Raw genomic sequence first — 115343 nt, 5'->3', positions numbered from 1 at the left:
ATCATAAGTGTCAAAAAACTCTTCATTTGTTTCTAAGTTTTTGATTAAAACTTTCTTTTCTTTATTATTAACAGCCAAAAGTTCATGTTTCATATGAACTTCAATGCCTTCTGATTGCAATAATTCTGGCGTTGCATAAAATAGACCATCAGGTTTACTAATTTCACCACCAACTCATAAAGCAATTCCACACCCTAAAAAAGAAATATTGTCATTACGATCGTATGCTACAATTTTAATATCCTTTTTATCTTGTTTACTTAAATGACTTAAGGTTCTAACTAAGGTAGTCCCTGAATGGTTAACACCAATAGCAATAACTTTCATCGTCTTTTGACTCCTTCTATAATTTTATTTGTTTCTAAGTTTCTAGTTATTTTTCATGATAATTATTAAAATAAGAAAAAACTCAATTTACACAGTAATTATATACGAATTCTTGACTATTATTCAATTATTACCACAGAATAAATAAAATTTTCAAATAATGATTAAAAATTTCATTCAATATCTTAATTATCTTAAAAATAAAAACTAGAAAGATTAATTCTAGTTCTAAACTATTTATTTTAATTGCTATCATCTTACATTAATTTATAAAATTATTTGTTTAATCATTAGACTTCTTGCATAACCTATTAAAAAAATTACAAATATTTGTAAAAAGACAGTAATAGAAAAATATAATTTTAATTAATTATGTCTTTTATCTAAAAAATTAATATTTTGCCACAACAAAAAATGAATTTATTATTTAAATTCTTTAATTTTAAATAAATCTTTTATGTTAAATTAATAATTGCAAATTATAAATTGAGGCAATTAAATTAAATCTTAAACCAAATCTTTTTCTACGATTACGATATTTTTCTGTCATAATTTTAAATTTTTTAAGAATAGCAAAAATATTTTCAATAATAATTCTCATTTTTGAAACTAGTCTATTATGTTGTTTTTGTGCTTTATTTAAATGGTTTTTCTTTGTTTTCTTTGTAGGTATTAGAACATTATTGTGAATTTTTTGTATTCCTTGATAACCACTATCAACTATTAATTTGGTATTTTTTAAAATTGGGATTTTTGATTCTTTAAATAAAGCATAATCATGTTTTTTCCCAAGTGAAAAACTTGTTGCAATAATTTTTCTGGTTTCTTGTTCGATAATTACTTGTGTTTTAATGGTGTGTTTTTTCTTTTTACCAGAATAAGATTATTTTTGTCTTTTTTTGGGCGTTGGATTGGAGTTTCGGTAGCATCAATAATAATAGTTTTATCATTAAAATAATCATTTATTAGTGCTTTTTTAGCAGCAAGTTGTTGAAAATCAAAGTTTTTAATTAAAATATCTTCAATTCACTTGATATTCCGATAACAATTAGCTTCACTAATTCCGAAATTTTTACCAAGATGAAAATAAGTCTGATATTCTCGTCAATATGATAAAGTCATCAATAATCTATTTTCTAGTGATAATTTATTAGTTTTACCACCTTTTTTAAATTTCTCTATTTCAGCTACTTGTAAAATATCTAACATTTTATTAAAAGTGGATTTTTTTATTCCTGTTAATCTTAACCATTCTTTATCATTAAGAGTATTAAATTTATTATTGTTCATATTTTGATATCCTCATAAATTATATTTTATAAGAATATTTTAATAAAAAAGGTATCGGAAGAAGTCTATTAATTCACACTCCTTTTTATCATTTCAATAGAAAAATTTATAAATTAAAGAGTATAATTTATTTATTATTAATTTTAAAGGAGAAACTATGCGTATTATTCCCTATGAACTTATTTGCTATGCTAACAATATGAGTCTATCAGCTTTAAGAAAAGAAATTTCAATGTATGATTATTGTCTTAATAAAAATAAAACCAATATCGCAATGAATCCTTTTTTAAAATTAAAACGACCTTATTTTAATCTTGTAATTTATACTTGAATAACTGAAATGAACAAAAGAAATTTATATGTGGGAACATTAGCCCAATATTATGCTAAAAACAATCCGCCAAGTTTAATAATAGACACCAATATTTTTCTCATTATTGAATGTTGTTTACAATGAGATTTAAAACAATTTAATTGTTATGAAGAAAACCTTTCATGATTTGCTGTTATTAATAAATTTCTGACTAAACAAAACATTTCTCTCACTAAATGAAATTTAACAAATTATAATGAAATAAAGCAATGATATGAAAAAAAATTTATGCGAAAAAATAATCGTGGGAAAATGAAACCTTATAAGTTAAATATGACAATAGTAATTAATTTCTTAAAAGCAACACTAACTGAATAAGCAAATTACATTTGATCCTTAAAATCAACAGCAATTAAGTTTAAAGCATTTTTAAAGACATACTGTGTGCTAATAATTAAATGCAATCTTTGTTCTGATAAAGTAATATTAGTTTCATCCAAAATTTTACATTCTGAATAATATGAATGAAATCCCCGTGCTAATTCCTGAATATAATCACAAATAATATTCGGTTGACAAAATTTAGCAGCACTTTGTACTACTTTACTAAAATAATCCAATACTTTAATTAACTCTCGCTCCTTGGGATGTGTTAATAAATGATAACTAGCAATTTTCTTTGTTAAATCAATATTATTAGGCACATTTCGTAAAATACTCGCACAACGCGCTGTAGCATATTGAAAGTAATAAACTGGATTATTATTGCTTTGAGATGTTAAAAGACTCAAATCTAAATCCATATGACCAGAAGATGCTTTTGAACATAACATATAACGAACAACATCAATACCTAATTCCGCAACTAAATCAATTAATCATACGGCTGTCCCTTTTCTTTTTGACATTTTATATTCTTGACCATCTTTAATTAATCGCACCATTTGAATAATCACAATTTTTAAAATATTAGCATCATAACCTAAAATTTGTAAACCCGCCTGCATTCGTGTTAAATAACTATGATGATCTGCACCTCAAAAATTAACTAAATAATTAGCTTTTGCTCGTTTAATTCGTAAATTATGACAAGCTAAATCCGGTAAAATATAAGCATACGATTTATCTTGTTTAACAAGAACTCGGTCCTTATCATCACCATAATCTGTTGTTTTTAACCACAAAGCACCATCTTTTTCAAAAACTTTACTAGTTGCTTGCAATTCCTTTAATAACTTATCAATTTCTTTTGTTGTATACATTTCTAACTCACTCGACCAATAATCAATATTAATCCGAAAATCCTTTAATTGTGTTTTAATTAATTGTAAAAAGAAAGCAATTGACTCTTGCTTAAATATTGCTAATACTTGTTCATCATTAATGACATCATTAACAATTCGTACGGCAATAAATTTATCTTGATATTTATTCACAAAATTAGTTGCTAACATTTCTTGATAAACACCCTGATATGATTGTTCTGGTATTTCAACATTAACCCCTAATTTTTGTAAATAATACGAAAAAATTGTATTTGCTAACACATTAATCTGATTACCAGCATCATTAAGATAATATTCTGTTTCAACAATATTTCCTGCAAATTTTAAAATTCTTGCGACCGCATCACCAATAGCACCATTACGAGCATGACCAATATGTAAAATTCCTGTTGGATTAGCAGAAACAATTTCTAAATTATATTTAATATTAGTTGCTTCTCCACTACCAAACTTAGTTTTTAATTTTAAAATTTCCGTAATAACAGCACTAAGTCCACTTTGATTAATTGCTAAATTAATGAACCCAGGAAAAACAAAATCTATTTTAGTAAAAAAATCATTTGACTTAATAATAGCAATAATCTTTTTAGCAATGACTTCCGGTTTTTGCTTTAAAATTGGTGCTAACACCATCGCAATATTAGTAGCATAATCACCATATGCAATATTACGAGTTTTCTCAATAACAATATCATCAACAAAAGGAGTAATATTATTTACTGCCTCTTTAATTATTTTTTGGATTTGATTTAAAATTAATGACATTAACATTTCTCCTTTTTCGTTTCATAATTTTATTACTAATAATAAAAATATTAATAATTTAAAATAACCGATTAATTAACATTTCAATATAATATGCTTATTTATTCATCAATAGATAAAACTGCCATAAACGCTTCTTGTGGTAATTCAACATTTCCAAAAGCCTTCATCCGCTTTTTACCCTTTTTTTGTTTTTCTAATAATTTTTTCTTGCGATTAATATCGCCACCATAACACTTAGCAGTAACATTTTTCCTTAACGCCTTAATAGTTTCTCGCGCAATGATTTTATTACCAATGGAAGCTTGTACGGGAATTTCAAAGTTTTGTTGTGGAATAATATCTTTTAATTTAGCACATAAATTTCTTCCACGAGCATACGCAAAATCTTTATGCACAATCATTGATAAAGCATCAACAACCGCACCATTTAATAAAATATCCATCTTTACTAATTTACTTGGTCGATAACCTAATAATTCGTAATCTAACGAAGCATAGCCCTTAGACACAGATTTTAAACGATCAAAAAAATCAAAAATAATCTCATTTAACGGCATTTCATAAGTCAAAATTCTTCTTGTATCATCAACATAAAGAAGATTTTGATAAATACCGCGTTTTTGCTGACATAACTCCATTAAACCACCTAAATAAGTTTCAGGAGTCATCATCGTTACTTTAACAAAAGGCTCATTAATACTACGAATTTTTTGTACTTCCGGTAATTTACTCGGATTATCCACAGTAATAATTTGTTGATCAGTTAAATGCACTTCATAAATAACACTTGGCGCCGTAGCAATTAAATCTAAATTATATTCTCTCTCAAGTCGCTCTTGAATAACATCCATATGTAATAAACCTAAAAACCCACAACGAAACCCAAATCCTAATGCTTGTGAATTTTCTGGTTCATATACCAAAGCAGCATCTGATAATTGCAATTTTGATAATGCATCTTTTAAATCTTCATAACGCGAACTATCAACGGAATATAATCCACAATAAACCATTGAATTAATTTTTCGATAACCTGATAATGGCACTAATGTTGGAAAATCAGCATGTGTCATTGTATCTCCTACTTGAACATCTTTAATATTCTTAATACCCGCCGCTATTCAACCAACCTGACCAGCATAGATTGCATCCTGCTGAACTTCCAACGGTGTCTTAATACCAACACTAATAACTTCATATTCACCCTTTGTTGCCATAAAAAGAATCTTATCATTAGGCTTAACAGTTCCTTGAAAAACACGAATGAAAATCATTACACCACGATATTGATCATAATAAGAATCAAAAATCAATGCCTGCAAAGGAGCATCATCTTGGGATTTTATTGGAGCAGGAATATCCCTAACAATAGTTTCTAACACTTCATCAACATTTAAACCAGTCTTGGCAGAAATTAACGGGATATGCGAATACGCAATTCCTGTCAATGTTCTAATTTGTTGTTTAATTCTTTCGGGCTCCGCATTAGGCAAATCAACCTTATTAATAACAGGAATAATTGTTAAATCATTATCAATCGCCAAATAAACATTAGCTAACGTCTGCGCTTGAATCCCTTGCGTAGCATCAACCACTAATAATGCTCCCTCACAAGCCGCTAAACTACGCGAAACTTCATAAGTAAAATCTACATGTCCCGGCGTATCAATTAAATTAAAACAATATTGTTGATGATCCTTAGCAACATACTGCAACTGCACAGCATTTAACTTAATAGTAATTCCTCTTTCACGCTCTAAATCCATTGAATCTAATAATTGTTCTTTTAATTCTCTTTTACTAACAGTACCCGTTAATTCTAAAAGCCGATCCGCCAAAGTAGACTTACCATGATCAATATGAGCAATAATACTAAAATTACGAATTAAATTTTTATTTGTTGCCATTATTTTTAATTTCCTTACTTTGTTCTAAATTACTATTTTCTAACGCTACCTCTCGTAAATAATCAAAATCACTATCACTTCAAAGATGACGATAACTAACACTATTAATTCTAATTAAAAATCAAGTAATAAACAAGGAAAAAATATATGTTGATATCGCTTGCACAGCATCATTAATTAATGCTGTAATCGCATAACTATAATCAAAATTAGAAATAAAGTAAGTATATGGTGGATAAATAATTAAAACTGGTAAAACCGCAAAAAAATGACTGATAATAAAATGAAAATATGGTTCTAATATCCGAATAATAACAAACATTAAAATCCTAACAACAATCGTAATGGGAACAAAAACAAAATACCCCACCCCCATAATATCAGCAAATGCCATCGCAATCGGATTAGCAAATAAAATCATTGGTCCAGAAATAAAGGTAATTAAAGGTAGAGCAATAATATCAGCTAATTGCAAATAACCAACGCCAATTTTAATAAAACTAGAAGCATAACCACAAACCATTAAAAGACCTGTGATTACAGCTGTTGTTGCTAAATATTTCAATGAACGAAAACGATACACTTTTCTTTCAAATCCTTTCCTTAAATAAATTTTGTTCCAACCCGCAAAGGATGTTGTCCTTGATAAAAATTTTTAACCAATATTGCTTTTTTACCCTCAGGTTGTAATCTTTGAATTAAAACACTTCCTTTACTCGTTTGAACTTCAATACCATCTTGTTGAAATGATAAAATTGTTCCCGCTGCCTTTTCCTGTTTATTAATATCATAAACAATCGCCTGATGAATTTTATAAATCTTATTTTCATAAGTCGTATAAGCTAAAGGGATTTCAAAAAGACCACGAATTTGACAAGTTACTTTTCTCGCATCAACATTTCAAATAATCTTTTCATTATTTCGTTTAATATTTAAACCAAACGATACAAGTCGTTCATTTTGGATTTCTGGAGTAATTTTACCACTAATTATTAAGAATAAATATTTTTCTAACGTCATATTTGCTAACAAAATTAAACGGTAATGCAAACTACTTGCCGTTTCATTTGCTACCAACCTAATTTTCTCTTGAACAAATACTGGCCCCGCATCCATTTGTGATGTCATTTTCATTAAACTAATACCAGTTTCCTTTTCATCATTAATTACCGCTCAATGAATTGGCGCTCCACCTCGTAATTTAGGTAATAACGAAGCATGAATATTTAAGCAACCTTTCGGCACCAATTGTAAAATCCTTGTTCCCAAAAATTGACCATAAGCACAAGTAATTATTAAATCAGCATTTAAATTATCTAGTTCTAAAACAATATCGTTAATATTATCTGGTTGAAAAATCTTTAATTTTGATGCTAATGCTACTTGTTTAACAGCACCAATCCTCATTTCTTGCTTTCTTCCAACCTTACGATCAGGTTGACAAACAACAGCTACAACTTCAATAAAATCCATTGTTAATAATTTTAATAATACTTCTTTAGCAAAAATCGGTGTCCCCATAAAAATAACTTTCGTTACCATTCAATTCACCCCTGTTCTCGCAACAATTCAGAAATTTTAGTAAACAAAACTACCATCCCATAAGTATCGCGTTCACAATATAATAACAAATTTTTCACATAATTGTCTTGTCATTGTTGCAAACTAATAGTTTTTCAAGCATCATTTAATTTCAAGAAAAACAAATGATTATTATCTTTTTGTAATTCATTATACAACCGTTTACGAAATAAACTAGAAGCATCGGTTCCCTTTTGCACTTCTAAATCATCATAAGAAAATTTCGAATTAAAAGCCGGCAATGTTTTCTTAATTGAAAGACTACCATTAAATTCTGCTTTATAAATTGCAAAATTTTTAAAGAAATCCATTAAATCAACAGTCCGATCAGAAATTTGCATTAATATTTCTTCATAAATCGGATATAATAATGCCATTTTTTTTAAAACTTGCTTCTCAAAACTTTTATTATATGCAACATAAGTACCTATGCCATATCGTGTTAAATCCCTAATTAAATTTTCAATTAAAACTAAACGATGATCACCAACACCATCACTTAAATAACGATAATGTTTAATATTATGTTTCTCTTCATTAAACTTATTATCCAATAAAACATGAATTGAATACTGAAATGGAATTTGTTCATATGGTGTACTATTTTCATATTTCGGAATGGCACTTTTAACAGTTTCAAAATCATACATATAAATCGGATACGCATATTCCTTATATATACTTTGTAAATATCTTCGTTCTGACAATGCAACAACACCTTCTAAATTTTGGACAACTTTAATTTGGCGATATTGATTAGCTGTTAAATTAAGATCAAAAAAATTAGATGTATAAAGCGACAAAAAATTATTTTCATAATATAATCTTGCTTTTTTAGTTTTTACTAATCGATAAAGATTAAATATTGTATGTTCTTTGGGTAATTTAGCATAAACATGAATACAATAATCATATTTACCCCGATTATGACATTGACTAGTCTTTAACCACGCTAATGCTTCAGCAACTGGCATTTGAAAAATATCTTTAATGCGCTGAATATCTTGATTAAAATCTCGCTTTGCTAAATCTTTTTTTACACCAACCATAATATTTTCTTGCTTTGAACCAGTAGTTGTTAAATTATATTTACTTGCTAAAATAAACAAATTATCATATTCTAAATCACCTTGATGAAAATAAAAACCATTTAAATGCATTAAATAAATATTTTTAATCTCAATATTGCAATTAGTCAAAATATAATATTGATAAAGAACATCATATAAATGTTCGCGATGAACCTTAGTTGTTGCCTTAACTTCAATTAAGTCTCAACCTGTACCATTTCGTTTTAAAACATCAACCTTTGTAACACAACCATTATATTCAAATCGTGGTTCAAACAACACTTCAAGATTAGCATCAAGAATTTTTTCTACCGTTTTATTTGCCACAAGATGTTTTTCATAAGTATCTAAATCAAAACAACGATAATTTCGTAAAAAATATTGCTTAGCATGATAACCTACTTCTAAACCATCAAGAATAGTTTCACTATCAATTACCTCTAAATCGATAAAACTATAATCATCGTTCGCTAATAATTCTAAATTACGAGCAGAAATATTCGTCAAGTCATCTTTTTGCTTTTCATCACCAAATTCAGGCAAACTAAAAAAATAAGTTAACTCCCTATCGTGCCATTGAATTGTCTTTTGATGATTTTCTTTTCGTAAAAGAAATGATAATTTAGCACATTCCCGATAATTTTTATAATCTTCTTTATATATTTTATGAAGCATTTTGTCATTTCCTCAGATTATGAATTAATTAAACTATTTATTTTTTAGCACCAAACTTCTCATTAGGTTGTCGCTTAATAAGAACCTCATTTTTATTTTGAACAACTTTTTTAGTTGCATTGCTTTTTTTCTCTTGCTTAATTTTTTTAATTTCTGCTTTTTCTATTATTTTTGCTTCCTTGCGCTCTAAACTAACTTGTGCTCGCTCAGCTTTAGTCATCTTTCAATAACTTTTCTTTTGTTCTTTTTGCAAACGAATTAAAGTGGCTTCTAATTCTAATTCATGATTAACTTTTCAAGTTGTTTCATATTCTTTTTTACTTAATTGTTTTGTTAAACCTTCAACTTCAAAAGCTTTAGTAGCATATAACGCATTTGATTTTGAGTCATATAATTTGATAACAACATCAAAAACATCACGATATTTATAATCTTTACCTGCTCTAGCAATTACTTTATCATATTCAATTCTTTTATGAGCAATATTATCATTAATCTTTAAATAATGCTTAATTTTATCTCTAACTTCTTTTTGACGCTTTTCTTTTTCAATTTTATCTTGTTTTCGTTTACGAATTGAAGAAACTATCATTACAACTACAATAATAATAATTAAACCTAACATTACCCAAGTAGTTTGTCCATTTTGTAAATCACCTGTTACTAAAAACATTATTCATTCCCTCCTTAATAATTAAATTTCAATAATACTTAATAAACGCTCTTGACTTATTGGCGTTATTGTTTTAATCAAATTAGATTTTTTATCAATAACAAAATATAAATCACTATCATTAATTTGCACATAAATATCATCTTTTATATCTATAACATAAAATGCCTCATTAATTAATTGTAAACAATGCATTTTTAATTCCATATCATTTAAATGCTTCAAATTTAATCGTTGTTTAACAGGAAGAATAACATGATGTGAAAACTGATATTTTGATTGTAAATAATAACTCACTTTTTCTACCCACACTTTTTTAAATGTACATAAGTAATTATACATCTTTTTTACTACTTTTTTAAGTAACTAGTTTACTAAAAAACAATTATTTGCTATAATTAGTTTTGGTTTTATAATAAAAAAATAAACTAAGGAGACAATAATGGCAAATATCAAATCACAAATTAAACGCGCAATAACAAATGAAAAAGCAAGACAAAGAAATGTTCATATCAAATCAACAACAAGAACAGCAATTAAAAAAGCTAAAATCGCAATTACCAGTAATGAAACTAATATGCAACAAACATTAAATCACGCTATTTCAATGCTTGACCGTGCAGAAAGTAAAAATATTTTTCACAAAAATAAAGTTGCCCGAATAAAATCTAAACTAACTATAGCTAATAATATTGCTAATAATAAAGAAACTAATTAACAAAAAAGAGTGCTGCTAACTAACACTCTTTTTTTGTTGCCTTACTTGTTTTCTAAATAGCAATAAAAACTATAAATCATACTTTTTATTATTTTCATCCTGCTTTTCAGCTTCTAAAATTAAATCTTGGTCAAATAATGATGCATCAATAACATAAGATTCACCTTTTAATGTTGCCTGCAATGCTTTTTGATACTCCAAATCCGCTTGCATTAACTTATCACGATCTAAACGAGGATTAATGGAAAATACAATAAAAATTAGTAATATCGGAATAATAGCAATACCAGCACCGACAATTTTTAAAACCCGATAAATTTGAAAACTAGAACTACTTCAAATTTCCTCTAAGACACTATCAACATTATAAACTTGATTAAAAGCATTTTTAAAAAACTGAACAAATGAATTATAAGATAAAAATCCAAACACACCATAAATAGAATTAAAAAGAATAGCCACAATGGCAAATATTAACATCATTGGTTGCATCCGATATTTATCTCTTAAAAATTGTGGTTTTTTAAAGAAAGAATAAGTTAACATTGCATAAGTTAAAATTTCTAAAATTATACTTCACATTGACAAATTTCAAGCAATAGACGCTGGCCGAAAATTAAAAATTTTTGGCTCAGCTAAATTATCTTTTAAAATAACATCAGTTAACTTAATTTCAGCAATAAAACCATAAACATTAATACCAATAACAATAGCCAACAAAAACATAAAAACATAACTTAAAACTCTTTTAAAAAACGACATTGCTTTAGGTTTACCCGTATATGGATAAAAACCTTGATTATTTGCCGGATGAGTTGGCAATTTTAAACCTTGCAAATTAACTTGTAAATTTTGCAAATTAATTAATTGTTCATTAATTTTTTTTTGCGAATCAGCCTCAGTTGCTTTTTCGCCACTATCTTTTAAAATTTGAGAATTATTATTAGAAATTTGTTCAGAATTATTATTAGAAATTTGTTCAGAATTATTATTCTTACTAGTTACTACAACATTATCATTTTTTAATAATTGCTTTTGTAAATTTGAATCAATATTTGATAATTCTTTAACAATATCAAGAGAAATCACTGTTGGTGTAACCAATTCTTGTTTTGATATTTGAAAAATATTAAGAATATAAGTTTGTAAAAAATTATAATCATTCTCAATAGTTTCTAAGGTTAAATTATCATCTTTAACAATTTTTATTTCTTCATCTCTTAAATCAGCTAATACTTGCACAAAACTTCTCGCATAGCGTTGTTCTTCATAATTAGCGTGATGCTCTTGTTCTAAAAATAAAAGACTATTAACTAATCTTAAAAAATAAGTATAAAATTCATCATCCTTAATCACTTTAAGTTTCAATTTAGAACTTTGTAAAATATTAACTAATAAATTAACAATATTTTCATAAGTATTTTTGCTATTATTCATTAATAAACTCACCCTCTTACAATTGCAATAAAAACATCTCAAAGCCAATATTTTTATTAACATGACTTCTTTTTATATTATAATCTAAATTACTTAAACTACCTAATAAATAATGAATTTGTTGATCATCAATTTTTAAAAGATACTTTCAAAGAATTTTTAACCGAAAAGGATTAATAGTCATTTTTTGACAAATAGTATTAAAATCATAATTCCTTTGTTGATAAATTTTAATATCACGAATCGTCCTTAGTTGATTAGCTAACAAACCAATAATTGCCAAAACATCTTGATTACTATTTTTAAAATCATAGTATCTTTGCCATATTTTTAAAATATCACGAGCAATAAAAGCATTAGCTAAATCAAAAATATTACTATCTAAATAACGACTAACCAAAACATCAACATCTTCCAATATTAATGAATTACTATAATTAACAAGTTTATTTAATTCATTAGCAATAATTTGCAAACTATTAGGTAATCTTTCTAATAATAAATTTAAACCCTCATTAGTAATTTCAGTATTATGCTTAACAAAATAATTTTGAACAAACATTTTTAACTGACTATCATTTAATTCTTTAACAACTAAAACTTTACCTGTTTTTTCAATAACTTTAATAATTTTTTTTCGTTGATCAATATTAGAACTGTTAACAACAAAAAATATCTCAGTAAATGGTGCAGGATTTTCACAATATTTAAATAAATTTTTAAATTGTAAACTACTTAATTGATGCTCACGAGAAGAAGTTAAAAACCAACAATCTTCAATAATAACAATTTGTTTATTGTTAAATAATGGTGGCATTGAAATAACTTGTAGTATTTCATCAATATTAGTATTTATCATACTATACTTTAAAATATTCATTTGTTGATCTTTATTAATAACATTAATTACTTTTTGAATTTGTTTATTAATAAGAAATTTATCACTACCATAAATTAGAAACATTTTATTCACCTTTTTAGAATTATATAATATTATTTTATTAATGTTGATATAAAATGTTGATAATTTTTCAAATTATAAATTATTGTTTGATTATTATTTGTTGTATAAATATTATCACAGTTTTGCTCCAATCTTTGCATTACTAGTGGATGTGGCAAATTGCGATTATTAGTTTCTTTAGTAGAAATAATACAAGTTTCAGGATTAATAATTTTTAAAAATTCATCACTTGTTGAACTATTACTGCCATGATGTGCAACCTGAAACAAATTAATTTTTTGTGGCAAAATATAATTTAATAATTTTTTTTCACCACTTTTTTCTAAATCACCTGTAAGCAAAAATTTATGGCGTTGATACTCTCAAAACAAGAGTAACGAGCCATTATTTTCATCTTGCTCTTTAATTTGTTCATAATAATTAAAAGCTCAATTATCAAATTTAAATCCATTAATATTAGACTTCTTGCGATACCTTTTTTATTAAAATATTCTTATAAAATATAATTTATGAGGATATCAAAATATGAAAAATAATAAATTTAATACTCTTAATGATAAAGAATGGTTAAGATTAACAGGAATAAAAAAATCCACTTTTAATAAAATGTTAGATATTTTACAAGTAGCTGAAATAGAAAAATTTAAAAAAGGTGGTAAAACTAATAAATTATCACTAGAAAATAGATTATTGATGACTTTATCATATTGACGAGAATATCAGACTTATTTTCATCTTGGTAAAAATTTCGGAATTAGTGAAGCTAATTGTTATCGGAATATCAAGTGAATTGAAGATATTTTAATTAAAAACTCTGATTTTCAACAACTTGCTGGTAAAAAAGCACTAATAAATGATTATTTTAATGATAAAACTATTATTATTGATGCTACCGAAACTCCAATCCAACGCCCAAAAAAAGACAAAAACAATCTTATTCTGGTAAAAAGAAAAAACACACCATTAAAACACAAGTAATTATCGAACAAGAAACCAGAAAAATTATTGCAACAAGTTTTTCACTTGGGAAAAAACATGATTATGCTTTATTTAAAGAATCAAAAATCTCAATTTTAAAAAATACCAAATTAATAGTTGATAGTGGTTATCAAGGAATACAAAAAATTCACAATAATGTTCTAATACCTACAAAGAAAACAAAGAAAAACCATTTAAATAAAGCACAAAAACAACATAATAGACTAGTTTCAAAAATGAGAATTATTATTGAAAATATTTTTGCTATTCTTAAAAAATTTAAAATTATGACAGAAAAATATCGTAATCGTAGAAAAAGATTTGGTTTAAGATTTAATTTAATTGCCTCAATTTATAATTTGCAATTATTAATTTAACATAAAAGATTTATTTAAAATTAAAGAATTTAAATAATAAATTCATTTTTTGTTGTGGCAAAATATTAATTTTTTAGATAAAAGACATAATTAATTAAAATTATATTTTTCTATTACTGTCTTTTTACAAATATTTGTAATTTTTTAATAGGTTATGCAAGAAGTCTACTTAAATCTGCGATATATAAGTGTTTAAAAAACTAATTTAACTAACTTAGTTAATATAACTTAGTTTATCTATAATAAAGGTAATTTATTATGAAAAACATTGAAAACATTTTCTTAAATACTAAAAAATATCTCTTAAAAGAAACGCAAAACGCAATGCTTATTAAAGCCCCAAAAATTCCATGATTTAATAAACAAATCGGCATTTGGTTTCCAAAGCGATTTGTTTATAAAGGAAAATACGAAAATTCAATTTGCATTGGAATAATAAAAGATAGTAAATATCAAGTAATTTCAATTAATCAACAAGAGCAAGAAACTAAGTTAATTAAAGGGCAAGAATTGTTGGGTTTCTTCATTGCCGAAAAAGAAAACAACAAAAAAGATATAAATTATAACTATTTTAAAGGAGCTTAAAAATGAATATTGCGATTGGAATAATATTTATTAGACTTCTTGCGATACCTTTTTTATTAAAATATTCTTATAAAATATAATTTATGAGGATATCAAAATATGAACAATAATAAATTTAATACTCTTAATGATAAAGAATGGTTAAGATTAACAGGAATAAAAAAATCCACTTTTAATAAAATGTTAGATATTTTACAAGTAGCTGAAATAGAAAAATTTAAAAAAGGTGGTAAAACTAATAAATTATCACTAGAAAATAGATTATTGATGACTTTATCATATTGACGAGAATATCAGACTTATTTTCATCTTGGTAAAAATTTCGGAATTAGTGAAGCTAATTGTTATCGCAATATCAAGTGAATTGAAGATATTTTAATTAAAAACTCTGATTTTCAACAACTTGCTGGTAAAAAAGCACTAACAAATGATTATTTTAATGATAAAACTATTATTATTGATGCTACCGAAACTCCAATCCAACGCCCAAAAAAAGACAAAAACAATCTTATTCTGGTAAAAAGAAAAAACACACCATTAAAACACAAGTAATTATCGAACAAGAAACCAGAAAAATTATTGCAACAAGTTTTTCACTTGGGAAAAAACATAATTATGCTTTATTTAAAGAATCAAAAATCCCAATTTTAAAAAATACCAAATTAATAGTTGATAGTCGTTATCAAGGAATACAAAAAATTCACAATAATGTTCTAATACCTACAAAGAAAACAAAGAAAAACCATTTAAATAAAGCACAAAAACAACATAATAGACTAGTTTCAAAAATGAGAATTATTATTGAAAATATTTTTGCTATTCTTAAAAAATTTAAAATTATGACAGAAAAATATCGTAATCGTAGAAAAAGATTTGGTTTAAGATTTAATTTAATTGCCTCAATTTATAATTTGCAATTATTAATTTAACATAAAAGATTTATTTAAAATTAAAGAATTTAAATAATAAATTCATTTTTTGTTGTGGCAAAATATTAATTTTTTAGATAAAAGACATAATTAATTAAAATTATATTTTTCTATTACTGTCTTTTTACAAATATTTGTAATTTTTTTAATAGGTTATGCAAGAAGTCTATTATATTAATGAAAATATTAATTCAGAAATAGAAATCAGAAAAGAAATATATAAAAATTCATAATAAAAATGATGATAGTTGAATTAATTGTTGAATTAATTTTAAAGGTAATGCTGTAACAAATAAATATAATAGATTTAAGTAAGTAAAAATATAAAATTAATATATATTAGTGAAAATTTAATAATATTAATAATTTTTATTGTGTAAAAATTCAATAATATGATAAAATGGTAATGAATAAAAATGACAATAACAAGAAAGGTAGGGTTAGTTTAGTAACTAAATAATATAATTAGCTGATTGTTTTACTTCTTCAAAGCAATACCTAAGAAAACTAAACGCGACCGTTGAAAATCAGAGTTTTTAATTAAAATATCTTCAATTCACTTGATATTCCGATAACAATTAGCTTCACTAATTCCGAAATTTTTACCAAGATGAAAATAAGTCTGATATTCTCGTCAATATGATAAAGTCATCAATAATCTATTTTCTAGTGATAATTTATTAGTTTTACCACCTTTTTTAAATTTTTCTATTTCAGCTACTTGTAAAATATCTAACATTTTATTAAAAGTGGATTTTTTTATTCCTGTTAATCTTAACCATTCTTTATCATTAAGAGTATTAAATTTATTATTGTTCATATTTTGATATCCTCATAAATTATATTTTATAAGAATATTTTAATAAAAAAGGTATCGCAAGAAGTCTATTAAACCAATTTATTATCTTTCATTGCTTTTTTAATGCCAGCAATTGCAATATCAGCATCTTTACCAATTGCTTCAATTTCTACTTCTGTTCCAGTTTTAACTCCTAAAGCCATAATATTCATAATTGACTTTAAATTTCCTTCACGACCATTAACTTTAATTTTAATAGTAGAACTATATTTTGAAGCTTCTTTAACAACAATCGCAGCAGGTCGCGCATGCATCCCTATTGGATCAGTAATTTTAGCTTTAAATGATGACATTTTTATTTCTCCTTTAATTTTTTTTACATCAATAAATAATAATTAATAAATGTAAGTTAATACTAACATAAACAGCAATTAAAAACTAGATATTTAATTTTCACTCAAAACCTTCTTTAATAATGGGTGATTAGATCGTAAAACTTTAATCCCACTATTAAAAGCGACTTCAACATTAGAATTTAAAATATTAGTTACAATTCCTTTACCAAAAGTAGAATGTTGAATAATATCACCAGTTTTTCATTGCGATTTTTTTGCTGGTGTTAAAGAAATATTTTTCGGTATTGTTCAACTTAATGACCCCTTAGTATCTTCTAATTGTTCATCGCTTTTAAGTTCTAATAAACTAGGATTAATTTCAATAACAAATCTTGAAGGTAAGCGGTAATTATTAGTTACATAAGAAAACCCTTCACTATAACTTAAAAATAATCCTTTTCTTGCTCTTGTAATCGCAACATATAAAACTCTTCGTTCTTCTTCAATAGCAGAAATTCCTTCTTCAATACTTAAGGTATTAGGAAAAATGCCTTCATTTAAACCAATAATAAATACAAAATCATATTCCAAACCTTTAGCATTATGAATCGTCATCAAACTAACTCTATCTTGATCAGCAGAATTTTCATCTTGATCAACATATAAACTAACTTCTTGTAAATAATGTTGTAATAATTCCATTCCTTGTAATAAATCAACATTTTGCAAATCATAATTTTCCATATGATTAAATAATTCTTTAACATTTTCTAAGCGTTCTTCTTCAAAACCATCTGCTAATTGTTGTAAGTAATTACCGTTATTTAAAAAATCTTGACTGAATAAAGTCATCTTTTCATATGATTTTAGTTTCTCTTTTCAAACTTTTAAATATGTAACTAATTCAATTATTGATGGTTTTAAACTAGCAACATTTAGCATTAAATATTCTAAAAGTGATTGGTGATTATTTTGTGATTGTTCAATTAAATTATTAATTGTTGTCATCCCCACACCTTTAATCAAATTCAAAACTCTTACTGTTGATAATTGATCACCATAAACTAAAGTTTTTAAGTAAGCTAAAACATCCTTAATTTCTTTTCTTTCAAAAAATTTAAAACCACCATAAATATGGTAATTAATATGATTATTAATTAATGCTTCTTCTAAATCACGAGAAAGATAGTTAGCACGATAAAGAATTAAAATATTATTTAATAAAATATTTTTCTCAACTAACTTTTTAATTTCTTTTGCCACCCAGTTAGTTTCACGAATACTAGTATTACCATGATATAATTTTGTCTTACTACCACGGTCATTCATAGTAAATAAATCTTTAGCTATTCGTGAATGATTATTACTAATAAGAATATTTGCCACATCTAAAATATTTTGTGTTGAACGATAATTTTGATTAAGAATAAAACTTTTCCCATTAGGAAAATAATTATCAAAATCTAAAATTAATCTTGCTTTTGCCCCCCGAAAAGAATAAATTGTTTGATCTGGGTCACCAACAACAGTAATATTTTGATGGATTTTTACTAAATAATTAATTAATTCAAACTGTAATTCATTAGTATCTTGAAATTCATCAACTAAAACATACGAAAATCGCTTTTGTCACTTTTGTAATACCTCTGAATGATGCAAAAATAATTCTAAAGTTAAAGTTAATAAATCATCAAAATCAACCATATTATTCTTAGGCAAATATTGTAAATAAATCTTATAAATTTCCAATCATTGTTGCTTATGTTCATTATAAAAATCACTATTAATAACATCACGATACGATAATTGATGATTTTTTCAATAAGAAATCATACTACTAACTTTCTTAATTTCATTACTATCAAAATTATATTGCTTATTTTTAATAATATCTTTTAAAATATTAATTTTATCAACAGTATCAATAATAATAAAATCTTTTGTATATCCCAAAACCATAATATCATTTCTTAAAACCCGAACACAAAAGGCATGATATGTATGAACTCATGTATATTTAGATTGATCGCCAACCAATTCATTTAATCGACTCTTCATTTCATTAGCTGCTTTATTAGTAAAAGTTACAGCTAAAATTTGATTACTACTAATGGCCAAATTATGAATCAAATGAGCAATTTTATAAATAATAACTCTTGTTTTGCCGCTTCCCGCACCTGCTATAATTCTATTAGCACCTTCACTACTTAAAACTGCTAATTTTTGTTCTTCATTTAAATGGTTTATATACATCTTCTACTCCTTTTATAACTCTTCAATTGCTTTTAATTCTTTACTATCAATAGTTCCCGGTAAAGACTCTTGTAAATGAATATGAATTTTATTATCTTGTAATTTTTCTTTTTCTTGCTTTTTCTCTTGATGATAACGAACATTAACAATATAAATGTATAAATAGCGATCAAAGAATAATTGATTTTTAACATCAAACTTATAAAGTAACATTAATGAACCATATCATAATAAATAAAATAATCCCATTAATCTTAATGTAATTGTTACAGCTAACGGTAAAGAATGTTGTGGTTTAGTAATTACAAAAATGTTTTGATAATTAAAAATAAAAATTGGATATTTAAAAACTAAGCTAACAAATAAATTACTAATAATCAAAATTACTCACGGAATAATTGTAATAAACAATTCCCGATATAATAAATCTCAAATCCGAATCTTATTTTGACCTTCTTTGATTAATTTAAAACAAAAAATAAATTTTGCTATTGTTCTACCTTGACAAAAATATGGCATCATAACAAAATAAGACATTAATAATGACAATGCACTGAAATGATTAATAATTGCTTTTTGTCAGTCATTAAGATATTGATTTTGATAAATTCCCCAAGTAATAATAAAAATGATCATACTGATAATTACATAATCAATCACTCTAGCAAAAATTACTTTTCAAAGTTTTACTAAAAAATATGGCGTTTTTTTTCTTATAGTGTCATTATCACTACTAATAGTTTTAATTTTCATAATATCCATTAAACAAAATTCTTTAAATATTTTTTTCAATCTTTAGCAACATCTTTATTGAACAAATCATCTGTTACTAAATTGAGATATTGATTTTTTTCTCAGTGAGGAAATCTTTTCGTAACTTTATTTGTAACTTCTTGAATAGCTTTTTTAACTAATACTTTATTTCCTGTTGGAGCAATAACTTTTAAAAATGTATAGTAATGAAAACGAACAAATGCATATTCCAATTCTTCAATTAACTCTCGTGCTAAGTTTATTTGTTTATAATAGTTATAAATATGAACTCATTGCTTTAAAAAATCAAAACTATTAAAATTTAAGAACGGCTCAATTTCAATATCTACTAATATTTTAGTGCTCGTATATAAAGTTTCAATTCACGGTAATATTTTATAAATAAATAATAAATCAAAACGATTAGAGCGACGAAAAGTAATTTTATGACTAGTAATAATCTTTCTTTTAAATAACTTATTAAATAGTGAGTGATGAATTAAAGCAAAGACTTCCCGATTTAAAAGAGGATGATACAAATTATTATTTTTTAATCTTCGTGAAGAAATATGATGATAAACATTAGAATATTGAACCATAAATTCAATTAAATCAGGTTCATCATTATTATTAATTTCTTGGATAATATTTTCCATAAAATTATTTATTAATTTATATCCTGGTTGTAAAAATAAAACATAACTTCCTTTAGCATTACTTAATGCTAAATTTCAAGCATTAGCGGTTTCAATTTCCTTTCAACTACTAATAACTTTAATAGTATCACTATGTTCTTGAAAAAATTTAGTAATATATTCTAGAGTATCGTCTTTTGTTTTATCATCCACAATAATAATTTCATAATCTTTACCCTTTTGTTTTAAAATACTATTTAATGTTACTTCTAACTTATTATTATCATTAGAACTAGTTAAAATAAAACTGATTGTCACCATTACCACTCCCTCAATATAGTAATTATAACATTTGCCTTTATATATTACCTAATTAATTTATTATCATATAATATTAATAAAATGATAAAATAAATATATTACTAAAATATGAGGTTAAAATTATGGAAATTACGCAAATTAAAAATCCCCTATCAAGAAAGTTTAAACGACTATCATTTTTTAATTTAATTATCATTATTTTAACTTTCCCTATTTTAATATGATATCTATTATATATATGTTGTAAAAATTTTTATGTTATGCCTCGTTTCACAAATACATTTCATCGATTTGGTAAATATGACCCCTTATATCATGGTACTGAAAAATATAGTTTAGCTGTTTTAACTACTGATAGTATTATTAAAAATAATTCTTTAATTGCTTTCAGCACAAAAGAAAGAAACAATCTCAAATTTCAAGAACATGAAATTATTAATGGTAATACTGTTCTTAGCAGTTTAATCTTAATTAATCCTAACAATAAAAATAATAAATGAGTTATTGCTATGCACGGATGAACAGAAAACAAATTTTTAGCTTTAAGAATGACAAGACATTTTTATAATGAAGGATACAATATTGTATCATTTGATGCACGCAACCACGGTAAATCTAGTGCTAAAACTATTGGATTTGGTTTTTTTGAAAAACATGATCTAGCAATGGTCATAAAATATTTACATAAGAACTTTATTGTCCAATCAATTGGTTTAATTGGTAATTCAATGGGTGGAAGTACCATTATTGAATTCATTAAAGAATACAGTGAAAAAATTAAAGAATTAAAAGTATCTTGAGCAATTAGTGATTGTGCTTATAGTAGTTTTATTGAACAACTACGATGGATGAGTATGACAATTTTTAAAAAACATTGATTTTGAACAATATCAGTAATGCGATTATCATTACGATTAGTTAATGAACTAAAAGTTAAAAAATTAGTTCCTAAAAATAATTTAAAAAAATGTGCTACTATCCCATTACTAATTATTCATGGTGAAAAAGATAATTTTGTTCCATTATATATGGCTTATGATATTTATCATCATAAAATTCGTGATGAAGAAAAACAAATTAGTGAACTACTAGTTATAAAAGATGCTGGGCACGTACAATCAATTACAACTGATTATGACCTCTATACAAGTAAAACTTTATTATTTGCTAAAACACATGAAGAAATTACTAATTAAAAAGATAAAGTTTGTTAAAACTTTATCTTTTTTTAAAATTCTAAACTGTTAGGTACCCGTGGGAATGGTAAAACATCACGAATATTTGTCACTCCTGTCAAATACATAATTAATCGTTCTAATCCTAAACCAAAACCACCACTTGGAGCATACCCATACTGTCTTAAATTTAAATATCATTGAAAATCCTTAATATCTAAATTAGCCATTTGCATTTTTGCTAATAACTTTTCATAATTATCTTCCCTTTGACTACCACCAATTAATTCGCCAATTCCAGGAACTAATAAATCCATTGCTTGAACAGTTTTATTATCCTCATTAGTTTTCATATAAAATGCTTTAATAACTTGTGGATAATTAGTAATAAATGTTGGCTTATTAGTTAATTGTTCACATAAATATCTTTCATGTTCAGTTTGTAAATCCATTCCTCAATGAATATCTTGATTTTCAAAACGGTCTTTAACTTTAATTAATTCCATAATCGCATCATCATAAGTCATAATTACAAATTTAACAGTTACTATTGTCTTTAGTTTATCTAATAAATTATTATCAACATTATCATTTAGAAACTTTAATTCTTTTTTATTATTTTCTAAAATATAATTAATAATATATTTAATTAATTCTTCTCCTAATTTCATATTTTCTTCTAACGAACTATATGCCACCTCTGGTTCTACCATTCAAAATTCAGCTACATGCCGAGAAGTATGAGACTTCTCGGCTCGAAAAGTTGGTCCAAAAGTATAAACACGATTAAATGCTTGTGCATATGCTTCAGCATTTAATTGTCCAGAAACAGTTAAATTAGCCTTTTTAGAAAAGAAATCTTGTTGATAATTATTATCTTCACGAGTTGTCACAATAAATGCTTCACCTGCACCTTCAGCATCATTACTAGTAATAATTGGCGAATGCAAATATAAAAAGTCATTTCTTTGAAAAAAGAAATGAATCGCATAACTAACACTACTTCTAATCTTAAAAATAGCTCAAAACTTATTAGTTCTAGCTCGCAAATGAGGAATTTCTCGTAAATACTCATTAGAATGTTCTTTTTTTTGTAATGGATATTGTTCCACAGCATTATTATATATTTTTATATTTTTTGCTTTAATTTCAAACAATTCTTTACCTTTACCTTTATCTGGCAAAACTAATACTCCTGTTACTGCAATTGAAGCACCTGTTCGCAAACTTTTAATGAAATTAAAAGTTTTAATTTCTTGATTATAAACAACTTGAATACTATCCAAATAACTACCATCATTTAAACTAATAAAACCTACTTTACCAGAATCACGATTAGTTCGTACTCAACCTTTTAAAGTAATTTCTTGACCAACAATGGCCTTATATGTTTCATAAAGTTTTTTAATTAACATTAATATTTTCCCTCTTTTCAAAATGAATAAGATTTTTTTAATTATAACATATATAATTTTATATAATAGACTTCTTGCTATACCTTTTTTATTAAAATATTCTTATAAAATATAATTTATGAGGATATCAAAATATGAACAATAATAAATTTAATACTCTTAATGATAAAGAATGGTTAAGATTAACAGGAATAAAAAAATCCACTTTTAATAAAATGTTAGATATTTTACAAGTAGCTGAAATAGAAAAATTTAAAAAAGGTGGTAAAACTAATAAATTATCACTAGAAAATAGATTATTGATGACTTTATCATATTGACGAGAATATCAGACTTATTTTCATCTTGGTAAAAATTTCGGAATTAGTGAAGCTAATTGTTATCGCAATATCAAGTGAATTGAAGATATTTTAATTAAAAACTCTGATTTTCAACAACTTGCTGGTAAAAAAGCACTAATAAATGATTATTTTAATGATAAAACTATTATTATTATTATTGATGCTACCGAAACTCCAATCCAACGCCCAAAAAAAGACAAAAACAATCTTATTCTGGTAAAAAGAAAAAACACACCATTAAAACACAAGTAATTATCGAACAAGAAACCAGAAAAATTATTGCAACAAGTTTTTCACTTGGGAAAAAACATGATTATGCTTTATTTAAAGAATCAAAAATCCCAATTTTAAAAAATACCAAATTAATAGTTGATAGTGGTTATCAAGGAATACAAAAAATTCACAATAATGTTCTAATACCTACAAAGAAAACAAAGAAAAACCATTTAAATAAAGCACAAAAACAACATAATAGACTAGTTTCAAAAATGAGAATTATTATTGAAAATATTTTTGCTATTCTTAAAAAATTTAAAATTATGACAGAAAAATATCGTAATCGTAGAAAAAGATTTGGTTTAAGATTTAATTTAATTGCCTCAATTTATAATTTGCAATTATTAATTTAACATAAAAGATTTATTTAAAATTAAAGAATTTAAATAATAAATTCATTTTTTGTTGTGGCAAAATATTAATTTTTTAGATAAAAGACATAATTAATTAAAATTATATTTTTCTATTACTGTCTTTTTACAAATATTTGTAATTTTTTTAATAGGTTATGCAAGAAGTCTATTCTATACCACTAAGATTATATATTGAAAAAAAAGGAATTAGGCTTAATTAGAACTGATGGAGTTCATAAACCAACGGAACAGCAAATTAAAGATAAATTAAAAGAATTAAATAGAAAATTAGAAAATGTTATAGATGATTTTGAAATTAAAGATATAACATTTGAAAATGCAGAAATAACTTTTAAAAGAAAAGACCTTTTAAGTGGTAGTGCAAAAGTTAATTTTATATCTAATGTTAATTTAAATAAAATTATTACAAATACCACTTTAGGTGAATTTAAAACTAGTAATTTATCTAATCCAACAGAGCAACAAATCAAGGATAAATTAAAAGAACTATATCCTAGTATATATATAAATAAAATTAATATTTTAAATATTACTTTAACTAGTGCTCAAATTAAATCAAATAATTTAAATTTTTATACTGGAAATATAAATGTTAATTATACTGTTTCAATAGAGTCGCTTAATTGATAATAATATTTAAAAAATAATAAACCAACTAAAAAAAAGGAAAATAACAATAATGAAAAAAATATTAATTATTTTAGGAGTAATCAATTTAATCACAACTGAAATAACAAGTTAAATACTTTGTAAAAAATAATTATTCAAACTTCTAGAAACTACTTTGTTAAAAATTTTTGTAATGTTTGAAATGGGGTTTTAGTATTTAAAGATGAATGACGGCGTTCAAAGTTGTAAAAGTAATAATATTTGTTTAAATAATGTTGAAGTTCATTTTGGTTTAATTTTGTATCCTTAGAATAGACTTCTTGCATAACCTATTAAAAAAATTACAAATATTTGTAAAAAGACAGTAATAGAAAAATATAATTTTAATTAATTATGTCTTTTATCTAAAAAATTAATATTTTGCCACAACAAAAAATGAATTTATTATTTAAATTCTTTAATTTTAAATAAATCTTTTATGTTAAATTAATAATTGCAAATTATAAATTGAGGCAATTAAATTAAATCTTAAACCAAATCTTTTTCTACGATTACGATATTTTTCTGTCATAATTTTAAATTTTTTAAGAATAGCAAAAATATTTTCAATAATAATTCTCATTTTTGAAACTAGTCTATTATGTTGTTTTTGTGCTTTATTTAAATGGTTTTTCTTTGTTTTCTTTGTAGGTATTAGAACATTATTGTGAATTTTTTGTATTCCTTGATAACCACTATCAACTATTAATTTGGTATTTTTTAAAATTGGGATTTTTGATTCTTTAAATAAAGCATAATCATGTTTTTTCCCAAGTGAAAAACTTGTTGCAATAATTTTTCTGGTTTCTTGTTCGATAATTACTTGTGTTTTAATGGTGTGTTTTTTCTTTTTACCAGAATAAGATTGTTTTTGTCTTTTTTTGGGCGTTGGATTGGAGTTTCGGTAGCATCAATAATAATAATAGTTTTATCATTAAAATAATCATTTATTAGTGCTTTTTTACCAGCAAGTTGTTGAAAATCAGAGTTTTTAATTAAAATATCTTCAATTCACTTGATATTCCGATAACAATTAGCTTCACTAATTCCGAAATTTTTACCAAGATGAAAATAAGTCTGATATTCTCGTCAATATGATAAAGTCATCAATAATCTATTTTCTAGTGATAATTTATTAGTTTTACCACCTTTTTTAAATTTTTCTATTTCAGCTACTTGTAAAATATCTAACATTTTATTAAAAGTGGATTTTTTTATTCCTGTTAATCTTAACCATTCTTTATCATTAAGAGTATTAAATTTATTATTGTTCATATTTTGATATCCTCATAAATTATATTTTATAAGAATATTTTAATAAAAAAGGTATCGCAAGAAGTCTAATAAAATAATTTGGTATAATATTGATAAAACCGCTCGATTTTACCGTTACTCTGTGGCGAACAAATCGGTGTGGTTTCGTGGACAATTCCGTTCCTCGAAAGAAAGGTTGTAAAAGGCCTTTCTTTTACTTTTTACGATTTTTTATTACTTCAGTTAGTAGTAGTAAATTCTGGAGCATTATCACTTCTAATTCGCTTAATTTCTATTCCAAACTTCTTAAAATCATATATATTGCTCTTTGCACGGCGTTAATCGCATTATTAGTTCCTAAACTATCATAAACATAACCAAATACTATGCGTGTCATTTTGTCAATAAAATCATAAATATAATTTTTTTTATCAACCGGAAAATTTGATGTAGTAATAATTTTGGCATCCATTTGTAAAAGACCAATCTCGGAGACTTCATAACGCTTAAAATGGCGTTTTGTTTGTTTGATTTGTTGTTTTAATTCTTTTCAACGAGGGTCAGATTTGATTCAACGATAAAAAGTTTTGATATTTTTTGGAACTTCTGAATTTTTAACATCGTGAAAACCAATTTTTAAATTGTTAAATAAAGACCACATTCCGCCGGCTTGAAGATTTTTGTAATCAAAATATAAATCACATACTTTTTCATGAGAATTTAAACTATATTGATAATTAAGATTTTGTGGTTTTGTAGTTTTAAACAATAACAAATCTAAATTATCAGAATAATAAGCGGTCATAATTTTTGTGCCCAACGATAAAAGCTTTTCGTTGCATTCTTAAAATATTTTTTAATAAGTTTTGTTAAGGTGATTTCTTCAATATAGAAATAAGTACATAAATTTAAATATGCAGTAATGCGTTTTTTAGTTTTATAGTAATAAGGATTACGGCACTTAGCACTTAGTCAACTTTGAATTTTTGCTTTTAAATCTGCTAAATCAGCTTGGGAAATAATATATTTCATTTTTAAACTCCTTAAATTAAGAAAATTGCATTACAAAAAATACGATTTTCAAGAATATTTATTAAATTACTAAATTAATGAGACACAACGGCGGAAAAGGATATTATATTTCATCTCTGTGAGTAATTTTGATTAGAAAATGTAATTTTAACATCAACGAGTTTATCAATATTATATCTCTCATAATAAGAACCGCCAGGAACATTGCCCTTAACAACTTTTGTTGCATTAGATTTATAAAAGTCTTGAACCGCTTTTTTAGTTGAAGAATCATCATATCTAAAACCATATTCAAAACCTTCAAAACCGGAATTAGGGACAACAATATCAGAGGGCAATTGATTTTTAACATTGCTAATATCTATAGCGGTTGAATTAAAACTAGGAACTATAGTTAAATAACTATTTGAAATTTCGGAAAACTCTAATTTACAATTATCGACACATTGACTAGGATTGGTGGCTCGTTTTTTCCGTTTCATAAAGAATTGTTCCATATTAGGTTTTGGTGGTTGTTTTGTATCAAAGAAGGCACCTAGAGGGACTAAACCAACAAAAACGATACCTAACCACGACATAAATTTATACATATCTATTTGTCCTTTCTTTTGCGTTTAACTTCTTAAAATAAAGTATATTGTTGATAAAATACAAATCCTTCCTAAAATTTGGAAAATTGGATGTTGAGAAAATAACCTTTTCATTGGTTTAAACAAATCTAAAATTTTAATATTATTTGATAAAACTTTATTAAAATATTCTAAACCTTCACCCACATAGGCTCATAAAGCTAAAAAGTCGTTTAAAGCAAAAATAGAAAAAACAGCAACAAGAATAAATAAAATTGTTAATTTAAACATTTTAAAAACCTACCTTTTTATTCGCCGTCCGTGTTGGTTAACTCACGGTCTGTTTTTAGAACTATTACCACTAAATTTCTTAATTGGACCACTAGATGATTGCTTCTTAGTTCCTCAATTAGCAACTGATTTTCGATATTTTTTACGAAAACCAACTTTTGGTCGTTCGATATGAATACCTAAAATGCCACCAATTACAATATTTATCACAAGCATAATTAGCGGAAAAATAATAATGCGAATATCTGTCCCGGGAATAGTTAAAGTTCAAATTAAATCAAAAACTTTATAAAACATATCGCCAATCAAACTAGCCATTTTTTCTAATTTTTCCATTTTTTAAACTCCTTTACTTGTTTTTCTTATTCAGATTGTTTTTTAACTTAGTAAGTATCTTACTGAATTTTTCCATTTTTAAATATTCTAATGTTTCAATATCCATTACATTATCATTTCAAAATTTATGTTGATAATTATCATTCAAAGCACGATTACTTAATTCACGCAAGAATGATAAATATTTATTATCATAAAGGTTTAAAATTGACATCGGAATTTTCAATTTAAAGAAATAAATGTCTAATTCCGGAATGCTACGATACTTGATTTTGCGACCTTTTTTATCATTTTTAGCATTAATCAGAGTTAATCGTCATTGTTCGTATTCGCTTACTGATTTAAAAGTGCCGTAAATAACTTGTAAATAGGGCCGGAAAATACTAACTGGTTTTTTTCTAATACCAACAATTATTGAATTCGCAATATCACGAACTTTAACTCATATATGTTCAGCTCGTTGTCCGCTTGGTAATATGATATGGGCAAATTTGGCGAGCCGAAGCGAAATATTCTTGTAAACCTTGGGTTACTCTATCATTTTCTTTATACTCAGTTCCTTCTAAAAATAAGTTAGTTTCATCTCATAACAGTAAATGCTTTTCATCTAAAATTGGATAATTATAATCTAAAAGTGACATATGCCCTAATGAAAGCATTTGTTTATCTGTAATCGGAAAAGTAGAAATCGTTTTTCAACCACTTAATAAGTAAGAAGCTAAAACCATTAAAGCGGTTTTTCCAGTTCCTAAAGCACCAATTACTAAATTTAAAGGTGAATTTAATAAGAAATTAATAAAACTTCGACGAGCAAAGAAATGAGAAATTTTAGTATATAAAATATACAAAGCAATTAATAAATAATATCAAATAACATTCGTCAACTTTGGGGATTATAATAATGCAAAATCGCACCATAAAATCACGCAATAATAAATAAAGTGCGATTTAAAGTCACAAAATCATATAATCTTAAATTTATTTTTTTAAACAATAGCATCACTTAAATCACACTTTCTTTATTTTTATTACTATCTGCCGAGCATTAATTTTTCAAGCATTTTGAAAGCGATTAAAAATAAACCAATAATCACATCAAGCAAGAAAACTCAATATGTAGCAAAGAAATTAACGACATTTGGCATATTACCACCAATAATATCAGTTCAAATATTACCGAACGCTGTAATTAATGCTTTTCATAAGTTAGTAACCGCTTGTTCGCCAGTAATTTTTGCTGGTGCATCGGCCAAGAAAGTTCCAATCATATAATCACCCCCCTTCTAAACGAAATATGATTTAACCTTATAAAATAAAATAACCATAAATAAGATAATGAATACTAATACCATTCAAAAGGCAATATTCGCTATTAAAAGTCAAAGTAGTTCTTTGGCTAAATCAATTTCTTTACCAGAAACTCACGCCGGAATAATTTTAATTTGAATAAATAAATCTCAAAAATACAACTTGGGGTGGTAAATCAGCAGTTGGATAAATTAATTCAATTAATTCAATAATTATTTTTTTAAACATTTTCTAAACCTACTTTTTAATTTCTTTTTCATCTTGTTCTAACAAATTTCGTTTAAACTTTGCAATAAATATTCGTTGTGCATAAGTAAAATCTTTTGGCAACTGTTTTGCTTCACCGCCATATTTCTTTTTATCTTTAAAAAAAAGATAAATATTAACCGCAATATAGTATGCTAGTAATAATGTTAAAATTGTAAAGAATACTAGCCCAAATATACTCATCTTTCTTTTCTCCTTAATTTTCTAATTTTTAATTGTTATTTTAAATTGCAATTTTTCTTTTATTTTTTAACTCCTAATCCTAATTTTTCATTTTTCTTAGTTGATTTCTAAATCTTAAACTTTCTAATGAAACATAATTTGCACTTTCAAAGTCTATATAATAGACTTCTTGCATAACCTATTAAAAAATTACAAATATTTGTAAAAAGACAGTAATAGAAAAATATAATTTTAATTAATTATGTCTTTTATCTAAAAAATTAATATTTTGCCACAACAAAAAATGAATTTATTATTTAAATTCTTTAATTTTAAATAAATCTTTTATGTTAAATTAATAATTGCAAATTATAAATTGAGGCAATTAAATTAAATCTTAAACCAAATCTTTTTCTACGATTACGATATTTTTCTGTCATAATTTTAAATTTTTTAAGAATAGCAAAAATATTTTCAATAATAATTCTCATTTTTGAAACTAGTCTATTATGTTGTTTTTGTGCTTTATTTAAATGGTTTTTCTTTGTTTTCTTTGTAGGTATTAGAACATTATTGTGAATTTTTTGTATTCCTTGATAACCACTATCAACTATTAATTTGGTATTTTTTAAAATTGAGATTTTTGATTCTTTAAATAAAGCATAATCATGTTTTTTCCCAAGTGAAAAACTTGTTGCAATAATTTTTCTGGTTTCTTGTTCGATAATTACTTGTGTTTTAATGGTGTGTTTTTTCTTTTTACCAGAATAAGATTGTTTTTGTCTTTTTTTGGGCGTTGGATTGGAGTTTCGGTAGCATCAATAATAATAGTTTTATCATTAAAATAATCATTTATTAGTGCTTTTTTACTAGCAAGTTGTTGAAAATCAGAGTTTTTAATTAAAATATCTTCAATTCACTTGATATTCCGATAACAATTAGCTTCACTAATTCCGAAATTTTTACCAAGATGAAAATAAGTCTGATATTCTCGTCAATATGATAAAGTCATCAATAATCTATTTTCTAGTGATAATTTATTAGTTTTACCACCTTTTTTAAATTTTTCTATTTCAGCTACTTGTAAAATATCTAACATTTTATTAAAAGTGGATTTTTTTATTCCTGTTAATCTTAACCATTCTTTATCATTAAGAGTATTAAATTTATTATTTTTCATATTTTGATATCCTCATAAATTATATTTTATAAGAATATTTTAATAAAAAAGGTATCGCAAGAAATCTAATATACTAAATTTCAAGTACTAAAACCATATAATAACATTATTGACAAGTTAAAAATAGTAACAATAAAAATACTATCTCGTAAAGAAAAATAAAGGGTATATAAGCACAGCAAAAATGATACTAATTCTACACCCGCAATATTACCTAATAAAAATTTTACACAAATAACCATTGCTGTTAAAAATGATAATAAAACTAGTTTTTTAACACAATAACTATCTTCTTCAATGCTAACTACTGTTGATTTAAAAATATTTAATTTCATCATTGCCTCCTGACTATAAACAAAAACCACCACTAGGTGATGGTTTAAGATTAAAAAATAAATTTTAGAAGTAGTCACAAATTAAAATCATTTTTTAATAACTCATCCCCAGGAGAATTAAATAATTTTTTCTAAGGTAGGTCTCCTGACTTAATTTCAACCACTAATTATGCCTTCTCAAAAATAACTTTTCAATGACTTATATAATTAATGTCAATATTACAGTTGCTGGGACAGTTTTAGAATCACACTAAATTCCCTTTTAATAATTACATTAAATACAATTAACCTTATAAAAAATATTTTTATTTATAAAGTACTCTTACAATAAAAATAACTAACTCACATTTATTTTTAAAAAATATTTTAAAAATAAAATAATCATAATATAAAAAAATACTATAAAGAATTTCTTAATAGTATTAATTATCTTCGTAATTAAGCAGCAACTGCTACAGCATCAGTAATAACATCAGTGGATGCTATTGTTGAATTAGAATTAAAAATAAAGTCATATACTTCTTCATAATGTTTAATCGGAATAATTTTTAATTCATTTAACACCTCATTAGGAATATCATCTAAATCTTTCATATTTTTATCAGGTATTAAAATTGTACTAATCCCACTGCGATGAGCAGAAATTGATTTTTCTTTTAAACCACCAATTGGTAAAACATTCCCTCGTAAAGTTATTTCCCCAGTCATTCCAACATCACTAGATACAGGTCTTTTAGTTAAAGCAGAAATTATTGCTGTTGTTATTGTAATCCCCGCTGAAGGTCCATCTTTAGGTACTGCCCCCTCAGGAACATGAATATGAATACCATTATTACTAAAAAACTTGGAATCAATATTAAACTTCTTACTATTAGCTTTTAAATAATCCAAAGCAATATTTGCTGATTCCTTCATAACATCACCTAAAGTTCCTGTTAAAACTAACTGTCCTTTACCTGAAAAGAAATTTACTTCTATTGAGAGAATATCGCCACCAAAAGCAGTATATGCTAAACCAGTAGCAACACCAATTTGAGCTGTTCCTTCTTTTTCAGTATATTCAAACTTATGTTTACCTAGATATTGCTTAACCTTTTCAATATTCACTAATTCATCACTTAAATGTTTAGCTAAATAACGAACAATAAACTTTCTCGCAATTTGATGCAAATATCGCTCTAACTGTCGTACACCAGCTTCACGAGTATAATATTTAATAATTTCTTTAATTGCACCATCTTCAAATTTTAATAACTGCTCATTTAAACCATTACCTTGCAATACTTTAGCAATTAAATGATTTTTAGCAATTTCCATTTTTTCAATTTCTGTATAAGATGATAATTGAATAATTTCCATTCGGTCTAATAATGGTTCAGGAATATCTTCCATATAGTTAGCCGTAGCAATAAACATTACTTTTGATAAATCATAATTTTCTTCTAAGTAATGATCAGAAAACTCAAAATTTTGTTCTGGGTCTAATACTTCCAACATCGCACTAGCAGGGTCACCACGATAATCATTAACCATCTTATCAATCTCATCAAGCAAAAATAAAGGATTAATACTTTTAGCTCGTTTCATTGATTGGATTATTCTTCCTGGCATTGAACCAATATATGTTTTTCGATGACCACGAATTTCTGATTCATCACGAACACCACCTAATGATAACTTCACAAAATTTCTTCCTGTTGCTTCAGCAATTGACTTAGCAAGTGATGTTTTTCCTACTCCGGGAGGACCTACTAAACAAATAATTTGTCCTTTTAATGATTTAGTCATTTGTTTAACAGCTAAATGTTCAATAATTCGTTCTTTAACTTTTTCCAAACCATAATGATATTTATCTAAAGTTTGTAAAGCAAATGGTAAATCCTCAATTTCTTCCTTTTCTTCATGTCAAGGAATCTCCATTACCCAATCAATGTATGTTCTAATAATATTAGCTTCACTTGATGCTTGTGGCATCATTTCATAACGATTAATTTCTTCCTTAACACGAACTTTAATACTCTCAGGAAATGGTTCTTTTTGAAGACGATCTAAATATTTCTTCATCTCATTACTATCGTCATCAATTTCACCTAACTCTTCTTTAATTGCTTCAAGTTTTTCTCGTAAATAAAATTTCTTTTGCTGTTCATCAATTCTAACTTTAATTCTTTCAGAAATATTTTGATCAATTTCACCAGTTTGCTTGCGACTATTAACATTATCAACTAAAAGATTCAAGCGTTGTTCAACATTCAACTCTTCTAAAATAGCTTGTTTTTTATCTAACGGTAAAAAAGGTAAAAACTGTGCTAATGTATCAATTACTTCTCCGGGACTACTATTAATATTTACCTTAATTTCTTGTAAGATATCTTCAGGAAGACCTTCTTGCATTTCCAATAATCCTGTTAAATTATTAGTAATTTTTTGAACTAATTCTTCAACACTACCTTCATGATTTGATTCTAAAACCTCAATATCACTTTCATAATAAGTACCATTATCTTTTAAATTCAGTAATTTAACCCGATTAAGTGACTTAAAATTAACCGTAAACGAACCTTCTTCTCAAACTTTTTTTATTTTTAAATTAGCAATAACTCCAACATCAAATATTTCATCAATTGTTGGTTCATCATCTAAAGGTTTTTTTTGTGATACTAAAATAACTTGATTATCAAAATTATCCTTAGCCACTTCAATAGTCTTTAATGATTTATTACGACCAATTTCTAAAACCTGCTCAAATCCAGGATAAATATAACTACCTCGTGTAACCAAAACAGGAATATTTTCCAAAGACTTTATTTGTTCTTTATCTATCATTATGATACCTCCATAAAACAGATTTACTTAATTATATAATAAAAATTTAGCACTTGCAATATTAAAGTGCTAAATCTATTTTATCCATTATTCTCATAAAGAAAATTTAATAACCTACGATGTTTTAAACCTTCTTCAACAATACTAGTATCCATAATTTTTTCTTTAGCTTCTTCTGGTGTCATCTTATAAAACTTAGCAAACTCAATAATTTCTTGTTCTACCTCATCATTACTAACTTGAATTTTTTCTTGCTTCATAATTTCTTGTAAAATTAAATAATTACTAATTTTTGTTTTAGCGTCACCTCGTAACTGTTTTTTAATATCTAATTCAGTTAATTTAGTTAACTTCAAATATTCTTTTAAATCAATATTTTGTTCTTTTAACTTCTGCTCAAATTCACCTTGAAGATTTAATACTTCTTTATCAATAATTGATTGAGGAATATGAATCGTTGCTGTTTTAGAAATTTCTAATAATAAATTATTAATAAACTCATCTTTAATTTTTTCTTCATTTTCCTTAATCAAATTTTCTTTAATAAAATTTTTTAATTGTGCTAAATCTTCAATACCATCAATATTAGCATCTTTTGCTAAATCATCATTAATTTCTGGAACAATCTTATTTTTAACTTCTTTAATTTTAACTTTAAAAGTTACTTCTTTTCCTGCTAAATCTGGTTGTAAATAATCCTTAGGAAACGATACAAGTAAATCCTTTTCTTCACCAGCCATCAATCCAATCATTTGTTCTTCAAAACCAGGAATAAACTTTTTTGAACCAATTTCTAAACTAAAATTTTCAGCTTTTCCACCTGCAAAAGACTTACCATCTTTAAACCCTTCAAAATCAAAAATAACAACATCACCATTAGTAATCTTATCTTCTTTAATTTCTAAAATAACTGATTTTTCTTGTAACTGACTAAGTGCCCGATTAATATCCTCATCATTAACAATATTTGCCATTTTCTCAATTTTTATATTTGTATATTTTTCAACTTTAACTTCCGGTTTTAAATCAAATTCAAAAGAAATAGTATATTTTTCCATTGACAAAGCATTAATATTCCAACTTGGCTGATTAAAAGGTTTTAATGGATCATCTTTTAATAAAGCAAATTTTCACGCTTTATCAGCTGCAATATCATGAGCTTCATTCAAAATTTGTGCTTCACTTAAATATTTTTGTACCATTGCTTCTGGCACTTTGCCTTTACGAAAACCTGGTATTTGTAAACGGGCTTTTAACTTATTTGTTACCTTTTCAATAATATCTTCTCATTCTTCTTTTTCAAATTCAATAATATACTTTCCTTTATTTTCTTTAATATTTTTTTTACTTGTAAATTTCATCAAATATCCTCCTATATTTCAACGATTTAATTATACCCTTGATTAGTTACTAAATGCAATTAAACTTTAACAAATATCCAATAATAAATCTTAAAAAATTTGTTCTTTTTCAATTTGTAATAAAAATCTTTCAGTAAGAACAACATCAGTTTTTAAACTTTGACAAATCTGTTCTAGCTTACAATCATCATCACCTTGCATAATTTGTGCTTTATAAATAATAGCACTAACTACCGCAGGAAGATCCGCCATTAATGGCAAATTAGGATACTGACTATATCAATAATTTTCTCATAAGTATCAACAAACCTGTTCTAAACTAGGATTATCATTATAAACAAAATTACTTAAAATAGTTTTAACTTTTTTAGTACATTCATCAAGATGAAATTCAGAAATCAATATCGGATTAACAAAATACTGACCATGTGTTTTTTGAACAATAAACACCTCATCAATATCTTGTCTTTTTAAAACTATTAACAAATGCGTTTTATTTTCATTTCTAAACAACAAATTTTTTAGATAATCTCGTAATGTTGATAATATTTTTCTAGCATTTTGCTGTTCTAAAAAATTAAACGCTACTAAATGAATTTCTTCATCAAACGGATTATTAATAATTTCTTTAATTGTCTCTAAATCTCATTGCTTAATATTTGGTTTTTCTTTTGTTAACTGTTGAATTTCATCATAAAGTTTAATAATTTGTTGTTCATATTTTTTTGGTATATAAGGTAAATCTAATTCAAATTTTAACTTAACTTTCGCTTGTTCATATTTTTCATTAGCAATTAACTGTTCAACTTCTTTAATAAAAAAAGTATAATATTTATTATTCATTAAACTTATTCACCAACATTTTTATTTTAAATGGCGCCCATGAAGAGACTTGAACTCTTGACCCTGCGCTTAGAAGGCGCATGCTCTATCCAACTGAGCTACATGGGCATATTTTATACTACATAAAAAATAATAACATTATTATCTTTAAACTGCAATTATTTTAAATAAAATGATGGAGTAAAGTTTATTGGGGTTATTAGATTATGTTTTGAAAACTAATTCTTATATTTAAGAATTAATTGCAACTATGAGTATGGAACTCATCAGACTTTTCTTTTCACAAAATAATTATAACCTAAAAAGTATTTTTAAATATTAAATTCTTATTTACTAATTATAATGGTCATACAAATCGTCATATACTCAGTGCAAATGCTTTTTTTATGCGGAAGAATTTTTTACCACACCACTGCCTTGCAAATAGTATTCCGGAACATTTTTTACCGTTCAATTGTTTTACTTTAGGTGATTAACTTCTTCGAATCTTTCATCTTCAATTTCCTGTCGTAGTAAATTTACCGGATTAATACCGTTAATGTTAGCGATATGGACATGCAACATATTTTTGAATGTTCTTATGTTAAAAATTTTACCACCATAACTTAGTAGTCATTTAATAATGTGAGATATTTGCCCTTCAGCATTAACACCAATATTTCAACTTGCACCTTGATTAATTACGCCTTCTTTTTTAGCACGAAAGTATTTGATTAGGCTTTTCAGTTTATTTTTCTGTTCATTTTTTCACATAAAAGTATCACAATTTTTTAAAAAAGAAATTAGTTCATTAGACTTCTTGCGATACCTTTTTTATTAAAATATTCTTATAAAATATAATTTATGAGGATATCAAAATATGAACAATAATAAATTTAATACTCTTAATGATAAAGAATGGTTAAGATTAACAGGAATAAAAAAATCCACTTTTAATAAAATGTTAGATATTTTACAAGTAGCTGAAATAGAAAAATTTAAAAAAGGTGGTAAAACTAATAAATTATCACTAGAAAATAGATTATTGATGACTTTATCATATTGACGAGAATATCAGACTTATTTTCATCTTGGTAAAAATTTCGGAATTAGTGAAGCTAATTGTTATCGGAATATCAAGTGAATTGAAGATATTTTAATTAAAAACTCTGATTTTCAACAACTTGCTGGTAAAAAAGCACTAATAAATGATTATTTTAATGATAAAACTATTATTATTGATGCTACCGAAACTCCAATCCAACGCCCAAAAAAAGACAAAAACAATCTTATTCTGGTAAAAAGAAAAAACACACCATTAAAACACAAGTAATTATCGAACAAGAAACCAGAAAAATTATTGCAACAAGTTTTTCACTTGGGAAAAAACATGATTATGCTTTATTTAAAGAATCAAAAATCCCAATTTTAAAAAATACCAAATTAATAGTTGATAGTGGTTATCAAGGAATACAAAAAATTCACAATAATGTTCTAATACCTACAAAGAAAACAAAGAAAAACCATTTAAATAAAGCACAAAAACAACATAATAGACTAGTTTCAAAAATGAGAATTATTATTGAAAATATTTTTGCTATTCTTAAAAAATTTAAAATTATGACAGAAAAATATCGTAATCGTAGAAAAATATTTGGTTTAAGATTTAATTTAATTGCCTCAATTTATAATTTGCAATTATTAATTTAACATAAAAGATTTATTTAAAATTAAAGAATTTAAATAATAAATTCATTTTTTGTTGTGGCAAAATATTAATTTTTTAGATAAAAGACATAATTAATTAAAATTATATTTTTCTATTACTGTCTTTTTACAAATATTTGTAATTTTTTTAATAGGTTATGCAAGAAGTCTATTTAAAGAATCAAAAATCCCAATTTTAAAAAATACCAAATTAATAGTTGATAGTGGTTATCAAGGAATACAAAAAATTCACAATAATGTTCTAATACCTACAAAGAAAACAAAGAAAAACCATTTAAATAAAGCACAAAAACAACATAATAGACTAGTTTCAAAAATGAGAATTATTATTGAAAATATTTTTGCTATTCTTAAAAAATTTAAAATTATGACAGAAAAATATCGTAATCGTAGAAAAAGATTTGGTTTAAGATTTAATTTAATTCCCTCAATTTATAATTTGCAATTATTAATTTAACATAAAAGATTTATTTAAAATTAAAGAATTTAAATAATAAATTTATTTTTTGTTGTGGCAAAATATTAATTTTTTAGATAAAAGACATAATTAATTAAAATTATATTTTTCTATTACTGTCTTTTTATAAATATTTGTAATTTTTTTAATAGGTTATGCAAGAAGTCTAATATAGAAATAAGTACATAAATTTAAATAGGCAGTGATGCGTTTTTTAGTTTTATAGTAATAAGGATTACGGCAATTAGCACTTAGTCAACTTTGGATTTTTGCTTTTAAATCGGCTAAATCACCCTGGGAAATAATATATTTCATTTTTAAACTCCTTAAATTAAGAAAATCGCATTATAAAAAATACGATTTTCAAGAATATTTATTAAATTACTAATTTTTATTAGACATCTCGGCATAGAATGAAGTTATATAGCAAATTTGTACTAACTGAGATTTTATTAATTGAAATTTAATTTTTACATTAATAATTTTTGGAATTGTTATTAGTATACCCCCATTGTCTATACCATTATTTTTGTAAAAATTAAGAACACTTTCAATATTATCTTGGCCTTTTAAAAATAAGTTTTTCTTTTTCAAATCGTTAGGTAAAATATCATTTGGAAAATGAAGTCTATAACTACCTTCTGCTGGTGAATTAAGTCATAGTTCACTATTTAAAATTTCAGTAAAGACTAATTCATATTTTTTAAAATTATCAATAGTTGAAATATTATTACTTCTACATCCAAAAATAAACATTACACATACTAAATTTAAAGCTGATAAAAATTTTCTCATAAAGAAAAATCCTCCTTTCAAAAAAGGAATTATATTATATAATAATATTTAGAATTATTTAAGAAAATTTTTTAATTAAAATTAATAAAATTGCTAAGGGAACTACAAATTCAAATAACATCTGAAATTCCGGAATGACTTCAAACACCGGAAAAGCAGTTTTAGTAAAATTAATCGTTGTTTTAGCAATGTCAGTAATAGGGCGAATTAAAAGATTAATTCCAGAAAGACTGAGTAATCAATTTAGCACACCAACAGAAGCATGCTGAATACCACAAGATATCGCACTAAATAAACCTCAATAAGAACAGGTGGGTGTGGGAATTAAATCATCCATATTACCACTTATCCGGCCACCAATAAAAGCCGTTGAATTCAAAATGTTAAAATCGTATAAAGAATAATTATATTCAGTGCTTTCATTTTTCTTTTTATATAGCGGGAAAGTTAGCGTAAAAATATTAATCCCATACATCACATCAACTTTAGCGTTGTAAAAATGCAGTTTATTACTAGTGGCATAATTGGTTATCATACGCTTTTAAAACATTAAAATCTATTTGATAAGAGCTTCTACCAGTATTAAAACCATTGGCAATTTGTTTATCTTTAACAAAGAAATAGGAACGAAAAATCATATTCTTACTATTTTCGATTGTTGAACCAAAGTTAATTAAATACTTTTTGGGATAAAAGTAATTAAGGAACGATAGAAAAAACCCATTTGTAAAACATTTTTAGGAATTTGTTGCATCCCTTTGTAATCTAATTCTACATAAGTAGAGGCGTCCATATCAAAACTGGCATAAAAGAATTGTACAAAAAACTCACCTAAAACTTTATAAATTTTATTAAATAAATCATTAATGAAATCAATAGTTAAATCTTTTTGGTAATAAAGCATAAAATCTTTAAAATCTGATTTTAATTTATCATCATAGCGTAAAAAATGGAAGGTATTACCATAATAATTAACTTGCCCAAAAAAGGTGTTAATAAAATCTATTCCAAAACTTGTTTGTGAGCCAGATTTTCAAAGTGATTTACCATTTTCTAAAAACTCATTATTACCCACAATGCTACCATGCTCAGTTTTTATAGTAATAACATCACCAAAACTGGAAAAGGAAAGCTCTCTAAAAATAACTTCTTCAATGAAACCGGGCGGATATGAATTTTTGCGACTTAAATTAAATTTACTATTTTGTTTAAAACCATTTAATTTAATTGAAATTTCACTCATATATTTAAAATTATCATCAAAGAAATTAAAAATCGGAACTTAATATAAAATAACTATAATTAAATTTATCAAAATCTCGCCGTTGTATCATTAAATAATCTAATTTATTTTGAAACTGATTATACTGATATTCACCATCCTTTTTTGTCATTTCATTTGGTAATGGTTGCTCGTTATCTTTTTCAGACAAAGGAGGCATTTCAGCAGAGAATAGAATTTGAAAGTGCAAATTATGCTTCATTAGAAAGTTTAAGATTTAGAAACCAACTAAGAAAAATGAAACATTAGGAGTTAAAAAATGAAAGAAAAATTGCAATTTAAAATAAGAATTAAAAATTAAAAAATTAAGGAGAAAAGAAAAATGAGTATTTTTGGATTAGTGTTTTTTACGATTTTAACATTATTACTAGCATACTATATTGCGGTTAATATTTATCGGTTTTTTAAAGATAAAAAGAAATATGGCAGCGAAGCAAAACAGTTGCCAAAAGATTTTACTTATGCACAACGAATATTTATTGCAAAGTTTAAGCGAAATTTATTAGAACAAGATGAAAAAGAAATTAAAAAGTAGGTTTAGAAAATGTTTAAAAAAATAATTATTGAGTTAATTGAATTAATTTATCCAATTACCGATTTACCACCCCAAGTTGTATTTTTGTTTTCAATTTTAATAATTGTAATGCTCTTCTCGGGAATTATTTTTCTACTCTTTTGACCTTTTAAGCGGTAATTATTATGTTTTTAGTTGCTTGAAAAGATTTAGATTGAGAAATGACAAAATTATATTTTTGAGATTTATTTATTCAAATTAAAGTTATTCCGGCGTGAGTTTCTGGCAAGGAAATTGATTTAACCCAAGAACTACTTTGACTTTTAATAGCAAATATTGCGTTTTGAATGGTATTAGTATTTATTGTCTTATTTATGGTTATTTTATTTTATAAGGTTAAATCATATTTTGTTTAGAAAGGGGGTGATTATATGTTTAGAATTTTTCTTGATGGAGCAATAACACCGGTAGCAATTACTGGTGAACAAGCGGTTACTAACTTATGAAAAGCATTAATTAAAGCATTTGGTAATATTTGAACTGATATTATTGGTGGTAATATGCCAAATGTTGTTAATTTCTTTGCTACATATTGAGTTTTCTTGCTTGGGGTAATTATTGGTTTATTTTTAATTGCTTTCAAAATATTTGAAAAATTAATGCCGGGCAGATAGTAATAAAAATAAAGAAAGTGTGATTTAAGTTATGCTATTGTTTAAGAAAATAAATTTAAGATTATATGATTTTGTCGATTTAAATCGCACTTTATTTATTATTGCGTGATTTTATGGTGCGATTTTGCATTATTATAATCCCCTAAGTTGACGAATGTTATTTGATATTATTTATTTATTAGACTTTTTGCGATACCTTTTTTATTAAAATATTCTTATAAAATATAATTTATGAGGATATCAAAATATGAACAATAATAAATTTAATACTCTTAATGATAAAGAATGGTTAAGATTAACAGGAATAAAAAAATCCACTTTTAATAAAATGTTAGATATTTTACAAGTAGCTGAAATAGAAAAATTTAAAAAAAGTGGTAAAACTAATAAATTATCACTAGAAAATAGATTATTGATGACTTTATCATATTGACGAGAATATCAGACTTATTTTCATCTTGGTAAAAATTTCGGAATTAGTGAAGCTAATTGTTATCGGAATATCAAGTGAATTGAAGATATTTTAATTAAAAACTCTGATTTTCAACAACTTGCTGGTAAAAAAGCACTAATAAATGATTATTTTAATGATAAAACTATTATTATTGATGCTACCGAAACTCCAATCCAACGCCCAAAAAAAGACAAAAACAATCTTATTCTGGTAAAAAGAAAAAACGCACCATTAAAACACAAGTAATTATCGAACAAGAAACCAGAAAAATTATTGCAACAAGTTTTTCACTTGGGAAAAAACATGATTATGCTTTATTAGACTTCTTGCGATACCTTTTTTATTAAAATATTCTTATAAAATATAATTTATGAGGATATCAAAATATGAACAATAATAAATTTAATACTCTTAATGATAAAGAATGGTTAAGATTAACAGGAATAAAAAAATCCACTTTTAATAAAATGTTAGATATTTTACAAGTAGCTGAAATAGAAAAATTTAAAAAAGGTGGTAAAACTAATAAATTATCACTAGAAAATAGATTATTGATGACTTTATCATATTGACGAGAATATCAGACTTATTTTCATCTTGGTAAAAATTTCGGAATTAGTGAAGCTAATTGTTATCGGAATATCAAGTGAATTGAAGATATTTTAATTAAAAACTCTGATTTTCAACAACTTGCTGGTAAAAAAGCACTAATAAATGATTATTTTAATGATAAAACTATTATTATTGATGCTACCGAAACTCCAATCCAACGCCCAAAAAAAGACAAAAACAATCTTATTCTGGTAAAAAGAAAAAACACACCATTAAAACACAAGTAATTATCGAACAAGAAACCAGAAAAATTATTGCAACAAGTTTTTCACTTGGGAAAAAACATGATTATGCTTTATTTAAAGAATCAAAAATCCCAATTTTAAAAAATACCAAATTAATAGTTGATAGTGGTTATCAAGGAATACAAAAAATTCACAATAATGTTCTAATACCTACAAAGAAAAAAAAGAAAAACCATTTAAATAAAGCACAAAAATAACATAATAGACTAGTTTCAAAAATGAAAATTATTATTGAAAATATTTTTGCTATTCTTAAAAAATTTAAAATTATGACAGAAAAATATCGTAATCGTAGAAAAAGATTTGGTTTAAGATTTAATTTAATTGCCTCAATTTATAATTTGCAATTATTAATTTAACATAAAAGATTTATTTAAAATTAAAGAATTTAAATAATAAATTCATTTTTTTTGTGGCAAAATATTAATTTTTTAGATAAAAGACATAATTAATTAAAATTATATTTTTCTATTACTGTCTTTTTACAAATATTTGTAATTTTTTTAATAGGTTATGCAAGAAGTCTAATCAAGTAATAGTCGGCTTCGCCGACTAACCCGCTAGCGGGCTGGGCATACGCCTTTCGCACCGCTTCGCAGACCGAAGTGATTATCAATTAACTGGACAAGTTTTTTTGATTTTTTGATAATTCAATTTTTTGCAAGTTAACTTTTTTGTGGGTTTTTTCAAAAGTTAATTCGCAACTAAAAAATGATTTAACGTTTTCTTTTAACAGTTTATAAATTTCTTGTTGTTCTAGATTGTTATCATCAATTCATAAAGCCTTTTGTTCTCCGGTAGGCTCAAATAAGTCATTTTCATAACGCAAAAATTCGGCAGAATAACCTGACATCATAGAACCATCTTTATTTTTAAATATTTTTCTTTTTATACTAACTAATTTAACTTTAAACATTATTATCTAAATTCCTTTTACTTTTATTTTTTAAAATTTTTTTAATATGATTAATAAATTTTTTCTCACAAGCAACATGCAAATATCGTTTATCACTAAATAGATGTAAACACCAGCGACATATTTTATAATTTATCTTTCCTTTCAAAATTTAAAAACCCTTTTCATCGCAAGAATTACAGATTCCAACTGTATTTTTATTACCAATGACATAGCTTTCGCTGTCGCATTCAATACAAAATATTACTGCCAAAAGAAAACACCCCCTAAAAGTTTGTAGAAAACAAAATCTTGTCATATGTATATGGTTTCTACATAATTTTTCTTTTTCTCTATTGCCTAGTAAACAATTGCTTTACCAGTACTACCGCTACCCATAAATGGATCTAAAATAATTGCATTATTTGATGCAAACATTCTTACTAAATATTGCATTAGGTTTGTTGGTTTTACGGTTGGATGATCATTTTTAACCTTAGGTATATTTTTACGAAAAATCGGAATATCTTTCAATTTTATTGCAAACGCTTCTAATCCTTCATCTCTATCCTTTTTAGTAATTTTAGGACAATAAAATATCCGATTAGGTCAGTAATTATCTGTCTTATTAATTTGTTTAATGCTACTTTGTAAATATTTAATCGCATTTTTAGAATCAACCAAAGCTTTTAATACTTCATTGGACTCATCAATAATGACATTACTAGGAAAACGATTAATACTATCAAAACCTTTAATTCTTGTTTTTCAATATTCATTGCTCCGCCATTTCAATTTAGGATATTGAAAACATAACCCCCTTGTAATGGTTTTTGGGCAACGATGATTGGTTCAAACGCTGGTTTAAATCGGATTGTTTTTCAACCTTGTCACTGGTTTTGTAATAATGTTTTCTTCTGGATATCTAAATGTTTATTTTTAACTATAAGTCCAGAAATGTCTTGTGATTTAGGAAAACCATTACTATACATTCATAACACCGTATCTCGTAACACAAAACCAGCATCTTCTATTGCTACTGCCCCCCGATGAAACATTCTGGAATGTCCAAACATTAACATTACCCCACCCGGTTTAAGAACTTTTAAGAACTTTTTATGAGTTTCACTTTGTAATAAAAGACCGGTGTTATCTCATTTTTCGACACTGTAATTTATCTCGTAGGGCGGATCGGTAATGATAATATCAACACTATTTTCTTTCATCTTTTCTATTTCTTTTAAACAATCATTATTCTTTATTTCGTATGTGAAACTCATATATTTTTTCCCTTCTAAAATGTCAATAAAAAATGAACTTTAAAATAGTTAAAGTTAATTAACTAAATTTAAAGTTCATTATGGTTCATTATTATTTTGTAATGATCTTTCCACAAAAAACTGCCTCCTAGTTCATTTGTGAAAAGAAAAGTCTAATATTTATCTATACCCCAGAGAATTTTACACTACCAAATAAAATTAATAGCCACTAAATCCTTTAAATATAAAAAATGTTAATAAATAATTTTACAAAAATGTTGATAGAAATTATTTTTTAAATTCTATCAACATTGCTTCTTCATTTGTAAAAAGAATTAAAAATTTATTCCCTTTTATTATTTTAAAATTCCTTCAATTTCTTTAATTTTATTAATTGCTTCTTGAAAATTTTTAACCTTAAAAATTTTCTTTTTACTAATATCATTGTATTGTAAACTACCTGATATCATCTCATTAATACCATATCCAGAAATTTCCGCAACATCAATATTTGATTGATACAACCTAAAATCACTATAAACACATATTAAATATTTTTCTTCCTGCAAACATTGTTCAAAGGCAAACCCATATTCCATATATGTCCCACTATCACGACCATCAATATCAAATATTACATATTTTGACCTTTTAATCTCTTCATAATCTTTTTTAAATATCTCGTTATTTTTTGGCGTAGCATTTTCACTATTAAAACTAAACTCAATGGGATTTAAAATTTCAAAATTATCACCTAATTGCTTTCTTAAATTTATTCCTTCCGCTTTTCTCTGATTTTGTTCTGCTTCACTAAATAATGGTCCCGCATTATAAACAAATATTTTTTTCATTCTTATTGTCCCTTTCCAAATACTTATCTTTTAATATCACTACGAAAGTGGTATCACTTTCGTAGTGATATTATATTTAAAATATTGCTAGCAAAGTTGCCAATTTATGAACAAAAATCCAAAATTATTATTTAATTTCTAATCCCAAGAAGTAAACTTTTGTAAATATTCTCTAATCGCTTGTTTCATATAAGAGATCTTATGCTGTTCAAAATATTTCTTCTTAAAAGCAACTATCTCAGCCCCCATACATCGCATTACCACCAATTAAACCATAAGTACTATATCAACAAGTTAATTCTTCTTGAATATTATCAAGGTATTTTTTATTTTTTAATAACTTATCTGGTTGTTGCCCACAATTAGCATAATATTTTGTAATTTCAGTATTTTTTCTAGTAAAACGAACGGCTGGTGCTACTTGCCCAAAAAGTTGTTGGACATCATTATCTTCTAAATAATAGTTACGATAAATATTATCCTTAGCATTAGTAAAATTAGAATTAAAATCATCACCTAATACCATAATAATGCAAATATTAACAGCAATTCCTTCTTTAATATGCAATTTATTACTATTTAAGTAATGATAACGATCTTCTTTTTCTTTAACAATATTTTGTTCACTATCTTTAACACCTGACATTCATCAATGAAAATCTTGTAATAATTCTTTTGGATAATTTTCTTTAATTAAATTATTTCTTGTTGCTTCTTTATGAGTATCTTGCAAACGATTAGAAACAAACATTACTAATCCCCCACTTTTATAAACATATTGAACAAAATCTAAAACCCCTGGGAAAATTGTTGCTTGTTGCGAATTAACCCACTTATCTCATTCAAGAGGATGAAATGGTTTTTTATTTAACAGATTATATGCTGATGATGGCGTATTATCAATAAATGTTTCATCTAAATCAAGAGCTACAAAAGGAATAAACTCATTTTCTTTGGTTTGATTAATTGTTAGTTTATTAGACTTCTTGCATAACCTATTAAAAAAATTACAAATATTTGTAAAAAGACAGTAATAGAAAAATATAATTTTAATTAATTATGTTTTTTATCTAAAAAATTAATATTTTGCCACAACAAAAAATGAATTTATTATTTAAATTCTTTAATTTTAAATAAATCTTTTATGTTAAATTAATAATTGCAAATTATAAATTGAGGCAATTAAATTAAATCTTAAACCAAATCTTTTTCTACGATTACGATATTTTTCTGTCATAATTTTAAATTTTTTAAGAATAGCAAAAATATTTTCAATAATAATTCTCATTTTTGAAACTAGTCTATTATGTTGTTTTTGTGCTTTATTTAAATGGTTTTTCTTTGTTTTCTTTGTAGGTATTAGAACATTATTGTGAATTTTTTGTATTCCTTGATAATCACTATCAACTATTAATTTGGTATTTTTTAAAATTGGGATTTTTGATTCTTTAAATAAAGCATAATCATGTTTTTTCCCAAGTGAAAAACTTGTTGCAATAATTTTTCTGGTTTCTTGTTCGATAATTACTTGTGTTTTAATGGTGTGTTTTTTCTTTTTACCAGAATAAGATTGTTTTTGTCTTTTTTTGGGCGTTGGATTGGAGTTTCGGTAGCATCAATAATAATAGTTTTATCATTAAAATAATCATTTATTAGTGCTTTTTTACCAGCAAGTTGTTGAAAATCAGAATTTTTAATTAAAATATCTTCAATTCACTTGATATTCCGATAACAATTAGCTTCACTAATTCCGAAATTTTTACCAAGATGAAAATAAGTCTGATATTCTCGTCAATATGATAAAGTCATCAATAATCTATTTTCTAGTGATAATTTATTAGTTTTACCACCTTTTTTAAATTTTTCTATTTCAGCTACTTGTAAAATATCTAACATTTTATTAAAAGTGGATTTTTTTATTCCTGTTAATCTTAACCATTCTTTATCATTAAGAGTATTAAATTTATTATTGTTCATATTTTGATATCCTCATAAATTATATTTTATAAGAATATTTTAATAAAAAAGGTATCTCAAGAAGTCTATTATTTTCTCATTTTACAAGATTATTATTCAGTTTACCCTTAGTTAATGCCTTATCCACTTGCTTTTGCTTTGCGATAACTTGACTATATAAGTCTTTTTTTAAGCGATATTGTGTTAATAATTGCGCTTTTCTTTCACCAGAAATTGCTCATAATACCGACTGTAATGCTCCATATTCATTAAAAGCAGTAGTCAAATTGTCTTTACTAGTATGATTACAAGATACTAAAAAGTTAGCACTTATTGTTAATGGGGTAATTGTTAACAACATATTTTTTAATACTTTTTTCATATTTAATACTCCTATATCTAATTTATAAATTTAATCATTGCATTTTATTTTCAATAAATAATATCCTCCTTCTATTTTATTAAAAATAAAAATGCTTATATAAAAATATAAGAATTTTAGCATCAAATTAGTAATAAATTTTTCGATTTAGCGAATAAAATTTCTAAATTAATTATCTTTTAAATAAGCAATTAACTCCTTTGTTGTTGTTTTATTTTTAATAATAGCATTTAATTCAGCAAATGAAACTGCTTTCATTTTTGTTAATGTTTCAAACTGTTGATATAACTTTTTAATAGTTAACTCACCTAATCCTTTAACTTTTTTTAACGAATTAACAAATAAAGAATTAGTTCGTTGCTGGCGATGAAATGAAATTGTATAATTATGTACCTCTTCTTGAACTTTAGTTAATCAATGAAATAAAGCACTCTTTTTAGCAATATCTAACGGATAACCTTTATTATCTAATAAATAATCAGTTTTGTGATGACTATTCTTAACAAGACCGACAACTGGTAAACTAATATTTAAATTTTCTAATTGCAACTGCACACTATCAATTTGTAATTTACCACCATCAACAATAATTAATTCCGGCATTGGTTCTTTATTCATTATTTTTTTTCAATAACGACGATAAACTAAACTTTGTAAATAATGATAATCCCCTTGTTGTTCAATTTGAATTTTATAGCGACGAAACAGTTTTTTAATTGCTTGACCATTTTGATAAACAATAACCCCACCAATAACATTATCATGTCCTAAATTAGCAATATCCATAATTTCAATATATTGTGGTGTCGCGATTTTTAAAAGTTTTCCTAATTGTTCAACAATCTCATAATAACGATATTTAATTTGATAGGAATCAACAAGTTGTTGCTTTAATAATTCTTGAGCATTCTTAGTAGCTAAAGAAATAATTTCTTGCATTTTTTTAGTAAGCTTATTAATAATTTTAATATTTAATGCTTCTGCCAAATCATCTAAAACAATATTTGCAATATATAATTCTTGGGGAACAGTATTGTTAGTATATAACTGTTGTAAATAATTTCTCATTGCATCAGTTAAATCATCATTAAATAAAGTAAAAATTTGTTCATCTTTAGAAAGCAATTGTCCATTACGATAAAATAATGCTGTTATTGCCAATTTATGATATTTAATAGCATAACCAATAAAATCGCGATTACGAAAATCACAAAATTGAACCAACTGATGAGAAATAAATAATTGCAACTTATCTAAAACATTTTTTAATCTTTGTGCTTCTTCATATTGTAAATTAATCGCTGCTTGTTGCATTCGCTCAGTAATCTTATTTTTAATATCTTGATTTTTTCCTTGAAAAAAATCATTAATTTTCTTTTTCATCAAGGCATAATATTCCTCAGGAACGTTTTTAAAACAAGCACCTGAACATAATTGCAGATGATAATATAAGCACGGCGTTCCTAAACTTCCTTTACATCTTCGCAAAGGAAATAATTGTTGCAATATCTTTAAAACTTCTCTAGCCCCTGTACCATCAGGAAAAGGACCATAATACTTAGCATTATCTTTTTGAACTTTACGAACAAAACGATATTCAGGATTATTTTCATCAGTAATTTTAATATAAGGATAGGTTTTATCATCATTTAGTAAAATATTATATCGGGGACGCTTATCTTTAATTAAATTATGTTCTAACAATAATGCTTCTTTTTCATTAATTGTTAAAATATAATCCACATCAGCAATTTCACGAACTAATTTAGTAGTTTTAAAATTATGTACTTTATTAAAATAATTATTTACCCGCTGTTGAATATTTTTTGCTTTACCAACATAAATTAATTGTCGCGCTTCATTATAAAACTGATAACATCCCGAACTTTGTGGTAAATTTTTAATTTTTTCTTGTAAAACAAGGGGTTTAACTCACACCATTATCAAAATTCCTACTCTTTATTCATAATCAAAACTTCACGAGGCTTTGACCCATTTTGTGGTCCAACAATACCATTAGCTTCTAAACTATCAATTAATCTTGCCGCCCGATTATAACCAACACCAAATCTTCGTTGAATTAATGAAGCTGATGCCTTTTTATTGGCAATAATAAAATCACAAATCTCATCATACAATTCATCATCTTCACCTGTAATAATATGACTAGTATTCATCCTTTGTGTTAATTCATCTAATTGTTCATTAAACTGCGGTTTTTGTTGCTGAGAAATAAATTTAATTAACGCATTAATGTCTTCATCATTAATATATACCCCTTGAGCTCTAGTTGGTGTTATTTGACCATAAGGAGCAAATAACATATCACCACTACCAATTAACTTTTCAGCTCCCATACTATCTAAAATCGTTCTAGAATCAATTGAAGAACTAACAGCAAAAGCAATTCTTGATGGAATATTATTTTTTATAACACCAGTAATAATATCTGTTGACGGTCTTTGGGTTGCAATAATTAAATGAATTCCTGAAGCTCGTGCCATTTGCGTTATTCGCATAATACTTTCTTCAACTTCTTTTCCGGCGACAACCATTAAATCAGCAAGCTCATCAATAATTATTACAATATATGGTAACATTTCTTCAGTTGCCACCTTTTGATTATAACTAGCAATATTTCGCACGCCAATATTAGAAAAAATAATATATCTTCGTTCCATTTCACTAATAATTTTTTTTAAAGCACGATTGGCTTTTCTTAAATCAGTAATTACAGGTACTAATAAATGTGGCAAATTATTATATACCGATAATTCAACGCGTTTTGGATCAATTAATAAAAATTTTACTTCATGCGGTTTAACCCGAAGAATTAAAGAAGCAATAATACTATTAATACAAATTGATTTTCCAGTACCAGTAGCACCCGCAATTAGTAAATGTGACATCCTATCTAATTCCGCAAATAAAATTTTTCCCATTACATTTTTACCAATGGCCATTAATAATTTACTATCTTTCTTATTAAGGGGAACATTTTCCATCACTTCACGAATCGTAACTAATGCTGGTGAAATATTTGGAATTTCAATTCCCACTGCTGACTTGCCATGAATTGGTGCTTCTAAACGAATATCTTTTGACGCTAAAGCTAACTTAATATCATTTTCTAACGAAGTAATCTTACTTACCTTAACGCCCATTCCTAGTTCAATTTCAAACTTAGTTACTGCCGGTCCAATATTAATATTAGTAACTCGCGCTTCAATATTAAAATGTTTAAAAAGACGATGAATTTTTTCAACATTATTTTTTGCGGTTTTAATATTTAAATCACGATTAACACTAATTATTGGTTTTGTTAAAAGACTAACTGGTGGCAATTGATAATTAGGATTAATTATTGAAGGAAAATAATTACTTGGTATTATTGAAGAAGAAACTTTATTATCCAAAGGATTAATCTCTTCAATAAATTCTGGAGACAAATTTTCACTAATAACAACTGCTTGTTTTGTTTGATTATCGGATTGATCAATAACTGAAAATGCCTCATCTAATGCTGATGAGCTAGTTGGATAAGATTTTATCCTTTCTTTTTGAATTGGCGGTTGTTCTTTATTAAAAGGTGTTAAATAACTATTAGCAGCAAAATCTTTGCGCACCACATCTAATTCCATTAATGATGTTTGATCATAACCAAAATCATCACGAGAAAATGCTTGTTGATGATACTCTTGTTCTTTAATTACCTTCTCATTAAGATTAATTTTTGGTGTTAACTTTGAATCTCAATTATCAATATGGTGATAATTTTTATTACTATAAATATCATCAAATAATAAATCTTCATTCATTAATGAATGATGTAAATTAACGGATGGTAATTTAATCGTAATATCAGAATTTTTTGTTGTATGTAAAACTTGCCGATCATTACCATTAATATTTTTAACATTAACAGTTTCAAAATATTGCTGATATTTCTTCTCAGCATTTTTCTTATTTTTAACATTCTTCTTCGCCATAAAACTAACAACATGTAAACTATTATGTTCCTTATTAACTTTTCATTGATAAAAATATCAAGGATTTCCTGTTAAAATTCATGAAATAATCGTTGTTAAAAAAACTAAACTACATATTAAAGAAACAATTGTTGTTAAATAACCAAATACTGCTGAAAACAACATTCCAATAAATCCGCCACCAGCAAAAGGAATAAAATATGAACCATTAATATGAAAAAATTTCTTAATATCTAATCGTTGCATAAAAAGAGAATTTTGTAGTCAATTATCCGTATAAGCACTAATAACTTGCGAAAACCAATTTTGTTCAATGTTAATAGAAAAACGATGATAACTAATCAATAATACAATATCATTCACAAATCAACAAATAGCTAAAACAAGTAATATTATCATTACTTGAACTCGTTTCTTAATTTTAATTTGAATACCACCAAAAATTGCAAAACTCACTACTAAAATAACAAAATAGATAATATATTTAAATCATCCAAAAAGAAAATTGAAAAAAACATCATCTAAAAATTGACCAATAACCGTTAAACGAGCAAACGCCAAAATACTAGCAAAAATAATGAACAAAGCTCATATTTTCCCACCAATTTTATCACTACGCCGAATTTTCTTCTTTAACTGAATAATTTTGGATTTCGCTTGTTGTTCTTGTTCATATTTTGTAGTATTGCGAGGATTATTTTCAAACTCGACAAAATTACTACTTATTTTATCGCTATTCATCCTTTTGTCTCCTCATATTTTTTAAGTAATAGTTAATTTATCTCATTAATTATTGCTAAAACCATCGGATTTTTACCCGTTTCTTGACGACATAACTCTTGCAACTCACTACGGATTTGATTTTTAACTGTTGTACAATCAAACTCTGATTTTTTTTGATGTTCTTCAACAATTGTACGAACTTTCGCTTGCATTTTATTAGTTAATTCCTCATCATCTTGAATAAAAACAACCCCACGCATTTGCACATCAACTAAAGAAACAATCTCTTTACTACGACGATTTAATGTAATTCCACTAATTAAAACTCCATCACGAGCCAATTGCTTTCTTTCATTTAAAACAACAGCACCAATATCGCCAACCCCAAGACCATCAACATAAATATTATTACATTTTAAAGAAACTGGTGATGGCCCTAATTTACCATTAATAAACTCTAAAATTTGACCACTATCCTTAATTAAAATATTATTAATTAGAATTCCTGCTTCTTGAGCACTATTTTGCGCAATAACAAAATTTTTATGTAATCCTTTAACTGGCATAAAAAATTTTGGTTTCATAATTCCAATCATCATCTTAATATCTTCATATGAAGCATTCATATCTCACACTTTTTTATCGGATAACGCCATAAAACGAGCATCAGTTCTTGCTAATTCATCCAATATTCTAGCATGTTTTAATTCATAACCAGGAATCGGTGGCGTTGCTAAAATCACAGTATCTGACTTTTCTATTTCTAAATGCTCATCATCGCCACTAATAATTTTATATAATCTTGTATAAAGGCGCTCACCACTACCTGTAACAAAAATTACTGAATTGTTATTAATAGCATCACTAGTTAAATTTCTAAATTTAATTTTATTAAATTGCAAATAAGTTCCTGACTTAAATTCTTCTAAAATTGATTTTAATGTGCCCCCCATAACGATGACCTCACGATTAGTTTCACTAACCAACTCCAAAATTTCACTTATTTTATATAAATCCTGTTCATGACAAGCAATAATAATTTTAGACTTTGCTGCCTTAAAAGTTGATTCCACTAACTTCTTACATTTATGATTAGGTGCCGTATAATCATTACGACTAGCATAACCAGAATCACTAATCAATAATAAAATTTTATTATTAGCAATTTTTGCTAAGTGTGCCATATCCGTAGCAAAATTACTGCGTTCTTCACTATCAAAAATATAATCACCCGTATAAACAATAGTTCCATCAACAGTCTTTAAAGCAAAACCAAAACTTCCCGGAATACAAGTTGTCGTATTAAAAACTTCAATTTCATTATCACTAAAAGATAACATATCCTTTTCTTTAATTTCAATTAATTCATTTTCACTATGTCATACTTTAAACTTGTGCAGTTTTTGTTTAATTAAAAAGATTGTTAATTTACTAGCATAAATAGGAATTTTAATATCCTTTAAAAGATATGTTATTGCTCCAAAACATTCGTCTGATGGTTTAGAAATAAATAATCCTTTAATCCGATTAACATTTTCTTTTAAATAAGAAAAATCGGGAATAACAGTGTCAATTCCTAATGCTTCTCGTTCAGGGATTTTACTACCAGCATCAAAAATAAATATATCGCGGTTAACTTCCACCAAATACATATTTTTTCCGCGTTCATCAAGTCCGCCTAATGCAAAAACTTTTATTGTTGCCATAACTATTTTTTTCTCCTCTAATTTAATATAATTTTATTTTAAAATATTGCTTTTATTATTATAACACATTGATTATCCAGCTAAGCAGAGAATAATTTCTTATCTTATTTGTTTCCTCAATAATTAAAATTCATTCTGATTTTTATCTTTTAATTATACTATAACTATTCGCAAATGTAAAAATTTGATAAATGCTGTTTATTATTAATTAACTTAATCACAATTGACTTAATCTTATTAGTAAAATATAATTGTTCTTATATATTTAAGAAACCGAGGTACTAAAATAATGAAACTTACTAATATCAACCAAAAATGAAAATTATCACAATACTTTGACAGTAAGTTTATGAAACAAGCACTTATCATTATGATTCCTCTAATCGCTCAATCATTACTAATTGCATTAATGAATGTTATTGATGTCTTTATGATTGGTTCTTTTTTAAGTCAAGAAGTTCTTAATGGCGTTGGTGCTGCTAACACCATTCTGTTACTGGCAATGTTCGGTTTTTTTGCTACGAATATGGCGGGAAGCATTTATGCTTCTCAATATATTGGCAATAATAATCTTAAAAAAATGCAAGAAGTAAATAACATTAGAATTATGATTAATGTCACAATGTCAATAATATTTACCATCTTTATCTTCACATTAAGAAATGATTTAATTAAAGTAATTATTGCTTCTGAAAGCAGTAAAACAATGTTAAATTTTAATTCCCAAATCGCAATTGATAATGGCAGTTTATATTTAGCAATTGTTATTTGAATTTATCCGCTTCTAAGCGTTATAACAACCTTATACCAAAATATGAACGAATGTAATAAAACATATTTACCGTTTCTTTTTACAATTTTTCCGGTATTGACTAATGGCATTCTTAACTTCATCTCTTTATTTTATTTAAAAATGGGAGTTATGGGAGTTGCTATTCCTACTGTAATAGCAAGAATTTTAGAAATAACTATTGTTATTACATTTCTTTTAATTACTAAACCCGTGTTTCGCCCAATGAAAAAATTTTGATATATTACTAAAGATTTATTATTAAAAATTCTTAAATCACTTTTGCCAATATTTTTAGCTAACATTCTTTTTGTATTATCATTAACAGCACAAACAGTTATTTATTCCTATTATGGTGGAGCCGATATCCTATCAGCAACCGTTGTTGTAATGAACATTATGAATATTTTTTATGCCGTATTTAATAGTTATAGTGCCATTGTACCAATCTTTATTGGTAAACAATTAGGTGTTGGTAAACTATCACAAGCAGTTGCCAATCTTAAAAAAATTATTGGTTTGCTATTTCTAATTGCGATTACTTTCACAATAATAATTTTCGGTCTTTCATTTTTTATTTTTGATATTCTATTTACTAATAAAATTAGTAATGAAGCCATCAACACGGCAAGATTTTATTTAGGATTACAATCCCTAGCTTATTTCTTCTTATCTTTTTCAATTATCTTTTTTAGTGTTTTACGCGCTGGCGGATTTGTAAAGTTAGCTACTGCCTTAGATATTCTTTGTACTTGAATTATTATTGTTATGACACCATTAATTGTTAGTATTATTGTAACTAAATATTTTCCTAACTTTGATTACAAATATATTTTTATTATTTCTACTATTGGTGAAATTATTCAATTTGCTCTTGTTACCATCTGTGTTATTAAAGTAAAATGAGCACAAAAATTAATTTAAAAAATAAAATGAACTCCTATTTTAAACTAATAAGAGTTCATTTTATTTTTCTATTCAATTTTAATTTCATTAATTAATTCTAAATTAACACGATTTTTTTCATCAATACTAATTACTTTTACTGTTACTTCTTGTTTTAATTTTAATAACGGCGTATTTTTGGATATTTTTGAATTATGTAATAATCCATCAATATTCTCTTTTAAATTAATGAAATAACCAAACTTTTCAATCCGAACAACAGTTCCCATAATAATTTCTCCAATTATAACTGGTTCAATAATATCTTTAATTAATTTTTCTGCCATTAATATTGATGCTTCATCTTTGTGATAAATAGTCACTTTCCCTTGCTCATTAATATCAATTTTAACATTGCCAGAAGTCTCAACAATATTAGTAATTACTTTACCACCAGCACCAATAACATCACGAATGCGATTAATCGGAATTTGTAATTGCTTAATTTTAGGGGCATTTTTATTTACTTTATTACGCGAAATATTAATTGTTTGCTTCATATTATCTAAAATATGCTTCTTCCCAATTTTAGCTTGTAATAATGCTTCTTTAAAAATTTCCATTGTAATGCCATCAATTTTAATGTCCATTTGTAAAGCACAAATTCCTTGGTTTGTTCCCGAAACTTTAAAATCCATATCGCCAAAGTGATCTTCACTACCTTGAATATCACTTAAAATAACATAATCATTACCTTCTTTAATTAATCCCATTGCAATCCCAGCAACACTAGATTTCAATGGTACTCCACTAGCCATCAAAGCTAATGAAGAAGCACAAATTGCTGCTTGGGAGGTTGAACCATTAGATGCCAATACTTCCGTCACAACTCTAATCGTATAAGGAAAATCATCAATACTAGGCAATACTTGTAACAATGCTTTTTCTGCTAATGCTCCATGACCAATTTCTCTTCTATTGGGCGGTCCAAATCTTCCAGTTTCACCAACTGAAAATGATGGAAAATTATAATGAAGCATAAAGCGTTTACTTTCCTCTTCTGTTAAACCATCAATAATTTGATGTTCGCCTAGAGCTCCCAAAGTTACAATTGATAATACTTGCGTTTCACCACGAGTAAATAAAGCACTACCGTGAACAATTGGGAGAACATCAATTATTGATGTTAACGGTCGAATTTCATTGTTCACACGACCATCTAAACGAATTTTCTTATTAATAATAAAATCACGAACAAGTTTCTTTAATAAAGTTTGATAAATAGCTCTAATCTGCTTAATAACCATTTTTTTTTCTAATTCATTAACATATTGTTGATTATCATAAACAGCAAATAAAGCATTATAAACATCTTTTAAAGCTTTTTTTTGTTCTTGCTTCGTTTTAATATTTAAAGCACTAATAATTTGTGGTTCATACTGACTAGTAATACTTGCTACTAAATTATTATCAAATTCTAATTCAATAACAGGCAGTTTTTCTTGACCAATAATATTAATAATTTCTTCTTGAAAGGCAACTAACTTTTTAATTTCTATATGTGCCATCGCAATTGCTGCTAACATTTCTTCTTCACTAATTTCTTGACCACTAGCTTCAACCATATTAATTGATGCTTTTGTTCCCGCAACAATTAATTCTAACGATGATTGTTCTAATTGTTGACTTGTAGGATTACAAATTAATTCCCCATTTATTTTTCCAATAATAACTCCTGCTACGGGACCATTAAAAGGAATTTTTGAAATGCATAATGCTAATGAAGAACCTAATAATGCTGCCATTCTGACATCAGCACTAGAATCAACCGCTCATACATTATTAATTACTTGAATTTCGTGATTAAAATTATTAGGAAATAAAGGTCTCAAAGGGCGATCAATTAACCTTGATGCTAATGTTGCATATTCACTAGGTTTGCCTTCACGCTTAAAAAAGCCTCCAGGAATTTTTCCAACAGAATATAATTTCTCTTGAAATACAACTGTTAAAGGAAAAAAATCTAATGTTGATGGCTCTTCATTAAAACTAACAATACTTAATACTGTACTTTCCTCATATCGTACTAAAATTGAACTTGTTGCTAGTGATGCTAAACTACCATACTCAATAACAATTTTCTTCCCATTAAAATTATTCGTAAATCTTTGTTCTTTATTCATTTGCTGTTACCTTTCTCATCTTCCCACATCTTATTCTATCATATTAGACTTCTTGCATAACCTATTAAAAAAATTACAAATATTTGTAAAAAGACAGTAATAGAAAAATATAATTTTAATTAATTATGTCTTTTATCTAAAAAATTAATATTTTGCCACAACAAAAAATGAATTTATTATTTAAATTCTTTAATTTTAAATAAATCTTTTATGTTAAATTAATAATTGCAAATTATAAATTGAGGCAATTAAATTAAATCTTAAACCAAATCTTTTTCTACGATTACGATATTTTTCTGTCATAATTTTAAATTTTTTAAAAATAGCAAAAATATTTTCAATAATAATTCTCATTTTTGAAACTAGTCTATTATGTTGTTTTTGTGCTTTATTTAAATGGTTTTTCTTTGTTTTCTTTGTAGGTATTAGAACATTATTGTGAATTTTTTGTATTCCTTGATAACCACTATCAACTATTAATTTGGTATTTTTTAAAATTGGGATTTTTGATTCTTTAAATAAAGCATAATCATGTTTTTTCCCAAGTGAAAAACTTGTTGCAATAATTTTTCTGGTTTCTTGTTCGATAATTACTTGTGTTTTAATGGTGTGTTTTTTCTTTTTACCAGAATAAGATTGTTTTTGTCTTTTTTTGGGCGTTGGATTGGAGTTTCGGTAGCATCAATAATAATAGTTTTATCATTAAAATAATCATTTATTAGTGCTTTTTTACCAGCAAGTTGTTGAAAATCAGAGTTTTTAATTAAAATATCTTCAATTCACTTGATATTGCGATAACAATTAGCTTCACTAATTCCGAAATTTTTACCAAGATGAAAATAAGTCTGATATTCTCGTCAATATGATAAAGTCATCAATAATCTATTTTCTAGTGATAATTTATTAGTTTTACCACCTTTTTTAAATTTTTCTATTTCAGCTACTTGTAAAATATCTAACATTTTATTAAAAGTGGATTTTTTTATTCCTGTTAATCTTAACCATTCTTTATCATTAAGAGTATTAAATTTATTATTGTTCATATTTTGATATCCTCATAAATTATATTTTATAAGAATATTTTAATAAAAAAGGTATCGCAAGAAGTCTATTGTTTTAGCAACAAAAAATATGATCGCTATTTTAAACGACCATTAATAATCTCTGATAATGCCTTCGCATACTTACCAAAAATAATACTAATAGCATTACTTTGTTTAATTATTCCTTGCTGTTTTAACTTCCGAATCTTTTCAATATTAACTTGTTTAATATCTTTAATAATAATTTTAATCTTTGTATTTGTTGCTTGTGCCTCAATAATATTACTAATTGTTCCCAAATAATCAATAAAAACATCTACTTTAAAAGGAATTAATTTTTGTCATTGTTTTTCTGTTGAATTTTTATTTTTTAAAAATATCATACTTATTAAGCAAGCAATTATAAAAACTAATAATATTAACCCTAAATCTAACAACAGTATCTGTCATAATTCCATCGCTTCTCTTCCTTTTGTTTAATTATGAATAAATATTTTTTGAATTTGATTAATCATTATTAAATCATTAACATCAGTTACTAAAATTTTAATTTTATTAGCAATTAAATTAATAATTAAATTATCACTATTAAAGTCATGTTTTTGACTATCAATTACTAAAAAAGAATCTTTCATATTACCTTTAATAGTAACGGTGTGGGTATTATCTAAAATTAATGGTGCCTTTAAAGAATTATGTTTATTATGAAAAACCGGAGCAATTTCTAAGAATTCCATTAAATTTTTTTCACTTAAAATAACTGCACCATTAATACTTTTAGTATAACCCGTTGAACCAGTTTTAGTAGTTAAAACAAATCCTGAACTTTGACAATTTTGTAATAATTGATTATTAATATAAACTGTAAAAAATATTGTTTTTGCAATACTCATTAACTTAATCTCATTAAGACTATAAAAAATTTTATTATTAATAGTTATTTTTAAAGCATCAAGAGATTTTGTTTTCAAAATATTATTTTTTAAATTAGTAATTAACTTATCAATTTCATTAACTTGATAAAGAGCATTAAAACCAATATTTCCCCTATTAATAGTTATAAAATGAATATTATCAATATTTTCATTAAAACGATTAACTGCCGATAAAAAAGTACCATCACCACCAATAGCAAATACTATTTCTGGATTTTGCTCATCAAATATCATCTTTAATGCTAATAATTTATCTAGTAAATTATTAGCCACAGCAATTGATTCATCGGCCTTATTAGTAACAATTGTAAATTTCTTTTGTTGCATTAATTACACCTCATAATATAATTCTATCAATAAAATAATAATATCATAAATTAAGAATCCATATAAATATTCTTTTTTATTATTATTTATAGTAAAATTGATACATTACCAATGAGATTTATTTATTTTAGGAGGAATTACTATTGAAACCACGCTTATTATCAGGTATTACTAATACTGGAAAAATTACTATTGGTAATTATATTGGTGTTATTCAAAATTTTATTAAATTACAAGAAGAATATGATGTTTTTATCTTTGTTGCCAATTTGCACGCTATTGTCTCAATAAAAAATCATGACCACGATGTTCTTAAAAATAATATTCGTGATTTAGTTGCCTTATATGTTGCTTGCGGTTTAGACCCCAATAAGATTACGATTTTTGCTCAATCTGACATTTTAGAGCATTGCCAATTAGGTCATATTCTGCTATGTCATACATCAATGGGAGAACTAAATCGCATGACACAATTTAAAGATAAAACACAATCATTTAAACAACATAATAATACTGAAACGATACCAACAGGATTATTTACTTATCCAGCATTAATGGCAGCTGATATTTTACTATATGATGCTACTATTGTTCCTGTGGGAATTGATCAAAAGCAACATCTAGAATTAACAAGAAATATTGGGATAAGAATGAATAATAAATATGGTAATATCTTTACAATTCCAGAACCATATATTGCTCCTAATGGTAAAAAAATAATGAACTTACAAAATCCCTTAAAAAAAATGTCAAAATCACATGAAAATCCTAAAACTTACATTTCTCTTTTAGATAATTTAAATGATGTTACCAAAAAAATTAAAAGTGCCATTACTGATAGTGAAAATAAAATTTTTTATGATGAAATTAATAAACCAGGAATTAGTAATCTTTTAAATATTTACTGTGCTTTTACAAATACTACAATTGAAGAAGCAACAAATGAGTTTTCTGACCAAAATTATGGTGTTTTTAAAGAAAAAGTTGCTAAAGTTGTTTGCCATCAACTTGAAATTATTCAAAGAAAATATAACGAAATTATTGCTAATGATAAATGAAAACATTGATTATTGCAAGGAAAAGAAAAAGCAACAAAAATTGCTCACGAAAAATTGCAATTAATCCAAGATAAAATTGGGATTAATTACTAAAAATAAAGGAGAAAAACAATGATTAAACTTAATCATATTGATAAAAAAAGATTAATCCTTATTGACCTTGATGGAACAACATTAATGGATGACGGAAAGACAATGCATCCATTAACTATTCAAGGATTACAAAAAACTATTGCTCAAGGTCATATTGTTTGTATTGTTACAGGAAGACCCCACCGTGGAAGTATTTCGTTTTATAATGAACTAGGATTAAAAACATTACTTTGCAATTTTAATGGTGGTCACATTCATGATCCATTATTAAGAGAATTTAAACGCTTAGTATTTCCAATTTCTTATGAAACCGTAAAAGCAGTTTTAAAAGAAAACGATGTCAAAACTTCTTTATATAATGGTCTTGTAGAATACTACAACAAAGCAGTATGCTTAAAACAAACAGAAAATTTTGAACGCTACTTTCATTTAACAGATATTCCAACGGACAATTTTATTATTGGCAATCTTTTAGAAAACTGAAGTGGTTCTGCTAATAATATTGTTTTACAATTAAAAAGTCCCCAACATTTAGATAAAGTTATTCGTAGTTTAGAAAAATATACTAATACTTTAAAAATTAATATTTGAACGCATGATAATGACAAAGAACATCCTGTTCTAGACCTATCAAATAAATTTATTAATAAAGGGATGGCAGCTGAAATTCTTTCACAATATTACAATATAGATATTAGAGATGTTATTGCCTTTGGTGATGAATTTAATGATTTAGAAATGATTACCAAAGTTGGTTATGGTATTGTAATGAAAAATGGTATTGAAACTTTAAAAGTATTTTCTAAAGATATTACTGAACATACTAATGATGAAGGTGGTGTTGGCATATATTTAGAAAAACTATTAAACTTATAACTAAAACAAATAAAAAGATGCTTTGATATTGCAAGCATCTTTTTATATATTAGACTTCTTGCGCTACCTTTTTTATTAAAATATTCTTATAAAATATAATTTATGAGGATATCAAAATATGAACAATAATAAATTTAATACTCTTAATGATAAAGAATGGTTAAGATTAACAGGAATAAAAAAATCCACTTTTAATAAAATGTTAGATATTTTACAAGTAGCTGAAATAGAAAAATTTAAAAAAGGTGGTAAAACTAATAAATTATCACTAGAAAATAGATTATTGATGACTTTATCATATTGACGAGAATATCAGACTTATTTTCATCTTGGTAAAAATTTCGGAATTAGTGAAGCTAATTGTTATCGCAATATCAAGTGAATTGAAGATATTTTAATTAAAAACTCTGATTTTCAACAACTTGCTGGTAAAAAAGCACTAATAAATGATTATTTTAATGATAAAACTATTATTATTGATGCTACCGAAACTCCAATCCAACGCCCAAAAAAAGACAAAAACAATCTTATTCTGGTAAAAAGAAAAAACACACCATTAAAACACAAGTAATTATCGAACAAGAAACCAGAAAAATTATTGCAACAAGTTTTTCACTTGGGAAAAAACATGATTATGCTTTATTTAAAGAATCAAAAATCCCAATTTTAAAAAATACCAAATTAATAGTTGATAGTGGTTATCAAGGAATACAAAAAATTCACAATAATGTTCTAATACCTACAAAGAAAACAAAGAAAAACCATTTAAATAAAGCACAAAAACAACATAATAAACTAGTTTCAAAAATGAGAATTATTATTGAAAATATTTTTGCTATTCTTAAAAAATTTAAAATTATGACAGAAAAATATCGTAATCGTAGAAAAAGATTTGGTTTAAGATTTAATTTAATTGCCTCAATTTATAATTTGCAATTATTAATTTAACATAAAAGATTTATTTAAAATTAAAGAGTTTAAATAATAAATTCATTTTTTGTTGTGGCAAAATATTAATTTTTTAGATAAAAGACATAATTAATTAAAATTATATTTTTCTATTACTGTCTTTTTACAAATATTTGTAATTTTTTTAATAGGTTATGCAAGAAGTCTATTACATTACCTACCAATATTAGTATGAATAATAATATTTTTCAGTTAATTTATTATTAGACTTCTTGCGATACCTTTTTTATTAAAATATTCTTATAAAATATAATTTATGAGGATATCAAAATATGAACAATAATAAATTTAATACTCTTAATGATAAAGAATGGTTAAGATTAACAGGAATAAAAAAATCCACTTTTAATAAAATGTTAGATATTTTACAAGTAGCTGAAATAGAAAAATTTAAAAAAGGTGGTAAAACTAATAAATTATCACTAGAAAATAGATTATTGATGACTTTATCATATTGACGAGAATATCAGACTTATTTTCATCTTGGTAAAAATTTCGGAATTAGTGAAGCTAATTGTTATCGCAATATCAAGTGAATTGAAGATATTTTAATTAAAAACTCTGATTTTCAACAACTTGCTGGTAAAAAAGCACTAATAAATGATTATTTTAATGATAAAACTATTATTATTGATGCTACCGAAACTCCAATCCAACGCCCAAAAAAAGACAAAAACAATCTTATTCTGGTAAAAAGAAAAAACACACCATTAAAACACAAGTAATTATCGAACAAGAAACCAGAAAAATTATTGCAACAAGTTTTTCACTTGGGAAAAAACATGATTATGCTTTATTTAAAGAATCAAAAATCTCAATTTTAAAAAATACCAAATTAATAGTTGATAGTGGTTATCAAGGAATACAAAAAATTCACAATAATGTTCTAATACCTACAAAGAAAAACCATTTAAATAAAGCACAAAAACAACATAATAGACTAGTTTCAAAAATGAGAATTATTATTGAAAATATTTTTGCTATTCTTAAAAAATTTAAAATTATGACAGAAAAATATCGTAATCGTAGAAAAAGATTTGGTTTAAGATTTAATTTAATTGCCTCAATTTATAATTTGCAATTATTAATTTAACATAAAAGATTTATTTAAAATTAAAGAATTTAAATAATAAATTCATTTTTTGTTGTGGCAAAATATTAATTTTTTAGATAAAAGACATAATTAATTAAAATTATATTTTTCTATTACTGTCTTTTTACAAATATTTGTAATTTTTTAATAGGTTATGCAAGAAGTCTATTGTTTGAATTATTACAAATTTTAAGATGCCAAACATTCATTAACTATTTTTTGTTTAGTATTAATTCATTACATAAATTAATAAACTCATCAATCGTAACTGTTATTTGTTCTTCTTTACCATATTGACGATAAGTAATCTTTTTAGTAGCAATTTCCTTTTCACCGATAACAATTTGGAAAGGTATTTTTTTAGTTTGCGCAATACGAATTTTATAACCTAACCGTTCACTACTAGCATCAACAAATGACCGTAAATTATGGTTTTTAAATAGCTTTTCTAATTCATAACAATATGCTTGATGCTCTTCTTTAATAGGAATTAAAGTAATTTGTTTAGGACTTAATCATAGTGGTAAAACTCCACCTGTTTGCTCTAATAAAACAGCAATAAAGCGTTCATAAGTGCCGATTAAACCACGATGAATAATAACAGGTCGAACTTCTTGTCCATTCTCATCTTGATAAGATAAATCAAATTTTTCTGGTAGTAAAAAATCCAACTGAATCGTTGAAACCGTAATATCGTGTCCTAACACTGTTTTAATTTGAATATCTAATTTTGGACCATAAAAAGCTGCTTCGCCAATCATTACAATATATTTAATTTTTAATTCATCTAAGGCTTCTTTTAAAACTTTCTCAGCTTTAATTCACATTTCATCATTATCATAATAACTTTTTTTATCTTGAAAATCTCTTAATGATAATGAATAGTAATCAACTTCAATATTTAATGCTAACAATATTTCACTAATTAATTTAAATGTTGTTTGAAATTCAGTTTTTATTTGATCAAAACGACAAAAAATATGAGCATCAGTCAACTCCATTGCTCGAACTCGTTCTAAACCAGTTAAAGCGCCACTAGCTTCATAACGATATAATAACTCATGTTCAACAAATCGTAATGGTAAATCACGATAAGAGCGTAATTTATAACAATAAATTAAGCAATGATGTGGACACGACATCGGGCGAAGCACAAGTTGTTCATTATTGAATGACATAACTGGAAACATATTTTGTTGATAATGATCTCAATGACCACTAGTACGATATAATTCTATTGCTCCCATTACTGGTGTTGCGACTTCTAAATAGTCATAAAAGAACTCTTGCGAGCGTAAATACTCTTGTAATTGTTTTTTAAGAATCATTCCATTAGGTAATCAAATTGGTAATCCTTGACCTGCCAATGAATCAAACATAAAAATTTCTAAATCTTTACCAATTTTTCGATGATCTCGTTCTTTTCTTAAAGCAATTAATGCTAACAAGGTTGCTAATTTTTCTTGTGAAAAATGACAAACACCATAAATTCTTTGAATTTGCTTATTATTAGCATCATTATTTCAATAAACTCCAGCAAGTGATGAAAGCATAAAATTTTCAACAATTTTAGTATTATCTAAAGCAATAAAATTATTAATGAAGGAACTGTTATCAATAGTATATATACCAACAACATCTTTAAGTGTTAAAAGTTGTTCTAAAAAATAAGGATTATTTTCATATAATCGTTGTAAATCGTTCGGTGATTTTAACTCATATTTAATTTCTAAGTCTTTTTTAAGAAATTCTTGCATTTGCTTAGTAATAATCTCTAAATCTTGTTCTTTAATGTGGTTTTGAAAATCAAAATCAACAAAAAAACCTTCATCACGAACATTAATATTGGCAATTAGTAAACCCTTTCAATTAGTTTGTAATGTTTTTGCTAAAACAATAGCTGCTGAATAATTAAGTACTTTTAATGCCTCATCTAAATCTTTTGTAATTATTTCTAATATAATATCATTTTCTAAAACATAAGTTTTAATATCTTTTCATTCATTATTAACTTTAACAGCAATAATATTTTCTTGTCAATTACCATCAATACTTGTTAAAACATCACTAAGCATTATTCCTAATGGATACGATTTATTTTCATTATTAATTTTTACAGTAACAATTTGTTCCATTGCCGACATATCCTTTCTAGCGAAAAAGACGTTCATTAGCAAATTGAACGTCTTTAACACTGTTAATGTAATTATTTTATTTGTAATTTTCTCATTTCATTACCATTAACAATTAAAACTTGTTCATTAGTTTTAGCACCATATTTTCTAGCAATATTATTTAATAAACTATCATCATTAATTACCTTATTAATATCCATAACTAATTCTGGATAAACACCATACCAAATCCCAAAACTATTTCTAATTCTTTCATCAGTAACTAATGGAATTAATGTACTGCGAACACGAGCATTAGATAAAGTTTTAGTTAATAATTGATCATCACTATCATCTAAAACAATTACTTGATGAATCCGTTTTTGCTTTTGAATTTTTTCGCCAAGAACTTCTTTACCAACTTGATAAACAAAATCTTTACAAGGTGAAGTTGATCATTTAATAAATCTTTCTAAATAACCTTCATATCAAAAATGAATTTCTGCTTTTCTAACGACTCTCGTCATTGCTTCAATTGATTTTTCGGGATACTCACCATTAGCTGTTTCGCCAGATAACATTGTTGTATCCACACCTAAATCAACTGCTCAATAAATATCTGATACTTCAGCTCTTGTTGGTAAAGGATTAGATAACATTGATTCTAACATTTGCGTAGCTACAATTACTGGCACCATTGCTTTATTACATTTACGAATAACATGTTTTTGAATTAAAGGCACCTCAGCATAAGGCACATCAACACCTAAATCACCACGCGCAATCATAATACCATCACTATTAGCAATAATTTCATCAATATTATCAACAGCATATCGTGATTCAATTTTGGCAATAATTTTAATATCAGCACCACCATTTTCATCTAACAATTGACGCATCTCTTGTAAATCTTTAGCATCATGAACAAAAGAAGCAGCTACATAATCTACTTTTTGCTCACATCCAAAAATAAGATCGGCACGATCTTTGTCAGAAATAAAAGGTAATGACAGTTTAATTCCCGAAACAATAATCGCACGATGATTTTTAACAAGATGAGTATTAACAGCACGACAAATAATTGACTTATCATAATCTTTATTATTAATTCCTAAAACAATTAACTGTAACTTACCATCATCTACTAATAATCTTTGTTCAACTTGAATATCATTAACAAGATTTTCATAATTAATTGAAAATTCCGTTTCCGTACCTTCAATTTCTTTATTCGTATAAATAATAACCCTACTATCTTTACTTATTAACGCCTCGCCACCTTTAAAAGAATGAGTTCTAATTTCTGGACCTTTAGTATCTAATATTAGTGATAGTGGCCTTTGTACTTGTTGAATAATAGATTTAGCAAATTCAACGCGCTTACCATGTTCTTCAAAATCACCGTGAGAAAAGTTTAAACGATATACATTTGCTCCCTTTTGTGCTAAACGAAGCATCAAATCTCTGGTTTCACTAGCCGGACCAATTGTCGTAATGGTTTTTACTCTTTTATTTATAAAAAGCATTTATTTTAATCCTCATTTCTATTTTTGTAAATAACAGTTTAATTTTAACATAAAAACATATTTTAAATTAATTTGTTAATTGTAAAGAAAGTAAATTCAATTATTTCTTTTATTAATTATATCAAATATTCTTAATAAACAATAAAATTTAGAAAATAAGTCTTATTGTTCAATATCAATAAATAACCATTCATTTTTTTCTAATTTAAAAATGTCTGCATTGTAATTTCTAACCCTTGATTTAATAAGTCGTGATTTAAAACAACATAAATTTTATCATCAATTATCTTGTAAGATGAAATTCAAAATGAGTCCATTAAAAACTTATATGTTTTATTATCAATAATCATTAATTCCTTTTGTAAAATTTGCGAAATAATTTGAAAAATTTGAAACTTTTGATTACTACTATCTAATAATTCCTGATTTATATATGCTCCTTGCAATTTACTTTTAACATTATCAAAAAATTTAGTAATTAATGAAAATGATTGATTATTAATTTTTGGATTAAATAGACTTCTTGCGATACCTTTTTTATTAAAATATTCTTATAAAATATAATTTATGAGGATATCAAAATATGAACAATAATAAATTTAATACTCTTAATGATAAAGAATGGTTAAGATTAACAGGAATAAAAAAATCCACTTTTAATAAAATGTTAGATATTTTACAAGTAGCTGAAACAGAAAAATTTAAAAAAGGTGGTAAAACTAATAAATTATCACTAGAAAATAGATTATTGATGACTTTATCATATTGACGAGAATATCAGACTTATTTTCATCTTGGTAAAAATTTCGGAATTAGTGAAGCTAATTGTTATCGCAATATCAAGTGAATTGAAGATATTTTAATTAAAAACTCTGATTTTCAACAACTTGCTGGTAAAAAAGCACTAATAAATGATTATTTTAATGATAAAACTATTATTATTGATGCTACCGAAACTCCAATCCAACGCCCAAAAAAAGACAAAAACAATCTTATTCTGGTAAAAAGAAAAAACACACCATTAAAACACAAGTAATTATCGAACAAGAAACCAGAAAAATTATTGCAACAAGTTTTTCACTTGGGAAAAAACATGATTATGCTTTATTTAAAGAATCAAAAATCCCAATTTTAAAAAATACCAAATTAATAGTTGATAGTGGTTATCAAGGAATACAAAAAATTCACAATAATGTTCTAATACCTACAAAGAAAACAAAGAAAAACCATTTAAATAAAGCACAAAAACAACATAATAGACTAGTTTCAAAAATGAGAATTATTATTGAAAATATTTTTGCTATTCTTAAAAAATTTAAAATTATGACAGAAAAATATCGTAATCGTAGAAAAAGATTTGGTTTAAGATTTAATTTAATTGCCTCAATTTATAATTTGCAATTATTAATTTAACATAAAAGATTTATTTAAAATTAAAGAATTTAAATAATAAATTCATTTTTTGTTGTGGCAAAATATTAATTTTTTAGATAAAAGACATAATTAATTAAAATTATATTTTTCTATTACTGTCTTTTTACAAATATTTGTAATTTTTTTAATAGGTTATGCAAGAAGTCTAATATAGTGCCTAGTATCTTTAATATTAATAAAAAATTGCATTTCTTTATGAGAATCCATTTTAATAAAACGATTCGGTACCACTGTTAAAACTATTTTAACAAAAATATCTTCATTTATTACAGTATTTAATTTATTAGGTTGAATATTTAAACCATCAGCAGTAAACAATTTAATATTTAAATGTCTAATGTAATTTGAGTTATTAAAAAAATTAACAGGAACAGGTGAATTAAAACCCACTAAAGTTGGCTTATGTTTTAAATATTCGTTTAATCCCTTAAAAATTAATTCATTTGTTAACCGCGGATTTTTTTCAGTTAAGTTAATTCTGAATAGTGATTTATCTAAATTATTAAAATGATTAGATAAAATTGATAAATCAATTATTTTTCCTTCATCATTATTAATGATATCAAATTGATCCGTTTCTAATAGCAATGCTATATTATTTAGTAGCAAAAATACTAATTAATACTAAACTAGAAAATAGTTTATTCACCAAAAACTCTCCTGACAACTAAAAATAATAAGTTAATAGTAAAAGATAATACTTACAACCTCCTTTTTTAAAAAATAACTATTTATTAGTCTAATTTCATAACATTCTTATGAATAATATTAACAAATTTAATATTTAATTACTACTAGAAAAATAATAATAATTTTAATTTAAAAAATAGTTCTTACACAATATGTGTAAGAACTATTTTTATTATTAATATTAATAATTTAAAAGTAATAAATTAAGTAAAATCTTTATTTTTAAACACTCATCAGGTTCCAAAGATAACACCAATAGTTAAAAGAATATAGAAAACATAAGCACCAGGAATATTAATAATTTCTCTTGTAATATCAGGGCGATATGAATATGAGCTATCAGCATTTTTTACAAATCCAATATTCTTATTAGTATAAATCCTATTTATATTATTATCATTCAAGGCTGGTGACACTAATAACTGTCAATGTTTAACAACATTTAAATATGAGATTGCAGTAGCTATTTTCCCCATCGTAACAGTAAATGGTGGTATCTTCTGACCTAATAATTTTCTTCATTCATCAAATTTGATTGCAAACCAATATCCCATAACCTTATTAAATTCTTGACTATCATCTCGTACTCTCGTAATTTTATTAAATATTTTATATTTCAAAATGATATTAAACATTTGTTTATAATTAATGTTATATGGGTTACTAATATTATTTGTATTATCCACTGCTAATTGAAAATTTGTTTCTTTTCACGGTTCTATTGCATTTGAATAATCAAAATAATTATATCCAACTTCACCACCATTGTCTTGTGCATATTTATTAATTGCATTTTTTCATTCATTAATTCCTGATTTTTCTAATTCAGCATCACTTAATAAAAGTAATTTCCTAAAATTAGGAATTAACTTAAAGTCTTCATCTCATTCTGATTGTCTTTGAAATAAATTTGAACCAGCAACCACCGGACTTATAAATGTATCAACTAAACCAAAAATTTGAATTAAACCAAGAAATAAAGCAGCAAATAATATTAAAACTTTTGAAGAAAAAACTAATGATAATAATAAAGCAGGACTAGAAATTAAAAACTGCAATAATATTAAAACTCCAATTAAAATAAAAATATTGTTAGCAAATTGACCCATAAAAATAAATGGTAAAAATTTAAAAAATAATGGTGTTATTAAAATTGGCAATCCTAAACAAATAATTATATAAGTTATAATTGTAATATGAAATGCTAAGATTTTTTCTGTAACAAGTCTTGTTCTTGTCATTGGTAAAGTATTAAAAATTAATAATGTTCCATCACTAATTTCATCACGAAAAATTTGTGATGCTTTAGAATAACTTAATAAAATTAAAAAACTAATAAAAAAACCATATAAAATAGTAATTATTTGATTATTTAAAGAAACATACTCTGCTCTTATCACATCAGTAGTAACATTAGAAACTGTTTCTAAACGCATATTTAAAAAATTAGATAATGAACCGACAATCGCTAAAGGAACTATTAAACCAATAATTAGAAAAACTCAAGATGAAATTGCTTTGATAATTTTATTTAAAGTATAAAGCAAAATTGGCGCTCTAAAAGTAAATTTATAGTTTTTACTTGTTACTTTTTGAGTTTTAATCGGCATTACTTCTTACCTTCCTTTTTATTACTGTTTTTATGACTAGACACAATTTCTGATTCTTGATCATTTTTAATAATTTGTTCATACAACTCAGTTAAGTCTGTTGTATACGGTTGTGTTGATTTAATTAAAATTTTATGTTCAAGCGCTAATTCACTAATGTTTAACAATTCTTGATCATTTTTAATTTGCACCACAATTTTTTCATTCATTATTTGAACATCATAACCAGCTTTTTTTAATACTTTAATAAATAATTCTGGTTTTAAAGGATCAAACATATATAAATTTTGTTTTTTAGTTTGAATGATATCACTGTAAATAACATTACCATGATTTAAAATTGTAACTTCATCAATAATATTTTGTAACTCTAATAAAATATGTGATGAAATCAAAATGCTTTTTCCAATATCACGAAGTTTAATTAATTCATCAAATAATTCCATTCTCGCTGTTGGATCTAAATTAGCTGCTGGTTCATCTAAAATTAATATTTTAGGATTAGAAATAAGAGCTTGTGCTAATAATACCTTTTTTTTCATTCCAGAAGAAAAACTATTAGGATTTTTTCGTTGAAACTTCCATAAATTTAATTGTTCTAATGATGCTTTAGCTTCCTCTTTACTTTTTTTTCAATTGTTTCCTCGTAAAAAACTCATTCAAGTTAAATATTTATATGTTGATAAGTGCATTGGAAAACGAGCATTTTCAGGAATATATCCTAAAACTTCTTTAGCTACAGACAGCTTAGCATCTTTACCATCAATTTGTATTTCACCACTATTAGGAATAATTGAACCGATTAAACATTTAATTGTTGTTGTTTTTCCACTACCATTAGGTCCAATAAAACCATGAATTTTACCACTTTTTACTTTAATAGTAATGTTATTAACAGCAACTTGTTTTTTAAACCTTTTGGTTAATCCACTAATAGAAATTGCATAATTATTATTTTCCATTAATTTACTCCTTGTATATTTTATGACTAATGATGAATACGACCAGCTTATTTTCGTTTCATTGCTAATGCTTTAGTAAAAGAATAACTTTGTAAACCATTTCCACTTAATCCAATACAAATCCCTGTATTGCCAGCAATTAACTGCTTAATAGCTTCAGTTCCTAAAATTGTTGCTAAATAGCGATCCATTGCTGTTGGCATACCGCCTCTTTGAATATGCCCTAAAACTGTTGCTCGCGTAACATAACCACTACCTTTTTCAACTTCTTTCGCCAATTGATGAACATCATACAGTTTTTCCGTTACAAGAATAATTACCGAACGATATTTTTTTTCATAACTTTTTTTAGTTTGCTGAATAATTTCTTCTTCTGTCAATTTATTTTCTGATGTACTAATAATTTCCACACCACTACCAATTCCCGCCAGCATCGCAATATCTCCACAATAACGACCCATAACTTCAATAATTCCACAACGATTATGAGATTCATTAGTATCGCGAACACGGTCAATTGCTTCAATAACGGTATTTAATGCCGTATCAAAACCAATAGTAAAATCACTTGATACAACATCATTATCTATTGTTCCTGGTAAACCAATACATTTTAATCCCATTGCTACTAATTTATTAGCACCTTGATAACTACCATCACCACCAATAACAATTAAATTATTAATTTCTAATTGTTTTAAATTATTAATCGCTCGTTGCCTTACTTCTTCCTTTGCAAATTCAGGATAACGCGAAGTACCAATTGCTGTTCCCCCACGATTAACAATTTTTCTTGCAAAGTCTTCATTAGTTTCTTCAATTCAACCTTGTGTTAAACCTTCATAACCATCCCTAACAATGTAAGGCAGGATATTATTTGCTATTGCTTTTTTAATTATTTGCGCCACCGTATTGTTCATTCCTGGAGCATCGCCACCAGAAGTTAATATCGCAACTTTATTCATCAATTTTGCCATTTTTAATTTATCCCTTCTAAATATTTATTATCTTAATTATAGCAAAAATATCTTCCCCACAATATACTAATTTATTAAAGTCCTATTTGTCTCCTTAATAATTAATTAGTTGGGGACTATACTATTAATTTGTTATTTTTTAAAAAGATATATTTAATAATTGTCTTAATATGTTTTTTATAAATTTGATAAGTTTTAGCATTAGATTTTATAATTAAAAATCAAATTATTCCTAAAAAAAGTAAACTGCTAGCTTATGCTCAGTATTACTTTTGTTATTTCTATATAAAATTTTAATTTTATATTAAACCCTCCTTTACTACTACAATAGCAAGAATAGAGTGAAAATCGTTTCTAATTAAAGAAATAATAGAATTCTTGCATAACCTATTAAAAAAATTACAAATATTTGTAAAAAGACAGTAATAGAAAAATATAATTTTAATTAATTATGTCTTTTATCTAAAAAATTAATATTTTGCCACAACAAAAAATGAATTTATTATTTAAATTCTTTAATTTTAAATAAATCTTTTATGTTAAATTAATAATTGCAAATTATAAATTGAGGCAATTAAATTAAATCTTAAACCAAATCTTTTTCTACGATTACGATATTTTTCTGTCATAATTTTAAATTTTTTAAGAATAGCAAAAATATTTTCAATAATAATTCTCATTTTTGAAACTAGTCTATTATGTTGTTTTTGTGCTTTATTTAAATGGTTTTTCTTTGTTTTCTTTGTAGGTATTAGAACATTATTGTGAATTTTTTGTATTCCTTGATAACCACTATCAACTATTAATTTGGGATTTTTTAAAATTGGGATTTTTGATTCTTTAAATAAAGCATAATCATGTTTTTTCCCAAGTGAAAAAATTGTTGCAATAATTTTTCTGGTTTCTTGTTCGATAATTACTTGTTTTTTAATGGTGTGTTTTTTCTTTTTACCAGAATAAGATTGTTTTTGTCTTTTTTTGGGCGTTGGATTGGAGTTTCGGTAGCATCAATAATAATAGTTTTATCATTAAAATAATCATTTATTAGTGCTTTTTTACCAGCAAGTTGTTGAAAATCAGAGTTTTTAATTAAAATATCTTCAATTCACTTGATATTCCGATAACAATTAGCTTCACTAATTCCGAAATTTTTACCAAGATGAAAATAAGTCTGATATTCTCGTCAATATGATAAAGTCATCAATAATCTATTTTCTAGTGATAATTTATTAGTTTTACCACCTTTTTTAAATTTTTCTATTTCAGCTACTTGTAAAATATCTAACATTTTATTAAAAGTGGATTTTTTTATTCCTGTTAATCTTAACCATTCTTTATCATTAAGAGTATTAAATTTATTATTGTTCATATTTTGATATCCTCATAAATTATATTTTATAAGAATATTTTAATAAAAAAGGTATCGCAAGAAGTCTAATATTCTTAAATAAAAAATATCTCCCAATTAACTGGGAGATATTTAAAGGTTTTAAGTTTTCTTTGTTAAGTTATAAAATGTTTCCATTCCATCATATTCACCAGTAACACCTAATTCCTCTGCAATCGTTAAGAGACGATTATATTTGGCAATCCGATCGGTTCTTGACATCGAACCAGTTTTAATTTGTCCAGTGTTTAAAGCAACCGCTAAATCAGCAATAGTTGTATCCTCAGTTTCACCTGAACGATGTGATACAACTGTTGTTCAATTAGCTTTTTGCGCCATTTGAATCGTTGCAATCGTTTCACTCATTGTTCCAATTTGATTTACTTTAATTAAAATTGAGTTAGCAGCTTGCTTCTCAATACCTTCTTTTGTTATTTTAGGATTAGTTACAAAAATATCATCTCCCATAATTTGGACTTTATTACCTAATTTTTCTGTTAATTTAACAAAACCATCTCAATCATGTTCTGATAGTCCATCTTCAATAGAAATAATCGGATATTTATTAACTAACTGTTCTAAATACGAAATCATTTCATCAGTAGTTTTTTCAACAGCTTTGCCACTTTTTTTGCTTAGTTTTTTAAAGACATAAATTTTTCGTTCTTTATCATATAATTCACTAGAAGCACAATCCATTGCAATTTTAATATCCGTACCAGCTTTATATCCTGCTGTTTCAATTGCTTTAACAATAACATCTAATGCACCTTCATTATCTAAATTTGGAGCAAATCCACCTTCATCACCAACAGAAGTAGTATCACCAGCATCGTGTAAAATTTTCTTTAAAGTATGAAATACTTCTGCTGCCATTCTAATTGCTTCTTTAAAATTAGGAGCACTAACGGGCATAATCATAAACTCTTGAAAATCAATTGTGTTGTCTGCATGTTCTCCACCATTAATAATGTTTAACATTGGTACTGGTAATTTTCTAGCATTAATACCACCAATATATTGATATAATGGTAAACCCACTTCATCAGCAGCTGCACGCATAACTGCGATTGATACTCCTAAAATCGCATTAGCCCCTAATTTTTCTTTATTATCTGTACCATCTAATTTAATCATCACTTGATCAACTAAAAGTTGATTAGTAACATCCATTCCTACTACTTCTTCACGAATTGTTTTTTTAATATTAGCAACAGCTTTTAAAACACCTTTACCCATATATCGCTTTTCATTGTTATCTCTTAATTCTAAAGCTTCTAATTCACCTGTGGATGCCCCTGACGGAACCAAGGCTTTACCATAACCAAATTCACTTCATACTTCCACTTGAATTGTGGGATTACCACGAGAATCTAAAACTTCTATTGCTCTTACATCTGTAATTCTTGACATCTATTACTATCCTCCTCTAAATGAGATATATATTATATATTATAGCAAAAACTAGACAAAGACACACAGAAAATATAATTGTCTAGTTTTTATATTCTTACTAAGAAGAAATTAAGCATTTATAAAAAATAAATTACTTTAAATCACATAATCCAACTTCGTTTTTCTTAAATTATGAATATATTTATTATGATATTTTTCTAAAACCGTAACAAAAATAGCATCAAATAAATATATTAAAGTTAAATGACTTGTTAACGATACATACCGCTCAATTGATTCATTGGACAAAACATGGAGCGCAACATCAGTATAACTATTTACTTCATTTTTATTTCGTTTAGTAACAGTTACAATATGACTATTATTACCTTTAACAATTTTTAAATTACGCAACACCTCAAAATTAATTCCCGAATAACTCACAGCAATAACAAGACTATTTTTACTTGATAGTTTACAATAAATATTTTGAATATAAGCATTATTACTAAACTTAACATTAAAACCTAAACGAATTAATTTTTCTGCTAAATCAAGGCAAGGAACATATGATGCTTGCCCCGCAATGAGAATAACTTCTTGAGTTTTAGTCAAATATAAACTAACCTGCTCAATTTTTTTAGTATCAATAATGTTATGAGTATCTTGCAAACTTTTAGTAGTATTCTCATATAATGTTTTTATATAATCACCTTTATTATCAGGCGATGAATGACTAATATAGTCACCAGCAATATTATGCAAATAATATTTTAAAACATGTTGAAATTCATTAGACTTCTTGCATAACCTATTAAAAAAATTACAAATATTTGTAAAAAGACAGTAATAGAAAAATATAATTTTAATTAATTATGTCTTTTATCTAAAAAATTAATATTTTGCCACAACAAAAAACGAATTTATTATTTAAATTCTTTAATTTTAAATAAATCTTTTATGTTAAATTAATAATTGCAAATTATAAATTGAGGCAATTAAATTAAATCTTAAACCAAATCTTTTTCTACGATTACGATATTTTTCTGTCATAATTTTAAATTTTTTAAGAATAGCAAAAATATTTTCAATAATAATTCTCATTTTTGAAACTAGTCTATTATGTTGTTTTTGTGCTTTATTTAAATGGTTTTTCTTTGTTTTCTTTGTAGGTATTAGAACATTATTGTGAATTTTTTGTATTCCTTGATAACCACTATCAACTATTAATTTGGTATTTTTTAAAATTGGGATTTTTGATTCTTTAAATAAAGCATAATCATGTTTTTTCCCAAGTGAAAAACTTGTTGCAATAATTTTTCTGGTTTCTTGTTCGATAATTACTTGTGTTTTAATGGTGTGTTTTTTCTTTTTACCAGAATAAGATTGTTTTTGTCTTTTTTTGGGCGTTGGATTGGAGTTTCGGTAGCATCAATAATAATAGTTTTATCATTAAAATAATCATTTATTAGTGCTTTTTTACCAGCAAGTTGTTGAAAATCAGAGTTTTTAATTAAAATATCTTCAATTCACTTGATATTGCGATAACAATTAGCTTCACTAATTCCGAAATTTTTACCAAGATGAAAATAAGTCTGATATTCTCGTCAATATGATAAAGTCATCAATAATCTATTTTCTAGTGATAATTTATTAGTTTTACCACCTTTTTTAAATTTTTCTATTTCAGCTACTTGTAAAATATCTAACATTTTATTAAAAGTGAATTTTTTTATTCCTGTTAATCTTAACCATTCTTTATCATTAAGAGTATTAAATTTATTATTGTTCATATTTTGATATCCTCATAAATTATATTTTATAAGAATATTTTAATAAAAAAGGTATCGCAAGAAGTCTAATTAATATAAATGGTAAATAAAAACACACCTAAGGGTGTGTTTTGTGAAAAAAATATCGTTTAGTGAATCTTATTTTTATTTTTTTGGCGATTTTTTTTCCGATAATTAAAAAGAATCATTTGCGGTTCAGTAATTTTATTTTGCATTCGGGCCACAATTGTTGTTGCTTGTAAACCACCAGCAACATTAACCGCCGTTCTTCCCATATCAAGAATCCCATCTAGTGCTCCAAAATAAGTATATACCGTACCATAATATGTAGGAAATGCTAACCCCGATAAAACACCAGCAGTAACTAATGGTGCTGTACCAGGAACACCAGCAATTCCTAATGAAGTAATAACCGTAACAATTAATCCCATTAAAAATCAAATCCATACTGAATATTGACTATTAATACTACTAGCGCCATTATAAACAAACATTAAAACGACACCAGCTTGAACACCAGCACATCCAGTTAATCCCATCGTTGAGGATAATGGTAATACTAAGTTTACGGCTTCTTCTTTAATTTTCATATCATCTTTTAAGGCATCAATTGATATGGGAATTGTTCCTTGAAATGATTGCGTGGCAAATCCTTGAATAACCGGTTTTCAAGCAAATTTTCATCACTGTAATGGATTAATCCCAAAAATTAATATCGTTAATGTATGCCATACTAAACTAATAAATAAACCAATATATGCTGTTCCCATTACTTTACCAATATCTACTAAGTGAGCAATTGGACCACCAATAATAGCAATGATTACCATTGACATTACGGCATAAGGCATAAACTTCATAAAAGTCATTAACATTGACATCACAATTTTTCAAAAGCGCTCTAAAGTATCTCTTGAAGTATTCATTTCTCGTTCATACCTTTTGCTTTGCTTTTTAATCGCATACCCAACTAACGCCGCAATAACCATTACCGGAATAATCGCTCCCCCAACAAAAGCTCCAATAAAATTTGCTGGCATATAGTTACTAATTACTTCTGGTAATTCCTTAACCGTAGTTTTATCACTCATTGTTTTTGGTTGTAAATTTAAACCACTACCAATGTCTAATGCCATACCAACTAAATATGTCACCGTGTAAGCAACAGCAACATTAATTAATAAAATAATAATGCCTTTAATTGTCATTGTTGCTAAACCACTAGTATGTGGTTTAGCAACCACTCGAGCAATTGCTAAAAATACAACGGGAACAGATAACATCAACATTCCATTAATAAAAATAGTTTTTAACAATGATATCCAAGTAATAACTTGATGCAATCAAAGATTGTAATTAGAATTTTCTGTTTTTTTATCCTCTAAGAATTCCTTTCAAATACTAGTAGGACTATCATCATTAGGAAAACCTAATATCGCTTGAATACCAATTGCAAAGATAACACCACCACCAATAGCAGTAAAAATTCGAAAACTAAATCGCATTTTAGTTAACTTAACTAAAATTCCTAAACTTACAACTAAAACAAGGAAAATTAAAATAATAACTAACGATTGTCAAGTTGAAATACTAAAAAAATTCTTTAAAATATCAACTTTTTTATCTTCTGGCATATATTTGCCTCCCTTTAAAATAAAGTTATTTTTTAATAATTGATTTACTTGTCATTTCATCAGGAATGCTAATTCCTAATAAATCACAAATTGTTGGAGCAATATTTGCTAAACTAATATCGGTATTTGTTACCAATTTTAAATCTGATTTAGTAATAACTAATGGCACTAACTGTGAAGTATGTTTCTTATTAATATCGCCCGTCTCATCAATCATAATTTCAGCATTACCATGATCAGCTGTTAATACCATAATGCCCCCTAACGATTTTAATGGTTCATATATTTCTTTTAAACATTTATCAACTACTTGTAATGCTTTAATAGTAGCTAATAAATTACCAGTATGCCCTACCATATCAGGATTAGCAAAATTAAGAACAATCAAATCATATTTTTGCATTTTAATTTTACTAATTAATTCCTTAGTAACTTCGTTGGCAGCCATTTCTGGTTTTAAATCATAAGTGGCAACTCGTGGTGAAGAAACTAATATGCGGTCTTCACCAGAAAACATAATATCTCTGCCACCATCAAAAAAATAAGTAACATGAGCATATTTTTCGGTTTCAGCAATTCGTAATTGTTCTAATCCTTGCTTACTAATTCATTCACCAAGACCATTATTCACATTTTGATTTTGAAAAGCAATTTGATTAGCTTTAACATCAACACTATATTCTGTCATTGTTACAAACAATAAATTATTACGAACTACTTCTGAATTTCACAAATATTCACGATTAGTTATTGCCGCAGCTAATTGAATAGCACGGTCAGGACGGAAATTAGTAAAAATTACACTATCATTATCTTTAATATGACCATCAGCAACTTGTTCATTATATGCTGGAATAATAAATTCATCATTACGAGAACAAGCATATTCATCATCAATATATGTTAAAGGATTACTAAAACTAGCGCCATTGCGTTGCACAATGACATCATACGCTAACTTCATTCGCTCCCATCGTTGGTCACGATCCATTGCGTAATATCTTCCCGAAATACTAGATAAATATCCAACTTGTAATTCATTCATCACAGATATTAACTTTGTTAAGTACTTTTTAGCAACATCCTGTTTAGTATCACGACCATCTAAAATCGCATGCACATAAACATCTTTAAACTGTTGCTCTTTTGCCATTGTCAAAATTGCTAATAAATGATTAATATGTGAATGAACGCCACCATCAGATAATAAACCAATAATATGCAATCGAGCATTATTACTTTTAGCTTGATAAATAGCAGCTAACAGGGCTGGATTTTCATAAAAAGATTTATCACCAATAGCATTATTAATTAGCGATAATGATTGATATAAAATTCTTCCCGCACCAATATGCAAATGACCCACTTCCGAGTTTCCCATTTGTCCATCTGGTAAGCCAACTCATTTTCCTGAAGCATGAATTGCTAATGACGGATAAGTACTTTGTAAATATTTAAAATGTTCCATCTTAGCTTTCGTAACGGCATTAGAAGCTTGTTCAGCAGCAATGCCAAAACCATCTAAAATTGCTAATAATATTGGATTTTTAGTTCTCATCATTCTCTTTCCTTCTCTTATTTTCATCAATATTATTTTAAAATATATTTAAGTATCACTTTACCAACACCATCTTTATTATTACTATCACACATATCTGTTGCTACTTTTATTAAATCTGAATAACCATTTTTCATCATTATTCCTAAACCAGATTTTTGTAACATTTCATAATCATTTAAAGAATCACCAATTGCCATACAATTTTTTAGTTTAAGATGTCATTTATTCACAAGAAACTTTAAAGCTTTAGATTTATCAAAATTTGCTGGCATAATCTCTAAATATTGATATTTTTCTAACGATGACGATGTTATTCTAATTCGTTTATTGGCTTCAATTTCAATTTTAAAATTTTCACAAATCTTATCCTCTAAATCATCTAAACTAATAGTTAATGTATAACAAGCTGGCAATGCTTGCCAATCATTTAAAATCTTTAACTTATATTTAGGATTTATTTTTGCTTCTCGCATAACCGCAACAGATTTTTTTCTTGTATAGGCAGAATTTTTTAAACCATAACCTCAAAAATTCAAATCATATTTTTTAATAATTTCATAAATATATTTTGTATCTTCTTCATTTAAATGAGCATTTCAAATATTCTTTTTAGTTTTTAAATCATAAATAACACAACCATTAAAACAAATAATATGTTGCGCATACTCATCTAACTTTAATTGCTGAGCATATAAAAGTGCTGCACTAGGGGCCCTTCCCGTTGCCAAAACAACTTTAATGCCTTTCTCTTGTACTTGAATAATAGTCTCCCTAGTATCATCTAATATTTTTCCTTTATCAGTTAATAAAGTGCCATCAATATCAATTGCAATTACTTTAATATTCATAATATTTATCACTCCTTAGAAATTAATTAAGAAATTAATTGCAAGAATGAATCCACTTGCAATGATGCACCACCAACCAATGCTCCATCAATATCTGGTTGTTCTAAAAGTGCTTTAATATTATCTGGTTTAACAGAACCACCATATTGAATTCTAATGTTATTGCTTAAAGCAACATTATATATTTCCATTATATATTTACGAATAAACTGACAAACTTGTTGTGCTACTTCTACTGTTGCTGTTTTTCCAGTTCCAATAGCTCAAACCGGTTCATAAGCAATAACAATTTGTTCTAATTGTTTCTCACTAACATTTTCTAATGCTATCTTTAATTGCTGAGAAACAACTACTTCTGTTTGCTTATTAATATATTCTTCTTCCGTTTCACCACAACAAAGAATAATTTTTAAGTTATTTTCTAGAGCCTTTAAAACCTTTTTATTAATAATCTTATTACTTTCATTAAAAAGAGTTCTTCTTTCAGAATGCCCTAATACAACATAAGAAACATTCATAGTTTTTAACAATAATGGGGAAACCTCTCCTGTAAATGCACCGTCATTTTCAAAATGACAATTTTGAGCACTAATAATTAATTTACTAGCCTCACGAATAGATGTTTCCAATAAAGGAAAACTAACAGCAATTCCAACATCAATATTCTGATTTATCATTTTCTGTTCAACTTGCAAAATAAAATCTTTTGTTTCATTAATATTTTTATACATTTTTCAATTACCGATAATAATTGGTTTACGCATTTAAATAATTCCTCTCTTAATTGTTTTCCTCTTTGATTATAACATATCTATTTTTGGATATGTTGCCACTAGAAAATCGCAATTTTCAATAAAAAACTTTATCAATAAAAAATAAAGTTTTTTATTTTTTCTTTCTTTTAATTCTTTTTTGAGATTTTAGTTTAGCCTTTTTAGAAGCTTTTTTTGCTTTTTTCAAATCTTGATTATTTTTCTTAATAATTTTTTTCTCTTTGTTTTTATTAGCAGAAACTTTAGTTCGCTCTGCCTTTAATTCAATTTTTTGCTGTAATTTTTCTTGTTGTTTTCGTTTTTTAATTTCAATGCGTTCCTTTTTAAAGAATTTACGATAAATGATTCACTCTTGAATATGTTTCTCGCGTAATCTCTGCTTTTCCTCAATTGAAGCATCATTTTTCTTTAAAATTTGATATTCACTGCGATGCTTATTCCTAATTTCTTGATATCGTAAATCTTGAAAGTTTTTGCCAGTAAAAAAATAATGAATCACACCTAAATATCCTAAATTAACAGCATTACCATTTTTCTTAGCTATACTATTAGCAATTAATATAAAGGGAACATAAATTACCATCCTTAATATTAAATTAGAAAATACTAAAATAATTGCTTTCCAACTTGATGTTGCTAAAATGGCACCAACGCCCACAGGAGCAAGAAAAGACATTTGCAGTGAAGCATAAGGAACATACCCTAACATCATTCATAATCAAGTTCAAATCACTAATAATACTGGACCAATAACCGCAGGAATAAAAAATATTGGATTTAATATTAAAGGATATGAAAATGTTATCAGATGATTAATATTATATATTGTTGGAACTAATGCCATTTTAGATATTGTTCTTGCTCTTTTATCACGACCAATTAATAATGACACCAACAGTAAAGATAACGACATCCCCCATCCCCCAATAAAAATAAAACTATTGAAAAATGATTCATTAAATATAAATTGCGGTACCAAACCAGCTTTGATTGAGAAGCATTTTGTACAATAGCATATCCTCAAACTGGTCCAAAAATACCATTCATAATGTTTGTTCCTGACAAACCAAAAAATCAAAATAACTGTCCAAAAAATATATAAACAATCGCTAAACCTAAACCAATATTCGGATTAGCAGAAAAATTCATAAAAGGATATGCAAAAAATTTATAAAAAATAGCAACTAAATTTAAAGCATTAATATCAGGTGTAAACAAAGCATAATTATCAAATTTAGCTTCATAATTACCTCACATTTCATATCCTTGACCAGTAAACCATAAATATTCAACCTTTTCAAAAACAGCCATTTGGTCTCTTGTTAAAGGAATAACTGTTGAAAATCAAGAATTATCATCAGCTTGAAAAACAAAAACAGCATAAAAAATATTTCCTTCAGTATCTTTAACAATAGCTTTCACCGTATCAGCATCACTTTCCAAATCAAAAAGGCGATTAAATTCTTTCAATACTGCTTGTTGAATCTGAGCAGTAATAAACAATTGTGAAACAATAGCAAAAATAACAATAACAATTGGCAATAACTTAGCAAATGACTGACTAACAATTGGTACCATTCCTTTTGGCATTTTAATTGCTAACCGATTATTTCGTGATAAAAATAAAAGTAATTCTGCTCCTAAAAATGAAATAATAATTGCTGAAAATAAACCTTCAACACCCAAAAACTTTGTGCCAATCTTAACAGGACTCTGTCAATAAACAGTAATTCCCCCACTAATAAGAAAAACTCCTAATGTCACTAAACCAGTAATCACTGCTAATTCTTGATTACGCTTTTTTGCCAATAAATAACCAATTAAAAATGAAACATATGGCGCTAAAATTAAATAAGTAGCACTATAAATTACTTCGCCAACAACCTTAAAACTCGTTATTATTTGTTCGCCAATACCAACAAATTCAATAATGTTAGGATTACTAGGAACTACAGAATAAGCATCTGTTCAAACAACAATTCAATATGCTAATGAACTATTAATTGCCAAAAACAGCATTATTAACAAGCAAAACAAAAGCACCAGTAATAATTAATGGTATTAATATTGTAAAAGTATTACCAATAACTGACAAATAATTTTGATTACCCATTTTTTCAGCAAACGGAATAAATCAACGATTAATAAAAGTATGAAGCCAAGATTTTCTTTCCTTCTTTATTAAAGTTTCTGAACTCATTTTATTCACTTTCCTTTAACTTTAATAGCTTACATATTACTCATTATTATATCTAAAAATTATTTTTTAACCTTCTTATTAGAAATCTTTTCCATAAAATATTTAGAATTTAACAATCCTAACAATAATGCTCCAATAACCATACCAACAACTAAAGCTGTAACATATAAAATAATACCTAAACCAATTTGCATTCCAGAATCAGTTACTCAATGATTTCTTAAAAGTGGAAAAACAAATATTCCGCCATGCGGTGCTGGCAATGAGATGTTAAATAACATCACTAATGCCCCAGTAATAGCAGAACCAATTACAATTGAAGGAATAACTTTTTTGGGACGAGTTGCCGCAAAAGGAATAGCCCCCTCAGTAATAAAAGATAATCCCATAAATCAGTTAGAAATTCCCGCATTCCGTTCTTCTATTGTATATTGTGATTTAAAAATTAATGTTGTTAAAGCAATAATTAATGGTGGCACCATTCCTCCTGCCATTACACTAGCCATTACCTTTTGTCCAGACTCACCATCAGCAATTAAACTTGTTCCTAAAACATAAGCCGCTTTATTAATAGGTCCCCCCATATCAACAGCCATCATCGCCGCAACAATAATACCAACAAGAATATGTAAATTATAATCATACATTTTTTTAATTCCCGTTTTTAAACCTAAATTTAAAAACCCTAAAGGAATATTTAACGCAAACATTATTAAACCAATAAATAAAACACTCAATAAAGGCACAAAAACAATATCTTTAACACCTCTAAAAGTTGCGGGAACTTTTCTTGTTCATTGTGTTAAAGCAAAAACAATTACTCCCGCTAAATAACCACCAATTATGGCTCCAATAAATCCAGAATTAAACTGCAATGTTATATCACCAATTTTAATTTCTGGTATTAATATTCCTCAAAGATTACTTCATCCCTCATTAATATCAACAGTATATAACAGTCCCGGAGCATCAGCAATTAATCCGGCAATAAAACCAGGCAACAAACCTTGCCAACCTACAAGTGAATAAGCAATAAAGCCACCTAATACAGGTACAATCATTGAAAGTGATAACTTTCCTAAAGCTGAAAATCACCCCGATTGCAGACGAACAGTACCAAAATTATTGTTACCATCAATACCAGAATCCAATAAAAATCCAATCCCCAGAATAATTCCTCCTGCCACAATAAAAGGGAGCATTCGTGAAACCCCAGCCATAATATGTTTATAAACAGAACGAAAAGACTTTCAACTTTGAACAGTATCTGTTAAAAAAGAATCATCATTTTTTGATTGTTCTTTAACAATTTCACCTTCACCACTTAATGCTTTTTGAATTAATTTATCACCCGCGGTAATTGCATCTTTAGTTCCTGCATATAATACTTTCTTACCAGCAAATCTTTCAACACCTTCAATATTCTTATCAGCAGCAATAATAATAGCTTTAGCATTAGAAATATCTTCCTTAGCTAAAACATTTTCTTGACCACTACGCCCTTGTGTTTCAACTTTAATACTAACATTTAATTGCTTTGCAAAATATTCTAATTTTTCTTGTGCCATATAAGTATGAGCAATCCCGGTCGGACAAGCAGTTATCGCTAAAACTTTACCACTATCATCAACTAAAGACCCATCATCTTTCGATTCTTGTTGCTTACTAAAAATTTTTACAACAGCTTCGGGATTTTTAACTTTTAATAATTCTTTAACAATTTTAGGATCAATTAAATACGATGATAAAGTTGCCAAGGCTTTTAAGTGAGTATCATCACTAAGTAAAGGCATCGCAATCATAAAAATTAATTTAACTGGTTTATTATCCAATGAGTCTCAATCTAATTTACTACTAGTTTTAGCAAAAATAATCGTTGCTTTTTTAACATACTTGCTACGATTATGAGGAATAGCAATCCCATCACCAATTCCTGTTGTTCCTTGTTGCTCACGAACTCAAATATCATTTTCAAACTTTTCAGCATCACTAACAACTTTTTGTTTATATGCCAAATGACAAAGTTTACTAATAGCTTGCTTTTTAGTTTTTGCTTTCAAATTTAAATCCATTATCTGTACATTAAATAAACTACCAATTTCCATCTTACTCTTCCAACCTTTCCACCTTAATTAATGGAACTAATTTTTCAATATCTTGAGCAGTAGCTAATCATTTTGTAAAACTTGTTGCTGCTCCACAAGCAGCAGCCATTTTTAAACTATCTTCAATTGATTTTTTATTAACAAAATAACTAGCAATAAAACCTGCCAACATTGAATCACCAGCCCCTACTGAATTAATTAATAAACCTTCTGCGGCACTAATACGATAAACTTCGTTATCACTGGTAATATAAATTGAACCGTTTTTACCTAAGCTTACCAAAACATTATGAACACCTTGTTGTTGTAATAATTTAGCCGCCGTTATTATTTGCGAATCTGTTATTAATTTCTTATTACATAATTGTTGTAACTCTGCTAAATTAGGTTTAATTAATAACGGTTGATACGATAAACAATGTTTTAAACTACCACTATTAATATCTAACGAAAAATTAACTTGTTTTTCATTAAGAATTTTTAAAAATTGTTTAAGTTGCGATTGATCCATTCCATTTGCTAAATTACCAGAAATAACAACAAAATCATCAGAATGATAATCACTAGCTTGTTTGATAAATGCTTCTCAATCACTAGCAATAACTAATGGACCCCTAGCATTAACTTCTGTTTCTTGATCACTTTTAATTTTGACATTAATGCGAACCATTCCTTTAATTAATATAAAGTTAGCAACAATATTTTCTTCTTTTAACTTTTGTAAAATTAACTCATTATTATTGGTAGCTAAAAATCCGCTTGTAATAGTTTTTATTCCCAATCGGGTAAGAATAATAGCACAGTTAATACCTTTACCCCCCGACTGCAAATAATCTTCATAACAACGATTAGTATTGCCAACAGTAAAATTGTCTACTTTTATTGTATAGTCAATTGCTGGATTAAAAGTAATTGTATAAATCATTAGCTTATTCTCCTTTCTCTAATTATTATTTTATCTTAAAGATGCTAAAAAGTCTTTTTTATTAGTAAAAATGAAATATCATAATTTTAAAAAGTAGTTTTTGTAATTAATTACAAAAACTACTTAAATTAAATTTATTTTAGGTTCCTTCAACTATTTTAACTATTTTAAAAAAGTCTATTAATACCTTTTAAAATCTTAATTTATAGTCTAATGGTGGTTCGGGGCGGAATTGAACCGCCGACACCTTGAGCTTCAATCAAGTGCTCTACCGACTGAGCTACCGAACCCTAACTAACTGGCGGTCCCGAAGGGAATTGAACCCTCGATCTCCTCTGTGACAGAGAGGCATGTTAACCACTACACCACGGGACCAATTGGTTGCGGGAGGAGGATTTGAACCTCCGACCTTCAGGTTATGAGCCTGACGAGCTACCAGACTGCTCTATCCCGCGATATGTTTCGTTAATAATTACTAATGGCGGAGGTGAAGGGATTCGAACCCCTGCGAGTTTTTATACTCCTTGCGGTTTTCAAGACCGCCCCCTTCAACCAGGCTTGGGTACACCTCCATAAAATAATACCATAATGGTGGACCCTGTAGGGCTCGAACCTACGGCCATCCGGTTATGAGCCGGATGCTCTAACCAACTGAGCTAAGGGTCCAATAGTAAAACTAACTTATATTTAATTGGTTGTTTAAATCTATAAAATTGTTACTAATCTTAAACAAAATAAATTATAATAAAAATAATGCAAGTTTGCAAGCAATAAACCAAGATAGGTCGCGTTTAGTTTTCTTAGGTGTTGCTTTGAAGAAGTAAAACAATCAGCTAATTATATTATTTAATTACTAAACTAACCCTGCCTTTCTTGTTATTGTCATTTTTATTCATTACCATTTTATCATATTATTGAATTTTTACACAATAAAAAATTATTAATTTTATTAAATTTTCACTAATATATATTAATTTTATATTTTTACTTACTTAAATCTATTATATTTATTTGTTACAGCATTACCTTTATAATTAATTCAACTATCATCATTTTTATTATTATATTTATTTCATAATGAATTTTTATATATTTCTTTTCTGATTTCTATTTCTGAATTAATATTTTAATAAAAAAGGTATCGCAAGAAGTCTAATGAAGAAAAAGTGAAAGAATATTTGCAAGAAAAAAATAAATTAATTCCTCTTAAAGAAAAAGAGAAAAATATTAAAAAACTAAATTATAATAATAGACTTCTTGCATAACCTATTAAAAAAATTACAAATATTTGTAAAAAGACAGTAATAGAAAAATATAATTTTAATTAATTATGTCTTTTATCTAAAAAATTAATATTTTGCCACAACAAAAAATGAATTTATTATTTAAATTCTTTAATTTTAAATAAATCTTTTATGTTAAATTAATAATTGCAAATTATAAATTGAGGCAATTAAATTAAATCTTAAACCAAATCTTTTTCTACGATTACGATATTTTTCTGTCATAATTTTAAATTTTTTAAGAATAGCAAAAATATTTTCAATAATAATTCTCATTTTTGAAACTAGTCTATTATGTTGTTTTTGTGCTTTATTTAAATGGTTTTTCTTTGTTTTCTTTGTAGGTATTAGAACATTATTGTGAATTTTTTGTATTCCTTGATAACCACTATCAACTATTAATTTGGGATTTTTGATTCTTTAAATAAAGAATAATCATGTTTTTTCCAAAGTGAAAAACTTGTTGCAATAATTTTTCTAGTTTCTTGTTCGATAATTACTTGTGTTTTAATGGTGTGTTTTTTCTTTTTACCAGAATAAGATTGTTTTTGTCTTTTTTGGGCGTTGGATTGGAGTTTCGGTAGCATCAATAATAATAGTTTTATCATTAAAATAATCATTTATTAGTGCTTTTTTACCAGCAAGTTGTTGAAAATCAGAGTTTTTAATTAAAATATCTTCAATTCACTTGATATTGCGATAACAATTAGCTTCACTAATTCCGAAATTTTTACCCAGATGAAAATAAGTCTGATATTCTCGTCAATATGATAAAGTCATCAATAATCTATTTTCTAGTGATAATTTATTAGTTTTACCACCTTTTTTAAATTTTTCTATTTCAGCTACTTGTAAAATATCTAACATTTTATTAAAAGTGGATTTTTTTATTCCTGTTAATCTTAACCATTCTTTATCATTAAGAGTATTAAAATTATTATTGTTCATATTTTGATATCCTCATAAATTATATTTTATAAGAATATTTTAATAAAAAAGGTATCGCAAGAAGTCTAATGAATTAAATTCTTTAAATAAAAAACTCAGTAATTTACAAGGTGAAAATTTAAAAGATGATGAAGAAAAAATTAAAACTTTAAATAAATCAGTAATTAAAAAATATAATTGTCAAAAGATTAATTTAAATTATACAGGAGCATACACAAGTGATGGTTTAAATGTTGTAATAAAAGAAAATGGAAAACCAGATAAAGGAAAAAATATTAATATTTCTAACGAAACTTTAAAAGATGCAATTTCAAATTTAGCAGATTATGATAATAATAAACAAGAAAATCAAACAATAAAAGATGATTTAGTAAGAATGATTTTTATTACAAGTGAAGCCATGAGGTTTCAATGTGATGAAAAGACTTTAGAAATTTTTGCAAATATTAAAAATATTGATGAATTAAAAAAAATCATATCTGAGAGTAAAAATATATTAAAAAATATTCAAGAAAAAATATTTAACAAAAATAAAATAATAAATTGAAAAGATTATACATCACAATTAAGAGGTGATTGAAAAAAATATTCAGAACAGTTTAATAAATTTAGAACAGAAATTTGAGAAGAGCTAATAAATTTAAAAAGTTTAAGTAATTTTGTTTTTGAAAATCAAAATGAAATTAATCAAATATTAGAAACAAAAAATGAAAAAGAAGAAATATTAAAATTAATAGAAGAATTATTTAATAGACTTCTTGCGATACCTTTTTTATTAAAATATTCTTATAAAATATAATTTATGAGGATATCAAAATATGAACAATAATAAATTTAATACTCTTAATGATAAAGAATGGTTAAGATTAACAGGAATAAAAAAATCCACTTTTAATAAAATGTTAGATATTTTACAAGTAGCTGAAATAGAAAAATTTAAAAAAGGTGGTAAAACTAATAAATTATCACTAGAAAATAGATTATTGATGACTTTATCATATTGACGAGAATATCAGACTTATTTTCATCTTGGTAAAAATTTCGGAATTAGTGAAGCTAATTGTTATCGCAATATCAAGTGAATTGAAGATATTTTAATTAAAAACTCTGATTTTCAACAACTTGCTGGTAAAAAAGCACTAATAAATGATTATTTTAATGATAAAACTATTATTATTGATGCTACCGAAACTCCAATCCAACGCCCAAAAAAAGACAAAAACAATCTTATTCTGGTAAAAAGAAAAAACACACCATTAAAACACAAGTAATTATCGAACAAGAAACCAGAAAAATTATTGCAACAAGTTTTTCACTTGGGAAAAAACATGATTATGCTTTATTTAAAGAATCAAAAATCCCAATTTTAAAAAATACCAAATTAATAGTTGATAGTGATTATCAAGGAATACAAAAAATTCACAATAATGTTCTAATACCTACAAAGAAAACAAAGAAAAACCATTTAAATAAAGCACAAAAACAACATAATAGACTAGTTTCAAAAATGAGAATTATTATTGAAAATATTTTTGCTATTCTTAAAAAATTTAAAATTATGACAGAAAAATATCGTAATCGTAGAAAAAGATTTGGTTTAAGATTTAATTTAATTGCCTCAATTTATAATTTGCAATTATTAATTTAACATAAAAGATTTATTTAAAATTAAAGAATTTAAATAATAAATTCATTTTTTGTTGTGGCAAAATATTAATTTTTTAGATAAAAGACATAATTAATTAAAATTATATTTTTCTATTACTGTCTTTTTACAAATATTTGTAATTTTTTTAATAGGTTATGCAAGAAGTCTAATAAAAAAGAAAATAAAAAATATAAAAAAATAAAAAATATTTTTCTAGTTGAAATAAAAGAATTATTAAAAATTAACGATGAGTGAACCGAAAATGAAACTATATATGTTAATTTTAGATTAAAATATAAAGAAAAAATTGCTAATACTAATAAAATAATTCATCCAATTGACAAAAAAATATCACAAAAAGAAAAAAACAAAAATAAAATAAGATTATTAATTTTTAAAAAAAATAATGATAATTCTCTTTTATTTTCATCTATTATTGAAAATAATTTAGATATTATTAAATTATTAATTAGACTTCTTGCGATACCTTTTTTATTAAAATATTCTTATAAAATATAATTTATGAGGATATCAAAATATGAACAATAATAAATTTAATACTCTTAATGATAAAGAATGGTTAAGATTAACAGGAATAAAAAAATCCACTTTTAATAAAATGTTAGATATTTTACAAGTAGCTGAAATAGAAAAATTTAAAAAAGGTGGTAAAACTAATAAATTATCACTAGAAAATAGATTATTGATGACTTTATCATATTGACGAGAATATCAGACTTATTTTCATCTTGGTAAAAATTTCGGAATTAGTGAAGCTAATTGTTATCGCAATATCAAATGAATTGAAGATATTTTAATTAAAAACTCTGATTTTCAACAACTTGCTGGTAAAAAAGCACTAATAAATGATTATTTTAATGATAAAACTATTATTATTGATGCTACCGAAACTCCAATCCAACGCCCAAAAAAAGACAAAAACAATCTTATTCTGGTAAAAAGAAAAAACACACCATTAAAACACAAGTAATTATCGAACAAGAAACCAGAAAAATTATTGCAACAAGTTTTTCACTTGGGAAAAAACATGATTATGCTTTATTTAAAGAATCAAAAATCCCAATTTTAAAAAATACCAAATTAATAGTTGATAGTGGTTATCAAGGAATACAAAAAATTCACAATAATGTTCTAATACCTACAAAGAAAACAAAGAAAAACCATTTAAATAAAGCACAAAAACAACATAATAGACTAGTTTCAAAAATGAGAATTATTATTGAAAATATTTTTGCTATTCTTAAAAAATTTAAAATTATGACAGAAAAATATCGTAATCGTAGAAAAAGATTTGGTTTAAGATTTAATTTAATTGCCTCAATTTATAATTTGCAATTATTAATTTAACATAAAAGATTTATTTAAAATTAAAGAATCTAAATAATAAATTCATTTTTTTTGTGGCAAAATATTAATTTTTTAGATAAAAGACATAATTAATTAAAATTATATTTTTCTATTACTGTTTTTTTACAAATATTTGTAATTTTTTTAATAGGTTATGCAAGAAGTCTAATATATATGAATTAAAAAATGAAATTATTGTGAATTTTTCGGAATTACTTTTAAAAGAAGTAGCAGTTACATATTTAGATTTATTAAGAAAATATCAAAAGGGTGATGCTCATCATCTTATTTTAGAATTTTTAAATGTCTCAGTTTTACTTTTAGATAAAATAATTGCTGATGAAAAACTGTGAGATAAGACTGATACTAGTTTATTATTAGACTTAAAAAATAGTATTTTTTTAACAGAAAAAAGTAAAGAAAAAGATTAACTAAGGCTTTAGAAACAACAAAAAAGCATATAAATATTTATTTATTAAATTAAATTTTCTTTTTTCTTTAATAAAAGATAAAGATATGCAAGAAAAATTATTTTTAGATATTTATAATATTTATGTTAAGGGTTTTGAAAATAAACAAATTATTTTTTCTGATATTATTAATTATTAGACTTCTTGCGATACCTTTTTTATTAAAATATTCTTATAAAATATAATTTATGAGGATATCAAAATATGAACAATAATAAATTTAATACTCTTAATGATAAAGAATGGTTAAGATTAACAGGAATAAAAAAATCCACTTTTAATAAAATGTTAGATATTTTACAAGTAGCTGAAATAGAAAAATTTAAAAAAGGTGGTAAAAATAATAAATTATAACTAGAAAATAGATTATTGATGACTTTATCATATTGACGAGAATATCAGACTTATTTTCATCTTGGTAAAAATTTCGGAATTAGTGAAGCTAATTGTTATCGCAATATCAAGTGAATTGAAGATATTTTAATTAAAAACTCTGATTTTCAACAACTTGCTGGTAAAAAAGCACTAATAAATGATTATTTTAATGATAAAACTATTATTATTGATGCTACCGAAACTCCAATCCAACGCCCAAAAAAAGACAAAAACAATCTTATTCTGGTAAAAAGAAAAAACACACCATTAAAACACAAGTAATTATCGAACAAGAAACCAGAAAAATTATTGCAACAAGTTTTTCACTTAGGAAAAAACATGATTATGCTTTATTTAAAGAATCAAAAATCCCAATTTTAAAAAATACCAAATTAATAGTTGATAGTGGTTATCAAGGAATACAAAAAATTCACAATAATGTTCTAATACCTACAAAGAAAACAAATAAAAACCATTTAAATAAAGCACAAAAACAACATAATAGACTAGTTTCAAAAATGAGAATTATTATTGAAAATATTTTTGCTATTCTTAAAAAATTTAAAATTATGACAGAAAAATATCGTAATCGTAGAAAAAGATTTGGTTTAAGATTTAATTTAATTGCCTCAATTTATAATTTGCAATTATTAATTTAACATAAAAGATTTATTTAAAATTAAAGAATTTAAATAATAAATTCATTTTTTGTTGTGGCAAAATATTAATTTTTTAGATAAAAGACATAATTAATTAAAATTATATTTTTCTATTACTGTCTTTTTACAAATATTTGTAATTTTTTTAATAGGTTATGCAAGAAGTCTATTATTCTAAAAAGCTAAATCGGAAACGAAAATTTTTAACTTTTAATATTGATGCATTAAATTACTTAAAAGTAATTTGCATTTTTAAGTCATTAATGTTAATATTTTTAAGGACAATTTAAAATTTTCATTCACTTATTCTGAACTGGATATGCTAGTTTTAACCAGTAGCAACCCTTTTATTTTTAAAAGAAGGTGCTTCTAGCAGGGTAAATACCAACAATAAGGAAAGGATTATATCTAAAATATAAAACCTTCTTTTTAGTTAAAGAAGGTTTTATATTATTTAAATAAATTAATGGAGGAAAGTATGAGAAAAATATTATTTACTAGTGAATCTGTTAGTGAAGGACATCCCGATAAGATTAGTGATCAAATAGCTGATGCTATTTTGGATGCTTGTTTAAAACAAGACCCGCAAACAAGACTAGCTTGTGAAGTGTTTATTACTACTAATATGGTTATTATTGGTGGCGAAATTAAATCATCAGCAATTGTAAATTATGAAGCGATTGCTAGAAAAGTTATTTGTGATATTGGTTATATTGATGAAAAAATTGGTATTAATGGTAATACTTGTGATATTCAAGTATTACTTCATAGTCAATCACAAGATATTATTCGTGGTGTGGAACATAATCATCAATTAGCAGCAGGCGATCAAGGAATTATTTTTGGTTATGCTACTAATGAAACTAAAACTTATATGCCTTTAGCTATTCAAATTGCTCATGATTTAGTACATTTAGCTTCTTCTTTAAGAAAAAATCAACAATTCAAAGATGCGCGCCCTGATATGAAATCACAAGTAACGATTGATTATAGTAATTGGTGCCAACCTAAAATTGATACGATTTTAATGTCAATTCAACATCATCCTGATTATAATCAAAGTGAATTTAAAACATTTATTCATCAAAAAATTATGCTAGTTATTGCTAAGAAATATAAGTTAAATTTTGATTTTAAATTTTTGATTAATCCAACAGGAAGATTTGTTATTGGTGGACCTTATGGTGATACGGGATTAACAGGAAGAAAAATTATTGTGGATACTTATGGTGGATATGCTCGTAGTGGTGGTGGTGCCTTTTCTGGTAAAGATGCTACTAAAGTTGATCGGACAGCTGCTTATATGGCAAGAAAAGTTGCTAAACATATTGTTGCTTTAAATTGGGCTGATAAATGTGAAATTCAATTGGCATATGTTATTGGTATGAAAGCTCCGATTGCTGTTTATATTGAGACATTTAATACTGAAAAGATTGCTCTTAATATAATTAGTGATGCCATTAGTGCTGTTTTTGATTTTTCAATTCAAGGAATGATTGATTGTTTGCAGTTAATGCAACCAATTTATCAAAAAACTACCGTTTATGGCCATTTTGGTAAAGATGATAATTTTAGTTGAGAAAAATTGGATTGTTTAGAACAATTAAAAGATTATATTAAAGATAAGTAAAAATGAGAATATTTAGGTATTCTCATTTTTAAAATTTAAATTATTTTCTAATATTTTTTATTTTTTGTTTTTAAAATTGTTAATAAATATGTATAGCAAGTTAAATACAATAAATAAAAATAAAATTAAAGTTGCAAAGATAACAAATACTAAAATCCCATTCATTCCAAAATTTTCATTATGAAGGTTTAAGAAAAAGTAAGGGTATGATAAGTTTTCTTTACCATCTGCTCAGCGCATTTCGCCACGAAGCATAACATAGATAATGTATGTTAATGGATAACTTAAGTATATTCAGATATTTTTTTTTAAATAGTTATTTAATTCAATTTTATTACTGCCAATATTTCAGATGCCATAAATAATCATTAATAATGGGACAATAATGTGTTGGGCAACGCCATAAATTCAGGCATTTATTCCCATATATTTAAAAGCGGTGGGCATTAGGACTATAAGTCAAACAAAAAAAGTTACGGAAATATAACTAGTTATGAAAAGTTTACTTGTTTGTCCTGTTAAAATACTTTTATCTTCATTTTGATAATTAATTGTTGCTAATAGAAATCATATGGCAACAATGATATTTGATTGCGTAGTAAAAAAAGATAAATACTGAAGTGTAAAATCGCCATATAGAAATGGTAAGTCAGATTTAGGTACTCATAATTTTAATACCATTGAATTAATATATGTAGCAATTAAAAATGCTATTGTAAATATGAAAGCAAATATTTTAAAAATTAGTTTTCCTCGTGTTGGTTTCATAATTTCCTCCGTAGATTTTTTTTAATTAAAAATATTATATCAAAATTAGATAAGGGATTGTTTTAAAATTTTGCTATTATTGCATTATATTGTTTATTGGCTATAATGATAAATAGTAAAATTAAAAAAGAAGGGATGTTTTAAGAATGATTAATAATTCTAATTTAAAAGAAACTAAAAATTTAAATCAAACTAATATTGAACCTAATGGATTAATAGACTTCTTGCGATACCTTTTTTATTAAAATATTCTTATAAAATATAATTTATGAGGATATCAAAATATGAACAATAATAAATTTAATACTCTTAATGATAAAGAATGGTTAAGATTAACAGGAATAAAAAAATCCACTTTTAATAAAATGTTAGATATTTTACAAGTAGCTGAAATAGAAAAATTTAAAAAAGGTGGTAAAACTAATAAATTATCACTAGAAAATAGATTATTGATGACTTTATCATATTGACGAGAATATCAGACTTATTTTCATCTTGGTAAAAATTTCGGAATTAGTGAAGCTAATTGTTATCGGAATATCAAGTGAATTGAAGATATTTTAATTAAAAACTCTCATTTTCAACAACTTGCTGGTAAAAAAGCACTAATAAATGATTATTTTAATGATAAAACTATTATTATTGATGCTACCGAAACTCCAATCCAACGCCCAAAAAAAGACAAAAACAATAGACTTCTTGCATAACCTATTAAAAAATTACAAATATTTGTAAAAAGACAGTAATAGAAAAATATAATTTTAATTAATTATGTCTTTTATCTAAAAAATTAATATTTTGCCACAACAAAAAATGAATTTATTATTTAAATTCTTTAATTTTAAATAAATCTTTTATGTTAAATTAATAATTGCAAATTATAAATTGAGGCAATTAAATTAAATCTTAAACCAAATCTTTTTCTACGATTACGATATTTTTCTGTCATAATTTTAAATTTTTTAAGAATAGCAAAAATATTTTCAATAATAATTCTCATTTTTGAAACTAGTCTATTATGTTGTTTTTGTGCTTTATTTAAATGGTTTTTATTTGTTTTCTTTGTAGGTATTAGAACATTATTGTGAATTTTTTGTATTCCTTGATAACCACTATCAACTATTAATTTGGTATTTTTTAAAATTGAGATTTTTGATTCTTTAAATAAAGCATAATCATGTTTTTTCCCAAGTGAAAAACTTGTTGCAATAATTTTTCTGGTTTCTTGTTCGATAATTACTTGTGTTTTAATGGTGTGTTTTTTCTTTTTACCAGAATAAGATTGTTTTTGTCTTTTTTTGGGCGTTGGATTGGAGTTTCGGTAGCATCAATAATAATAGTTTTATCATTAAAATAATCATTTATTAGTGCTTTTTTACCAGCAAGTTGTTGAAAATCAGAGTTTTTAATTAAAATATCTTCAATTCACTTGATATTGCTATAACAATTAGCTTCACTAATTCCGAAATTTTTACCAAGATGAAAATAAGTCTGATATTCTCGTCAATATGATAAAGTCATCAATAATCTATTTTCTAGTGATAATTTATTAGTTTTACCACCTTTTTTAAATTTTTCTATTTCAGCTACTTGTAAAATATCTAACATTTTATTAAAAGTGGATTTTTTTATTCCTGTTAATCTTAACCATTCTTTATCATTAAGAGTATTAAATTTATTATTGTTCATATTTTGATATCCTCATAAATTATATTTTATAAGAATATTTTAATAAAAAAAGTATCGCAAGAAGTCTAATAATCTATTTTCTAGTGATAATTTATTAGTTTTACCACCTTTTTTAAATTTTTCTATTTCAGCTACTTGTAAAATATCTAACATTTTATTAAAAGTGGATTTTTTTATTCCTGTTAATCTTAACCATTCTTTATCATTAAGAGTATTAAATTTATTATTGTTCATATTTTGATATCCTCATAAATTATATTTTATAAGAATATTTTAATAAAAAAGGTATCGCAAGAAGTCTATTGATGACTTTATCATATTGACGAGAATATCAGACTTATTTTCATCTTGGTAAAAATTTCGGAATTAGTGAAGCTAATTGTTATCGCAATATCAAGTGAATTGAAGATATTTTAATTAAAAACTCTGATTTTCAACAACTTGCTGGTAAAAAAGCACTAATAAATGATTATTTTAATGATAAAACTATTATTATTGATGCTACCGAAACTCCAATCCAACGCCCAAAAAAAGACAAAAACAATCTTATTCTGGTAAAAAGAAAAAACACACCATTAAAACACAAGTAATTATCGAACAAGAAACCAGAAAAATTATTGCAACAAGTTTTTCACTTGGGAAAAAACATGATTATGCTTTATTTAAAGAATCAAAAATCTCAATTTTAAAAAATACCAAATTAATAGTTGATAGTGGTTATCAAGGAATACAAAAAATTCACAATAATGTTCTAATACCTACAAAGAAAACAAAGAAAAACCATTTAAATAAAGCACAAAAACAACATAATAGACTAGTTTCAAAAATGAGAATTATTATTGAAAATATTTTTGCTATTCTTAAAAAATTTAAAATTATGACAGAAAAATATCGTAATCGTAGAAAAAGATTTGGTTTAAGATTTAATTTAATTGCCTCAATTTATAATTTGCAATTATTAATTTAACATAAAAGATTTATTTAAAATTAAAGAATTTAAATAATAAATTCATTTTTTGTTGTGGCAAAATATTAATTTTTTAGATAAAAGACATAATTAATTAAAATTATATTTTTCTATTACTGTCTTTTTACAAATATTTGTAATTTTTTTAATAGGTTATGCAAGAAGTCTAATAATCTATTTTCTAGTGATAATTTATTAGTTTTACCACCTTTTTTAAATTTTTCTGTTTCAGCTACTTGTAAAATATCTAACATTTTATTAAAAGTGGATTTTTTTATTCCTGTTAATCTTAACCATTCTTTATCATTAAGAGTATTAAATTTATTATTGTTCATATTTTGATATCCTCATAAATTATATTTTATAAGAATATTTTAATAAAAAAGGTATCGCAAGAAGTCTAATATTGATTTTATTAACTAACTGATATTTTTAAGCGCTTATTATCTTTTCTTTTTAAAAAAAATAATATGGATCCCGCTAATACTGCTAATAATGAAACAACAAGAATCATTGTTAAGACAATTTGATATCCCGTTTGGCTAGAAAATTTTTCTTCTTTACCATTAACAATTTCAACGATTTCATAGCTCTTATAAACAACAGAAGCAATATGTCAAAATCAAGCATCAGGAGAAAAAGAAATTAAAGAAATAAATGCTACCATTAAACCATAATTCTTTTCAGGAATATTTAATTCATTAATTACTGCTCAACGATTAGTTACTAAACATCAACAAGTTATTCCTAAAAGAATAAACATCGCCGAAACAATAATTTGAATTGCAATTTTGCCAACAGCTCCAAAATTATTAATTGTTGTTCCAAACCCAGGAGTAATAATAGCAATCAAAATTAAACAACTATTTATTACTAGTCCCAAAGTAATAAAGAGAATATATTTCCCTCAGCGATCAGCAATATTTCCTGCAAATGAAGACACAGCAAACCGTGAGAGATAAGTTCTAACAATTCCTAAAATAAATGTTACCACACTAGCAACTTTTAAACTATTTTCTAAGTAATTAATAAAAACGCTTAAACCTGATTGAAACATATAAACACCTAAAATTAATAGTGTTACTAACCACACCTTAATATTACCAATAATAAGTCGCAATTCATCTCACTTAAAAGCAAAAGCTTTCGTTTTTTTCTTTTCTTCAACAAATAACATTGTTAAAACACAAACAATTAAAGCTGTTGCTGATAAAACTCAACATAAAGCCGGAAATGCTCAATTATCTAAACTTGTTGCTTTTAAAAAAAAATAAATCGCATAAGAAAAAACAACAATTAAAGCACCAAATAAACCATTAATACTGCCTAATAAGCCATTAACTGTTCCTTGTTGCTTGTCGGTTGCTTGTTGTGACAATAATTTTCATAATGCTGATCAAAAAATAAATCCTGTTGCTAATCCTCAAATAACAAATATCGCTACTAACTGACTAAAAATCGCTTCTTCGGTACCTTGCATAAATGGAATTGCTCCATATCAAAAACCAACGCCACCAATCATTGCTAAACCACTAACAATTAATAACTTTAAACTAACTTTATCAGCAAGATAGCCACCAAATAAATATGATGGCAATAAGACATACCCATATATTGCAATGGCACTAGTAAATTTTCCTTCACTAATACCAAACTCAGTATGAATATTAGAAAAAACATTTTTTAAATAAAAAGGCAATATCATTGATAATACATCTGCCATTGCTAAAATAGCAATAGCTCATATTTTTTTACTGCCAAAACTATGAAAAACTCTCACAAAAGATGAATTTTTTAGTTTTGTCATTTTCTTACTCCTCTCAAATATAAACTTATAAATTTATCTTAACATAAGATTTAGTAAAACATCTTTCATTTAAAAGAAAAAATGTCATTTATTTAAAAATAACATTTTTTCTTTTTTTATTCACTAACTAATAAAACATAATCAACGGTTCTTAAATCAAAAAGTTTATTGCCTCCCGAATATGAAATTGCTGATTGTAAATCCTGATTAATTTCTCTTAACTTCGAAGCAATATTTCCTTCAATCGGAACAAAAATTCTCTTGCCTTCAATATTATCAGTATTTTTTTTATTAAAAACACTAGCTGAACCATAATATTCTTTCAAAAATTGACCATCAACTTGAACAGTTTTCCCTGGCGATTCTTCCAATCCTGCTAATATCGCTCCCACCATACAAATTGTTGCCCCAAATCTAATCGCTTTAGCAATATCACCATGTTCGCGTAAACCACCATCTAAAATAATTGGTTGTTTAATCGCATTAAAAATGTCTAAACAAGCTTTGGGCTGTCATCCAGCGGTGCCAAAACCAGTCTTTAACTTTGTCGTACAAACTTTTCCCGGACCAATACCAACTTTAACACAATCAGCTCCTCAAAAAACTAAATCTTGTGCTGCTTCAACCGTAGCAATATTTCCCGCAATAACAAATGTTTGTGGTAAATTAATTTTAATGTATTTAAGCATCTTTTCCATATATTGCGAATGTCCATGAGCAATATCAATAGTAATAAAATCAGGAATTAAATTTTTTGCTTTCAATTCATCAATGACATTATAATCCTCTAATTTAATTCCTAAACTAATTGAACTATAAAGATTTTGGACTTTCATTTTAGCAACAAAAGCCACATTATCAAACTCAAAACGATGCATAATATAAAAATAATTATTTTTAGCTAAAAATAATGCCATTGTTTCACTAATAACTGTTGTCATATTAGCAGGAACAATTGGTAACTTAAATTTAAATTTACCTAACTGCACACTAGCATCACAGTCTTTCCTTGATTCAACAATACATTTTTTAGGTAATAACCGAATATTTTCAAAATTATAATATTCTCTTTTCATACTTTTCTCCTTAAACATTAACTACTATTTTCAATTCATTGATGAATCATTTTACAATATTGCTCATAGTTTTTACTTCATAGTAAATCATGCGCATCATCAATGAAATATAGTAAATGAGCCCACATCAACTTTTTAATTTTTTTTTGATTACCAAACGGATGATTATTACTTTGTAATAACAAAACTTTTTTATTTGAACTTTTAAGTTTTCAATACGATTTATTAATTAAAGAGTTCATTTGTAACCGATATCATAATAAAAACGGTTTATTTTCAAAATATTTCTTAATTTGTAACTGATAAGGTTTATTCTTACTAATTAATTTCTCCACCAAAACAACTGGTAATTTAACATTACGATCAAATCAAAAACCATACAATGAAATAAATTTTGTTTTCAAATCACTATCAAGATAATTAGGATTACTAATTATATTCAATAATATTATCCCTGTAACCTGTGCTTTATTACTAAGACAAGATATAATATTAGCACCTAATCCTTGTCCAAGCAAGTAAATTTGTTGATGAGGATATTTGTTATTAAATAAATTAATAATTGTTACTAAATCTTTAATATTACTTCCTAATGTTACTTTTTTATTAGCGACTTCATTATGATGATATCGTAAATCAAACGCTAAAAAATTATACCCAATTTTTTGAAAATAATCAATATAAAACTTAAAATCAGCTTTACTATTGAAAAAGTCATGAACAAAAATAATTAATTTATTTTTATTAATATCAACTTGATAATTAGCCGACAAGGAAAAGCAATCACTCATTATTAATGAATGCTTTCTAATTTCAGGTTTTTGAATTGATAAAACTTCGCTAACACCAATTCTTAATAAATTATAAATTCGACGGAAAATAAAATATAAAACAAAAATAACGGTAAATGCTAGTAAAAATCACATTCAATAATTTCGTAAAAAATTAATAAAAATCATAATTATTTAATAACCTTAGGATATTCTTTGTGTGGATTAATATTAATATTTTCAATTTTTATAACTTTATTAGTAATATCATCAATAAATAAAACAATACCATTAATTTGCCCCTCACCAATTACTGGTTTAAATTTAATTGGCAAATTATTTTTCTGACGATAAATAACTTCTGTTGGATTAGCACCAATAATTGAATAATAAGCTCCCGTCATTCCAATATCAGTAATAAATCCGGTTCCTTTTGGCAAAATTCTCGCATCATTAGTTTGTACATGCGTATGCGTTCCTCATAATGCTGTAATCTTACCATCATAATTTCAAGCTAAAGCAATTTTTTCAGCACTTGCTTCAGCATGGTAATCAACTAAGTGAATATCACTATCATCTTCTTTTAAGAGCGTATCCATTTCAAAATATGCATTTTGTGATGAACGCATAAAAACACTACCAATTAAATTGGTAACGCGAATTTTCTTATCTTTAACAGTAAATATTGAAGAACCTTTACCAGAATGGTAGGGATTACTATTTAATGGTCGTAAAATATCATCATTATCAACGATTAAATCTAACATATCCGGCTTATCAAATGTATGATTACCACCCGTAATCACATCAACATTAATTCGCTTTAAAAAATAATAATGCTCTTTAATCATTGATTTTCCATGACTAATATTTTCTCCATTAACAATGACAAAATCAATTTGATAATCTTTTCTTAATGATGCTAAATATTCTTCTAAAATACTACGACCAACTTGACCATAAATATCACCAATAACTAAAATATTCATATTTTTTCTTCTTTCTAATCAATTTTTCTTAACTCAGCAATTAACATTTCTACATTTGCTTCCGTTTCATTTTCATAATATGCATATAATCTTTTCCGACGAATATCTTTTGTTAATAACTGCATCTTTTCTTCATAAGTATTTAGGCTATTAATTATCTTACTAATCGCATCGTGAACAGCACTACGCGAAACATTTAATTCATTAGCAATCTCTTGTAATGAAAAATTTTCCATTAAATAAAGCGAAAAGTATTTTTGCTGTTTCGGTGTTAATAACTTACTATATAAATCATATAATAAATTTAATTCATTAGTCTTACTAAGATCTCACATTTTCATCCTTATCCTATCTACTCGTAACTTCTTTTGCTGTTAATCCTTGAATATATTGTTCTAAATCAAATTCTTCCAAGTCATCAAGTTTTTCACCAAGACCAATATATTTTACAGGAATATTTAAACTTTCTTTAATCGCTAAGATAATTCCTCCCTTAGAAGAACCATCCATCTTGGTTAAAATAATCCCCGTAACTGGGGCTACTTCGGTAAAATTTTGTGCTTGGGAAATGCCATTTTGCCCCGTTGTGGCATCAACTACTAATAATGTTTCATGGGGGGCATCAATGATTACCTTTTGAATAACTTTATATATTTTATTTAATTCATTCATTAAATTAGTTTTAGTTTGTAACCTGCCCGCACTATCACAAAGAACAACATCAACTTCTAATTCTTGACCTTTTTTAATACCCGTATAAATAACACTAGCAGGGTCTTGTTGTTCTTTACTAGGCACCACAATTGGCACTTGCAAGCGTTTTGCTCATTGCCATAATTGTTCAACAGCACCAGCTCTAAAAGTATCCCCTGCTACTAATAAAACTTTTTTATTTTGTTGTAATAGCAAATAAGCTAATTTAGCAATTGATGTTGTTTTACCAGCACCATTAACACCAACAACCAAAATAACATTTAATTGATTATCCAAAATATTTAAAGTTGTTGTAATAAACGAATTACTAGCATAAATAGCAAACATCTTATCAATAATAAGTTCATTAATTATTTCAGAATCCTTAATATTATTAATTCTAACTTCATTTTTAATTTCATTAACAATTTGCAATGCCATTTTAACACCAACATCAGCTAAAATTAATGTATTTTCTAATTCTTCAAAATATGTTTCATCAATAACACGATGCTTAGTAACTAAAATCTGTAATTTTTGTAAAAAAGATTTTCGGGATTTATTCAACCCTTTTTCATATTTTAAAGAGCTTTTAGATAAAATTTTATCTTTTAATTTTTTTAACATTAAATCCTCCTAATATGGATAACTTATAAATAATTTAATAATTTATCATCATTAAATACTTGATCAATTACTCCACTACCTAAACAAACATCACCTTGATAAAATACTGCAACTTGCCCTGGAGTAAGAGCTCTTACCTTATTTGCAATAACAACATTAACACAATTATTATCTAATAATAATAATTTAACATCATAAGAAATTTGTTGATAACGAAACTTTGCTGTAATCGGTAAATTTAATAATGGTAAAGAATTATTAATTCAGTTAACATCAGTAACTAAACAACCATTAGCTCATAATCATTCCTTATCACTGCCACTAGCAACAAAAAGAATTTTTTGATGATAATCTTTACCAACAACAAAATAACGATTATTCATTCCTGATAAATCAATGCCTTTTCTTTGACCAATCGTATAATACATAATCCCTTGATGCGTCCCAATAACTTTATTACTTTTAATATCAACAATATTACCAACTTGGGCAGGAATATAATTTTGTAAAAATTGTTTAAAATTCCTTTTACCAATAAAACAAATTCCTGTTGAATCTTTTTTATTAGCTGTTACTAAATTTAATTTCTTAGCTAATTGCCTAACTTCTACTTTTTTAATATCGCCTAAAGGAAAAATAGTTTTTGCTAACTGTTCTTGATTTAATTGTGATAAAAAATAAGTTTGATCTTTTGTTTCATCTTTTGCTTTTAATAATTCATATTTTTTTGTTTCATCATTATATTTAACTTTAGCATAATGTCCCATAGCAATATAATCAGCATTTAAATTTTCCAATGCATAATTTAAAAAAGCAGAAAATTTAATATATTTATTACACAATATATCAGGATTAGGGGTGCGTCCTTTTTTATATTCTTCTAAAAAATAAGTAAACACATATTGTCAATATTCCTCAACAAAATTAATACGATATAAATCAATATTTAATTGTTCAGCAACTTTTTTAGCATCTAAATAATCAACTTGCATTGGACAAATAGCATCATTAATAGATTTATTTCCTAAAATATCATTATTTACTAATGAATCTCAATTACGCATAAATAATCCAATAACATCATATCCTTGTTGTTTTAATAAATATGCCGCAATGGAAGAATCCACTCCTCCACTCATACCAATAACAACTCGTCCTTTCATCAATTTCACCTTCTCAATTTTATTAACTTTCCCTATTAATTTTACAACAAATAGCAACAAATTACATCTTTTTATAATTTAGGAGTATTTTAAGAAAAAGAAAAAATAATTAAAAATTCTAATAATAATGGATAATAATAATTTCTTATTATCACTGTTATTATTAGGAACAAGGAAAATGATATCCTGCAATTTTATTGGTTTTTTTCTGTTTTGCCTTTTTCAGAATTTATTTTTAAAACTTAATTAATTTTCTAATGCTAAATATGAAATCAATATATTTTCTAAAATTTTTTTCTAATTCCAATTTGTGGATTTGTTCTACTGTTTTACGAAATTGCAAAAACCATTGATGAAACGTTCTAATATTTGTTTGTAGTTGTTGTTTATATATTAGAACGATATTAGACTTCTTGCATAACCTATTAAAAAAATTACAAATATTTGTAAAAAGACAGTAATAGAAAAATATAATTTTAATTAATTATGTCTTTTATCTAAAAAATTAATATTTTGCCACAACAAAAAACGAATTTATTATTTAAATTCTTTAATTTTAAATAAATCTTTTATGTTAAATTAATAATTGCAAATTATAAATTGAGGCAATTAAATTAAATCTTAAACCAAATCTTTTTCTACGATTACGATATTTTTCTGTCATAATTTTAAATTTTTTAAGAATAGCAAAAATATTTTCAATAATAATTTTCATTTTTGAAACTAGTCTATTATGTTGTTTTTGTGCTTTATTTAAATGGTTTTTCTTTGTTTTCTTTGTAGGTATTAGAACATTATTGTGAATTTTTTGTATTCCTTGATAACCACTATCAACTATTAATTTGGTATTTTTTAAAATTGGGATTTTTGATTCTTTAAATAGACTTCTTGCGATACCTTTTTTATTAAAATATTCTTATAAAATATAATTTATGAGGATATCAAAATATGAACAATAATAAATTTAATACTCTTAATGATAAAGAATGGTTAAGATTAACAGGAATAAAAAAATCCACTTTTAATAAAATGTTAGATATTTTACAAGTAGCTGAAATAGAAAAATTTAAAAAAGGTGGTAAAACTAATAAATTATCACTAGAAAATAGATTATTGATGACTTTATCATATTGACGAGAATATCAGACTTATTTTCATCTTGGTAAAAATTTCGGAATTAGTGAAGCTAATTGTTATCGGAATATCAAGTGAATTGAAGATATTTTAATTAAAACCTCTGATTTTCAACAACTTGCTGGTAAAAAAGCACTAATAAATGATTATTTTAATGATAAAACTATTATTATTGATGCTACCGAAACTCCAATCCAACGCCCAAAAAAAGACAAAAACAATCTTATTCTGGTAAAAAGAAAAAACACACCATTAAAACACAAGTAATTATCGAACAAGAAACCAGAAAAATTATTGCAACAAGTTTTTCACTTGGGAAAAAACATGATTATGCTTTATTTAAAGAATCAAAAATCCCAATTTTAAAAAATACCAAATTAATAGTTGATAGTGGTTATCAAGGAATACAAAAAATTCACAATAATGTTCTAATACCTACAAAGAAAACAAAGAAAAACCATTTAAATAAAGCACAAAAACAACATAATAGACTAGTTTCAAAAATGAAAATTATTATTGAAAATATTTTTGCTATTCTTAAAAAATTTAAAATTATGACAGAAAAATATCGTAATCGTAGAAAAAGATTTGGTTTAAGATTTAATTTAATTGCCTCAATTTATAATTTGCAATTATTAATTTAACATAAAAGATTTATTTAAAATTAAAGAATTTAAATAATAAATTCATTTTTTGTTGTGGCAAAATATTAATTTTTTAGATAAAAGACATAATTAATTAAAATTATATTTTTCTATTACTGTCTTTTTACAAATATTTGTAATTTTTTTAATAGGTTATGCAAGAAGTCTATTTATTAGTGCTTTTTTACCAGCAAGTTGTTGAAAATCAGAGTTTTTAATTAAAATATCTTCAATTCACTTGATATTCCGATAACAATTAGCTTCACTAATTCCGAAATTTTTACCAAGATGAAAATAAGTCTGATATTCTCGTCAATATGATAAAGTCATCAATAATCTATTTTCTAGTGATAATTTATTAGTTTTACCACCTTTTTTAAATTTTTCTATTTCAGCTACTTGTAAAATATCTAACATTTTATTAAAAGTGGATTTTTTTATTCCTGTTAATCTTAACCATTCTTTATCATTAAGAGTATTAAATTTATTATTGTTCATATTTTGATATCCTCATAAATTATATTTTATAAGAATATTTTAATAAAAAAGGTATCGCAAGAAGTCTATTAAATACAAAATAAAAAGTAATCACTAAATTTATGATTATTTTTAACTTCTTATGAAAACTAAATAATTCAGATATTTTTAATTGATTATATTATGTAATAAATGATTAAAAATTACAAGATAAATAAATCACAAGGAAATTATTTGTTATCAAACGAATATAAATTATGAAAGGAGGTTATTATGAAACTAAAACAATTATCAGAAGAAGAAATGATTTCTAAAACCGGCGGTGCCATTGCTTCATTTCTTATTGGTGGAGCATTACTTGGTCTAGCTATTCCAGTAATTAAAAATCTTTTTAATGCTCAGCAAGCCGATATTGGGCTCCCTGGTGGTTTTAAAGTCGGATGAAATAATCGTGATGAGACAAATATTAAAAATTTAGAAGCAAAATTAGAAAAACTCCAAAATTTATATAATAAGATTTTGCCACCATTTTATGAAATTTAATGACATTCCCATTAATGAACGACCACGAGAAAAAGCGTGAAAAAATGGCATTAAAAATTTAAGTAATAACGAACTTCTTGCATTACTATTACGAACTGGTAATAAAAAACAAAATGTTTTACAATTAGCGTTAACCGTTATTAAAGGAATTGGAAAAGTTAAGGCTATTGAGTTATTAGCAAGTTTTGAGTTATATCAACGAATAAATATTAACATTGCTAACAATAAAATTATTAGAATTAATAATCCGTATGATATTTTTTACTTACTTCATTATTGAAGTAAGTAATTTAAATACCGAAAATTTTTATTTAATTTTATTAAATAATAATAATCGTATTATTTTTAAACAACTTGTATATCAAGGAACAATTAATCAAATTTCAATTGATCCAAAAGATATATATTACCTCGTTTTAAAAAATCATGCCCAAAAAATTATTTGTGCACATAATCACCCTAATAATGATAGTTCACCTAGTAAACATGATATTGAAACAACAAACGCTTTAATTTATATTGCTAAAGTTTTAAAAATTGAATTTGTTGATCACATCATTATTAGCAAAAATAATTTTTATAGTATTTTATTGCAAACTAAATTTGACATATAAAAACTGCCATATAATGGCAGTTTAAAAAGTTATTTTATTAGTTCTAAGGTTTTTTTTGATTACGACGCATCGCATTCATCACAGCTTTAATTTGTGATTCGGAAGGTTTTCTTCCCATTTGCATATACATTGCTCGAATCATTTTTTCATTAACCGGTGGATTATCTCTTAATTGCTTTTCAAACATCTTTTTAGATATTAAAAATGCTAATAACCCTCCTATTACTAAACCGCCAACAAGACCAATTAACAATCCTGCTCATCAAGGCATTTTATCTTTTCTCCTTTATATTATCTTTTTGTAATAACTGCTTAACTTGTAATACAATATTATCAACAGTAAATCCTAATTCATTCATTATATCCTGCATTGGTGCGGATATTCCAAATCTGTCAATACCAAAAGTTATCCCATTATCAACATATTTATGTCATCCTCAAGTTGAAGCCATTTCTAAACTTATCTTTTTAACAGATTGTGGAAGCACTTCTAACTTATAGGTCACATCTTGACAATCAAAAACAGTTGTTGACGGCATAGAAACAACACGAATAGTATTAATATTTTCTTTTTGTAATTGTTGCTGAACTTTTAATGCTAATTGCACTTCACTACCCGTAGCAATAATTATTAATTCTAATTGTGATTTTTCAGGACTAATAATATATCCGCCCTTTAATGCTTTATCCACATCACTAGAAATAATTTGCGGTAAATTTTGTCGCGAAACTAAAATGGCTGTTGGTTTATCTTTACTGTTCAATGCACAAATATAACTAGCAATCGTTTCTTTCATATCACAAGGACGAAAAACATTTAAGTTAGGTAATGCTCTTAACATTGAAATTTGTTCTACAGGTTGATGGGTTGGTCCATCTTCACCAACAGCAATTGAATCGTGACTAAAAACAAAAATATTAGGAATTTCCATTAATGAAGCTAAACGAATTGCAGGTTTCATATAATCACTAAAAATTAAAAAAGTAGCAACAAATGAGCGAACAGTTTTTTGTAATAGCATCCCATTACTAATAGAACCCATTCCAAATTCGCGAACACCAAACATAATATTACGACCTTGTAAATTATTAGATGCAAAGTATCCATCACTTCCTAAAACTTTTGTTGATGATGATAAATCAGCACTACCGCCAATAAATAATGGTAATTTTTTACTAATAGTTTTTAATACCATTGATGAACAATCTCTTGTTGCCAGATCTTGTTTAATTAAAATATCTTGAAAATCATCAGCAGTAAAATTATAGTTATGATATAAAGTATCATTAATTTCCTTATATTCAGTAACATATTTATTAGCATATTCAGTTCACATTTGATTTCAAATTTTTTGTTGTTGTTGGCCTCTTTGTACAACTCTAACTTTAAAATCATTTTTTACATCATCAGGAACAAAAAATGGTTCATAATCTCACTTTAAATTTTCTTTTAATTTAATAATATCATTACCTAAAGGGGCACCGTGAACACTGCTAGTTCCTGCTTTTGAAGCCCCAACACCAATTATAGTTTTAATTTCAATTAAGGTTGGTTTTTCAGTTTCCGCTTTAGCTTGTCTTATTGCTTGACTAATTGCTTTAAAGTCACTACCCGCAGTAACTAAAATATAATTTCAATTAGCACTTAAAAACCGCTGTTTTGTATTTTCACTTTGTGATAAACTTACTGGGCCATCTAATTGAATATCATTAGAGTCATATAAAACAATTAAATTACTTAATTTTAAATGACCTGCTAAACTAATAGCTTCTTGACTAATTCCTTCTTGTAAATCACCATCACTACAAATAATATAAGTATGATAGTCAAAAATATTAAAATCAGGTTTATTATATTTATGTGCCAGAAAAGTCCTTACTAAATCACAACCAACACCCATTGCTAATCCTTGTCCTAATGGTCCCGTTGTTGCTTCAACACCAGGTGTTAAATTTCTTTCTGGATGTCCAGGAGTAATTGAATGCAATTGCCGAAAATTTTTAACTTCATCAATACTAATATCATAACCACTTAAATGTAATAATGCATACAATAATGCTGATCCATGTCCAGCTGATAAAATAAAACGATCACGATTAATTCATTGAGGGTCTTGCGGATTACAATATAAATGTTCACTAAATAGTGCATAACTCATTGGTGCTGCTCCTAAAACAATTCCCGGATGCCCTGAATTAGCTTGATTGACAGCTTCAACACCTAACATCTTAATAGTATTAATTGACTGCTCACGATTATAATCATCGTTTTCATTTTGAAATTGGTTTTGTGACATATTATTCCTCCTTGTTACTTTTCACCATACTTATTTTAATATATTTTCCATAAAATACCTATATTTTACTAACTATTTACCACATTTAAGCCCAAAATGTCCAATTGTTCTTGTTTAACAACGCTAGGAGCGTGCGTTAACATATCACTACCCTTAGTATTCTTAGGAAAAGCAATTACATCACGAATACTATGACTATTACTTAATAACATTATTAAACGATCTAATCCCAAAGCAATACCACCATGAATTGGTGCTCCATAGGATAAAGCATTCAAAAGAAAACCAAATTTTTCCTTTTGTTCTTCAACAGAAACTTGTAAAAACTCTAACATTTTTTGTTGCATTTCAAGACTATGAATTCGTATTGAACCACCACCAACTTCATAACCATTCAATACTAAATCATAAGCCTGAGACTTGACTAACATCGGATTACTAGTAAAATCAATTTCATCTTTAATATTAGGGCGCGTAAAGGGATGATGGGCAGCAACAAATTTTTTGTTTTCATTATCATAAACAAATAATGGTCAATTTACAACTCATAAAAATTGATAATCTTCATTAGTAAAAAGATTTAATTGTTTAGCAATCGCCTGTCTTATGGCTCCCATTGTATTGCAAGCCAATTCATAATCATTTGTAATCATTAAAACTGTTGCTTGATTACTAATTGCTAAATGATTAATGATAACTTCAGCATTATTAGATAATAACTCTGAAGCAATAACTTTATTGTCATAAGTAATATATTCTAACTGCCCCGCCTGATATTGACTAACAATAACTTTTAGGTCTGCTAATTGTAAATCAGTTAATAACTGAGAAACAACAATTGCTTTAGTAGTTTTCTTTTTACTACTAGTATTTATTAAACTAAGGTCAATAAGTTTTAAATCATATCGTAAATCTGGTTTATCACTACCATATAAATCAATTACTACTTCATAATCTAATTGTAAAAAAGGTATTTTTAAATTAATGTTTTTAGTTTTTAACATTATTTCCTGCATCATTTGCTCTAAAAGACTAATAATATCCTTT

General features: G+C 25.6%; 151 protein-coding genes, 6 tRNA genes, 2 pseudogenes and 1 riboswitch (2 of these 160 cut by a window edge). Of the genes and pseudogenes, 50 read left to right on the top strand and 109 right to left on the bottom strand.

What is annotated here, in order from left to right:
* The 3 genes from AACK86_RS02385 to AACK86_RS07150 form a co-directional block, all read right to left on the bottom strand.
* Positions 1-327: the start of an FAD-dependent oxidoreductase gene (locus AACK86_RS02385; RefSeq protein ID WP_338982384.1), read on the bottom strand. It extends 1086 nt beyond the left edge of the window; only the first 327 of its 1413 coding nucleotides appear in the window; the start codon lies at positions 325-327; the stop codon falls past the left edge of the window.
* 460 nt (positions 328-787) lie between these two features.
* Entirely contained in the window at positions 788-1162 is a 375-nt protein-coding gene (locus AACK86_RS07155; protein WP_422398302.1) for a transposase family protein, read from the bottom strand.
* A gap of 2 nt (positions 1163-1164) precedes the next feature.
* On the bottom strand, positions 1165-1617 hold the full coding sequence (locus tag AACK86_RS07150) for a transposase family protein (RefSeq protein ID WP_422398279.1): 453 nt from the start codon (positions 1615-1617) through the stop codon (positions 1165-1167).
* A gap of 157 nt (positions 1618-1774) precedes the next feature.
* Between AACK86_RS07150 and AACK86_RS02375 the strand changes: the two genes are divergently transcribed.
* Positions 1775-2308, top strand: coding sequence for a hypothetical protein (locus tag AACK86_RS02375; RefSeq protein WP_338982382.1), 534 nt, complete (start codon positions 1775-1777; stop codon positions 2306-2308).
* A 5-nt stretch (positions 2309-2313) separates the two neighbouring features.
* On the opposite strand, the gene argS is transcribed toward AACK86_RS02375, so the two are convergent.
* The 7 genes from argS to AACK86_RS02340 all read right to left on the bottom strand — a co-directional run bounded on the left by argS (position 2314) and on the right by AACK86_RS02340 (position 10232).
* Positions 2314-3981 carry an arginine--tRNA ligase gene (argS, locus tag AACK86_RS02370; RefSeq protein WP_338982380.1) on the bottom strand — a complete coding sequence of 556 codons (1668 nt, stop codon included), beginning with the start codon at positions 3979-3981 and terminating at the stop codon, positions 2314-2316.
* Between the two features lie 101 nt (positions 3982-4082).
* Positions 4083-5891 carry a translation elongation factor 4 gene (lepA, locus tag AACK86_RS02365; RefSeq protein WP_338982378.1) on the bottom strand — a complete coding sequence of 603 codons (1809 nt, stop codon included), beginning with the start codon at positions 5889-5891 and terminating at the stop codon, positions 4083-4085.
* Positions 5878-6474 (bottom strand): hypothetical protein, encoded by a 597-nt coding sequence (locus tag AACK86_RS02360; protein ID WP_338982377.1) that lies wholly within the window; start codon positions 6472-6474, stop codon positions 5878-5880. Before AACK86_RS02360 ends, lepA begins: the two co-directional genes overlap by 14 nt.
* A gap of 20 nt (positions 6475-6494) precedes the next feature.
* Positions 6495-7433, bottom strand: a complete 939-nt coding sequence (gene fmt, locus AACK86_RS02355; RefSeq protein ID WP_338982376.1) for a methionyl-tRNA formyltransferase — start codon at positions 7431-7433, stop codon at positions 6495-6497.
* Entirely contained in the window at positions 7427-9217 is a 1791-nt protein-coding gene (locus AACK86_RS02350; protein ID WP_338982375.1) for a DUF2779 domain-containing protein, read from the bottom strand. Before AACK86_RS02350 ends, fmt begins: the two co-directional genes overlap by 7 nt.
* 37 nt (positions 9218-9254) lie before the next feature.
* Positions 9255-9890: a hypothetical protein gene (locus tag AACK86_RS02345; RefSeq protein ID WP_338982373.1), complete on the bottom strand. Its 636-nt coding sequence runs from the start codon at positions 9888-9890 to the stop codon at positions 9255-9257.
* Positions 9891-9911: 21 nt separating this feature from the next.
* Positions 9912-10232, bottom strand: coding sequence for a hypothetical protein (locus tag AACK86_RS02340; RefSeq protein ID WP_338982371.1), 321 nt, complete (start codon positions 10230-10232; stop codon positions 9912-9914).
* Positions 10233-10332: 100 nt separating this feature from the next.
* Here AACK86_RS02340 and rpsT point away from each other — a divergent pair, with 100 nt between their 5' ends.
* On the top strand, positions 10333-10608 hold the full coding sequence (gene rpsT, locus AACK86_RS02335) for a 30S ribosomal protein S20 (RefSeq protein WP_338982370.1): 276 nt from the start codon (positions 10333-10335) through the stop codon (positions 10606-10608).
* A 69-nt stretch (positions 10609-10677) separates the two neighbouring features.
* On the opposite strand, the gene AACK86_RS02330 is transcribed toward rpsT, so the two are convergent.
* The 3 genes from AACK86_RS02330 to AACK86_RS02320 are packed head-to-tail and all read right to left on the bottom strand — an operon-like array spanning position 10678 to position 13380.
* Positions 10678-12045 (bottom strand): hypothetical protein, encoded by a 1368-nt coding sequence (locus AACK86_RS02330; RefSeq protein ID WP_338982368.1) that lies wholly within the window; start codon positions 12043-12045, stop codon positions 10678-10680.
* Between the two features lie 16 nt (positions 12046-12061).
* Complete coding sequence (gene holA / locus AACK86_RS02325; protein WP_338982366.1) at positions 12062-13009, bottom strand: DNA polymerase III subunit delta; 948 nt, start codon at positions 13007-13009, stop codon at positions 12062-12064.
* A 29-nt stretch (positions 13010-13038) separates the two neighbouring features.
* Positions 13039-13380: a ComEC/Rec2 family competence protein gene (locus tag AACK86_RS02320; protein WP_338982364.1), complete on the bottom strand. Its 342-nt coding sequence runs from the start codon at positions 13378-13380 to the stop codon at positions 13039-13041.
* A gap of 154 nt (positions 13381-13534) precedes the next feature.
* Here AACK86_RS02320 and AACK86_RS07145 point away from each other — a divergent pair, with 154 nt between their 5' ends.
* The 5 genes from AACK86_RS07145 (at position 13535) to AACK86_RS07130 (ending at position 15878) form a co-directional block, all read left to right on the top strand.
* Positions 13535-13987 (top strand): transposase family protein, encoded by a 453-nt coding sequence (locus AACK86_RS07145; RefSeq protein ID WP_422398243.1) that lies wholly within the window; start codon positions 13535-13537, stop codon positions 13985-13987.
* Complete coding sequence (locus tag AACK86_RS07140) at positions 13972-14364, top strand: transposase family protein (protein WP_338982644.1); 393 nt, start codon at positions 13972-13974, stop codon at positions 14362-14364. Before AACK86_RS07145 ends, AACK86_RS07140 begins: the two co-directional genes overlap by 16 nt.
* 258 nt (positions 14365-14622) lie before the next feature.
* Entirely contained in the window at positions 14623-14949 is a 327-nt protein-coding gene (locus AACK86_RS02310) for a hypothetical protein (RefSeq protein ID WP_338982362.1), read from the top strand.
* A 99-nt stretch (positions 14950-15048) separates the two neighbouring features.
* On the top strand, positions 15049-15501 hold the full coding sequence (locus AACK86_RS07135; protein WP_422398278.1) for a transposase family protein: 453 nt from the start codon (positions 15049-15051) through the stop codon (positions 15499-15501).
* Positions 15486-15878, top strand: a complete 393-nt coding sequence (locus AACK86_RS07130) for a transposase family protein (protein WP_422398339.1) — start codon at positions 15486-15488, stop codon at positions 15876-15878. Before AACK86_RS07135 ends, AACK86_RS07130 begins: the two co-directional genes overlap by 16 nt.
* A gap of 478 nt (positions 15879-16356) precedes the next feature.
* Here the strand turns inward: AACK86_RS07130 and AACK86_RS02300 are convergent, their stop codons facing one another.
* The 5 genes from AACK86_RS02300 to AACK86_RS02280 form a co-directional block, all read right to left on the bottom strand.
* Positions 16357-16698, bottom strand: coding sequence for a transposase family protein (locus AACK86_RS02300; protein WP_338982358.1), 342 nt, complete (start codon positions 16696-16698; stop codon positions 16357-16359).
* A 68-nt stretch (positions 16699-16766) separates the two neighbouring features.
* Positions 16767-17030, bottom strand: coding sequence for an HPr family phosphocarrier protein (locus tag AACK86_RS02295; RefSeq protein ID WP_338982356.1), 264 nt, complete (start codon positions 17028-17030; stop codon positions 16767-16769).
* A 93-nt stretch (positions 17031-17123) separates the two neighbouring features.
* Entirely contained in the window at positions 17124-19265 is a 2142-nt protein-coding gene (locus AACK86_RS02290) for an ATP-dependent helicase (RefSeq protein WP_338982354.1), read from the bottom strand.
* 12 nt (positions 19266-19277) lie between these two features.
* On the bottom strand, positions 19278-20027 hold the full coding sequence (locus AACK86_RS02285) for an RDD family protein (RefSeq protein WP_338982352.1): 750 nt from the start codon (positions 20025-20027) through the stop codon (positions 19278-19280).
* On the bottom strand, positions 20027-20974 hold the full coding sequence (locus tag AACK86_RS02280) for a glycosyltransferase family 2 protein (RefSeq protein ID WP_338982350.1): 948 nt from the start codon (positions 20972-20974) through the stop codon (positions 20027-20029). The genes AACK86_RS02285 and AACK86_RS02280 overlap by 1 nt, the downstream gene beginning before the upstream one ends.
* A gap of 260 nt (positions 20975-21234) precedes the next feature.
* On the opposite strand from AACK86_RS02280, the gene AACK86_RS02275 reads away from it, so the two are divergent.
* Positions 21235-22170, top strand: a complete 936-nt coding sequence (locus tag AACK86_RS02275) for an alpha/beta hydrolase (protein ID WP_338982348.1) — start codon at positions 21235-21237, stop codon at positions 22168-22170.
* Between the two features lie 32 nt (positions 22171-22202).
* Here AACK86_RS02275 and asnS read toward each other — a convergent pair whose 3' ends face one another.
* Entirely contained in the window at positions 22203-23564 is a 1362-nt protein-coding gene (gene asnS / locus AACK86_RS02270; protein ID WP_338982346.1) for an asparagine--tRNA ligase, read from the bottom strand.
* Positions 23565-23698: 134 nt separating this feature from the next.
* Here asnS and AACK86_RS02265 point away from each other — a divergent pair.
* Positions 23699-24534 (top strand): annotated as a pseudogene (locus AACK86_RS02265) (IS5 family transposase).
* A 192-nt stretch (positions 24535-24726) separates the two neighbouring features.
* On the top strand, positions 24727-25185 hold the full coding sequence (locus AACK86_RS02260; RefSeq protein WP_338982342.1) for a hypothetical protein: 459 nt from the start codon (positions 24727-24729) through the stop codon (positions 25183-25185).
* A gap of 149 nt (positions 25186-25334) precedes the next feature.
* Here the strand turns inward: AACK86_RS02260 and AACK86_RS02255 are convergent, their stop codons facing one another.
* The 22 genes from AACK86_RS02255 to AACK86_RS02160 all read right to left on the bottom strand — a co-directional run bounded on the left by AACK86_RS02255 (position 25335) and on the right by AACK86_RS02160 (position 37720).
* On the bottom strand, positions 25335-25490 hold the full coding sequence (locus AACK86_RS02255; protein ID WP_338982340.1) for a hypothetical protein: 156 nt from the start codon (positions 25488-25490) through the stop codon (positions 25335-25337).
* A gap of 155 nt (positions 25491-25645) precedes the next feature.
* Positions 25646-26038: a transposase family protein gene (locus AACK86_RS07125; RefSeq protein WP_422398306.1), complete on the bottom strand. Its 393-nt coding sequence runs from the start codon at positions 26036-26038 to the stop codon at positions 25646-25648.
* Complete coding sequence (locus AACK86_RS07120; protein WP_422398228.1) at positions 26023-26478, bottom strand: transposase family protein; 456 nt, start codon at positions 26476-26478, stop codon at positions 26023-26025. Before AACK86_RS07120 ends, AACK86_RS07125 begins: the two co-directional genes overlap by 16 nt.
* Before the next feature lie 271 nt (positions 26479-26749).
* A complete protein-coding gene (locus AACK86_RS02245) occupies positions 26750-27262 on the bottom strand; it encodes a hypothetical protein (RefSeq protein WP_338982338.1) in 513 nt (170 codons plus the stop codon).
* Entirely contained in the window at positions 27235-27489 is a 255-nt protein-coding gene (locus AACK86_RS02240) for a hypothetical protein (RefSeq protein WP_338982336.1), read from the bottom strand. Before AACK86_RS02240 ends, AACK86_RS02245 begins: the two co-directional genes overlap by 28 nt.
* 74 nt (positions 27490-27563) lie before the next feature.
* Positions 27564-28067 (bottom strand): hypothetical protein, encoded by a 504-nt coding sequence (locus AACK86_RS02235; protein ID WP_338982334.1) that lies wholly within the window; start codon positions 28065-28067, stop codon positions 27564-27566.
* A gap of 36 nt (positions 28068-28103) precedes the next feature.
* A complete protein-coding gene (locus AACK86_RS02230; RefSeq protein WP_338982332.1) occupies positions 28104-28349 on the bottom strand; it encodes a hypothetical protein in 246 nt (81 codons plus the stop codon).
* A gap of 9 nt (positions 28350-28358) precedes the next feature.
* Positions 28359-28685 (bottom strand): hypothetical protein, encoded by a 327-nt coding sequence (locus AACK86_RS02225; RefSeq protein WP_338982330.1) that lies wholly within the window; start codon positions 28683-28685, stop codon positions 28359-28361.
* 13 nt (positions 28686-28698) lie between these two features.
* Positions 28699-28911, bottom strand: a complete 213-nt coding sequence (locus tag AACK86_RS02220; RefSeq protein WP_338982328.1) for a hypothetical protein — start codon at positions 28909-28911, stop codon at positions 28699-28701.
* A gap of 211 nt (positions 28912-29122) precedes the next feature.
* On the bottom strand, positions 29123-29569 hold the full coding sequence (locus tag AACK86_RS02215; RefSeq protein ID WP_338982326.1) for a hypothetical protein: 447 nt from the start codon (positions 29567-29569) through the stop codon (positions 29123-29125).
* The gene (locus AACK86_RS02210; protein ID WP_338982325.1) at positions 29539-29685 is read right to left on the bottom strand and encodes a hypothetical protein; all 147 of its coding nucleotides are present in this window, start codon (positions 29683-29685) and stop codon (positions 29539-29541) included. The genes AACK86_RS02215 and AACK86_RS02210 overlap by 31 nt, the downstream gene beginning before the upstream one ends.
* Before the next feature lie 31 nt (positions 29686-29716).
* Positions 29717-29953, bottom strand: coding sequence for a hypothetical protein (locus AACK86_RS02205; RefSeq protein WP_338982323.1), 237 nt, complete (start codon positions 29951-29953; stop codon positions 29717-29719).
* A gap of 15 nt (positions 29954-29968) precedes the next feature.
* Positions 29969-30154 (bottom strand): hypothetical protein, encoded by a 186-nt coding sequence (locus tag AACK86_RS02200; RefSeq protein WP_338981507.1) that lies wholly within the window; start codon positions 30152-30154, stop codon positions 29969-29971.
* 76 nt (positions 30155-30230) lie between these two features.
* A complete protein-coding gene (locus AACK86_RS02195; protein WP_338982321.1) occupies positions 30231-30443 on the bottom strand; it encodes a hypothetical protein in 213 nt (70 codons plus the stop codon).
* A 329-nt stretch (positions 30444-30772) separates the two neighbouring features.
* Positions 30773-31165 (bottom strand): transposase family protein, encoded by a 393-nt coding sequence (locus AACK86_RS07115; protein WP_338982644.1) that lies wholly within the window; start codon positions 31163-31165, stop codon positions 30773-30775.
* Complete coding sequence (locus tag AACK86_RS07110; protein WP_422398277.1) at positions 31150-31602, bottom strand: transposase family protein; 453 nt, start codon at positions 31600-31602, stop codon at positions 31150-31152. The genes AACK86_RS07115 and AACK86_RS07110 overlap by 16 nt, the downstream gene beginning before the upstream one ends.
* A gap of 65 nt (positions 31603-31667) precedes the next feature.
* Positions 31668-31937 (bottom strand): hypothetical protein, encoded by a 270-nt coding sequence (locus tag AACK86_RS02185; RefSeq protein WP_338982316.1) that lies wholly within the window; start codon positions 31935-31937, stop codon positions 31668-31670.
* Positions 31938-32055: 118 nt separating this feature from the next.
* Positions 32056-32245, bottom strand: a riboswitch (cobalamin riboswitch).
* Between the two features lie 130 nt (positions 32246-32375).
* Positions 32376-34763 (bottom strand): endopeptidase La, encoded by a 2388-nt coding sequence (lon, locus tag AACK86_RS02180; RefSeq protein WP_338982314.1) that lies wholly within the window; start codon positions 34761-34763, stop codon positions 32376-32378.
* Positions 34764-34843: 80 nt separating this feature from the next.
* Positions 34844-36124, bottom strand: coding sequence for a trigger factor (gene tig / locus AACK86_RS02175; RefSeq protein ID WP_338982312.1), 1281 nt, complete (start codon positions 36122-36124; stop codon positions 34844-34846).
* A gap of 90 nt (positions 36125-36214) precedes the next feature.
* Entirely contained in the window at positions 36215-36967 is a 753-nt protein-coding gene (locus AACK86_RS02170; RefSeq protein WP_338982311.1) for a hypothetical protein, read from the bottom strand.
* Positions 36968-36998: 31 nt separating this feature from the next.
* Positions 36999-37075 (bottom strand) — tRNA-Arg (locus AACK86_RS02165).
* Positions 37076-37426: 351 nt separating this feature from the next.
* Positions 37427-37720, bottom strand: a complete 294-nt coding sequence (locus AACK86_RS02160) for a hypothetical protein (protein ID WP_338982309.1) — start codon at positions 37718-37720, stop codon at positions 37427-37429.
* Between the two features lie 106 nt (positions 37721-37826).
* On the opposite strand from AACK86_RS02160, the gene AACK86_RS07105 reads away from it, so the two are divergent.
* From AACK86_RS07105 to AACK86_RS02150, 3 genes are all read left to right on the top strand, one after another.
* Positions 37827-38279, top strand: coding sequence for a transposase family protein (locus AACK86_RS07105; RefSeq protein WP_338982632.1), 453 nt, complete (start codon positions 37827-37829; stop codon positions 38277-38279).
* A complete protein-coding gene (locus tag AACK86_RS07100; RefSeq protein WP_422398338.1) occupies positions 38264-38656 on the top strand; it encodes a transposase in 393 nt (130 codons plus the stop codon). The genes AACK86_RS07105 and AACK86_RS07100 overlap by 16 nt, the downstream gene beginning before the upstream one ends.
* 94 nt (positions 38657-38750) lie before the next feature.
* Entirely contained in the window at positions 38751-39131 is a 381-nt protein-coding gene (locus AACK86_RS02150) for a transposase family protein (RefSeq protein WP_422398337.1), read from the top strand.
* A gap of 153 nt (positions 39132-39284) precedes the next feature.
* On the opposite strand, the gene AACK86_RS02145 is transcribed toward AACK86_RS02150, so the two are convergent.
* The 5 genes from AACK86_RS02145 to AACK86_RS02125 all read right to left on the bottom strand — a co-directional run bounded on the left by AACK86_RS02145 (position 39285) and on the right by AACK86_RS02125 (position 41410).
* Positions 39285-39446 carry a hypothetical protein gene (locus tag AACK86_RS02145; RefSeq protein WP_338982306.1) on the bottom strand — a complete coding sequence of 54 codons (162 nt, stop codon included), beginning with the start codon at positions 39444-39446 and terminating at the stop codon, positions 39285-39287.
* 69 nt (positions 39447-39515) lie between these two features.
* Positions 39516-39926 carry a hypothetical protein gene (locus AACK86_RS02140; protein ID WP_338982304.1) on the bottom strand — a complete coding sequence of 137 codons (411 nt, stop codon included), beginning with the start codon at positions 39924-39926 and terminating at the stop codon, positions 39516-39518.
* A gap of 58 nt (positions 39927-39984) precedes the next feature.
* Positions 39985-40461 (bottom strand): hypothetical protein, encoded by a 477-nt coding sequence (locus AACK86_RS02135; protein WP_338982302.1) that lies wholly within the window; start codon positions 40459-40461, stop codon positions 39985-39987.
* A gap of 138 nt (positions 40462-40599) precedes the next feature.
* Positions 40600-41169 (bottom strand): hypothetical protein, encoded by a 570-nt coding sequence (locus AACK86_RS02130; RefSeq protein WP_338982300.1) that lies wholly within the window; start codon positions 41167-41169, stop codon positions 40600-40602.
* A gap of 25 nt (positions 41170-41194) precedes the next feature.
* On the bottom strand, positions 41195-41410 hold the full coding sequence (locus tag AACK86_RS02125; protein WP_338982298.1) for a hypothetical protein: 216 nt from the start codon (positions 41408-41410) through the stop codon (positions 41195-41197).
* Positions 41411-41530: 120 nt separating this feature from the next.
* On the opposite strand from AACK86_RS02125, the gene AACK86_RS02120 reads away from it, so the two are divergent.
* The 9 genes from AACK86_RS02120 (at position 41531) to AACK86_RS07080 (ending at position 44066) form a co-directional block, all read left to right on the top strand.
* Positions 41531-41743: a hypothetical protein gene (locus AACK86_RS02120; protein ID WP_215826178.1), complete on the top strand. Its 213-nt coding sequence runs from the start codon at positions 41531-41533 to the stop codon at positions 41741-41743.
* 164 nt (positions 41744-41907) lie between these two features.
* Positions 41908-42138, top strand: coding sequence for a hypothetical protein (locus tag AACK86_RS02115; protein ID WP_338966950.1), 231 nt, complete (start codon positions 41908-41910; stop codon positions 42136-42138).
* 15 nt (positions 42139-42153) lie between these two features.
* Positions 42154-42396 (top strand): hypothetical protein, encoded by a 243-nt coding sequence (locus tag AACK86_RS02110; RefSeq protein WP_338982296.1) that lies wholly within the window; start codon positions 42154-42156, stop codon positions 42394-42396.
* Between the two features lie 31 nt (positions 42397-42427).
* The gene (locus AACK86_RS02105; RefSeq protein WP_338982294.1) at positions 42428-42604 is read left to right on the top strand and encodes a hypothetical protein; all 177 of its coding nucleotides are present in this window, start codon (positions 42428-42430) and stop codon (positions 42602-42604) included.
* Positions 42605-42643: 39 nt separating this feature from the next.
* The gene (locus AACK86_RS02100) at positions 42644-43096 is read left to right on the top strand and encodes a transposase family protein (RefSeq protein ID WP_338982292.1); all 453 of its coding nucleotides are present in this window, start codon (positions 42644-42646) and stop codon (positions 43094-43096) included.
* Entirely contained in the window at positions 43081-43197 is a 117-nt protein-coding gene (locus tag AACK86_RS07095; RefSeq protein ID WP_422398336.1) for a hypothetical protein, read from the top strand. The genes AACK86_RS02100 and AACK86_RS07095 overlap by 16 nt, the downstream gene beginning before the upstream one ends.
* A 39-nt stretch (positions 43198-43236) precedes the next feature.
* Complete coding sequence (locus AACK86_RS07090; protein WP_338982632.1) at positions 43237-43689, top strand: transposase family protein; 453 nt, start codon at positions 43237-43239, stop codon at positions 43687-43689.
* Positions 43674-43904: a transposase gene (locus AACK86_RS07085; RefSeq protein ID WP_422398335.1), complete on the top strand. Its 231-nt coding sequence runs from the start codon at positions 43674-43676 to the stop codon at positions 43902-43904. The genes AACK86_RS07090 and AACK86_RS07085 overlap by 16 nt, the downstream gene beginning before the upstream one ends.
* 21 nt (positions 43905-43925) lie before the next feature.
* On the top strand, positions 43926-44066 hold the full coding sequence (locus tag AACK86_RS07080; RefSeq protein ID WP_422398276.1) for a hypothetical protein: 141 nt from the start codon (positions 43926-43928) through the stop codon (positions 44064-44066).
* A gap of 257 nt (positions 44067-44323) precedes the next feature.
* Here the strand turns inward: AACK86_RS07080 and AACK86_RS02090 are convergent, their stop codons facing one another.
* From AACK86_RS02090 to AACK86_RS02045, 11 genes are all read right to left on the bottom strand, one after another.
* Positions 44324-44623, bottom strand: coding sequence for a hypothetical protein (locus tag AACK86_RS02090; protein ID WP_338982291.1), 300 nt, complete (start codon positions 44621-44623; stop codon positions 44324-44326).
* Between the two features lie 339 nt (positions 44624-44962).
* Complete coding sequence (locus AACK86_RS02085) at positions 44963-45286, bottom strand: DNA methyltransferase (RefSeq protein ID WP_338982290.1); 324 nt, start codon at positions 45284-45286, stop codon at positions 44963-44965.
* 5 nt (positions 45287-45291) lie between these two features.
* Positions 45292-45882 carry a DNA methyltransferase gene (locus AACK86_RS02080; RefSeq protein WP_338982289.1) on the bottom strand — a complete coding sequence of 197 codons (591 nt, stop codon included), beginning with the start codon at positions 45880-45882 and terminating at the stop codon, positions 45292-45294.
* Positions 45883-46217: 335 nt separating this feature from the next.
* The gene (locus AACK86_RS02075) at positions 46218-46712 is read right to left on the bottom strand and encodes a nucleoside 2-deoxyribosyltransferase (protein ID WP_338982288.1); all 495 of its coding nucleotides are present in this window, start codon (positions 46710-46712) and stop codon (positions 46218-46220) included.
* 223 nt (positions 46713-46935) lie between these two features.
* On the bottom strand, positions 46936-47631 hold the full coding sequence (locus AACK86_RS02070) for an HAD family acid phosphatase (protein ID WP_338982663.1): 696 nt from the start codon (positions 47629-47631) through the stop codon (positions 46936-46938).
* A gap of 228 nt (positions 47632-47859) precedes the next feature.
* Complete coding sequence (locus AACK86_RS07075) at positions 47860-48252, bottom strand: transposase family protein (protein ID WP_422398329.1); 393 nt, start codon at positions 48250-48252, stop codon at positions 47860-47862.
* A complete protein-coding gene (locus tag AACK86_RS07070) occupies positions 48237-48689 on the bottom strand; it encodes a transposase family protein (protein WP_338982632.1) in 453 nt (150 codons plus the stop codon). The genes AACK86_RS07075 and AACK86_RS07070 overlap by 16 nt, the downstream gene beginning before the upstream one ends.
* A 19-nt stretch (positions 48690-48708) precedes the next feature.
* Positions 48709-49050, bottom strand: a complete 342-nt coding sequence (locus tag AACK86_RS02060; protein WP_338982287.1) for a hypothetical protein — start codon at positions 49048-49050, stop codon at positions 48709-48711.
* A 168-nt stretch (positions 49051-49218) separates the two neighbouring features.
* Positions 49219-50991, bottom strand: a complete 1773-nt coding sequence (gene uvrC / locus AACK86_RS02055; protein WP_338982286.1) for an excinuclease ABC subunit UvrC — start codon at positions 50989-50991, stop codon at positions 49219-49221.
* 11 nt (positions 50992-51002) lie between these two features.
* Positions 51003-53780: a DNA translocase FtsK gene (locus AACK86_RS02050; protein ID WP_338982285.1), complete on the bottom strand. Its 2778-nt coding sequence runs from the start codon at positions 53778-53780 to the stop codon at positions 51003-51005.
* Positions 53781-53812: 32 nt separating this feature from the next.
* Positions 53813-55468 (bottom strand): ribonuclease J, encoded by a 1656-nt coding sequence (locus tag AACK86_RS02045; protein ID WP_338982284.1) that lies wholly within the window; start codon positions 55466-55468, stop codon positions 53813-53815.
* Positions 55469-55757: 289 nt separating this feature from the next.
* Between AACK86_RS02045 and AACK86_RS02040 the strand changes: the two genes are divergently transcribed.
* The gene (locus AACK86_RS02040; protein WP_338982283.1) at positions 55758-57182 is read left to right on the top strand and encodes an MATE family efflux transporter; all 1425 of its coding nucleotides are present in this window, start codon (positions 55758-55760) and stop codon (positions 57180-57182) included.
* A 50-nt stretch (positions 57183-57232) separates the two neighbouring features.
* On the opposite strand, the gene AACK86_RS02035 is transcribed toward AACK86_RS02040, so the two are convergent.
* From AACK86_RS02035 to AACK86_RS02020, 5 genes are all read right to left on the bottom strand, one after another.
* Positions 57233-59326: a polyribonucleotide nucleotidyltransferase gene (locus AACK86_RS02035; protein ID WP_338982282.1), complete on the bottom strand. Its 2094-nt coding sequence runs from the start codon at positions 59324-59326 to the stop codon at positions 57233-57235.
* A gap of 213 nt (positions 59327-59539) precedes the next feature.
* A complete protein-coding gene (locus AACK86_RS07065; protein WP_422398334.1) occupies positions 59540-59932 on the bottom strand; it encodes a transposase family protein in 393 nt (130 codons plus the stop codon).
* Positions 59917-60369 carry a transposase family protein gene (locus tag AACK86_RS07060; RefSeq protein ID WP_338982632.1) on the bottom strand — a complete coding sequence of 151 codons (453 nt, stop codon included), beginning with the start codon at positions 60367-60369 and terminating at the stop codon, positions 59917-59919. Before AACK86_RS07060 ends, AACK86_RS07065 begins: the two co-directional genes overlap by 16 nt.
* 95 nt (positions 60370-60464) lie before the next feature.
* Positions 60465-60827, bottom strand: coding sequence for a DUF4330 family protein (locus tag AACK86_RS02025; protein WP_338982280.1), 363 nt, complete (start codon positions 60825-60827; stop codon positions 60465-60467).
* Between the two features lie 18 nt (positions 60828-60845).
* The gene (locus AACK86_RS02020) at positions 60846-61631 is read right to left on the bottom strand and encodes an NAD(+)/NADH kinase (protein ID WP_338982279.1); all 786 of its coding nucleotides are present in this window, start codon (positions 61629-61631) and stop codon (positions 60846-60848) included.
* Between the two features lie 137 nt (positions 61632-61768).
* Here AACK86_RS02020 and trpS point away from each other — a divergent pair, with 137 nt between their 5' ends.
* From trpS to AACK86_RS07040, 6 genes are all read left to right on the top strand, one after another.
* Positions 61769-62782, top strand: coding sequence for a tryptophan--tRNA ligase (gene trpS / locus AACK86_RS02015; RefSeq protein WP_422398333.1), 1014 nt, complete (start codon positions 61769-61771; stop codon positions 62780-62782).
* 18 nt (positions 62783-62800) lie between these two features.
* On the top strand, positions 62801-63658 hold the full coding sequence (locus AACK86_RS02010) for an HAD-IIB family hydrolase (RefSeq protein ID WP_338982277.1): 858 nt from the start codon (positions 62801-62803) through the stop codon (positions 63656-63658).
* 118 nt (positions 63659-63776) lie between these two features.
* On the top strand, positions 63777-64229 hold the full coding sequence (locus tag AACK86_RS07055; protein WP_338982632.1) for a transposase family protein: 453 nt from the start codon (positions 63777-63779) through the stop codon (positions 64227-64229).
* On the top strand, positions 64214-64606 hold the full coding sequence (locus AACK86_RS07050; RefSeq protein WP_422398332.1) for a transposase family protein: 393 nt from the start codon (positions 64214-64216) through the stop codon (positions 64604-64606). The genes AACK86_RS07055 and AACK86_RS07050 overlap by 16 nt, the downstream gene beginning before the upstream one ends.
* 293 nt (positions 64607-64899) lie before the next feature.
* Positions 64900-65352 carry a transposase family protein gene (locus AACK86_RS07045; RefSeq protein ID WP_338982632.1) on the top strand — a complete coding sequence of 151 codons (453 nt, stop codon included), beginning with the start codon at positions 64900-64902 and terminating at the stop codon, positions 65350-65352.
* Positions 65337-65720 carry a transposase family protein gene (locus AACK86_RS07040; RefSeq protein ID WP_422398331.1) on the top strand — a complete coding sequence of 128 codons (384 nt, stop codon included), beginning with the start codon at positions 65337-65339 and terminating at the stop codon, positions 65718-65720. Before AACK86_RS07045 ends, AACK86_RS07040 begins: the two co-directional genes overlap by 16 nt.
* 212 nt (positions 65721-65932) lie before the next feature.
* Here the strand turns inward: AACK86_RS07040 and thrS are convergent, their stop codons facing one another.
* From thrS to AACK86_RS01985, 3 genes are all read right to left on the bottom strand, one after another.
* Positions 65933-67891, bottom strand: a complete 1959-nt coding sequence (thrS, locus tag AACK86_RS01995; RefSeq protein WP_338982274.1) for a threonine--tRNA ligase — start codon at positions 67889-67891, stop codon at positions 65933-65935.
* 35 nt (positions 67892-67926) lie between these two features.
* On the bottom strand, positions 67927-69363 hold the full coding sequence (gene pyk, locus AACK86_RS01990) for a pyruvate kinase (RefSeq protein ID WP_338982273.1): 1437 nt from the start codon (positions 69361-69363) through the stop codon (positions 67927-67929).
* A gap of 200 nt (positions 69364-69563) precedes the next feature.
* A complete protein-coding gene (locus AACK86_RS01985; protein WP_338982272.1) occupies positions 69564-69809 on the bottom strand; it encodes a hypothetical protein in 246 nt (81 codons plus the stop codon).
* A 137-nt stretch (positions 69810-69946) separates the two neighbouring features.
* On the opposite strand from AACK86_RS01985, the gene AACK86_RS07035 reads away from it, so the two are divergent.
* Positions 69947-70399, top strand: a complete 453-nt coding sequence (locus AACK86_RS07035; protein ID WP_422398203.1) for a transposase family protein — start codon at positions 69947-69949, stop codon at positions 70397-70399.
* Positions 70384-70776, top strand: coding sequence for a transposase family protein (locus tag AACK86_RS07030; protein WP_422398306.1), 393 nt, complete (start codon positions 70384-70386; stop codon positions 70774-70776). The genes AACK86_RS07035 and AACK86_RS07030 overlap by 16 nt, the downstream gene beginning before the upstream one ends.
* 153 nt (positions 70777-70929) lie before the next feature.
* Here AACK86_RS07030 and AACK86_RS01975 read toward each other — a convergent pair whose 3' ends face one another.
* The 27 genes from AACK86_RS01975 to AACK86_RS06995 form a co-directional block, all read right to left on the bottom strand.
* Complete coding sequence (locus tag AACK86_RS01975; RefSeq protein ID WP_338982271.1) at positions 70930-71406, bottom strand: hypothetical protein; 477 nt, start codon at positions 71404-71406, stop codon at positions 70930-70932.
* 284 nt (positions 71407-71690) lie between these two features.
* Positions 71691-73097, bottom strand: coding sequence for a hypothetical protein (locus AACK86_RS01970; RefSeq protein ID WP_338982270.1), 1407 nt, complete (start codon positions 73095-73097; stop codon positions 71691-71693).
* Complete coding sequence (locus tag AACK86_RS01965) at positions 73097-74059, bottom strand: ABC transporter ATP-binding protein (RefSeq protein ID WP_338982269.1); 963 nt, start codon at positions 74057-74059, stop codon at positions 73097-73099. The genes AACK86_RS01970 and AACK86_RS01965 overlap by 1 nt, the downstream gene beginning before the upstream one ends.
* A 47-nt stretch (positions 74060-74106) precedes the next feature.
* Positions 74107-75036, bottom strand: coding sequence for a 6-phosphofructokinase (pfkA, locus tag AACK86_RS01960; protein ID WP_338982268.1), 930 nt, complete (start codon positions 75034-75036; stop codon positions 74107-74109).
* Between the two features lie 539 nt (positions 75037-75575).
* A complete protein-coding gene (locus tag AACK86_RS07025; RefSeq protein WP_422398330.1) occupies positions 75576-75968 on the bottom strand; it encodes a transposase in 393 nt (130 codons plus the stop codon).
* Positions 75953-76405: a transposase family protein gene (locus AACK86_RS07020; protein ID WP_422398275.1), complete on the bottom strand. Its 453-nt coding sequence runs from the start codon at positions 76403-76405 to the stop codon at positions 75953-75955. The genes AACK86_RS07025 and AACK86_RS07020 overlap by 16 nt, the downstream gene beginning before the upstream one ends.
* A gap of 120 nt (positions 76406-76525) precedes the next feature.
* Positions 76526-77836 (bottom strand): phosphopyruvate hydratase, encoded by a 1311-nt coding sequence (gene eno, locus AACK86_RS01950; RefSeq protein ID WP_338982266.1) that lies wholly within the window; start codon positions 77834-77836, stop codon positions 76526-76528.
* A gap of 138 nt (positions 77837-77974) precedes the next feature.
* Complete coding sequence (locus tag AACK86_RS01945) at positions 77975-78583, bottom strand: MurR/RpiR family transcriptional regulator (protein ID WP_338982265.1); 609 nt, start codon at positions 78581-78583, stop codon at positions 77975-77977.
* Positions 78584-78781: 198 nt separating this feature from the next.
* Positions 78782-79174 carry a transposase family protein gene (locus AACK86_RS07015; RefSeq protein WP_422398306.1) on the bottom strand — a complete coding sequence of 131 codons (393 nt, stop codon included), beginning with the start codon at positions 79172-79174 and terminating at the stop codon, positions 78782-78784.
* A complete protein-coding gene (locus AACK86_RS07010; protein ID WP_422398274.1) occupies positions 79159-79611 on the bottom strand; it encodes a transposase family protein in 453 nt (150 codons plus the stop codon). Before AACK86_RS07010 ends, AACK86_RS07015 begins: the two co-directional genes overlap by 16 nt.
* A gap of 128 nt (positions 79612-79739) precedes the next feature.
* Positions 79740-81245, bottom strand: coding sequence for a dicarboxylate/amino acid:cation symporter (locus tag AACK86_RS01935; protein ID WP_338982263.1), 1506 nt, complete (start codon positions 81243-81245; stop codon positions 79740-79742).
* 25 nt (positions 81246-81270) lie between these two features.
* On the bottom strand, positions 81271-82806 hold the full coding sequence (gene gpmI / locus AACK86_RS01930) for a 2,3-bisphosphoglycerate-independent phosphoglycerate mutase (protein WP_338982262.1): 1536 nt from the start codon (positions 82804-82806) through the stop codon (positions 81271-81273).
* Positions 82807-82835: 29 nt separating this feature from the next.
* Complete coding sequence (locus AACK86_RS01925) at positions 82836-83654, bottom strand: Cof-type HAD-IIB family hydrolase (RefSeq protein WP_338982261.1); 819 nt, start codon at positions 83652-83654, stop codon at positions 82836-82838.
* Between the two features lie 26 nt (positions 83655-83680).
* Complete coding sequence (gene tpiA, locus AACK86_RS01920; protein ID WP_338982260.1) at positions 83681-84418, bottom strand: triose-phosphate isomerase; 738 nt, start codon at positions 84416-84418, stop codon at positions 83681-83683.
* A gap of 121 nt (positions 84419-84539) precedes the next feature.
* Positions 84540-85406: a PTS transporter subunit EIIC gene (locus AACK86_RS01915; RefSeq protein WP_338982259.1), complete on the bottom strand. Its 867-nt coding sequence runs from the start codon at positions 85404-85406 to the stop codon at positions 84540-84542.
* Complete coding sequence (locus AACK86_RS01910) at positions 85307-86437, bottom strand: PTS transporter subunit EIIC (protein WP_338982258.1); 1131 nt, start codon at positions 86435-86437, stop codon at positions 85307-85309. The genes AACK86_RS01915 and AACK86_RS01910 overlap by 100 nt, the downstream gene beginning before the upstream one ends.
* Positions 86427-86627, bottom strand: a complete 201-nt coding sequence (locus AACK86_RS01905; protein WP_338982257.1) for a hypothetical protein — start codon at positions 86625-86627, stop codon at positions 86427-86429. Before AACK86_RS01905 ends, AACK86_RS01910 begins: the two co-directional genes overlap by 11 nt.
* 59 nt (positions 86628-86686) lie before the next feature.
* Positions 86687-88732 (bottom strand): fructose-specific PTS transporter subunit EIIC, encoded by a 2046-nt coding sequence (locus AACK86_RS01900; protein WP_338982256.1) that lies wholly within the window; start codon positions 88730-88732, stop codon positions 86687-86689.
* 1 nt (position 88733) lies between these two features.
* Positions 88734-89657, bottom strand: a complete 924-nt coding sequence (gene pfkB, locus AACK86_RS01895; protein WP_338982255.1) for a 1-phosphofructokinase — start codon at positions 89655-89657, stop codon at positions 88734-88736.
* A 214-nt stretch (positions 89658-89871) separates the two neighbouring features.
* Positions 89872-89947 (bottom strand) — tRNA-Phe (locus AACK86_RS01890).
* 9 nt (positions 89948-89956) lie between these two features.
* A tRNA-Asp gene (locus AACK86_RS01885) sits at positions 89957-90032 on the bottom strand.
* Positions 90033-90035: 3 nt separating this feature from the next.
* A tRNA-Met gene (locus AACK86_RS01880) sits at positions 90036-90112 on the bottom strand.
* Positions 90113-90136: 24 nt separating this feature from the next.
* Positions 90137-90229: transfer RNA gene (locus AACK86_RS01875), tRNA-Ser, on the bottom strand.
* A gap of 17 nt (positions 90230-90246) precedes the next feature.
* Positions 90247-90323, bottom strand: a tRNA-Ile gene (locus AACK86_RS01870).
* Between the two features lie 752 nt (positions 90324-91075).
* Positions 91076-91306, bottom strand: coding sequence for a transposase family protein (locus AACK86_RS07005; RefSeq protein WP_338982655.1), 231 nt, complete (start codon positions 91304-91306; stop codon positions 91076-91078).
* A 32-nt stretch (positions 91307-91338) separates the two neighbouring features.
* Positions 91339-91527: a hypothetical protein gene (locus AACK86_RS07000; protein WP_422398273.1), complete on the bottom strand. Its 189-nt coding sequence runs from the start codon at positions 91525-91527 to the stop codon at positions 91339-91341.
* Positions 91469-91888 carry a transposase family protein gene (locus AACK86_RS06995; RefSeq protein ID WP_422398272.1) on the bottom strand — a complete coding sequence of 140 codons (420 nt, stop codon included), beginning with the start codon at positions 91886-91888 and terminating at the stop codon, positions 91469-91471. The genes AACK86_RS07000 and AACK86_RS06995 overlap by 59 nt, the downstream gene beginning before the upstream one ends.
* Positions 91889-91961: 73 nt before the next feature.
* Between AACK86_RS06995 and AACK86_RS06990 the strand changes: the two are divergent.
* The 11 genes and pseudogenes from AACK86_RS06990 to metK form a co-directional block, all read left to right on the top strand.
* Positions 91962-92264 (top strand): annotated as a pseudogene (locus AACK86_RS06990) (hypothetical protein); the annotation flags it as partial.
* On the top strand, positions 92265-92687 hold the full coding sequence (locus AACK86_RS01860; protein ID WP_338982254.1) for a hypothetical protein: 423 nt from the start codon (positions 92265-92267) through the stop codon (positions 92685-92687).
* 19 nt (positions 92688-92706) lie between these two features.
* Positions 92707-93159 carry a transposase family protein gene (locus AACK86_RS06985; protein WP_338982632.1) on the top strand — a complete coding sequence of 151 codons (453 nt, stop codon included), beginning with the start codon at positions 92707-92709 and terminating at the stop codon, positions 93157-93159.
* On the top strand, positions 93144-93536 hold the full coding sequence (locus AACK86_RS06980) for a transposase family protein (RefSeq protein ID WP_422398329.1): 393 nt from the start codon (positions 93144-93146) through the stop codon (positions 93534-93536). Before AACK86_RS06985 ends, AACK86_RS06980 begins: the two co-directional genes overlap by 16 nt.
* A gap of 538 nt (positions 93537-94074) precedes the next feature.
* A complete protein-coding gene (locus AACK86_RS06975; protein WP_338982632.1) occupies positions 94075-94527 on the top strand; it encodes a transposase family protein in 453 nt (150 codons plus the stop codon).
* The gene (locus AACK86_RS06970; RefSeq protein ID WP_422398306.1) at positions 94512-94904 is read left to right on the top strand and encodes a transposase family protein; all 393 of its coding nucleotides are present in this window, start codon (positions 94512-94514) and stop codon (positions 94902-94904) included. The genes AACK86_RS06975 and AACK86_RS06970 overlap by 16 nt, the downstream gene beginning before the upstream one ends.
* A gap of 197 nt (positions 94905-95101) precedes the next feature.
* Complete coding sequence (locus AACK86_RS01845) at positions 95102-95335, top strand: hypothetical protein (RefSeq protein ID WP_338982252.1); 234 nt, start codon at positions 95102-95104, stop codon at positions 95333-95335.
* A 243-nt stretch (positions 95336-95578) separates the two neighbouring features.
* On the top strand, positions 95579-95728 hold the full coding sequence (locus AACK86_RS06965) for a hypothetical protein (RefSeq protein WP_422398271.1): 150 nt from the start codon (positions 95579-95581) through the stop codon (positions 95726-95728).
* A gap of 18 nt (positions 95729-95746) precedes the next feature.
* Positions 95747-96031: a transposase family protein gene (locus AACK86_RS06960; RefSeq protein ID WP_338982246.1), complete on the top strand. Its 285-nt coding sequence runs from the start codon at positions 95747-95749 to the stop codon at positions 96029-96031.
* Positions 96016-96408, top strand: a complete 393-nt coding sequence (locus AACK86_RS06955) for a transposase (RefSeq protein WP_422398328.1) — start codon at positions 96016-96018, stop codon at positions 96406-96408. Before AACK86_RS06960 ends, AACK86_RS06955 begins: the two co-directional genes overlap by 16 nt.
* Before the next feature lie 466 nt (positions 96409-96874).
* Positions 96875-98038 (top strand): methionine adenosyltransferase, encoded by a 1164-nt coding sequence (gene metK, locus AACK86_RS01835; RefSeq protein WP_422398270.1) that lies wholly within the window; start codon positions 96875-96877, stop codon positions 98036-98038.
* 57 nt (positions 98039-98095) lie between these two features.
* Here metK and AACK86_RS01830 read toward each other — a convergent pair whose 3' ends face one another.
* Positions 98096-98806 carry a Pr6Pr family membrane protein gene (locus tag AACK86_RS01830; RefSeq protein WP_338982250.1) on the bottom strand — a complete coding sequence of 237 codons (711 nt, stop codon included), beginning with the start codon at positions 98804-98806 and terminating at the stop codon, positions 98096-98098.
* A gap of 284 nt (positions 98807-99090) precedes the next feature.
* On the opposite strand from AACK86_RS01830, the gene AACK86_RS01825 reads away from it, so the two are divergent.
* On the top strand, positions 99091-99513 hold the full coding sequence (locus AACK86_RS01825; protein WP_338982249.1) for a transposase family protein: 423 nt from the start codon (positions 99091-99093) through the stop codon (positions 99511-99513).
* Between the two features lie 152 nt (positions 99514-99665).
* Here AACK86_RS01825 and AACK86_RS06950 read toward each other — a convergent pair whose 3' ends face one another.
* The 3 genes from AACK86_RS06950 to AACK86_RS01815 are packed head-to-tail and all read right to left on the bottom strand — an operon-like array spanning position 99666 to position 100729.
* Positions 99666-100058 (bottom strand): transposase family protein, encoded by a 393-nt coding sequence (locus tag AACK86_RS06950; protein WP_422398327.1) that lies wholly within the window; start codon positions 100056-100058, stop codon positions 99666-99668.
* Positions 100043-100495 (bottom strand): transposase family protein, encoded by a 453-nt coding sequence (locus tag AACK86_RS06945; protein WP_422398269.1) that lies wholly within the window; start codon positions 100493-100495, stop codon positions 100043-100045. The genes AACK86_RS06950 and AACK86_RS06945 overlap by 16 nt, the downstream gene beginning before the upstream one ends.
* Before the next feature lie 39 nt (positions 100496-100534).
* Positions 100535-100729: a hypothetical protein gene (locus tag AACK86_RS01815; protein WP_338982247.1), complete on the bottom strand. Its 195-nt coding sequence runs from the start codon at positions 100727-100729 to the stop codon at positions 100535-100537.
* A gap of 71 nt (positions 100730-100800) precedes the next feature.
* Between AACK86_RS01815 and AACK86_RS01810 the strand changes: the two genes are divergently transcribed.
* Both AACK86_RS01810 and AACK86_RS01805 read left to right on the top strand, forming a co-directional pair.
* Complete coding sequence (locus AACK86_RS01810) at positions 100801-101085, top strand: transposase family protein (RefSeq protein WP_338982246.1); 285 nt, start codon at positions 100801-100803, stop codon at positions 101083-101085.
* A complete protein-coding gene (locus AACK86_RS01805; RefSeq protein ID WP_338982644.1) occupies positions 101070-101462 on the top strand; it encodes a transposase family protein in 393 nt (130 codons plus the stop codon). The genes AACK86_RS01810 and AACK86_RS01805 overlap by 16 nt, the downstream gene beginning before the upstream one ends.
* A gap of 113 nt (positions 101463-101575) precedes the next feature.
* Here the strand turns inward: AACK86_RS01805 and AACK86_RS01800 are convergent, their stop codons facing one another.
* From AACK86_RS01800 to AACK86_RS01760, 9 genes are all read right to left on the bottom strand, one after another.
* Positions 101576-101797, bottom strand: a complete 222-nt coding sequence (locus AACK86_RS01800; protein ID WP_338982245.1) for a hypothetical protein — start codon at positions 101795-101797, stop codon at positions 101576-101578.
* A gap of 80 nt (positions 101798-101877) precedes the next feature.
* On the bottom strand, positions 101878-103269 hold the full coding sequence (locus AACK86_RS01795) for an MFS transporter (protein WP_338982244.1): 1392 nt from the start codon (positions 103267-103269) through the stop codon (positions 101878-101880).
* Between the two features lie 116 nt (positions 103270-103385).
* Complete coding sequence (locus AACK86_RS01790) at positions 103386-104345, bottom strand: GMP reductase (protein ID WP_338982243.1); 960 nt, start codon at positions 104343-104345, stop codon at positions 103386-103388.
* Between the two features lie 17 nt (positions 104346-104362).
* Positions 104363-105304, bottom strand: coding sequence for a hypothetical protein (locus tag AACK86_RS01785; protein ID WP_338982242.1), 942 nt, complete (start codon positions 105302-105304; stop codon positions 104363-104365).
* A 2-nt stretch (positions 105305-105306) separates the two neighbouring features.
* Positions 105307-106104, bottom strand: coding sequence for a TIGR00282 family metallophosphoesterase (locus tag AACK86_RS01780; RefSeq protein WP_338982241.1), 798 nt, complete (start codon positions 106102-106104; stop codon positions 105307-105309).
* A gap of 14 nt (positions 106105-106118) precedes the next feature.
* The gene (ylxM, locus tag AACK86_RS01775) at positions 106119-106445 is read right to left on the bottom strand and encodes a YlxM family DNA-binding protein (protein WP_338982240.1); all 327 of its coding nucleotides are present in this window, start codon (positions 106443-106445) and stop codon (positions 106119-106121) included.
* Positions 106446-106452: 7 nt separating this feature from the next.
* Entirely contained in the window at positions 106453-107424 is a 972-nt protein-coding gene (gene ftsY, locus AACK86_RS01770; RefSeq protein WP_338982239.1) for a signal recognition particle-docking protein FtsY, read from the bottom strand.
* Between the two features lie 23 nt (positions 107425-107447).
* On the bottom strand, positions 107448-108587 hold the full coding sequence (gene mnmA, locus AACK86_RS01765) for a tRNA 2-thiouridine(34) synthase MnmA (RefSeq protein ID WP_338982238.1): 1140 nt from the start codon (positions 108585-108587) through the stop codon (positions 107448-107450).
* Positions 108588-109161: 574 nt separating this feature from the next.
* Entirely contained in the window at positions 109162-109425 is a 264-nt protein-coding gene (locus tag AACK86_RS01760) for a transposase family protein (protein ID WP_422398326.1), read from the bottom strand.
* Positions 109426-109535: 110 nt separating this feature from the next.
* Here AACK86_RS01760 and AACK86_RS06940 point away from each other — a divergent pair, with 110 nt between their 5' ends.
* Together AACK86_RS06940 and AACK86_RS06935 are read left to right on the top strand one after the other, a co-directional pair.
* The gene (locus AACK86_RS06940) at positions 109536-109988 is read left to right on the top strand and encodes a transposase family protein (protein WP_422398268.1); all 453 of its coding nucleotides are present in this window, start codon (positions 109536-109538) and stop codon (positions 109986-109988) included.
* The gene (locus tag AACK86_RS06935; protein ID WP_422398325.1) at positions 109973-110365 is read left to right on the top strand and encodes a transposase family protein; all 393 of its coding nucleotides are present in this window, start codon (positions 109973-109975) and stop codon (positions 110363-110365) included. Before AACK86_RS06940 ends, AACK86_RS06935 begins: the two co-directional genes overlap by 16 nt.
* Positions 110366-110518: 153 nt before the next feature.
* Here AACK86_RS06935 and AACK86_RS01750 read toward each other — a convergent pair whose 3' ends face one another.
* Positions 110519-110863 carry a transposase family protein gene (locus AACK86_RS01750; protein WP_338982236.1) on the bottom strand — a complete coding sequence of 115 codons (345 nt, stop codon included), beginning with the start codon at positions 110861-110863 and terminating at the stop codon, positions 110519-110521.
* 252 nt (positions 110864-111115) lie between these two features.
* Here AACK86_RS01750 and AACK86_RS01745 point away from each other — a divergent pair, with 252 nt between their 5' ends.
* Genes AACK86_RS01745 through AACK86_RS01735 form a run of 3 tightly spaced genes read left to right on the top strand, consistent with a single transcriptional unit; the run spans position 111116 to position 111999 of the window.
* The gene (locus AACK86_RS01745; RefSeq protein WP_338982235.1) at positions 111116-111385 is read left to right on the top strand and encodes a hypothetical protein; all 270 of its coding nucleotides are present in this window, start codon (positions 111116-111118) and stop codon (positions 111383-111385) included.
* A complete protein-coding gene (locus AACK86_RS01740) occupies positions 111375-111674 on the top strand; it encodes a UPF0758 domain-containing protein (RefSeq protein ID WP_338982234.1) in 300 nt (99 codons plus the stop codon). Before AACK86_RS01745 ends, AACK86_RS01740 begins: the two co-directional genes overlap by 11 nt.
* On the top strand, positions 111637-111999 hold the full coding sequence (locus AACK86_RS01735; protein ID WP_338982233.1) for a JAB domain-containing protein: 363 nt from the start codon (positions 111637-111639) through the stop codon (positions 111997-111999). Before AACK86_RS01740 ends, AACK86_RS01735 begins: the two co-directional genes overlap by 38 nt.
* Before the next feature lie 43 nt (positions 112000-112042).
* Here AACK86_RS01735 and AACK86_RS01730 read toward each other — a convergent pair whose 3' ends face one another.
* The 3 genes from AACK86_RS01730 to aspS form a co-directional block, all read right to left on the bottom strand.
* Positions 112043-112270, bottom strand: a complete 228-nt coding sequence (locus tag AACK86_RS01730) for a YneF family protein (protein WP_338967972.1) — start codon at positions 112268-112270, stop codon at positions 112043-112045.
* Between the two features lies 1 nt (position 112271).
* Positions 112272-114296: a transketolase gene (gene tkt, locus AACK86_RS01725; RefSeq protein WP_338982232.1), complete on the bottom strand. Its 2025-nt coding sequence runs from the start codon at positions 114294-114296 to the stop codon at positions 112272-112274.
* Between the two features lie 68 nt (positions 114297-114364).
* Positions 114365-115343: the 3' portion of an aspartate--tRNA ligase gene (gene aspS, locus AACK86_RS01720; protein ID WP_338982231.1), read on the bottom strand. Its footprint extends 707 nt past the window's final position; the window shows 979 of its 1686 coding nt (coding positions 708-1686); its start codon lies beyond the right edge, outside the window; the stop codon is at positions 114365-114367.

This window comes from Spiroplasma endosymbiont of Eupeodes luniger, from assembly GCF_964019525.1.
GTDB lineage: Bacteria > Bacillota_I > Bacilli_A > Mycoplasmatales > Nriv7 > Nriv7.
Note: the sequence above shows the minus strand (reverse complement) of the source record. Positions and strands in the feature narration are given on the sequence as shown.